Genomic DNA, 108,676 nt, shown 5'->3' on the forward strand with positions numbered 1-108,676 from the left:
GTCTGCCACGCCTATGTCGACGCAGGCGGTGATGCGCTTGATGATCTTCGCCGTGCCGGCCTCCAGCACCCTGCGCATGTCCTCGGACAGGTCGCAGACTTCCGGGCCCAGTTTGACCACCAGGCATTTGCCTTCCGGGTGATCGGTGCCCTGGGTTTCGATCCAGTAGTCGAAGTAGGCCAACAGCTTGTCGGCACCGCTGCCCGAGCGCGCCATGACGGTGTCGACACGGCCCAGGTACTCGGAGAAGTATTCATCAAGCAACGCGGCGCCAAACTCTTCCTTCGATTTGAAGTAATAGTAAAACGAGCCCTTGGGCACGCCCGCCGCGCTCACCACTTCAGCCAGGCCCACAGCGGTGTAGCCCTTGTGGGTCATCAGCGACTTGGCGACGTCGATGATGTGTTGGCGCATTTCCAGGTTGGGTTTCTTCATAATGCGAAGCACCTTAAAACAAAACTGACCGGTCGTCTACAAAGTGACAAGTGCCCGCGATGAACGGCACTCATGTCAGGCGCATGCCCATCTCAAAGGCCCGCGTCTCGAACCCGAGCTCTTCATACAGCCGCCGCGCATGGGTGTTGAAGCCCCACACCGACAGGCGAATGTCCCGCGCGTCGCGCTCCTGCGCCCACCCTTGCACTCGCTCAATCAGCCCACGACCCAAGCCTTTTCCCCAGAAAATCTGGGCCACGCACACCGAGCCGATCCGCGCGAATGCCATCGGCTGCAGCAATGGCCCGCCCGCTGAAAACATCCCTGCGCTGACAAACCCCGCCGGTCGATCCCCGACAAACGCCAGGAAAATCACCTGCTCCGGGCTGTTCAGAAAGCTCATCCAGTGAGGGGCATCCCGCAGGTAATCCAGGGTTTCGGCCGCATAGATATCGGGGCGCTCTGTGTGGTGAATGGCGTTGAGTAGCTGCCCCAGTTCGCAGATCGTCGCCACGTCCTCGGCCGTGGCTTGCCGGTAGCTGATCACTTCGTCCATCGCACCTTCATCCTTGTTCAATCGTGAGATCGGCTTTTGTACCCGTCGCCCATCAACTCCACAACCCAGTCGATGAACACCCGCAGCTTGATGCTGATGTGCCGGTTGGGCGGGAAGGCTACGTACATCGGCATCGACTCCAGCTGCCAGTCGTCGAACAGCGCAACCAACTCACCGCTGAGCACCGACGGCTGAGCCATGTACTGCGGCAGCCAGAGGGCGCCCATACCGGCCAGGCCTGCCGCGAGGTAAGCGTTGCCGTCGTCCACCGTGAGCAGGTAGCGGCTTTGCACCTGAACCGTTTCACCGTCCCGCTGCAGCACCATCGGGAACAGCTGCCCGGTGCGCGCCCAGCGGTAGCCGACGATGCGGTGCTGCGGGTTTTCGAGGTCACGGGGATGATCTGGTGTGCCCGCGCGTTGCAGATACGCCGGCGCCGCGTACACACCCAGCTTCAAGTCGGTGATGTGCCGGGCCATCAGCGATTGGTCGGTCAGCTCGCCGCCGCGGACCACGCAGTCGACGTTCTCGCCGATGAGGTCGATCATCCGGTCGCTTACGCCCAGGTCGATCTGGATGTCGGGGTAGCGGGCGTTGAAGTCCGGCAGCGCCGGGATCAGCACCATGCGCGCGAACGGACTGGGCACGTCGACACGCAAACGTCCCCGGGGCGCAGCGGAGGCGGCAGACAGACCGGTTTCGGCATCGTCCAGATCCGCCAGCACGCGCAGCGCCCGTTCGTAGAACACCGCGCCGTCCGCCGTGACGTTGACCTTGCGCGTGGTGCGGTTGAGCAGTTTGACCCGCAACCGCGCTTCGAGCTGCTGCACCAGTTGCGTCACCGTGGTCTTGCTCATGTGCAACGTGCCGGCGGCCTTGGTGAAGCTGCCAGTTTCCACGACTCGGACGAACGCCTGCATTGCGTCGAAACGGTCCATCGCGCCACCTGATTGTTTGGGGAATGCAAACAGTCTTGATCAAGGCTGCTGGTTTATCCAGCGAATCCGCCGCCCTACAGTCTGCCCATCGAAACGACGGAGCATCCCGCTCCGCTGAAGGAGAAAACCCATGACTGTTCGTGACGTTGTATTTCCGCCCGGCCGCCACGCGTTGTACGAGCGCAATCGCTACTCGCCGGCGATCAAATCCGCCGGCTTGCTGTTTGTCTCGGGGCAGGTCGGCAGCCGCGAAGATGGCTCGCCCGAGCCTGATCTGCGCGCCCAGGTGCGCCTGGCATTTACCAATCTCAATGCCATTCTCAACGCCGCCGGCTGCACCTTCGATGACGTGATTGACGTCACGGTGTTCATGGTCGATCCGCAGTCGACCTTCGAAAAAGCCTGGGAAGTGGTGCCGGAGTTCTGGGGCGAAGCGCCGCATCCGACCATCACGGCCGTCGGTGTGACCTGGCTGTATGGCTTCGATTTCGAGATCAAGGTCATCGCCAAGCTGCCTTAGTGCCCGACGCTCAATCCGCCGGCCACGCCTCAACGCAGTTGAAATCCGCATCACAGCCCGACAGACTCACGCCCCGTTTCGGCAGGTCGTGCCGGGGCGCAGCGAGAAGGGGCGGCAAGGTTGAACGAACACACATTGTCCAGGCGCCTGGAGCGCGTGGCGGCGCTGGTGCCTGCCGGCGCGCGACTGGCCGACATCGGCTCCGATCACGCCTACCTGCCGGTGGCGTTGATGCGCCGCGGAACCATTGCCATGGCAGTGGCAGGGGAGGTGGCGACGACGCCGTTCAGGGCGGCCGAACGCACGGTGCGCGAGAACGGCTTTGAGGAACGAATCCGTGTGCGTCTGGCCGATGGCCTGGCGGCGATTGAAGCGGAAGACGGCATCACCGCCATCAGCCTCTGCGGCATGGGGGGCGAGACCATTCGCGACATCGTTGAGGCCGGCAAAGGGCGGCTCAACGGAAGGGAACTGTTGATTCTGCAGCCCAATGGCGGCGAGCCTGAGCTGCGCCAGTGGTTGATGGAGAACGCGTATCGCATCGTCCACGAGGACGTGCTGCGGGAGAACCGCTTCGACTACGAAATCATCGTCGCCGAACGCAGCGGGCCGGTGGTGTACAGCTCTGAAGCGCTGTACTTCGGCCCGTTGTTGATGGCGGCGCGCAGCCCGGCATTCCTCGACAAATGGCGTCGACTGCTCCGTTGCAAACACCGAGACTTGGCCAACTTGCGACAGGCCCGGCAGGCGGTGTCGGAGCAGAAACTGCACGACACCGAGCAACAAGTGCGCTGGATTATCGAATTGCTCGGCTGATTGTGCGCGGTCTCAGCCCCTTGATCTCAGCCCATCCATTTCAAAGTCCCGGACGCAACGCCCGGGACTCGAAACCTCGTCTCAAAGCTCTTTCTTCATGTGTTTCTCGATCTGCTCCAGAGACTTGCCTTTGGTTTCCGGCAGGCACAGGAAGACGAAGATCAGCGAACCGATGTTGATCGCCGCAAACACGAAAAAGGTCGGGTTGCCGAGGGTGTCCACCGCGATCGGGAACAGGAACGCAACCGTGGCGTTGAACAGCCACTGCATCGACACCGCCGTGCCGGTCAGCAGCCCGCGCACCTGCATCGGGAACAGCTCGGACATCAGCAGCCAGTACACCGGCGATATGCACATCTGCATGAACAGCAGGAACACCAGAATGCACGCCAGCGCGGCATAGCTCTGGGTCAGGTTCTGCGGCATGAACATCAGCACGCAACCCAGCGCTGCCTGCATCATGATCACGATGACCAGGCCGGTCATCAGCAGGTGACGACGCCCGTAACGGCCGATGGCCCAGATCCCCAGCAAGGTCGCGATGACCGAGACGATGCCGTTGCCGATGGTTGCCGTCAGTGCAGCGTTGGTGCCCATGCCGGTGTGTTTGAGGATGATCGGCGTGTAGTACATGAACGCGTTGACGCCGGTGAACTGCGCGGTAAAGCCCAGCCCGACACCGATCAGCAACAGCTTCAACACCCAAGGCTGACGCAGCAACTTGCGTGCGGCGACGCGCTTGTGGGCCTCTTTCTCCTGGGTTTTCATTTCCTCGACTTCGCGCTTGGCGGCGTCTTTTGTGTCACGCAGTTGTTCGAGCACGTGCTGCGCTTCATCGAAGCGGCCTTTGGAGGCCAGCCAGCGCGGCGACGGCGGCACGAAGAACGTACCGATCAGCAGCAACACGCCCGGGACCATGGCGATGGCCAGCATGTAGCGCCAGATGCCGGGGGTGTGCAGCAACGCCGCGAGCACCGCGCTGAGCACGTAAGCCAGCAACTGGCCGCTGACGATCATCAGCTCGTTGCGGCTGACCAGCCGGGCGCGACGAGAAGGGCCTGCGATCTCGGCAATGAACACCGGCACCGTGGCCGAGCCACCGCCAACGGCGATGCCCAGCAGAAAACGTGCGGCGACCATGAACGGCACCGAGGGCGCCGTGGCCGTGCCGAGGGCGCCGACGATGAACAACAGCGACAGCATGCGCAGGGTCACGCGTCGGCCAAAACGATCGGAGAGGTAACCGCTGGCCAGTGAGCCAAAGGCGGCGCCGACGATCAGCGATGCCGTGATCAGCCCTTCGCTGACGGGGTTCAGGCCGAGGCCGCCCTGATCGAGCGGCAAGGTCATGAAGGGCAGAGCGCCCGCGATGATGCCCGTGTCGTAACCGAAAGCGAGTGCGCCCATGGTGGCGACAAGGACCGAGATGAATATCAGACGACGCGGCGAAGTGCGCTGCTCGTCTGGTTGGCCTATGGCGGCGGATGGGTTGCTGGAAGACATGGAAACCTAAACCTCTCGTGGAACGGGCGTTGTGCCGGTTCGCTGACGTCGTGCTTAGGGGCATGCCGGGCCTGTGAGTTCCGTGGGAGGGCGAAAAAACCTGACCGATCAGTCGTGAGCGGAGGCGCCAGCCTGGAGCATCTCGCCGACCTTCTGCGCGAAGCGGTCCATCCCGAACGGCTTGAGCAACACCGCCATGCCGGTCGGCAGTTGATCGCCACTCACCGCCGAGTTTTGCGCGTAACCGGTGACGAACAGCACGTCGAGGGAGGGCAGCAGGGCACGCGCGGCGTCGGCGACCTGCCGGCCATTCATGCCGCCGGGCAGGCCGACGTCGGTCACCAGCAGATCGATCGAGGCCATCGACTGCAGCATCTGCAAGCCTGACGGCCCATCCATGGCTTCGCTGACCTGATAACCGCGCTCGCGCAGGGCGTCGCACATCAGCATGCGCACGTGGGGCTCGTCGTCGATGACCAGCACGGTTTCGCCGCGAGTGCCGGGCTGCGAGGGACCGCGGGCCGGCGCCTGTTCGCGGTCACCCAGGTAGCGCGGCAAATACAACGAAATCGTCGTGCCCAGGCCGTGGGTGGACCGCGCCTGAATGGTGCCGCCGGACTGGTGCACGAAGCCGTGGATCATCGACAGCCCCAGGCCGGTGCCTTGGCCGATGGGTTTGGTGGTGAAGAACGGGTCGAAGATCCGGTCGAGAACCTCCGGCGCGATGCCCATGCCGGTGTCGCTCACACTGATTTCCACGAAGTCGCCGTCGGGCAGTGGCGAGGCCAGGTCTGCAGTGCTGTCAGCCGAAACGTTGCGGGTCTGCACGGTGAGTTCGCCGCCGCTCGGCATGGCGTCGCGGGCATTGAGCGTCAGATTGACCAGCGCGCTTTCCAGCTGCGGTGCGTCGATCTGGCTCAGCCACAGGTCGCCGCTGGCGATGGTCCTCATGTTGATGGACGGGCCGATGGTGGACGAGATGAGCTGACCCATGCCTGCCACCAGACGGTTGAGGTCGGTGGGTTTGGGATCGAGGGTCTGGCGACGGGAAAACGCCAGCAGCCGCTGGGTGAGGGTGGCGGCGCGATGCGCCGAATCGTGGGCGGCATTGAGGTAGCGGTCCAGACCCTCCATCCGGCCATTGGCGATGCGCCGCTCGATCATCTCCAGGCTGCCGATGATCCCGGCGAGCAAGTTGTTGAAGTCGTGGGCGATGCCCCCGGTGAGCTGCCCGACGGCTTCCATCTTGTGCGCCTGGCGCAGGGCCGAGTGGGCTTCCGACAATTCCCTCGAGCGGGCAAGCACGCGCTGTTCAAGGGTTTCATTGGCGCTTTGTACCTGCTGGAACAGCGTCGCGTTGTCGATGGCGATGGCGGCCTGAGCAGCCAGCGCCGACATCAGTTTTTCATGACGCAGGGTGAACTGCGCCGGCGCCGAGTGTCCGTAGAACAGGCCCCCGAGCACCTCCCCCGACCGCGACACGACCGACACCGCCAGGTAGCTGCGCACGGGGCGATGGCCGGCGGGCAAGCCGAAGTGCGGCGAAATCCGCCCATAGCGTGGGTCGAGCAGAATGTCATCGGAACGCATCACGCCTTCAGTGAGGAGCGCCGGAGCAAACACCGGGCTGGCTTGTGGGCCTGGCAGCCGGGCCAATGCCGGCGACTCGGCGCCAGACAGCGTAAAGAGATCGAAATGATCGCGGGCGGCGCTGTGAAAATACCCGCCGATCTGCGCGCCGGTCATCTCTCGGCCGGCATCGGTCACGGTCTGCACCAGCCGCTTGAGGTCCAGTTCCAGAGCCAGTTCCGCGCTCACTCGATTCAGCGTTTCCAGCGTGCGGGTCTGCTCGCGCAAGGCGGCTTCGCTGGCCTCCAGTGCGGCCCGGGAGATATGCGCTTCGGTAACGTCGTAGCCTTCACAGAAAATACCCGTCACCTGGCCCGATTCATCCAGCAGCGGCTCGTAGATGAAATCCAGGTAACGCACCTCGCTCGGGGCACCGGGGTGGTTGAGCTGGATCGGCGTGCGTTGCTGAACCAGCCGCTCGCCGGTGCGGTAGACCCCGTCCAGCCACTCGTAAAACCCTTGGCCGGCCAGCTCCGGGAACGCCTCGTGGATGGTTTTGCCGACGTAATCGCGCTCGCCGAACAGCCGGGTGTAGGACTGGTTGACGAATTCGAAGCGGTGCTCGGGGCCTTTGAGGACGGTGATGAAGCCGGGGGCCTGCTCGAACATCTTGCGCTGGCGGACCAGCTCCTCCGCCCGGCGACGTTCGGCGAGGATCCGGTCAGTGACCTCGTGGCCCTGATTGAGGATGCCCGCGATGCGCCCGTTTTCCCCGCGAATGGGCGTCAGGCTGTAATTCCACCAGCTTTCCTTCACCTTCCCGGCGCGTTCCATCATCAACAGTTGATCGAATGTCGAAAAGGCTTCGGCGTTTTTGTACGCCGCCTCGAACTGCGGCCCGACGACGTCCCAGATGGCTGACCAGACTTCTCGCGCCGGGCGGCCCAGCACCGCCGGATGGCGATCCGCAGGAATTGGCGCCCAGGCATCGTTGTACAGCAGACAAAAATCCCCGCCCCAGTAGATCGCCGTCGGGAAACTCGAATGCAGGCAAATGCTGATGGCCGAACGCAGCGACTGCGGCCAGCCCGCCGGATCGCCCAGCGACGTCGACGCCCAGTCGAAATCCCGGATCAGCTGCCCCATCTCGCCGCCGCCAAGGAGAAAATCCAGGGGGCCTATTTGTACGTTGTCCGACATCATGGGCGACTACTCGACGCTGTCATTTGAAAAAAATGGACTGGGGATGACGGGATAGATTTCCGCGACTGGATGAGCGACGCACATCAGTACGATGGCAGCAAGCCACCATGTTGGGCGCAGGTCGGCAGTGTGACAGTAATGCCACTCGCTGTGTAACAGATCGCTGATGCCGGCGCGGCAACGACGAGTATCGTGCATTGCCCGGCTGTGCTGCAGCGGGCATCATTCCCGCACATACGACACATGGAGGCGTCCCGTGCCCCTATCCGCGCTGCACACCCTCCCCGAAGACCGCCTGTTGGTGGGGCTCGGCGCATCGGCGGGCGGCCTTGAGGTGTTACAGCGCTTTTTGCGGCTGATGCCCGCCGATTCAGGCATGACCTTTCTGGTCATCCAGCACCTGGCGCCGGCGCCGCCCAGCCTGCTGACCGAGATCCTTGCGCGGTCGACCTCCATGCAGGTTGTCGAAGCCAGCCATGGCGCGGCCCTCGAAGGCAACACGGTTTATGTCATCCCGCCGCAGTACGCGCTGAGCGTCACCCTGCTTGCCTACCCGCGCCATCGTTTGTTGCAACGCCGCTTCGCTGGCCGTGTGGTCAGACGTGAGCGCGACCTCTGGCAGCAGGTGTTCGCCAGGGTGTGCCGCAGCGGCCATGCCGAAGAGTGCGATTTGAGCCTGGAGCGTACCGATGGTACGCACTGGCAGGCGCGCTTGAATTGCGTGCGCCACGACGGCGACTTGAACGGCATTCGCGTAACCCTGACCGACCTCACCGCGCGTCGGCAAATCGAGCAGCGCCTCAACCTCGCCGCCAGCGTCTTCACCCATGCGCGGGAAGGCATCATGATCACCGACCCCGACGGGGCGATCATTGAAGTCAACGACGCGTTTACGACCATCACCGGTTATGAGCGCAGCGAATCGATTGGCAGAAACCCTCGATTTCTGGCGTCCGGCATGACGCCGCGCGCCCAGTACGTCAGCCTTTGGCACTGCCTGTTGTCCGAGCATTACTGGCAGGGTGATGTCTGGAACCGCCGGCGCAACGGCGAGGCTTACGCCGCGCGCCAGACCATTACCGCGATTACCGACGGTCACGGTGTCATCCAGCATTACGTGTCGCTGTTCACCGACGTCACTGAGTTGCACAGCTATCAGCGCCAGCTGGAATACGTCGCCCACTACGACCCACTGACCCACCTGCCGAATCGCGTTCTGCTGGCCTCGCGCATGCAACAGGCGATGGCCAGCGCCCTGAGCTCGGGCAGAAAGCTGGCGCTGGCGTATCTGGACCTCGACGGGTTCAAGTCCATCAATGACCTGCACGGCCATGACGTGGGCGATCGCGTCCTGTCCAGCGTTTCCCGCCGTATGCAGCACGCGCTGAATGATGCCTGCACGCTGGCGCGTCTGGGTGGAGACGAGTTCGTTGCGTTAATCGTCGATCTCGATCACGTCTGCGACAGTGCGCCGATGCTTGAGCGACTGCTTTCCTGCGCCAGCGAGGTCGTGCAGATGACGCCGCTGAGTGTGGCCCTCTCGGCGAGCATCGGCGTCAGCTATTACCCGCAGGACGGCGAGATCAGCGCCGATCAGTTGCTGCGCCAGGCCGACCAGGCGATGTATCAGGCAAAACTGGAAGGCAAAAACCGATTCCATGTCTTCGACGCGCGGCATGATCAGGAACTGCGCGGGCACAACGCGCGACTGGACCGCATCGATCAAGCCATCCGTGATCAGGAACTGCGCCTGTATTTTCAGCCCAAGGTTAATCTGCGCACCGGCGCGGTGGTCGGCGCCGAAGCCTTGCTGCGCTGGCAGCACCCGGAGCGGGGGCTGCTGCTGCCAAGCAGCTTTCTGCCGTTGATCGAGAGCAACGCGCTGTCGGAAGTGGTGGGTGAGTGGGTGCTGGAAAGTGCCCTGCTGCAAATCGAACGATGGCAGCACGAGGGATTGCATTTGGCGGTGAGCATCAACGTCGGGGCGCGGCAGCTTCAGCATGCCGATTTCGTTGCGAACCTGACCGAGCGGCTCGCGGCGCATCCCGCCGTCAACCCCGAGATGCTGATGATTGAAATCCTTGAAACCAGCGCGCTGGAAGACGTTGAAGGGATCTCGCACACGCTGAGCAACTCCGGGCAGTTGGGTGTGCGCTTTGCCCTCGATGACTTCGGCACGGGGTATTCGTCCCTCAGCTACTTGAAGCGGCTGCCGGTGGCGCAGTTGAAGATCGATCAGACGTTCATTCACGGCATGCTCGATGCGCCCGGGGATATCTCGATCCTGCAGGCGATCCTCGGGCTGGCCAACGCGTTCGGTCGGGAGGTTATCGCTGAGGGCGTCAATAACCTGGAACAGGCGCAACGCCTGCTCCAGTTGGGCTGCGAAAAGGGTCAGGGTTTCGGCATCGCCGAACCGATGCCTGCCACGCAGATGCGTGCCTGGATCGACGAGTGGATGGCTAACCCGCTGATCCGACGGCAATAGATCAGTGACTCCGTTGGGCCTGAACCTCGCTCGCGTCTGTAACGCTGGGCGAGCGCCCGCTGACAGGCGAGGGTGCCAGTTGGCGCCAGCCATAAAAGGCGAGGGCGGTGAGCAATGCACCGATCCACACGATCACCCCGGCCCAGAAGGTGTGCGACATGAAATGCCAGCCCTGCAGCACGCGCGTGGTGCCGTAGATCGCGCCCAGAACCATCGATGCGTAAAGGATTGCCCGGGCATGGCGCCATTGATAGCGGCGCGCAACGAAGTACAGCGCGACCATGGTGAAGCCGCCGGAGGCATGGCCACCCGGCCAGCAGCGACCGGCGCCGGCTTCATGGAACAGGCTGAAATTCTCGAACCACTCCCTTTTCTCCATCGTCCCGCCGTACAGCGTGGTCTCCACCGGGCAGTAGATGCTGGTATGGCTTTTGAAGAAATGGATCATGCCGGTGATGATTGCAAACGACACGACGATGAACAGGAAGTCCCGACGGTGGCGAGCGGTAAAGCGCAATACCGGGGCGATGCGCAGGGATTCCAGCGAGCGCATTAGCCGATCGTCTCGCCCGGGTTTCAACAGCGGCCAGAGGAATGACAGGACCGAGCCGATGATCGCGGCTTCACCCGTGAGATCGGGGATGATCCGCGGCCAGCGGTGGGTCAGGTTTTCGAACAGGCGATTGTGGCCAAACGGGAATTCGTGGTTCGGGTAATACAGCCAGTTGCTGATGACCTCGTCCAGGGAAGTCAGGTCGAAGACCACGAATATCGCCAGCGCAATGGCGATCGGTAAACCCAGGTTCCAGGCATAAAATCGTGATCGTTCGCTTCGCACGTTGGAATGTCCCGATAAGCATGAATGATTAACGTCGTCCGACTATTGCCGGCCGCTGACGAAATATAGACAGACGCAGGTCAAACGGCAGTGAAGGCCATGTGAAAACTCTATTCAGTTCACGCAACCTCGGCTTTAAAAATTTAGTTAGCGGTGAGTGTCAGTCGCGCGTTACAGCCTTGATGCCGATCGACTTGTCGGGAATGAATAACAGCTCGCCGCCACTGTTTTTTTCACGTGCCGTTAACCAAACAGTCATGCATCGCTGTTTACGCTTGTTGTCATTCAATGACGCAGACTTACGTCTGCCGATGGACTGAACAGTCGGAGCTACACGATGCGCGAACACATTAATGCCCCGCCCGCACGCAGCGCGGGTAAGTTATTTAAAGGCGCCAATAGATTCCGTGTTCTGCTGAGCGCCGCCGCGATCGTCGTGTCGCTGCTGCTGTTGACGGGTTACACCTACTGGCCCCGTTCGCCCATTGAACTCGCCAGCGGGCAAAACATGAGCAGGGCGGGTCTTTACGAGAGCTGGAAGAAAGGCGAAGTCGTCGTGCTGGTACGCCACGGCGAGCGCTGCGACCGCTCCGATAATGAATGCCTGGGACCCGAGGACGGGATCACCCGCAATGGCAGCCAGATATCGGCCGAGGTCGGGAATTCATTGAGCCGACTGGGTTTGGGCCAGACCGATGTCATCGCCAGCCCCTCCACGCGCACGGCGCAAACCGCCGCAGCCTTGTTCGGCCATCCGGTTGCGTCCCAGGACTGGCTGTTTGACTGCGAGAAGATGAACCTAGGCCAGGTCATGGCCCACAAGGCAAGCGACCGTAATCTAGTGGTGGTCACCCACAGCGGTTGCATCGGCCAGATAGAAAGTCAGCAGGGTTATCCCCATGCCGATATGAGCGAATACGACAGTGCGGTATTTATCTCGCCGGATAAACACAGCCGGCCTGTTATCAGGGGTGTGCTTAATCCTGAAGACTGGAAGCAACTGGCGATTAAGGGAACTCAGTAATATAACGTGAGGATGGGCGGCTATTTACACAGTTGATAGCCGACGCCATACACCGTATGTACCAGCGGGAAGGCAAAACCATCGTCGACCACTTTCCGTATTTGATGCACTCGAGTTCCGAGGCCAGTGCTTTTATGGGTGCCTAGTTCGCCCCAGAGCATTTCGGCGATTTCTGCTTTGCTGACGATGGCGGGACTTCTCAACATCAGCAGCGCCAGAATGTCGATGTTGGTTGGATTGAGTTTCAGGTGTTTATCGGCGCGAGATGCCCGGTATTTCTCCGTATCCAGCACCAGATCTTCAACGACCAGCATATTAGTGATTCCACCCTCGCGACAGTGGCGGGATAGTAGGGCCGCGATTGTCAAAAATTGGTTTGAGGTGTGTGAAGAACTCGTGGGACTGACGCCGCAATCAATTCGGGACTGGCGCCGTACTCAATTGTGGGACAGGCACTGAACCCCTTGTGGGACCGGCTTCAGCCGGGAAGGCGTCAGGCGTCACACCGCAAATCTTGTGGCGCACACGCGGGCCTCTTCCCGGCTGAAGCCGGTCCCACTAAAAAGCATCGTGCGCATCCAGTGGGGCCGGCGCCGGGCCCTTGTTGTGGGACCGGCTTCAGCCGGGAAGGCGTCGGCGGCTACACCATCGAACCACCCGCGACGTTTTTGAATGGCAGCCACTGCTTCTGCGGGATCGGCAATTCGCAGGACTCCCCGCGCCCGATCGGAAAGTAGTGAAACCCGCTGCGCGCCAGCCGTTCGGTGTCGTACAGGTTGCGGCCGTCGAAGATCACCGGCGCGGCGAGGCGTTGCTGGATCAGCTCGAAATCCGGGGCCTTGAACTGTTGCCACTCGGTGCAGATGATCAGCGCGTCTGCATCGTTTAACGTCGACTCCGGCGTGCCCATCAGAATCAGGTCCTTGCGGTTGCCGTAGAGGCGCTGCGTCTCTTGCATGGCCTCGGGGTCAAACGCCCGCACCGTGGCGCCGGCATCCCACAAGGCTTCCATCAGCACCCGGCTCGGCGCGTCGCGCATGTCGTCGGTGTTCGGCTTGAACGCCAGGCCCCACAAGGCAAACGTCTTGCCGCGCAGATCCCCTTCGTAAAAGGCTTTGACCCGCTCAAACAGTTTGTTCTTCTGCCGCTCGTTGATGGCCTCGACCACCGCCAGCAGGTCGTTGGAGCAATGGGCTTCCCGGGCGCTGTGGATCAAGGCGCGAATGTCCTTGCCGAAGCACGAGCCGCCATAACCGCAGCCGGGGTAGATGAAGTCGTAGCCGATGCGTGAATCGGCGCCGATGCCCAGCCGGACCGACTCAACGTCCGCCCCCAGGTGCTCGGCCAGTTCGGCGATCTGGTTGATGAAGCTGATCTTGGTCGCCAGCATGCAATTGGCCGCGTACTTGGTCAGCTCAGCGCTGCGCAGGTCCATGAACATGATCCGGTCATGGTTGCGATTGAACGGCGCGTACAGCTCGCGCATCACTTTGCGCACGGCGTCGTTGTCGCAGCCGATGACGATACGGTCCGGACGCCGGCAGTCGTTGACCGCCGACCCCTCTTTGAGAAACTCCGGGTTGGAGACGATATCGAACTGCAGCAAGCGACCGGCCTGGCGCAGGGCTTTGTCGATGTGCCCGCGCAGGGCGTCGCCACTGCCGACGGGCACCGTGGACTTTTCAACAATGATCAGCGGCTCGGACCGGTACATCGCGATGGCCTCGCCGACCGCGAAAAAGCCCCTCAGGTCGGCCGAACCGTCATCGCGGGACGGGGTGCCGACGGCGATGAACAACACCTCGGCGTGCTCGACGGCCAATTGGGTGTCGGTGGTGAACTGCAGGCGCTTGTTCTCCAGATTCTCCCTCACCAGTCCGGCCAGCCCCGGTTCGAAAATGTGCACCTGGCCCTGGCGCAACTGCTCGACCTTGGCCTGATCGATGTCCATGCAGACCACGTCGTGGCCAACTTCAGCAAGCACGGTGGCTTGCACCAGCCCGACATACCCACTACCGAAAACGCTGATTTTCATGAAGAAAAGCCCTGTGGAGGAGTGCTGGAAATGCGCCGAAGGTTGATGGTCAGCACGCCCATCACGATCAGCATGACGCCCAAAGTTTTCGATACCGTGAACGTCTCATGGAAAAATGGCAGCGCCGCGGCCAGCGCATAGACCAGCACGTAGCTGACGCTGAGCAGGGAATAGGCGCGACTCAGCGGAAGATCACGCAGCGCCAGCAGCCAGGCGAGCATCGACAGGGCGTAAGCGAGGATCGCGGCACCGATCACCGCCACCGCACCGGGCTCGAATCGCACCAGCCCCCCCGGCTCGAGCCAGAGCGCAGGCGAAGGCAGACGACTCATGCCCCAGCGCATACCCAACTGCGCTGCGCTCACCAGCGCCACGCTGCCCATCGCCCACGCGGTCGCCCCGCGTCTGCTGCCCGACGGGTAAATGCTTGAGCGGCTCATGCCTGACGCCCCAACAAAAGAACGCCGGCCAGAATCAACGCGACGCCCAACCAGTGGACGGCGTCGATGGACTCCTTGAAAACAAAGCGGCTGGCCAGGGTGATCAGCACCACATTAAGGCCCAGCATCGGGTAGGCGATGCCGACCTCGAGGCGCTGCAACACCAGCAGCCAGCCGACGAGGCCCAATCCCAGACAGCCCACGGCCAGCCACAACCAGAACGAGCGAGCTGCCGCGAGCACGCCGGGAAACGTGCCGCGCCAGCGCTCCACCGCACACTTCTGCGCGACCTGGCCCAGGCACGTCAGCCCGCATGTGCCCAACAGCAGCAGCCAGGTCATGGCGCTGACTTCTCGTAAATGAGGATGATCAAATTGCCTTCGTCGTAGCGCTCGGCGTCCTTGGGCAGCAACTCGAGTTCGCGCAGTTCCTCGTCGGTTCTGCCGCGCATGACCACCCCGACCTGACCCTCGCTGCGGGCTTTGGTCATCCAGGTGTTGATCCTTTTCAGGGTCACTTCGCGGCCTGTCGCGTCGGGATACGCCAGGCCGTATTCCAGCTCGTTCCAAGTGTTGAAAAACGACACATCGGTCCTGTTCAGTCGCCAGACCAGTGCCGAGGCGGCCCCCAGGTCATTGCTCAACAGGTGCGTGCTGGCCGCCAGTTGCGCTTGATGGGCAAGCACAAACTGGTCGGGTGTCTTGTTATGCACGACGTCATAGGGAAGGGCCGCGGGCAACAGCGCGACCAGCAACCAGCTGCCCAGTGCCGGTGCGGCCCAATACTTCCAGGGGCGAATGCCTTGCAGCGCATTGCTCGCACACCAGCCGCCCAGCACGATGATCGCCAGCAGCAGGCTCACCGGCTCGTGGTCGTACACCGGCTGTTTGAGTTGCAGGTACACCAGCGCCAACAGCCCGATCAATCCGGCCGTCGCGTTCAGCCAGCCGTTGATGCGCAAGGCAGTGAGCCGACCCTGCTGGAGCCGCTCGATCAGCGCATCGGCCATCAACAGCGCCACCGGCAGCAGACACGGCAGAATGTAGGTCGGCAGCTTGCCATTGCTGAGGCTGAGAAACGCCAGCGGCACCAGCAGCCAGATCAGGAGAAAGCCGGTTTCAGCGCGACGTTTGCGCTGCCAGGCCTGGCGGAACGTGACCGGCAACAACGCCGCCCACGGCAGGCAGGACACCACCAGCAGCGGCAGGTAGAACCACCAGGGCTCGGCGTGTTGGGCATCGGCCCCGGCGAAGCGCCGCACATGCTCGTGCCAGAAGAAGAAACGCCAGAAGTCAGGTTCCTGCTCGTGCACCGCCAGCACCCACGGCAGGCTCACCAGGATGGCAATCAACACCGCCAGCGGCCCGTAGCGCAGCAGTTCGCCGAGGCGCCGCTGCCAGAGCATGTAGGGCAGGGTGACCATCACCGGCAGCGCCCAGGCCAGAAATCCCTTGGTCATGAAGCCGATGCCGCAGGCCAGGCCGATCAGCGCCCAGGCACCCAGTCGAGCACGCCCGCTGCTGTGGACAGCGCACCAGAACCCCACCAGCGTCAGGTTGGCCCACAGGGTGAACTGAGGATCGAGGTTGGTGTAACCGGCTTGCCCGGCAATGAACGCAAAGCTCATGAACAGCAGCGCGCTGGCGAAGCTTTTGCGCGGGTCGTTCCACATCCGCGCGGCGAGCCAGTAAGCGAGCACCACGCTCATGCCAGTGCTCAGCGCCGACACGATGCGCACGCCAAACAGGTTTTCACCAAAAATCGCCTGGCCCACGGCAATCAGCCAGTAGCCCGCAGCGGGTTTTTCGAAGTAACGCACGCCCATGAAGTGCGGCACCGCCCAGTGCCCGCTGTTCAGCATCTCCTGACTGATCTGGGCGTAGCGGGTCTCATCGGGAATCCACAACCCGTGGGACCCCAACGGCAGCAGATAGAACACGACGAAGGCCAGCACCAGCAGGGCGACGTTGCGGTGTTCGGCTTTGATCATCGCTGCACCCCCAGCCAGCCTTCGCGGCCGCGCAAAACGCCGCGAACCAACTGGCCTGAAGGCACGTGATCCAGTGAATCCGGCAGCAGTGCGCCAAGGGGTTGAAAGTGGATGCCACGGGTTTTCGCTTCACTCAACAGCGCGCGAAAAGCCGGGGCCATGACGATGCCTTCGACCTCGGCGTGAACGGTGTAGACGTTCAGCTTCGATGCCGCAAACCGCTCGAGGATGTCGTCGTTGAAAGACTGGGCGTCGAGCTGTGGCGACACCAGTTCGTCGTAAGTCGGCAGGTCCACCGGAATCTGCGGCGTGCCCAGGGTCCCGTCGGCCAGCACCGGCCTGAATATCGAGGTGCCCCGGCAGTCGCTGTTGTAGCGAAAACCGAATGCCTCTTTCGCCTGGACCACGCGTTCATCGGCGCGCCAGCCGGCGGCGGCGGAGCAGGTCACCGGGTGGCCGAGGATGTCGTTCAACACGTCAACGCCGCGCTGGATCTGACCGGTCAGTTGCGCCTCGCTCCAGCGCCCGGCATGGGCCTGCCAGGCATGGTGGTCCCAGGCGTGCAGGCCCACTTCATGACCGGCGTCCCGGGCCCGGCGCATCAGTGGCCCGAGGTCGCGACCGATGGGTTTGCCGGGCCACGCGGTGCCCGCCAGGAGAATGTCCCAGCCATACAGACTGGCCGCCCGCGAACGCAGCATTTTCCAGAGGAATTGCGGCCGCGCCAGGCGCCACAGATGGCGGCCCATGTTGTCCGGGCCGACGCTGAAGAAAAACGTCGCCTTGACCTGCGCTTCGTCGAGCAGGTCCAGCAGTCGCGGCACGCCGTCGCGGGTGCCGCGCCAGGTGTCGACGTCGATGCGCAACCCGGCCTTCATCAGCCGCGTGCGCCGGGGGTAACGGTCAGTTCTGCCTGTTCGGCCATGGCTTCGCGGAGGAAGAAGTCCAGAGTCTTGCCGATGGTTTCGCTCAGCTCGATGGTCGGTGTCCAGCCGATCAGGCGCTTGGCGTTGTCGATGCTCGGCTTGCGGTGGCTGACATCCTGATAGCCCTTGCCGTAGAACGATTGGCTTTCAACCTCACGGAACCCGGCGAATGGCGGGAAGTTGTGGCGCAGCGGATGGGCTTCGAACTGACGCAGCAACTCGGTACCCAACTGGCGAATGCTGGCTTCGTTGTCGGGGTTGCCGATGTTGATGATCTGGCCGTTGCAGAGCCCGCCCTTGTTTTCGATGATCCGCGCCAAGGCTTCGATGCCGTCCACGACGTCGGTGAAGCAGCGCTTCTGCGCGCCGCCGTCCACCAGCCGGATCGGCGTGCCCTCCACCAGATGCAGAATCAGTTGGGTGATGGCCCGGGAGCTGCCGATGCGCGCAGAGTCCAGACGGTCCAGCCGTGGCCCCATCCAGTTGAACGGGCGAAACAGGGTGAACTGCAAGCCTTTCTGGCCGTAGGCCCAGATCACCCGGTCCAGCAACTGCTTGGACACCGAGTAGATCCAGCGTTGTTTGTTGATCGGGCCAACCACTAGATTCGAGCTGTCCTCGTCGAAATTGGCGTCCTGGCACATGCCGTAGACCTCCGAGGTCGACGGGAAGATCACCCGTTTGTTGTACTTGACGCAGTAGCGGACGATTTTCAGGTTTTCTTCGAAGTCCAGCTCGAACACCCGCAGCGGGTTGCGCGTGTATTCGATGGGCGTGGCGATGGCCACCAGCGGCAGCACCACGTCGCACTTCTTGATGTGGTACTCGATCCACTCGGAGTGGATGCTGATGTCACCTTCGATGAAGTGGAAATTCGGCCTGGCGCGCAGGCGTTCGATGGCGTCCGAGCCGATGTCCATGCCGTAGATTTCGTAACGGTCGTCCTGCAGCAAACGCTCCGAGAGGTGATTGCCGATGAAACCGTTGACCCCGAGGATCAGCACGCGGGTGCGCCGGACCGGGCGGCGCGGGTCCTTGCCCTGCAAGCGCGAACCCTCCACCAGACCGAACTCGCGGGCCAGTTGCGCGCCGCTCAGGTACAGGCCGTCGTCGCCACGCTGACCGGCCTTGATCACCAGCGAGCCTTCGCCACAGGCAATGCGCAACGGCTCGCAACCGAGCACGGTGCCGGGCGCTTCGCCGCTGTTACCGACCTCCGCTCGCGCGGCCCAGACAATCAGTTTGTGCTCACCCACCGGGCAAAAGGCGCCGGGGTAGGGCTGGGTCACTGCCCGCACCAGATTGCCCAGACGGGTTGCCGGCAGCGACCAGTCGATCAAGCCGTCGGCAGCGGTGCGCCGGCCGTAACAGGTGGCGGCAGATTCATCCTGGGGTGTCCCCGACAACTGACCCCGGGCAAGCAATGGCAGGGTTTCCGAGAGCAGATCCGCAGCGGTTTCACGCAACTTGCCGTGCAGGGTCAGGGCCGTTTCAGTCGGGCTGATCGAGATCCGCTGTTGCGCCACGATCGGCCCTGCGTCGGCGCGCTTGACCATCTGGTGCAAGGTCACGCCGGTTTCGCTTTCACCGTTTACCAGCACCCAATTGGCCGGCGCCCGGCCGCGATACCTCGGCAGCAGCGAGCCGTGCAGGTTGAACGCGCCATCCTTCGCGCAGGCCAGCAATGGTTCGCTGAGCAGTTGGCGGTAGTAGAGCGAGAAGATGAAATCGGGCGCAAGCCGGGCGATGCGCTCAAGCCACAGCGGGTGGTTGGGGTCTTCCGGCGCGTGCACGGCGATCCCGTGCTGCGCGCACAGCTGGGCCACCGAGCCGAAGAAGGTTTTTTCCTTGGGATCATCGGCATGGGTGAACACCGCAGCGATCTCATATCCCGCGTCAAGCAGTGCCTGCAGGCCAACGCAGCCAATATCGTGGTAAGCAAAGACGACAGCTTTCTTGTTCATGGTGCAACCTTGTTGGCGTAAGCAGGGGCAGAAGAGGGGGCTGCAGAATGGGCAGCATCGAGCGCTGTTACGGGGGACCCGCGCACGACTTTTTCAATGAAGAAACGCGGCCGTGCGCGCACGTCGCTGTACATGCGGCCGAGGTATTCGCCGAGCAGGCCCATGCCGATGAACTGTCCGCCGGTGAACACGAACAGCACCGCAAACAGGACGAAGGTGCCGTGCCCGGCCCACGGCGCGCCGAAGATCAGGCGCAGGACCACCAGCGCCAGCGCGAACAGCACGCCGAGCAGTGCCATGCCGACACCGACGATGCTCAGCAGACGCAGGGGCGTGGTGGTCATGCAGGTGATCAGGTCGAACATCAGGTTGATCAGGCGCATGGGGCTGTACTTGGAGTCGCCGTGCTCGCGCTCGGCGTGCTCGACCAGGATTTCCGTGGTGTGCCGGGCGAAGCTGTTGGCCAGAATCGGGATGAAGGTGCTGCGTTCCCGGCAGGCGAGCATGGCGTCGACGATGGTGCGCCGGTACGCGCGCAGCATGCAGCCGTAGTCGTTCATCGCCACGCCGGTGGAACGCTGCACGGCCAGGTTGATGAGTTTCGACGGCCAGCGCCGCCAGGCGGAATCCTGCCGATGGTTGCGCACCGTGCCGACCACGTCGTAGCCCTGTTCGGCCAGCTTCACCAGACGGGGGATCTCTTCGGGCGGGTTCTGCAGGTCGGCGTCCAGGGTGATCACCACGTCGCCCTTGCACTGCTCAAAGCCGGCCATGATCGCCGCGTGCTGGCCGTAATTGCGGTTGAGAATGACCGCTACCACATGGCTGCCCTCACGCTCCGCCGCCTGCTGAAGCAGTTCGGCCGAGTCATCACGGCTGCCATCGTCCACCAGCACGATTTCAAAGGCATGGCCGAGCAGGGCGCAGGCGGCCTCGGTGCGGCGCAGCAGTTCGGGCAGGCTTTGTTCCTCGTTGTAGACCGGGATGACGATGGACACACAGCGGACGGGATAGGCTTTCAAGGGCGCGCTTCCACAATGGATTCAATGGCGCGGACCACCCGCTCGACGTCGTCGCGGGTCATGTCCGGGAACAGCGGGATCGAACACAGCCGCGACGAATTCCACTCGGTGTTCGGCAGGTGCACGTCCGGGAAGCGCTGGCGGTAATAGCGGTGCAGATGGGTGGCGATGAAGTGAATGCCGGTGCCGATGCGGTGTTCTTGCAGCGCCTTCATGAAACCGTCGCGGTCCAGACCGCAGCGCTCGGGGTCGATGCGCAAAATGAACAGATGCCAGGCGTGCTGTTGCGGGTAGGCGGGTTGCTCCAGCGGCATGACCGGGCTGTCTGCCAGTCGGTCCAGGTAGTGGCTGGCCAGCCGGCGGCGTTGCTCGTTGATGTGATCGAGCCGGTGCAATTGCACGAGGGCGATGCTGGCGTTGATGTCCGCCAGGTTGTATTTGAAGCCGGGCTCGATGACTTCGGCCTGGGGTTTGCGGCCCAGGGTCAGGCGGTCATAGGCATCGACGCCGAGGCCGTGAAATTTCAGCTGGCGCACCCGATCAGCCAGTTTCGCGTCATCGGTGACGAACATCGCGCCTTCTGCGCAGGTCATGTTCTTGATCGCATGGAAGGAAAAGATCGCCGTGCCATGGCTGCCCACTGGACGGCCCTTGTAGCCGGTGCCCGCTGCGTGGGCGGCGTCCTCGATGACGGCGATGCCGTGGCGCTCGGCCAGCGCGTAAATCGGGTCGAGGTCGCAGGCGGCGCCGGCGTAATGCACCGGAACAATGGCTTTGGTGCGCGGGGTGATGGCCTGTTCGATCAAATCGGCATCGGTCATCAGCGTGTCGCGGTCGACGTCGACAAACACCGGGGTGGCGCCCAGCAGGCAGATCATGTTGGCCGTCGAGACCCAGGTCTGCGAGGGCGTGATCACTTCATCGCCGGGGCCGACGCCCAACGCGAGCAAGGCGATGTGCATGGCGCCTGTCGCGGACGAAACAGCGATGGCATGCCGGGCACCGACCCGTTCGGCGAACTGCGCCTCGAGCTGCTGACACTCCGGGCCCGTGGTGATCCAGCCTGAGCGCAGCACGCGGGTGACGGCTGCCACTTCTTCATCGCCGAGGCTCGGTCGCGAAAAAGGAAGAAATGCCTCATTCATAAAAAGTAAGCCCCACTGAAGTTCATTGTTTGAATACACCTGTCCACTGGCGAACACTTGCGTCAACGGGAAAGTCTTTTAAATCACGTGCACGTATTCAGCGCGGCGCCGTTGCCGGCGTCGTGTCATCGATAGGGCTGAATCATCAGATAACGAGGTCTGATTAAGTTTTTCGGGTACTGCGTTATCCGGAGATTAATCTCGCGAATATGAAAATAACGTTCGTGGGGCGTCAGTTTTCCGTGTGTTCGTCAGGGCGCGATCGCCTGTAAATACGGGCCTATCAGCGGCATGTGACAGTTGTTAGGGCACTGCCGTCGTCAGGGGTGAAGTATTCAAAAAGTCCGCTGTTATCTCATGTGCAGACAGCGTGCGTTCAGCCTGTTGGTATTCGACGGGAGTGAGTTGTAATACGTCGAGTCAGCGCCGCTTGTTTAACCCCTCTATCAAAAAGTGTGCCGCGCGCGTTCACGGCCTGACGTGTTGGGCAGTCGCCGTCTTGTTTACAGCAAGTGTTCCGACCTCTCGGCACCTCATATAAAACGATTGCGGACACCGACGTCCGAATAGAGCGGAGTCAGGCCCCGTTTTTCACTGATGGCCGTTGCCTTAACGTAGCGCCCAGATACTTAATCGGAGCTGAACATGAAGCACCCAATGCTGTTTTCCCCTCTTCACATCGGTCCTCATTCACTGTCCCACCGCGTGGTCATGGCGCCGCTGACGCGCATGCGTTCCGAGCCCGGCGACCGGCCTGGCGCACTGATGGCCGAGTACTACTCGCAACGCGCCACCCAAGGTGGGCTGATCATTTCCGAAGCCACGGTGGTGTCGGAAACGGGCAACGGCTATCTCGGCTCGCCCGGCCTGTATGACGACGCGCAGATTCCCGGCTGGAAAACCGTCACCGACGCCGTGCATGCCAAAGGCGGAAGAATCTTCCTGCAGCTGTTCCATGCCGGGCGTCAGTCCCACAGCGACATGCAGCCCGGCGGCGCGCAACCGGTGGCGCCGTCGGCGGTTGATTACGACGGTGTCGCTTACACCGCCAACGGCTGGGTGCCGAGCACGTCCCACCGAGCCCTTGGCGAAACCGAAGTCCAGGCGCTGGTGGAAGACTTCCGCCGCGCCGCTGAACGGGGTCTGATGGCGGGATTCGACGGCGTGGAGATCCACGGCGCCAACGGTTACCTGATCGACCAGTTTCTCCAGGACGGCAGCAACCTGCGCACGGATGCGTATGGCGGCAGCATTCCCCGGCGCGCGCGGTTTCTGCTGGACATCACCCGCGCGGTGAGTTCGGTCTGGGGCAGCGAGCGGGTGGCGGTGCGGCTGGGTCCGAGTGGTTCGTTCGGCGACATGAAAGACAGCGACCCACAGGCGTTGTTTGTCTATGTGGCAGAGCAGTTGGCGACCTTGAAGCTGGCGTATCTGCACCTCATCGAACCACGGGTGCTGGGTAACGCCATCGACGTCAGCAAAGACCAGAATCCGGTGGCGGCGCAGTTGATCCGCAAGCATTACGACGGCCTGATCATGGCCGCCGGTGGCTTCGATGGGCAGTCCGCCGAGGCGATTCTTCAGGCAGGGGATGCGGACCTGGTCGCCTTCGGCCGCGACTTCATCGCCAACCCCGACCTGCCGGAACGCATCCGCCGCGGCCTGCCGCTGAATGCCTACGACCGCGACACGTTCTACGGCGGCACGGCGGCGGGGTTCACCGACTACCCGTTCTACTCGCAAAGCGCCTGACGCGAATCCGCACCGCGCCTCCCACTGAAAACGCCGCCATCGTGAGCACCACGTTGGCGGCGTTTCTGTTTTCAATCCAATTTCATTGGATGCATGCAGTGCTTTTAGTGGGACCGGCTTCAGCCGGGAAGAGGCCAGTACATTCACCCTCAATTGATCGTTCCCACGCTCCGCGTGGTAATGCATCCTGCGACGCTCGGCGTCGCGGCGATGGACGCAGAGCGTCCCGGGCGGCATCCCCACGCGGAGCGAGGGGACGATCGAAGGTGTAGCTGCCGACGCTTTCCCGGCTAAAGCCGGTCCCACAGTCGAGGTCACAATCGGAATCCATAGTTGTGATCATCGCCCGTCCCGCAATCCTGTCTGGAGTCACCCCTACAGTCAGTGCTACAACCCGTCCCAGTCAACGATGCATTCACCCCATCCACCCAAGAGCACACCCCCCATGATGGACAGTCTCAGCGGCATCACGGCGTTCATCACCGTGGCGGAAACCCGCAGCTTCACCGAAGCGGGACGTCTGCTGGAAATCTCGTCGTCCGCCGTGGGCAAGAGCGTGGCGCGCATGGAGGAGAGGCTCGGCGTGCGCTTGTTCCATCGCAGCACCCGCAGCGTGACCCTGACCACCGAAGGCGAGCTGTTTCTAGATCGCTGCAAGCGCATCGTCAGCGAAGTCGAAGCCGCTGAGCTGGAGCTGCATGAACTGTCCGCCACCCCGCGCGGCAAAGTGCGCATCAGCGTGCCGATTCAGAACGTGCTGATCATGCCGGTGCTGGCCGGGTTCATGCGTGCCTACCCGGACATCGAGCTGGAAGTGGACATGTCCGACCGCATGGTGGACGTGATCGAGGAGGGTTTCGACGCCGTGATCCGCACCGGCGCGCCGCAGGATTCGCGGCTGACCGCGCGCAAGCTCGGCGGCTTCCAGCTGCAACTGGTGGCATCGCCCGCGTACCTGGAGCGCTGTGGAGAGCCGGTGCACCCCGACGAGTTGGTCCGCCACACCTGCCTGCTGCACAAGTTTCCGGCCACGGGGATGATCGAACGCTGGCCGTTGCGCGTCGGGGACACGCACATTCAGCCGAACCTTTCGCGGGCGTTGACGTGCACGACCACGGACCCGCTGGCGCACCTGGCGATCGACGGGGTCGGGATTGCCTGCCTGCCGGATTTTTCCATCCGCACGCCCTTGGCCGACGGCAGGCTGAAGGTGGTGCTCGGCGACTACACCGATCACACCGGCAACCTGTGGATGCTCTGGCCTGCATCGAAGCAGATGGCACCCCGGTTGCGGGTGTTGATCGACTATTTCAAGGACAACATTCTCAAGGGCTGACTCAGCGCTGCAACGCCTGAGCGATGGGTGCCCGGGCGACACCGAAGCTGAGCATCACCGCCAGGCCGAGCAGCCCCAACCCCGCGCCCAGCCACAGCGCCGCCGACACGCCCTGGTGATCGACCATCAGCCCGCCGAACAGTGAGCCCGACGCGATCGCCACCTGAAACATGGTCACCAGCATCGCCGAACTGGCTTCCGGCAACTGCGGCGAGGTGAGTTGCATCCAGCTGCTGACACCCAGGGGAATCGCGCCATAGGCCACGCCCCATACCAGCACCGCCAGCATCACGCCGAGACCTTGCAGATGGGGCAACGCCAGTTGCGCCAGCACCATCAGCACAATTACGGCGCCCAGCGACGCGCGCAAATGGGTGGTGAGAGTCCCGGCCATGGCGAAGTTCGCCAGCATGCCCACCAGCCCGAAACCCAGCAGCACTCCGGTGATCGCGTTCGGCGAGAACCCGGCGTACTGGCCAAGAAACGGCGCGACGTAGGTGTAGGCGGTGAAGTGCGCGGCCACCACAGTACCGAGCAACAGCATGCTGCGCCGCGCCGTGCCCCGGGACAGAAATGCCCTTAGCGCGCGGGCGTTGAGCCCTTCACTGGAAGGCAGCGAGGGCAGGGTGTACGCCTGCGCCGCCAGAGCGATCAGGCCCAGGCCGGCGGTGACGACGAAAGACATGCGCCACGAAAAGGCCGTGCTGACGAACGTGCCGAACGGCACCCCGAACACCGTCGCCAGGGTGATGCCGGCGAAGATCAGCGCCGTGGCTTTCGCTGCCCTCGACTCGCTGACCAGACGCCCGGCCGCTGCAATCGCCACGGCCCAGAAGCCGCCCAGGGATATCCCCAATAGTCCGCGCCCCAGCAGCATGATCGCCAGCGACGGCGACACCGCGCAGATCAGGTTCGACAGCACCAGCAGCAGGCTCAACAGCAACAGCAGAAGCCGGCGGTTCATGCGCCCGGCACCGAGCATGATCGCCGGCGCCGAGATGGCCGCGACGATGCCCGGCACCGTAACCATCAGCCCGGCCACGCCATCGGTGACGTCGAGGCTGTCGGCGATCTGCGGCAGAACGCCGACGGGCAGGTACTCGGAGGTGACGAAGGCAAACGCGCCCAGGGCGACGGAATACACCGAGAGCCAGTCGCGCCAGGAAGAGGACGCCGCAGGTGCGGGCGCCGCGGGGGTCGAAACAACGTGCGAATCGTGCATGGGCAAAGCTCCACCGTAATGAGTGGAGCCATGCTAGGGAGCGGGCGCGCGGGGAAAAACAGGCTGAGGTTCCGATCACTGCGGATCGATGACTCCGCAATCAAGGAAATGGCCGGGGCGTCACCCGACTTGAGTCCAGTGGGTTTTCGGCGGCTCTGAACCGGGGACGTGTTCGGGCAGGCGCACGAAGATGCTGTAGCGGGTCTTGTTCTCGATTGCCTCGAAGGCCGCGAGTTTGTCGATCAGCGCGGCGTTGACCACTTTCCCCGCGTTGAGCAACAGCATGCCGTTGTCGGCGTTCAGGTTGCGCACCAGAATCATCCCCGGCACCAGCTCGCGGGTGTTGACGGCCTTGACGGTCGGGTCGTTGAGCACGGCATCGTCCAGGTACGCCGCGCAGGCCTCGGCAAAGTCCTCGATCAGCCCGGGGTCGTAGAGCTTGCCGGCGTAGCGGCGGATGAACAGCAAAGCCTCGCCGCTGCTCAGGTGCCGTTCCAGAATCAGCCCGCGCTGCAGTTCGATGAAATCCACCGCCAGCTTGAGCAAACGTGCGCCGTAGGGAATCGCTTCACCCTTGAGGTGCGCCGGAAAGCCGCTGCCGTCCCAGCGCTCCTGGTGATGCAGGATCAGGCTGGCGGCGTCCTGAATCGGTTCGAGGGTCATCAGCAACGACTCGCTCTGGCGCGGGTAGCTGCGCCAGGTGTCCCGGTCGGCGTGGCTGACCATGTCCGACGGGGTATTGATCAGCGCGTCGCTCCAGCCCAGTTTGCCGATGTTGTACAGCGCGGCGGCCATGCACAGGTCGCGGCGGGTGGGCTCGTCCAGATTGAGGTGGTTGCTGCAGGCATTGATCAGGTCGATGACGTCGCGGTTGGTCTGCTTGTCCACGGGCAGGCGCTGATTGACCAGCATTGAAAACACTTCCGTGCCGGTGGCGTAGCTGTGCTTGAGCTCTTCGTAGGCCAGGTCGAGCATGTCGGCGGTCTGCTGCAATTCGGCGGTGCGCGCCAGCACGCGTTTTTCCAGGGTGGCGTTGAGGCTTTTCAGCTCATCGTTCTGCCGCTGGGTGAGCTGTTCAAGGCGCTGTCTTTCGCGTTCGGAAAACTGGAATGCCAGCGACTGACGCAGGGTCAGCACCAGCTCTTCGTCGGTCCAGGGCTTGGCGATGTAGCGATGCACATGGCCCTGGTTGATGGCTTTGACGATGGTTTCGAGATCGGCGTATCCGGTCAGCAGGATGCGCGTGGTGTCCGGGTAAAGGCTGTAGACCCGCGCCAGCAGCGCCGCGCCGTCCATGCCCGGCATGCGCGCGTCGCTGACGATCAGGTCGACCGGCCGTTCGGCCATGATCGCCAGGGCGTGTTCACCACTGGTGGCCAGCAGCACGTCATAAGGCTGCTCGCGGAGCAGGCGGCGCAGGCTGTTCAGAATTGATTCTTCGTCGTCCACCAAGAGGAGGGTGGGGCGTGACTGCACTGAAACACTGGCTGAGGCTTCCATGATTGACCCTCACTCGTACCGACATCGTGTCCGTGTCCGGTCTTGTGGACCGACACGGACGGCTGGATGCCGCAAGATTAGTTGAGATATGGCAAGAACTCGCGGGGTTCGAGCAATATAAATCGCCCCCTCAACTTCATCTTCGGCGCGCCGACACAAAGGCATAAGTCCATGGAGTGAGGCACTCGGTCGATCATGTTGCTCCTGCAGATATTCTCGATCATTTCCGTCTGCCTGCTGGTGCTGCTGGGTCGCTGGCTGCTGCACAGCTATCAGGTGATCAACCGGGTCAACGAGGACCTGCAGGCGGCCAACGAAAGCCTGGAACAGCGCGTCGAAGAACGCACCCGGGCGTTCAAGCAGGCCAGTCATGCGTTGCAGGTCGAAATCGACGAGCGCAAGCAGCTGGAGAGCCAGTTGATCGGCGCTGAAAAGCTCGCGTCCCTGGGGCAGATGGCGGCGGGCATTGCCCACGAGATCAACAACCCCATCGGATTCATCTCGTCGAACCTTGGCACCCTGGCGGTCTATTTCGGCAAGCTTGAGGAGATACTGGAGGCCTACAAAGCCGCCGAGGAGCAGTTCGGATCGGCTGAGGTTCTCCAATCGCTCACGGCCTTGAAAACCCGTCTGGACCTGGCCTTCGTCGAGGCGGAAATCCCCTTGCTGATTCAGGAATCGCGCGACGGGGTGGCCCGCGCCGCGCAGATCATCAAGGACCTCAAGGAGTTTTCCCGGGCCGACACCAACCCGCAATGGCAGTGGGCGAGCTTGCAGCGGGGTATCGATTCGACGCTGAACATTGCCGCCTATGCGGTCAAATACAAGGCCGACATCGTCAAACACTATGTGCCGTTGCCGGACATCGAATGCCTCCCGGCGCAGCTCAATCAGGTGATCATGAATCTGGTGGTGAATGCCGCCCAGGCCATCGGCCCGGAGCGCGGCACCATTACTTTGCGCAACGGCGTGCAGGGGAACAGCGTGTGGCTTGAGATCAGCGACACCGGGAGCGGCATTGCCCCGGAGGTGCTGCCGAAGATTTTCGACCCGTTCTTCACCACCAAACCGGTGGGCCAAGGGACCGGGCTGGGGTTGTCATTGTCGTACGGGATTGTGCAAAAGCACCGCGGAACGATCAGCGTGCGCAGCGTGGAAGGGGTCGGCACGACGTTCCGCATCGAGCTGCCCATTCAGCAGCAGCGCCCTGAAGAGGGCGCATTGAACTGAAACTCAGACGTGGGCCATGCCGGGCACGTCCATGTTGATCCGTCGCCAGGCGGCTTCGGCAAAGCTGTACACCGAAAACGCGATCAGCCCCAGCGCCATGACCATCAACACCACGCCACCGGCCGGCAGGTTTTGCAGCGCGTTGAGCGCATCCTTCAGCCCGGGCGGGTGCATCGCCTGATAGCTCGACCCGCTGATGGCCAGCAGCACGCCTATTTCAACGAACGCCACGCCGCGGGCGATCAGGCCGAAGCGTGATACCGGGGTCACGTACTTCATGACCTCATCGTCAGCCTCGAAGTACTTCTCGAACGAGGCTTTCCAGCCCTTGAAGAAATGCGCGATGCCGACGCCCAGCGGCACCAGTGCGACTAGGTAGACCATCAGATTGGAGTGTTTCCACGACAGCAGGGTGGCGAGCAGGTCTTGGGTCTGACCGCCGCCGCCACCGCCGGAACTGCGCAGGCCGTCGATCAGCAGGCCCAGGGCAAAGAACGCCAGCGCACCGTTGACCAGTCCGCCGGCGAGCAGACCGCCGCGTATGACCAGGCCCTTGAATTCGCTCCCGTGATGGTCGACGTCGCGAGTGGCTTGCAACACCCGCCAGGCCGCGAATGCGAGCAGACCGGCGACCACCAGCCCGACCAGAATGTGGCCGAAGGGCTGGCTGAACAGCGCTTCGAGGCTGCTGTGGCTGTCTTTGGGGCGGGATGAATCGCGGGCGGCTAGCAGGGCAAAAATGCCGATGATCAGATACAGAACGCCGCGGGCGGCGTAACCCGATCGGGCGAGCAGGACAAGGGTGTGGTGCGGCGACATCGAGTGTTCTCCGGTTAAGCAATAGATCAGCAGACCCGGTAGCGCGCGAGGGGTTCGATCGGGTTGCTTTTTGCAGGACCGGCATCACCGGGAATCCCAATGGGTGCACGCGACGCTTTTTAGTGGGACCGGCTTTAGCCGGGAAGAGGCCGGTGCATGCACCATGATCGTTCCTACGCTCCGCGTGGCAATGCATCCGCCGACGCTCCGCGTCAAAGCGATGGACGCGGAGCGTCACGGGCGGCGTCCCCACGCGGAGCGTGGGGACGATCATCAATCCATTTTGCGGTGTGGCTGCCGACGTCTTCCCGGCTGAAGCCGGTCCCACAGGTCCGCTTTACGGCCGGATTCCACTGGATTCACGCGATGCTTTTTAGTGGGACCGGCTTTAGCCGGGAAGAGGCCGGTGCATACACCATGATCGTTCCCACGCTCTGCGTGGTAATGCATCCGCCGACGCTCTGCGTCAAAGCGATGGACGCGGAGCGTCCCGGGCGGCGTCCCCACGCGGAGCGTGGGGACGATCATTGCGGTGTGGCTGCCGGCGCGTTCCCGGCTGAAGCCGGTCCCACAGGTCCGCTTTACGGCCGGATTCCACTGGATTCACGCGATGCTTTTTAGTGGGACCGGCTTTGGCCGGGAAGAGGCTTTTGCATACACCATGATCGTTCCCACGCTCCGCGTGGTAATGCATCCGCCGACGCTCCGCGTCAAGGCGATGGACGCGGAGCGTCCCGGGCGGCATCCCCACGGGGAGCGTGGGGACGATCATCATGCGGTGTGGCTGCTGAAACCTGCTCGGCTGAAGCCGGTCCCACAGGTCCGCGTCACGGCCGGATTCCACTGGATTCACGCGATGCTTTCAGTGGGACCGGCTTTAGCCGGGAAGAGGCTGGTGCATATACCATGATCGTTCCCACGCTCCGCGTGGTAATGCATCCGCCGACGCTCTGCGTCGAAGCGGTGGACGCGGACCGTCCCGGGCGGCGTCCCCACCCGGGGCATGTGGACGATCATTATGCGGTGTGGCTGCCGGCGCCTTCCCGGCTGAAGCCGGTCCCACTAAGGGCATCCGGGTACAGTCAGTCGAATTCGGTCAATCCGCAGCGGACTGAATGCGCCGACGAATCCAGGCGCGGCTGTGCTCCAGCACGCGGTCGGCCATCATGGTCGGGAAGTGGATGAAGCCGTGGGGCGCTTCCGGCAGCAGGTGCACTTCGACCCCGGCGGTTTTGGCCCAGCGATCGGCCATTTGCAGGGTGTCGTCGCGCAGCGGGTCCAGATCGCCCACCCACATCAGGGCCGGCGGAAAGCCTGTGAAATCCCCATACAACGGCGACAGCGGCGGCGCCTGGCGCTGTGCATCGCTGATGCCGGGCGTCAGCAGGCGCAGGGCGGCAACCATGCCCGGGCCGTCCAGTACCAGCGTGTCCTTGCCTGCCGTGCGCACGCTCGGCGTGCCGGTCAGGTCGTAAACGCCGTAATAGAGCAGGGCGCCGCACACCCGTTTGAACAGCTCGGGCCAGGCCTTGAGCTGCAGCAGGGTCACCCCGGCCAGATGCCCGCCGGCGGATTCGCCGACGACTATCACCGGCAGCCCCGCGAATTCCGGGCAACCGTCACCCAGCAACCAGCGCGCAGCCACCAGACAATCCTCCATCAGCCCTTCCACCGGCGTTGACCCGGCGAGCCGGTAATCGACCGAGACCACCGCCACATCGCACGCCCGCACCATCGCCATGTTGAGGTCGTCGTTCATCTGCGCGTTGCCGATCACCCAGCCGCCGCCATGAATGTCCAGCACCACGCCTTTGGCCTTGCCCTTGGGCCGGATGATCCGCACCGGCACGCGATGACCGTCGACACTCGCCGTGGTGGTTTCAGCGTGCAGGCCATGGCGGGCCAGCCTGGCCGCGCCATTTATTTGGCCGACGCGCAGCAGCGACTGAATCAAAAGAGGCGTGATGCGGTTGCGGATACGAAACCGAGGCAGCCAGGCCAGCTTCTTGTTGAAGCGCCGCGCCTGCGCCAGTTCGTCGTCGGGAAAATGCAGACCGTCGTTGCTGTCCAATTGTGTGCTCTCTCTCGGGCTCACACCCGCCAGTGTTGGGTACTGTCTTGGTGTGCGCGGGCGGCTCAGAGTTTCACGTGCGCGAGTAAAGCAATTTGAGGCCGGCCGTGGCGTAAACAAGGGTGAGGGTGCCTTCGATCCAGCGCCGCGCCCTGCGGTAGGCACGGATCATCGGCGCGGTCGAAAAGACCATGGCGTAACCGCAGAAGATGGTGACGCTGAGCACAGCGCAACCGGCGAGGATAGTTGCGACGGTCTGTGGCGTCGCTTCTGCGCCCAACCCCAGCGTCATCGTCGCCACCCAGCCCAGCAGCGCCTTGGGGTTGGTGAGGTGCATGAGCAGGCCACGCTGATAGAGGCGCCAGCCTGAGAGGGAAGGTGCGTCAGCGATTTCTCGCTCGACCTTTTCGGTGGACGTCAGCGCGGAACGCGCCGCTTTGAAGGCGAGAAACAGCAGGTAGGCGCCGCCGAGGATTTTCAGCAGCGTCAGCGCCTCGGCGTATTGGGTCATCACAGCGGAAACACCGGTGGCGGCCATAGACCCCCAGAAAAATGACCCGCTGATGACGCCCGCCGCGAGTATCAACGCCGGGCGTCGGCCCCGGTGCATGGCCACGCCCATGATGCGCATGTTGCTCGGCCCCGGACTCGCCGCGCCGACGATGTAGGCGGTGTACACCAGCAGAAGGTGATGGAAATCGGAGGGCATGGGCCTTGGTCCTTTAAGGTCGCGGTGGGAGGGTCGTTTGAAAACCTGTTTTACCACGGCCTCGCGGTAAGAAAGAGGGCAATTCTCCGGCACGGCCCATCCCGTCAAACCCCGCACACGCCTCGCCGGCCTCCCACCCGTAGGCGCGCGCTTGCCCACGAAGGCGGTGTGTCAGCCAACCGATTCGTCACAGGCACACTGCTTTCGCGGGCAAGCGCGCTCCTACACTGATCTCGGCATTCCGCACAATCTCTGGCCTACGCAAAATCCGTAGGAGCCGGCTTGCTGGCGAATGCATTCTCGCCTCGCCGGCCGCCCACCTGTAGGCGCGCGCTTGCCCGCGAAGGCGGTGTGTCAGCCAATCGATTCGTCACAGGCACACTGCTTTCGCGGGCAAGCGCGCTCCTATACTGATCTCGGCGTGGCACACACTCTTTATCGTGCACAGACGATCAATCTACCGAGTACTCATCGGCGGCGTCGGTTTGATCAACTGCAACTGCTGACGATAGTCATCGGTCACTTGCCGCGCCTGGCTGTTGCTGGTGATGACCCGCGGGGTGATCAGCACGACCAGCTCGGTGCGTTTCTTGCTCTTGCTGGTGTTGCCGAACAGCCAGCGCAGGCCCGGGATGCGGCCCAGATACGGCACGGCGGATACGGTGTCGGCGTTGTCCTGTTTGATCAGGCCGCCGAGCAACACGGTCTGGCCACTCTGCACCGCCACTTGGGTCGACACCGAACGGGTCGAGATCCGCGGGTTGCCGTTGGCGTCAGTGGAGGTGTCGTTGGCGTCGCTGACCTGCTGCTGGATGTCCATGTACACCAGGCCGCCCGGATTGATGCGCGGCACGACGTCGAGGATGACGCCGGTCTGCACGTACTCAACGCTGCTCAGGGTGGCGGTAGTGGCCGAGGTGTTGACCGTGGTCTGGCTGATCGGGATGTTGTCACCGACCTGGATCTGCGCCTGCTGATTGTTCATCACCACCAGCGAGGGCGCCGACAGCACTTGGGTGCGGCCGCTCTGTTCCAGCGCGTGAAGGGCGATCTGAAGGTTATTGCTGACGAAGGAATAAAACAGCGAATCGGTCGCGCCGAGCCCAGCACCGCCGCCGCCCAAAGCGCCCTGACTGCCGGCGGTGTTCGCCACGGTGGTGCTGGTGGAATTGCCGGCCAGCCGGCCGAGGTACCACTGCACGCCAAGGTCCAGTTCGCCGGACAGGTTCACTTCAAGAATCCGCGTCTCGATCTGCACCTGCATCGGTGCGTTGTCCAGCCGCTTGATGGCGGATTCGATCTCGGCCCATTGCGCCGGGCGCGTGCGGATCAGCAATTGGTTGCTGCTCTGCTGGGCGGTGATGCGGGTGCTGTCGTCCAGACGCTTGCTGGCGCCGGAGCCGCTGGCTGCGGCGTCGGAACTGTCGCCCTGACTGCTGCTGTCGGCGCTGTCTTCGGAGGTTTCGCCGTCCTGCTCTTCATCACCTTGCTGAGCGCCGTTCTGCAAACCAGCATTGGCCCCACCCATGCCCGAGCCCATCCCGCCACCGATCCCGGAAGAGCTGCTGTTCAGGCCCTGACCGCTGCCGCTCAAGCCGCCGCTGCTGCCGGTGCCACTGCCGTTCAGCGACGACAGCGAACGCGTGCGCAGACCCGGTGCGACCTTGGCCGCGCTGTCGTCCTTGATCTGACCGTTGCCGTAGATCTGCCGCAGGTATTTGGCCAGGTCCGAGGCTTTCATGTTGCGCACGTCGTAAACGTACATCTGCGGCTCGTTGCCGCCGCCTTCGTCAATGGTGTGAATCCAGTCACCGACTTCGCTCAGGTAACGCGGCTGCGGAGAAATCGCCACCACCGAATTGGTCCGCTCGATGGGCAGAAACTTGACCATGCCGGCCAACGGCATGCCGCTGTCCGGGCCGAACATCTTCTGCAGCTCCGGCATCAGCTCGCCGACGCTGGCGCGTTGCAAACCATAGACGGCGATGGACATGCCCTTGAGCCAGTCGACGTCGAAGGTGTCGATGGTGTCCTGATAGTTGGCCAGTTCATCCGGCGTACCGGCCAGGCTCAACACGTTGCGCGCCGGATCGACCAGCAGGAACGCGTTGTCCCGGGCGAAAGGCTTGAGCAGCTTCTGCATCTCGGTGGCCGAGATAAAGCGCAGCGGGAACAACCGCGCCGAGAGCCCTGTAGACGGCCGCGCCACCGGCATCTCCGGCACCAGCTTGCCGGCCACGGCCTGGTTGGCCGGGAGGATCACGTAACGGTCGCCCTGGCGGATCATGGCGTTGTCGGTCCACGACAGCAGCGTTTCGAGAATCGACAGCGCCTGCTGTTTGTTCACCGGCTGCGAGGTGGAAAAGCTGACATCGCCTTTCACACCCTGATTGATGCTGTAGTTCTCGTGCAGCAAATCGCCCAGCACGGTGTTGATCACCGCCTCGATGGGCTGATTGGCGAAGTTGAAGGTGATGTCACCGGCGGCCGCCGACGCGCCTTTTCCACCCGCGCCGGTCTGGGCCGGGCCCGCACCGCGCACGAACGTCTGGTTGCCACGAATGATCTGCTGGCGCGCGGGCGCAGGCCTGGCGCCGGGATTGTTCGGGCTCGGCGCTTCGACCGGATCGCTGACCGGGCCTCGCTGCGAGCCGGTGCCATTGAGTGCTTCCTGCATCAGGGCCGGATCGTTTTCAAAACGTTCCGGAGTGGACGCGCATCCGGCCAGGGCCACGGCGGTGGCCAGGCACAACAACGGGCTGCGTAAACGGAAAAACTCAGGGGTGCGATTGTTCATGGTGTGGGTACGTTTGGAAGAGTAATAGGGGGGACTTTCGACGGCGGCGGAAGGCGCAGCATGGGCAGTCGCAGTTCGCGGGTCTGGCCCTGATGACTGAACGTGGCGTGTTGCGGCGTGACCGAATCCAGGGTCCAGCCGTTGTCCAGCGTGCTGCCGACGGCCAGCTTGATGCGGCGCTTCTGCGGCAGTTGCAGCAGCACCCACTGTGAGGCGCCATCAATGACCACGCCGCTGAGGCTGATGCCGTCCAGGGACGAGGCCTGGGATTTGCCAGTGACCAGATCAGGCTTGCGGTCCGGGCTGAACATCGACTGCTGCCACGTCAGTGTGAGGGCCTGGGCCGGCAGCGCAGGCAATGCCGCAGGCCCGGCCGTTGGCGCGGCTTCGCGCGCTTCGCCGGCCGGCAACCAGTCGATGTCCTGACCGGCGCCCATGCTCAGGCTGACGGCGACGGCAGCGAGGACAACCGTGGCAGCGCCGAGGGCGAGGGTAAGGGAGTCGAACTTCATGCGTCAGGCTCCTCGGTGGACTGCTCGGAGGGATCGGGCTGCTGCCTTTCAGGCATTGGCTCGGCGTCTGGGGCTTTGGACGGCAACGCCTTGTGCGGCGCCGCTTGCTGCAAATAACCGCGCAACAGCAGATGCACTTGCAAACGTCCGGCGCCACCACTGGCCGGTGCCGACGTGGCGCGGCGAATGCTCAGGTTGTCGATGAACAGAAACGGCTGGCCGTATTCCAGCTCGTGCAGCAAACCCACCAGCGGCTCCATGGCGCAGTCCAGGGTCAGGCTGACTTTGACCTGACGATACGGCTCGGCACTGTCGCGCTCGGGGGTGATCGGCATGCGCTGGGTGACCTGGCAACCGGGGCCCTGATCGGCGTGGGCCTTGACCAGATCCAGGCTGCGTTGCATCAGGTCGGCGGCCACGGCGCTGGGGTCTTCGCCCGGCAACAGGCTGCTGCGGCTCGACGGGTCGCGGCGGGCGGCCTGCAACTGCTGCTCAAGGCTCTCCCGTTGAGCGAGCGCGCCGGCATAGCGTTGTTCCTGTTGGCGTAATGTGTCCGCCTGTTCCTGCAGGTCGCTCAACGGGTCGAGAAACCAGCTTTGTACCAGCAACCACCAGGCCGCCCACAGCACCAGGGCCAGGGCGATCAGCGCGGCGCCGCGACGTTCACGGGGGGTCAGTTCACGGCGCATCGGCGGCCTCCTTGCGCAACTGGGCGCGCAGGGAAAAACGCTCTTTGCCGGTTTGCGCGTCGGGCTGAATAATCCCTTGGAACTGCGCGTCGGTCAGGGTGCGGCAGTCTTTCATGCGGCTGATGAGGGCACTGGCCTTGGCGCTCTGGCCGGTGATCGACACGCTGCCGCCGTCGGCAATCTCCAGCTGCTCGACCCAGGTGTCGACGCCCAGGCAACCGGTGAGGTCGGCGAGGACGCTGGAGGTAGTCGGTTGCGCGGCTTTCTGCTGGGCCAGGTAGCGCGCGGCGCCCTGGGTGTTGATCAGTTCGCGGCGCAGGTTCTGCACCGCTTGCACCTGGCTGCGTTGCTCGTCGACGTGCTGTTGCATCGCTTCGACCTGGGCCGTGCGCGCGTCCAGCCAGAGCACCATGCAGGTCAGCAGCAAGGCGCCACAGATCACGGCGAGGAAACGCGGCAAGCGTGCGGAACCTGCGGTCGCTGGTTTCAGCTCGGCCGGCAGCAGATCGACATTCAGCCGTTCGCCGTTTGTGTTGCGCGCATCCACGGCATACAGCGACAGGCCACGCGCCTTGCAGGTGTCGATGATCGGCTGCAAACGCTCGCGCAGCACCGCCACCAGCAGCACCTGCGCCAGGGTCTTGCCCTTGGCGGTGACGCGCGCGACGTACTGCATCTGCTCGCGGGGGTAGGGCGTGTACTTGTCCAGTTCAAAACCGACCACGCTGTGCAGATCCCGCAGCGCCGCCAGCGGCAGTTGCAACGGCTGCGCCAGAACCATGCCGGCGGGGAGCATCAGGATCAGCCGCTCGCCGGTCTCGTGGGCAATGTGCTCGGGCAAGGGCCAGTCGATCACCCGCTCGCGCACTTGGGGCATCAGCCGGGCGCGGACGTCGGCCGGCAGCAGCGCCTGCAACTCTTCGAGCCAGGCCTGCCACAGGTGCTGCGCCGGGCTGTCACGCCACTGACTGCGCACCCGGGCCTGCAAGGGCGCCAACTGCTGTAAAAGTGATTGCTTCATTCTTGCCAACGCAGAACGCGATACGGTCGCGCTCCCTCCTTCGATGGGTTCAATAACAACGTGACGTTGAGCGTCGTGGTGTAACCGCCGGGCAATGTCGCCTGGCTTCGAATACTGATGACCGGGCCTGCGTCTTCGGTCGCGGGGCCCGCTTGCGGCAGCCCCAGCGCTTGCCGCAGCCAGGGCGAAGTCATGCGCGGATCCGGCGCGCTCAGGCCGCTCCACAACGTGACGTTCGGGCTGGCGCACTGGTACAGCGGCTGGCCGATGCCCGGCAGTTCACGCACTTCCTCGACCATGCGCAGCGGTGCCCGACCGCCGCCGCGACGCTGCTCCAGGCCCTGGGCCACTTGCCGCGCCAGGTCCGGATTCGCCCCGCACGCCATTAAAAGGCGGGCGAAGGATTCGGCCGGCGCCGCGTTGAGGTCGAGCTTGCCGGTCTCGCTGCCGAGACTCACTGCCAGCGCGGCCTCATCGAAGCGCAACGCGTGGGGCTGGTTGTCGGCTTTCCAATGCCGCACCGGGTCGCGGTCCAGCTGCGCCAGCACCGCCATGCCGATCCCGGCTTCTGCGGCGAACACCGCCTGGGTGTGCTGGCGTTGCCACAGGGCCTGGCGATTCTGCAGGTGCACCCAGCCGAGCAAACCGGCCAGCAACGTGCTCAGCAGCGCCAGTACCCACAACACCAGCAGCAATGCCACGCCCTTTTGCCGACGTTCGTTCATAACGTGTGCGCCTCGCCGGACAGGTCCAGGCGCAGATTGATGCTTTGCAACGGCCATGGCACGGGACCGGCCAGTTGCGCGTCGATGCGCACGCTGATGGGCAGTCGTCCCGGCCACGGCCAGTGATCCAGCCACGCCGTGGACTCCCCGGTAGGCGACACGCCGCGGTAGCTCAGGTGCAGCGATCGCACCTCATGCAACAACACCTGGGGCTCTTCGGCCGGCAGCAAGGCCTGACCGCGCAGCCGCTCCAGGCTGATCTGCAAACGCTGATCCGCCGCCAGCGTCACGCTGTGCCGGTACAAACCGCCGCCCAATGTGGCGGGCAGCGGCGCATAGAAACGCATGGCCTGGGCGTCGCCCTCGAACACCGGTGCCTGGCCGGGCTCGGAGCCGCCGGCCGCCAGGGGCAGGGCCTGACCGATGGCGCTGCGCAGAAAATTCTGGGTCGAACGTATTTCGTCCAGCCGCGCGCTGTAGCGCTCGGCCTTGGCCATGGCGCGGTTGGCCCCGGTAATCGCCGCGCCGACCATGGTCAGTAGCACGCCGAGCAGGCTCAACACCACCAGCACTTCGAGCAGGGTAAAACCCTGAGCGCGGCGCTTCATTGCCCGGCTCCGGAGCCCGCGCTGCGCACTTGCAGGCTGCTGTAGTGGGCGCGGCGCGCTCCGTCGCTCACCTCAAGGTCCAGCCGCCAGGCCGTGGCCGGGCTGTTGCCCCGGGGCAGTGCGCTCACCTCCATCTGCCAGGTCACGCCGCTCCACTTGCCCTCGGTCCGACCCGGCTGCAAGCGGCCGGCGCTGGTTTCATCCATCAACGAACGCGCGGCCAGACTCAGCCGGTCACTGCGTTGCGCCTGCTGCAAGGCCCGCGCGCTCTGCCCAAACGCCACCACCAGCACGCTGCTGCACACCGCCAGCACGGCAAGGGCAGCGAGCATTTCCAGCAGTGTGAAACCGCGCTGACGCGTCAATTGAGCGTGCGCAACTGAACGTTGCCGGTCAGCCAGTTGATGTCGACGCGCCAGTGTTTGTCGCCCCGGGCCAGCAGCAGATGGCCTCCGCTGGAACCGCCGTCCGGGTAGAACTCGAACGCCGGGCCCAGGCCGTCGGCGGTCTGCAATTGCACGCGCATGTCGGTGGGCAGTTGCACCAGCTTCAGGTGCGGGCCTTGAAGGCGCCCGTTGCGCAGGTCAAAGCGCGTCTGCGCCGGTTGCCCGGTGACGATCGCCTGTACCCGCGCCGCCCGCAGCGATTGCACCACCTCGCTCAACGCCCGGCGCTCACTGGCCGCGTGCAAACCCCGACCCACGCCAAAGCTCACCAGGCCGACGCTGATGCCGATCAACACGATCACCACCAGCAATTCGAACAGGGTGAAGCCGCGGGCGCGGGGCAGGGCGCGCATGTTATTCCCAGTTACCGATGTCGGCCTTGTAGCCGTCACCGCCAGGCTGGCCGTCCTGACCAAAGAAGATCAGGTCGAAGCTGCCGTGCTCGCCCGGGTAGCGATAGCCAAACGCGTGGCCGAACGGGTCTTTCAGGTCCGAAGGCTTGGCGTACGGGCCGGCCCAGCCAGTGGCGTTCGCCGGCTTGGTCACCAGTTGCTGCAGATTGGCCGGCGGCGTGCCGACGTCCAGGCCGTAGCTTTCGACTTTCATGCCAAGGCTGGCGAGTTGCGCCTTGCCTGCGCCGTACTTGCCCTTGTCGACGTTGCCGCCGACCTGACGCACGACGATGGTGGCGACAATGCCCAGCAGCACGATCACGGCGAGCATTTCCAGCAGGGTGAAACCGCCCTGGCGACGGCCTCGGGCAGCGTTGAATCGGGACATGTGTATTTCCTCAAATGTTACTGGTAAGGCTCATCAGCGGCAGCATGATGGCGAGCATGATCACCGCCACCATCACCGCCATGACAACGGTCAGGCTCGGCACCAGCGCGGCGAGCAGACGGTCGATGCCGCGCTTGGCCTCGACGTCGAACACGTCGGCGACCTTGAGCAGCATGCCGTCGAGGTTGCCGGCCTGTTCGCCGACTTCGATCATCTGCAGGGCCAGTTCCGGCAGCAGCGGTTGTTCGCCGAACGCCTGGGCCAGCGTGCCGCCACCCTTGACCCACTCGGTGGCCTGCTCGACCTGCGCGCGGAGGGCGTAGTTGCCGCACACCTGACGGACGATGGTCATCGCCTGCAACAGCGCGACGCCGTTGCTCAGCAGGGTGCCGAGGGTGCGTGCCAGACGCGCGGCCTCGATCCGTTGCAGCAGCGGCCCGATGACTTTGATAAAGAGCAGGCGCCGGTCATGACGCTGGCGCCGTTGCGGATCGCGGCGCAGCACGGCGACGGTCCAGATCAGCCCGACGATGGCGCCGAGCAGCAGCAATCCGTAGGCGCTGAGAAATTCACCCAGCCACAGGATCGCCTGGGTGATGAAAGGGATCGGTACGCCCAGGTCGCGAAAGATCGGCACGAACTGCGGCACCACGTAGGCCAGCAGCAGGGCCAGCGAACCGAGCACGCCGACCACCAGAAAGATCGGGTAGATCAGCGCATTGATCACTTCGCCGCGCAGCATCTGGCTGCGCTCCAGGTATTCGCTGAGCTGACGCAGGGTGTTTTCCAGGGACCCGCCGGCTTCGCCTGCGCGGACCATGCTGATGTACAGGCTGGAAAACTGGCCGTGCTCTTCTTCCAGCGCCTGACTCAACGGCTTACCGGCCTTGACCTGTTCACGAATTCGTTCGAGCAGCGCCTGGCGCTTGGGCTCGTGGGTCTGCTTGAGGAGGATGGTCAGGGCGCGTTCCAGCGGCTGGCCGGCACCGAGCAGAGTCGCCAGTTGCTGGGTGAAACTCACCAGCGCCGCGCCGTTCATTGCGCCCCGGCGCATGGCCGCGCGCAGGCCGCTGTTGGTGCTGGCTTCAAGGCTGAGCAGCAACAGGCCGCGCTTGTGCAGCGTCGCTGTCGCGGCGTTTTGATCGGCCGCTTCAAGGGTGCCGTGTTGGGCGACGCCGTCGGCATCCAGTGCGCGGTATTTGAAATGGGCCATGGTCAGTCGCCACGCGTAACGCGCAGCACCTCTTCAAGGGAGGTCACGCCGGCCACGGCCTGGCGCAGGCCTTCTTCATATAAGGTGCGCAGGCCACCACGGCGGGCCGCCTGTTCCAGCGTGGCAGCGTCGGCCTGACGCATCAGCAGGCCGCGCAGTTCTTCATTCATCACCAGCAATTCGGTGATGGCGCTGCGACCGTGGTAACCGCCTCCGGGCAATTCGCTGGCGGGGCGATACAGGGTGATTGGGCGTTGATCGGTGAAGCGATCCAGGCCGTGCTCGGCGACCAGTTCCGGCGGTGCTTCGAAGGCGATGCGCGTGAGCGGATCAAGCCGGCGCACCAGCCGCTGGGCCAGAATGCCTTTAACAGTGGAAGCGATCAGGTAACTTTCGACGCCCATGTCCAGCAGCCGCGTGATACTCGCCGCCGCACTGTTGGTGTGCAGAGTCGAGAGCACGAGGTGACCGGTCAGGGACGATTGAATGGCGATGCGGCAGGTTTCCAGGTCGCGCATCTCGCCGATCATGATCACGTCCGGGTCTTGGCGGACGATGGAGCGCAGGGCGCCGGCGAAGTCCAGGCCAATGGCCGGCTTGACCTGAATCTGGTTGATGCCCTCAAGCTGATACTCGACTGGGTCTTCAACCGTGATGATCTTGCGCTCGGCCGTGTTGAGCCGTGACAGCGCGGTGTACAGCGTGGTGGTTTTGCCGGAACCGGTGGGGCCGGTGACCAGCAGAATGCCGTGGGGGTTTTCCAGCACGTCGAGAAAGTTCTGCAGGCGCTCGCCGTCCATGCCCAGGCTGGGGAAGTCGAAGCTGACGGTCTGCCGATCCAGCAGACGCATCACCACCGACTCGCCGAAGCTGGTGGGCACCGTGCTCACCCGCAGGTCGAGCTCCTTACCCTGAATGCGCAGCATGATGCGGCCATCCTGGGGTAGGCGACGCTCGGCGATGTCCAGCCGCGCCATGATCTTCAGTCGCGAAATGATTGCCGCCGAAGAACTGGAGGGCGGTGCTTCGGCTTCGTGGAGCACGCCGTCGATGCGGTAACGCACTTTTAGCTGGCTTTCAAACGGCTCTATATGAATGTCGGAGGCGCGTTGCTCGACGGCACGTTGCAGGATCAGATTGACCAGTCGAATGACCGGCGCCTCGGACGCGAGGTCCTTGAGGTGCTCGATGTCTTCTTCGGCGCCGCCGTGCTCGTCGAGGGTCTCGATCAGCGAGCCCATGGCCGAACGGCCCTGGCCGTAATAGCGCTCGATCAGCCCGTCGACCTCGCTGCCGGCACCGACCGACACGTACACCGGCGCCTGGCAGGCGTAGGCCACGGCGTCCAGCCCGTAGGCATTGCCCGGGTTGGCCGCCAACACATGCACGCCATCGGCATGGGCGCCGATGGGCAGCAGGCGATAGTGGCGCAGGAAACGTTCGCTCAGCTCCGGCAGCGGTTCACCCGACAGCGTCACGTTTTCCGCCAGCAGCAACGGCGCCTGCAGCGTGGAGGCCCACGCCTTGGCCAAGTCCAGTTCGGACACCAGCCCCAACCGGGTCAGCAATTCCGTCAGCGAGCTGCCTTCGGATTCCTGGGCCAGCCGCTGTGCCCGTTCCAGATCACCTGTCTTCAGCCCGGCATTGGCCAACAGCCACGCACACAGCGCTTCCGCCGAATGCGCGGTCAATTGTTGGCTATTGATAGGGGACAGTTTCATGGGCACAACGGGGATTCAAATAAGTGAGGCCTCTGACGAGACCTCGGGGTGATAAATAAACAGCCGTAATAAAACAGCAACTAACGGTGTGCGTTAGTTTGTCGCGGACGAAGTGTTGGCGGTCGGACGACCCCGCTTGTTTTCATCAGCCTGATTTTGTTTGGTGGCTTTCACGGTGGTGGCATCTTTTTGTGTTTGCGTCATGACAGTGGAATCTGCTGCGCCGGAAACGTTTTCCTGAGTGTCGGAATCAGCGGCCATTGTTGCAGTTGCAAACGACAGGGTCAGTGCGGCGATGGCGCTCAGTACTGGCAGTTTCATGTGATGTTTCTCCAATGTTTGTCATGTGTTTGAAATGATCGCAACGCTGGCTTCAGCGTGGGCTCACCGCTCGCCCCAGGGGTGAAACCCAGTGTTTAAGGGGTTTCGGGGGTTGAGCGGTGAAAATTGCTAAACCTACAGACCTGTAGGTTTAGCAAGAGTTCAGATGATGTATCAAAAAATGTCGAGTTTGTTCAAGATTGATTTTTTTGTTTGACATCCCTTTAAAACAATTGCCTTAATTTAAACGTCTCGGGCAACGCTCGTGCAGTTCGGTGGCTCATCGCCATTAACGTTAGTTACAGAAGATCAAATTGCCCACACTCATCGTCACGTTGTAACGCCACTTTCCCATCCACCGATGTTCTTTCGAGAACTTCGGTATAGGCCGAGTCATGCCTGAAACAAAGGCGTGTGGCGTGTCAACTGCGACAAATGAGCGCGGGTGATACTTGGAGAGCGTCCCCTATGCGAAACCGTAAAACTTTCGGTGCCCACTCGGCACTGGCTTTGTTGAGCCTGGCTATCTGCCATGCCAATGCAGCCGACACCACGACCCAAGAGCAACTGGCGGCCAAGGAACTGCGCGCTGACAAAGCGGCAGAAAAAACCCTGGCGAAGATGACTCAGGAAGAAAAGCTGGCCTATATCGGCGGCATCGGTGGTTGGGACGTCAAGCCGCTGACCCAATACGGCGTGCCACAGATCCACGGCGCCGACGGCGGCGCAGGCATCCGTTACACCAGCGAAGGCAACGATCCGGGCGTGGTCTATCCGTCCGGCCCGAACCTGGCGGCCACCTTCAACCCGCGTCGCGCCATCGACTTCGGTCGCGCGCTGGGCTACGACACCGCCAGCGGCGGCTATCAGTTCGTTACCGGCCCGGGCATGAACCTGTACCGCATGCCGTGGAGCGGCCGTGCTTTCGAATACCTCTCCGGTGAAGACCCGTTCCTCGGCGCCAGCCTGGGTCCTGCGGTGATCAACGGTATCCAGCAGCGTCGCGTCTGGGCGGAAGCCAAGCACTACGCCGGTAACGACCAGGAAACCAACCGTTTCATCCTCAATCAGGTCATGCCTGAGCGCGTCCTGCGCGAGATGACCTTGCCGCCGTTCGAATCCGCCACCAAGAACAGCACCGTGGCGATGATGATGTGCTCGTTCCAGAAAGTGAACGGCGAGTACGCGTGCGAGAACAAGCACCTGATCGCCGACATCCTGAAAAAGGAATGGGGCTTCAAGGGCCTGGTACAGAGTGACTACAACGCCGTCGTCCACGGTCTGCCAGCGGCACAAGCCGGCACCGACCTGGACATGATGGGCGGCCAGATGAACAGTTCGGTGCTCAAGCCGTACCTGGACAGCGGCGAGCTGGACATGGCGACCATCGACGACAAGGTCCGCCGCATCCTGAAGAACATCTACCTGTACCAGTTCGACAAGTTTGCACCGCTGACCACGCACAACATGAACAGCGCCACCAGCAACAAGGTCGCCCTGAACATCGCTCGCGAAGGCATCGTGCTGCTGAAAAACCAGGGCGACGTGCTGCCACTGGACAAGAACAAGGTCAAGCGCATCGCCGTCGTTGGCGACCTGGCCAAGTACGCGCCGCCGACCGGTTTCGGCAGTGCGCACGTTGATGCCACCCGTTACATCAGCGAGCTGAGCGGTCTGCGCCAGATCGCCCCGGGTGCTCAGGTCGAGTTCCTCGACACCCTGTCCCTCGACCCGACAGCGATGCACTGGACCACCACCGACAGCAAAGGCAACAGCGTTGCCGGCATGAAGACCGAGTACTTCACCAACGCCACCTGGTCCGGCGACCCGTCGTCCACCCAGATCGACACCTACGTCAATCTGGACTGGTCCAAAGACACCGTGCCGAGCAACGGCGACACCGCCAACACCTCGATCCGCTGGAGCGGTCAGGTCACCCCGACCATCAGCGGCGACCAGGTCTTCAAGGTCCGTGCCGACGGCGCGGTGCGTCTGTGGGTCAACGGCGAGAAGATCATCGACAACGGCGACGGTGAGAACATCACCAACAAGAGCATTCCGCCGACCATCCCTGTTTCCGGCAAGATCAAGCTGGAAGCCGGCAAGGCTTACGACGTGAAGCTTGAGTACTCGCGCCGTGACGGTTACCTGTCGACCATGGGCGGCCTGGTGGGCGTGCAGATGTCGACCGCTTCGCTGACCGCGCCTTCCGACCTGTCGCAATACGACGCGGTCGTGGTTGCCGTGGGTAACAGCGCTGAATACGAAGGTGAAGGTTTCGACCACAGCTTCGATCTGCCTGAGTACCAGAACGAGCTGATCCAGAACATCGCCAAGGCCAACCCGAACACCGTGGTGACCATGCACGGCGGTACCGCGCTGAAAATGAGCGACTGGATCGATCAGGTCCCGGCTGCGCTGCACGCGTTCTACCCGGGCCAGAACGGTGGTCAGGCCTTGGCCGAGATCCTGTTCGGCAAGGTCAACCCGTCGGGCAAGCTGCCGATCAGTATCGAGCGCAACATCGAAGACAATCCGCTGTATAAGGATTTCCCGGCCTTCGACAACACCCGCACCAAGGTCAAGGAAATTACCTACGCCAACGACCTGACCATGCTCGGCTACCGTGGCTACGACAAGACCAACACCAAACCGCTGTTCGCGTTCGGTCACGGCCTGTCGTACACCCAGTTCACTTACAACAACATCTCGGTCACCCCGGGCGTTGCAGTGGGCAACACGCCGATCAAGGTCTCGTTCGACCTGACCAACAGCGGCAAGCGTGCCGGTTCCGAAGTCGCCGAGCTGTACGTCGGCCAGCAGAACCCGAAAGTCGAGCGCGCCGTCAAAGAGCTGAAAGGCTACAAGAAGGTCTTCCTGCAGCCGGGCGAAACCCGTCACGTCACCATCGAACTCAACGACCGTTCGCTGGCGTACTTCGACGAGGCGAGCAAGCAGTGGGTGATCGATGCCGACACCTTCAACATCAGCCTGGGCGCGGCCTCCGACGACATCCGTCTGAACGCCAAGCTGGTCAACCCGTTCCGCCAGGAACTGTCGACCACCACCAGCAACCCGCTGCCACGTTCGGCGCTGAACTCGGTCAAGGTGACCCTGCCAGCGGTGAAGACCGGCGGTGTGCTTGATCAGACCGAAGACACCGACGCAGCCAATGGCAACACGGACTACGACGGCAACACCGAGTACTGATTGATCGCAACGGGAGAGGGCTGAAACGCAGGCCTGCGTCGGGATCTGATCCCGGCGCCGGCTGAGGCCTGAACCCGAGTGACAACCCGAGCTTGAGAAACAGAGAATGAGGCGATCCGGCCAGCCCGGATCGCCTCATTTTTTATGCGCGGATATCGCGTTCCACCTGGGCCATGTAACTGTCGAAACGCTGCACCAGATCCACTTTCTCGGGGAAACGCAGCCATTGCAGCTGCAACCCGTCCATCATCGCCAGAATCTGGTGAACGATCGCGTCCAGATCCACATCCCCACGCACTTCACCGGTGGCCACCAGATGGTCAAGCCGTGCGCGCATGCGCCCGTGAATCGTCACGTAGCGCGACTGAAACCATTCCCACCCCGGATGGCTGTCCACCAGGCTTTCAGCGTTCAGCATGCTGAACGCGCGAATCACGCCGGGCGCCGTCGCGTTGGAACGGTTGATCTGCCGCAGGCCGCTGACGAAGCCCTGCAGCGTCGGCTCGCTGTGCAAGCTGCTGACCACTTTGTGATTGACCTCGTCGCGACGGGCGAGCACGCCCATCAGCAACGCAACCTTGTTGGGGAAGTGATGCAGCACGCCCGCCACCGAAATGCCGACGATGTCGGCGATGCGGGCAATGGAGGCGCCGGTGTAGCCCTCCAGCGAAAACAATTGCAGCGCAGCGTCGAGCAGCTCTTCACGGCGCTTTTCACCCTTGGGGGCGCGACGGGTGCGGGGGAGTGTGTCTGACGTATTTCCTGTCATCGGGTTTACCTGGCGTCTCCATGATTTGCAGGTGTCTGGGCGCTTCGGCAGACCTGTCCCGATGCCGGGTTGCGAGGACGCAACGGGCAGAAAGGGCGCGGCAAGTCGTCGCGGGTGCTGAAACGGCACGCTCTGTTTAAGGGGGCAACCGGATTTTGGCAAGCGAAAACTGATATTCAGGACTGTCGGCAGGCGAGTGCCACCGTTCGGGTGAACCCCGTCCAGAAAATGGGAACTCCCGCCGCGTGTGCCTCTCCTTTGAAGTAACTGACAAACAAGGAGGATCCACTGTGAACGAACAAGCCAGTCCCGGAATTGCCTATCTGATCGAATGCGCAGAGGAGACGAATATTGATTCGCGGCTGTTTGCCATTTATGAAGCGCTGGCCGAGGCAGGCGGGCTTATACCTCAGGAATATTTGATCAAGGTGGCGCGCGAAACGACGGCAGGCCCCAAGCAGCAGTTATTAATCAGGCTGATCGGCAGAGCCAGTCGCGCCCAGGTTCATTAAGCAGGCCACTTGCCTGAGCCTTCAGCGCACGCCCCGCATGACTGCGCCCCTCAGGATTCGGAGCGCTTGCCCCGCCGGCAACGCTCCGAGCAGTAACGCACCTCGTCCCAGCAGCGCGCCCACTTTTTCCGCCAGGTGAACGGCAGCCCGCACACTGCGCAGGTCTTCACCGGCAGCTCGCTCTTCTTCAAATGGCCTCTCCGGCGTCGAGTTTGCCCAGCAAAGACTCGCCCCTTTGCCACAGCGCGTCCTGTTTCGCCTCGGTCATCCGATCAAGATTCTTGTAGACCATGCCCATTCGTTGATTGGCCCGCAGCAGGTTGCTGTGGCGCATCACGAAATGCCAGTACAGCGAATTGAACGGGCAGGCGTCTTCGGTCGTGCTCTCCTTGACCTTATAGGCGCAGCTGCCGCAATAGTCGGACATGCGCTTGATGTACTGGCCGCTGGCGCAATAGGGCTTGGAACCGAGGTAGCCGCCGTCGGCGTGCATGACCATGCCCAAGGTGTTGGGCAGCTCGACCCACTCGAAGGCGTCCATGTAGATCGCCAGGTACCACTCGCAGATTTGCTTCGGGGCGATGCCGGCCAGCAGGGCGAAGTTGCCGGTGACCATCAGCCGTTGAATGTGATGGGCGTAGGCGTGTTCAAGGCTCTGACCGATGGCCTGGCTCATGCAGTTCATTTTGGTCTGCCCGGTCCAGTAGAACGCCGGCAGCGCGCGGGTGTTGCCCAATGCGTTGCCTTCGGCGTATTCCGGCATCTTCAGCCAGTAAACACCGCGCACGTATTCCCGCCAGCCGATCAGCTGGCGGATGAAGCCCTCCGCCGCGTTCAGCGCGACGCTGCCCGACCAGTACGCCGATTCCACGTCGCTGCACAGCTGGCGCAGATCCAGCAGGCCAATGTTCAAGGCCGCACTGATGCGCGCATGGAAGAGGAAGGGCTCATCCATGGCCATGGCGTCCTGATAGTCACCGAAGGCGGCCAGTCCGTAATCGAGAAAATACTGCCAGAGGGCCTTGGCGTCGGCGTGGGTCACCGGGTAGTCAAAATTGTCCAGCGCACCGTAGTGCCCGGAGAACCGCTCACGCACCAGCGTCAGCACGTCGCGGGTGATGGCGTCCGGGGCAAAACGCGCGGGGTAGGGCGCCGAGACTTTCTTCGGCAGCGCCTTGCGGTTTTCCGCATCGAAGTTCCAGGCGCCGCCTACCGGCGTGCCGTCGCTGTTGAGCAGCAGGCGCTGCTTGCGGCGCATCTCGCGGTAGAAGAATTCCATGCGCAGCTGAACCTTGCCGCTGGCCCATTTGGCAAAGTCTTCGCGGGAGCAGAGAAAGCGCGTGTCGCTGTGCCAGACCAGCGGCAGGCCGCATTCCCTGACCGAGTGCTCCAGACGCCAGTCGCCGCACTCGGTGGCGTGGACTTCTTCGGCCTTCAACGACGCGTGCCAGCGCTGCAATTCAGTGGGCACCGAGCCGGTGTTCAGCGGGTCGTCCAGCGTCACGTACTGGACGATGATGCCGCGCTCCTGCAGCGCCTGGGCGAAATGGCGCATGGCGCTGAAGATCAGGGCGATCTTCTGCGGGTGATGGGGCACGTGGGTAGCTTCTTCCATGACCTCCACCATCAGCACGGCGTCACGTTCGGGGTCGAGTTCGGCAAGGCAGGCCAGGTCGAAGGACAACTGGTCGCCGAGGACCAGGCACAGGCGGCGCACGGGCATCATCGATCAGCACCCTGTGACGCGTCGGCAATGGGGACGGTTAGCGTGACTCGACGGAGGACAGATGAGAGAAGGTTGGGCACGGGATTCCTGATGGGCAGGGAATGATGGCGCCGAGCATAGCGGTTTGCCCGGCGCACGGTGATGGGGCTAGCTGGATACGTGGCGCCTGACGCACTGCATCAGGCCCTGCAACGGGCCGGATTCCACCGGCGCGGGGACGCACACCGTGCGCTCCCGGTCGCCTTCGCTGATGGTCAGCGTGTAATGCTGCATGCCGCGCAGCGCACGGGCCGGGTGCCGACCTTCCGGCAATGCGAAGAACTCGGAGGCGTCGACCAGTTGCCGCAGCTCCTTCTGGTCGGGTTCAGGCAGGGCGTCCACTTCAATGGTGTTGGGCTTGTTCAGCCCGGGAAAAAAGGCGACCCCGCCGCTTTCGCTGAATGAGATACGCATGTGGGTGGCTCCTTCTCTTGCCAGATGGCCATGGCGGATCATTGCGCGTTGATGCCCACGGCTGCCCAGCCTTCTTGTACCGCGATTTGGGCTTCTTCGCCTACACCGTACAGCCGACCGGCCACATCGTGAGTGATTCGCGCAAACCTTACGAAGCCGGCATTGGGGCGCAGACGCGAATCGCGCAGCGCGTCGTACCAGATGCGCCCGGCTTTCTCCCAGGCATGACCGCCAATGCGCGTCGCCACTTGATAAAACGCATGGTTGGGGATGCCCGAGTTGATGTGCACGCCGCCGTTGTCGTCGTAGGTGTGGACGAAGTCGTCCATATGACCGGGTTGCGGGTCCTTGCCGAGCACTTTGTCATCGAACGCGGTGCCGGGGGCCTTCATCGAGCGCAAGGCGCTGCCGGTGATCTTGTCGGTGAACAGCCCTTCACCGATCAGCCAGCTGGCCTGCTCGGCGGTTTGTTTCAGGGCGTACTGCTTGATCAGCGAGCCGAACACGTCGGACATGGATTCGTTCAGCGCGCCGGCCTGGTTGAAGTAGACCAGGCCGGCTTCGTCTTCGGTGACGCCGTGGGCCAGTTCGTGGCCGATCACGTCCAGCGCAATGGTGAAGCGGTTGAACAGCGACTGGTCGCCGTCGCCAAAGACCATCTGCGCGGAGTTCCAGAAGGCGTTGTTGTAGCCCTGGCCGAAGTGCACGGTGGCGTCGAGGGCCATGCCGGCATCGTCGATGGAGTTGCGGTCGAAGACGTCGAAGAAGAAATCGAAGGTGGCGCCCAGGCCGTCGTAGGCTTCGTCGACGGCCACGTCGCCACTGACGGGCTGGCCTTCGCCGCGGACCAGGGTGCCGGGCAGGGTTTCGCCGCCGTTGGCGGTGTAGATGGAACGGCGTTTGCCGGTGAGTGGCGCAGCGGCCAGGTGCACGAGGCGTCGATCGGGTTGGGCGCTGAGGCGCAGGGAGCGAAAGGTGTTGTCCTTGGCCCGGGTGCGCAGGGCGGCTTCGCGTTGGGCTTTGTTGCCGTTGCGGGCGATCTGGTCCAGCAGGTATGGCGGGATGAGGCATTGAATGGGGTTACGCGTGTGGTTCTTGCACATAGGCAATGCTCCTGGGTGGCATCGTTCGATTGAGCGACGCGTCGCGGTCTCGCTTTAATCGACAAGCCAGGGGGATCGTGCGTTCCCCAAGGTCAAAGGCGTCTGCCTGGGGGCAGACTGTTTCGCCTTCGGCGAGTTACTTTTGAAAAGCACCAAAAGTAAGCAAAAGTGCCTGCTCTCGGTTGGGCCCTTCGTTCCTCAGGGTTCCTTCACTCCGGTCTCGCTCCGTGGGCCCGCCGCCATCCGCCATCCATGGCGGGGGGCGGCTCTCGCGGCATCCATGCCGCTCTGCCCACTCCACGAGACCTCCGTTCAGCCTGCACCCAGGTCGCGTTTTGTGTCGTCTGGGAGTTTTGTGTTTAAAGATCAAAAGCAGATCAAAAGCAGATCAAGGGCTTCCCGGCTAAAGCCGGTCCCACTGACTGCACGCGATTGTCTGTAGGAGCCGGCTTGCTGGCGAACGCGGTTGAGCATTCACTGCTGTGGTGTCTGGCCGGATGCATTCGCCAGCAAGCCGGCTCCTACAGGGGAATTGCATCCGATCCATGAGAATGTAGGCACAGCTACCGAAGCATGATGGTGATCGTGCCCACGCTCCGCGTGGGGACGATCAGAAAAAGTGGCGGCGACTCCGACTGTAGGATCAGCTTCAGCCGGGAAGCTTTTGCTCTGCGTAGCGCTCTTGATCTTCATACGCAAAAAGCCCAGTCACCGCCAATCGCGACTTGGGTGCAGGCTGAACGCAGGTCTCGCGCAGTGGGCCGAGCCGCATGGATGCGGCGAAAGCGCCGTCAGGACAGGGATGTCCGTTCGGCGCGGGTCAACGGAGCGAGACCGGAGTGAAGGAACCCGACGAAGTCGGGCCCAACCAGGAGCAAGCACCCTTGGTTACTTGGGGTGCTTTTCCAAGTAACTCGCCGAAGGCGAAACAGTCTGCCCCCAGGCAGACGCCCTTGATCTTAAAGATCTTGATCTTGATCTTAATCTTAAAAATCGCGATCACGGCAAAGGCCGCGTCTCCTGAGACATAAACTCCGTAATCCGCGAGCGCAGCCACCGCTCCGCCGGATCGTTATCGTGAACCCCGGCCCAGACCATCGACAACTCCGCAGGCGCAATCGGAAATGGCGGATCTTCGGCCCGCAACGCGCAGCCTTCAATCAAAGCGCAGGCCGCGTAATCGGGGACGGTTGCGATCAGCTCGGTGCCCGCCAGCAACGCCCGCAACCCGCTGAATTGCGGCACCGCCACCACCACCCTCCTCGCCCGCCCGACCTTCGCCAGGTCAATGTCGATGTTGCCGGTCAAATCACCGGAGAACGACACCATGGTGTGCGGCCGCTCGCAGAACTCGTCCAGCGTCAACGGCTCGGGGCGTTTGTCGCCGCGTAATACCTTCACGCCGATGTCCCGCAGCTTCTTGCGCTTGGCGTTGGCCGGCAGTTCGGTGGTGTAGCTGATGCCCACGGAAATCTCCCCGGACGCCAGCAATGCCGGCATCAGCAGGAAGTTGGCACGGCGCACCACCACGATAATGCCCGGCGCTTCTTCACGCAGGCGGTTGAGCAAGGGCGGGAACAGACCGAACTCGGCGTCGTCCGACAAGCCGATGCGGAAGATGTCGCAACTGGTCGCCGGATCGAACTCCTTGGCCCGGCTCACCGCCCCGGAAATGGTGTCCAGCGCTGGCTGCAGTTCTTTCAGAATCGCCAGCGCCCGGGCGGTCGGCTCCATGGCGCGGCCGTTGCGCAGCAGCAAGGGATCATCGAACAGGTCGCGCAGCCGCGCCAGTGCCGCACTGATCGCCGGTTGGCCCATGAACAGCTTTTCCGCCACCCGCGTCAGGTTGCGCTCGAACATCAACGCTTCGAAGATCACCAACAGGTTCATGTCGACGCGGCGCAGGTCGTTGCGGTTCATTCAGCGATTCCGTTGGGCGATTTCAGTGGGGCGTTTTCGGGAGGCCTGACGATGCCAGACCGGCGCAGGTATACACAACCGCTGAAGGCGTGTCTTGAACATCGGTGCTGTCACCCGTCGAACGCAGTTGCAAGGATAGCCGTCCTCAACGGGCACGCACGTTCTGCGCCACACATCCTTTGGACGGCAACAAGGTCATGGTCCGACGCCAGCTGAACGGGGTCAGCCCCACGACTCGGGTGAACACCCGGGTGAAATGGGACTGATCGGCGAAGCCACAATCCAGGCTAATCTGCGAGATGGTCAGCATTGACTCGCCGAGCAGGGCTCGGGCTTTTTCCAGGCGCATCTGCAAGAACCAGTCGCGGGGCGACAGCCCGGTGTTCTTCTTGAAGGCGCGGGAGAAATGACTGCGCGACAACGAACACTCGGCGGCAATGCGGGCGATGGACAGGCCTTTGTCCATCTGGCTGGACATCAAGTCCTTGGCCCGGCGCTCCTGCCACGGCGACAGTGCGACGCGTTCGAGAACGGATTCATGGTTCAGCGAGGGGTTGAATGCAGTCATGCCAGGCGCTCCAGCTTCACAGTCAGCGGTGAGTGAAGTCTCTACAGCGCGGTTCTTAAAGTCCTTCTCGGGGTATTAAACGTTCTGAAAAGTGGTACGACGACGTGCCTCGCTGCGGTGCGCCGAGCCACTGTTCAGAACATTTCAGGCCACACCAAGGACGGCCATTGGCCAGCGTATTACCGTGTTCACTCCAAAGGTTCGGTTCGCGGCGAGGGACGGCATGTGAGCATCCGATACGTGGCTGGAATTGTGATTCCCGACGGCGCGATGGCCCGCGCGGCGACCGACCTGATGCGCGATCACCAGTCCGACCTGCTGCTGAACGCGGCCTGGCGCACGTTCGTTTTTGCCAGCCTGCTGGGGCACGGCCGCAGGCTGCGTTTCGATGCCGATCTGCTCTACACCGCCGCACTGTTTCTGCGCATCGGCATCACCCGGCTGTACGCCCGGTCGCAACTACGATTCGAAGTCGACAGTGCCAACGCCGCCGCTCAATTCCTGCGCGGGCACGGGCGCTCATGGGATGACATCGCCCAGGTCTGGGACGCCATCGCGCTGCACACCACGCCGGGCATTGCGCAGCACAAACCGCCGTTGACCGCCCTGCTCTGCGCCGCGGTCGAAACCGACCTGACCGGCGCGCACTGCCAGTACTTCAGCCCCGCCGCCCAGGCACGGGTGTTGGCCGCCTACCCGCGCGAACCCGGTTTCAAGTTCAAGTTTCTGCATGCCATGGCACTGGGCCAGGTGCATCGCCCGCAGACCACCCTGGGCACGACCAACGCCGACGTGCTGTCGTTTCACGCCCATCGCCTGAGCGCTGGCGGCTTTTGCGAACGACTGCTGGCTTCGACGTGGCCTTATTGAATGGCGCGCACCTCGATGAGCCGTGGGCGTTACTCGACAATGGGCAACATAAACACGAAGGTTGCGCCGCCGTAGCGCGCGGGCATCGCGTAAAGGTGGCCGCCGTGAGCGCTGATGATTGACTGACAGATCGCCAGCCCCATGCCCATTCCTTTGTCCTTGGTGGTAAAGAACGCATTGAACAGCTGATTCATGTCCCCCGGCTCAATGCCGCGCCCGCTGTCTTCAACGCTGACCACCGCGTAGTCGCGTCCCACCACTTCGCTGGTGATCGACAGCCGCCGCAGCACGTGGTCCCCCGCGCTCATGGCGTCCAGCGCGTTGAGGATCAGGTTCAGCACCACTTGCTGCAATTGCACGCTGGAGGCGCAGACCCGCAACGGTGAGCAGGTCAGGTGGGTCGTCATCAAGACCCGCTGTTGTTCAACCTCGACGCCGGTCAGCGCCACCACATGGCGAATCACGTCGTTGACCAGCAGCCGGTGCCGGTGATGCGGGCCTTGCCGCGCCAGGCTCTGCAGCGCGTTGACGATTTCCCCGGCGCGCCGGCCTTCGGCAACGATGTCGCGCAGCCCGGACAAGGCTTCCTCCACCTGCGGGTTTTCGCGATTGAGCCAGCGGATCCCGGCGGCAGCGTTGGACACCATCGACGCCAGGGGCTGATTGATTTCGTGGGCAATGGACGCCGCCAGTTCACCCATGACCGTGGCCTGGGCAACGCTGGCCAGCCGGGCCCGGGCGCCGCGCAGGGCGATCTCCACATCCCGACGCCGCGCGTTCTCCTGCTCCAACGCCTGGTGCAGGCGCGCGGTTTCCAGGGAAATCGCCGCCTGGCTGGCGAGCAGTTCCAGCACTTCGGTGCGGCAGATCGTGAACACGCCCGGGGCGAGGTTGTTTTCCAGGTACAGCACGCCGAGCACCCTGCCCTGTTTGACCAGCGGCACGCACAGCGCCGAACGCACCGGATGCTGGCGCAGGTATTCGTCGGCGCCAAAGTAGGCGTCCGTGCAGACATCGTCCAGCACCAGGCGCTGGCGAGTGCGCATCACCCGGTACAGGATCGACAGCGGCAGGTGGTGTTTGTCGGGGACCGTGTCCGTCAGTTCGATGCGCAAGCCATCGTCGCCGCTCTGGCCGACTGCGCAGATCACCGGGGCTTCGTCCTTAACAAGCAACAGCAAGGCCCGTTGCGCGCCGGCATGGACGATGGTGTTGCGCAGCAGGGTCTCGATCAGCCGGTCCTGCTCGCTTTCGTCGCGCAGGGCATGGGCGGATTTCATGACGGATGACAGATCGAGAGCCTCGCGTCCGGCCAGGGTGATCGATGTGTGCGCCGATAACACGTTTTCCAGCCCCGGCGCAGGGTTCGGACCGGGACCGAGCGGGATGGCGTACGCGTCGTGTCGGCCGTCGGGGAGATCGGACTGCACATCCGGAATGTCCCGGAGTTGCTGCCATTGCTGGAGCATCTCGCCCAGGTGCTTATGCAGATCGGCAGCGCTCTGATAACGGTCATCCGGGTTTTTGGCGATCAGCCGATGCACGAGACCGGCCAACGGCGCAGGGATATCACCGCGATGCTGGCTCAGCGGCGGCGGGATACGCGCCACGTGGCAATACACCCATTCCACTGCATCGGCGGCCTCGAACGGCAATCGGCCGACCAGCCATTCATAAAAAGTCATGCCCAGCGCATAGAGGTCGCTGCGTTGATCAGCCTGGCGCTGTACCCGCCGCGACTGCTCGGGCGCCATGTAGCCGAGCGACCCACACATGGCGTCGGACACCGGCAGTTGCGGTGCCGATAGCACCTCAACGCTCAGGCCGAAGCCGCTGAGCCGCACCACGCCGTTTGCGTCTTCGATCAGGTTGCAGGGCTTGATGTCGCGGTGCAGCAGGCCTGCCTGGTGAGCGCCTGTTACGGCAGCAGCGGCAGCCATGGCCCGCTGCAAAAAGCCCCCGATGGACAGCGGCGCGTCGGGCTGATCATGCAATGCCACGCCGCTGGCATCCTCCAGCACCAGCAGCGTGCCTTCCGGGCCCGACAGCAACGCAACCGGCGGCACGGCCCATTGCGGCATCAGCCGGGGGGCCAGTGAAAACTCGTGTTCCAGGCGGCGGACGGCAGCGATCGAGGCGTCGGGTGCAGGACGAACGATGCGCCAGCGGCGATCTTCCGGCGTCAGCGTGACCCGGTAATGAGCGAGTGCTCCATCGACAAACAGCAACTGCCAGACGAGCTGCTCCAGCCACTGGGGCCCGAATGCCCCGGCATTGGAGATAGCCGTGTAAGGCCCGTTGAAAATGCTGCTCATGAAGCCCCTTTACTGGAATCCTGCGGCTGGCGCCGTCCCGCTCATTCCCGGCTAAAGCCGGTCCTACTCACCACCGCGTACCTCTGTGGGACCGGCTTCAGCCGGGAAAGCGCCGGACATCACACCGCACATCTGAGGGCGCCCAGACCGGCCTATTCCCTGTTAAAACCAGTTCTACTAAAAACACCGCGTATCCCCCGAGGTCAGTTCACGAGACAACCCAGCCGGTCGCTCATCTTCAACAGCTCAATGACGTTACGCGCATTCATCTTGGTCAATACGTGCCTTTTATGCACTTTGGCGGTGACTTCGCTGGTGCCCAGTTGCGCAGCAATCTGTTTATTCATCTTGCCGGTGATCAGCAGCGCCATGACTTGCCGCTCCCTCGGCGTGAGGCTGTCGAAGCGCGTCTTGACGCAGGCGGTCAGGCAGCGCTCGTCCAGGCGGGTCGCGTCGCTGGTCAGTGCTTCACGCACCAGATCCAGCAATTGCTCCGGCTCGAAGGGTTTGGTCAGAAACTCGCGGGCGCCGGCTTTGATGGCGCGGACCGACATGGCGATGGTGCCGTAGCCGGTCATGAAAATGATCGGGAAAGTCTGGCCCCGATCCAGCAAGGTCTGCTGCAGATCGAAGCCGGTGCCCTGGGCCAGATTGACGTCCAGCAACAGGCAGACGGGCCCCTGGCTCAGCGGCCGGTCAAGAAACGCCTGGGCGCTGTCGAACACCTCACAGACGATGTCCGCCGAGTTCAGCAGGCGCTGCAAGGAGGTGCGGATGGCGGCGTCATCGTCCACCACATAGACCTTGGGATTCACGCTCATAACAGGCTCATGAAGGGTTTTTTCGCATCGACGGTTGCGGCAACTGCCGCAGCAACTGCCGCAGCAGGCGCGTCAACGGGCTGATCAACGGCTAACGGCCAGTGCTCTCTGATGCCGGGCATGATACCCGTCGGGCCCGGCCGGCACAGCCCTGATGCTTTGCAGCGTCGCGAGTGCAGACGGTGCGTCGCAATCCTGCGCACGGGGCGCGCTGACCTCCGTTGTCGCAAAGGTGTCGTGTGCGCTCGCCGTCAACAGGCAGGCGCGGGTGGTGCCGAGCATCTGGTAGAAACGGAAAGGGCCCTGAGCGCTGACCATGAGCAAGGACTTGGTCGCCAGCCGCACGATGCAGTCCATGATGCAGGCGCGCGGCAAACGGGTGCGCTGCAAGGCATCACACGCGCGCTCCAGGGTGAAGCGACCCTCCAGCTCGGCCAGCCGCCGCAGCACCGTGCGCTCTTCGCGACCGAGCAAGCGCAGGCTCCACGCCAGGGAAGCCTGCAGCGTTTGCTGACGCGGCGGCGCGGTGCGCAACGACGCCGAGAGCATGTGCAGGCTGCCGTCGAGGCTCGCCACCAATTGATACAGACCAAGGGCGCAGGCCCGGGCGGCGGCCATTTCCAATGCCAGCGGCATGCCTTCGAGCCGGCGGCAGATTTCCCCCACCAGCTCAACGCTGTAATCGTCCAGCTCGGCATTGCCGTCAGCCGCCAGATGGCTGTCCAGCGCACGCCACTGACGCAGGAACAATTGCGCCGACGCACTGCGCAGAACAATGTCTCGGGAGGCGTTTAGTTGAGGAATCTCAAGGGGCGGTACTTGCAGGCTGCGCTCGCCGGCAATGCGCAACGGCTCGCGACTGGTGGCCACCGCGCGCACAGCAGGCGCGCCACGCAGGATCACCTCCAGCAGACTGGCGACGCTTTCGACCAGATGCTCGCAGTTGTCCAGGATGATCAGGCCCGGCTGCTGCTGAAGGAAGCGAATCAGCCCTTGCAGGTCAGGGTCGCCGCCGCTGCAGTCCACACCGACCGCGCTGGAAAACGCTTCCAGCAGCAGCTCGGCGCATTGCAGTTGCGCCAGCGGCACGAAATACACCGGGGTGCCGCCGGCGTCCAGCAGCGTCTGCCCCAGTTCTGCGGCGAGCGCGGTTTTACCGACACCGCCCGGGCCGATCAGCGTGACCAGCCCGCAGCCCTCAGCCAGGGTGTTGCTCACCTCATCGAGCAGCGTCTGACGCCCGAGCAAGGCGACGCGGGCCGGCAGCCGGTGATGGCAACTGACGCCATGCAGCATGGCGGGCGGGCGGGTCTCGTGCCCGAGGCTTTCCCCGCCCAGCAGCACATAGCCACGGCCCGGCACGGTGCGGATCTGCTCGCGGTCGGTGCCCAACGCCTTGCGCAGCGCGGAGATGTGCACTTGCAGGTTGTTCTCTTCAACTACGGTGTCCGGCCAGACACTCTGAAGGATCAGCTCCTTGCTCACCAACTGACCTTGATGACGCAGCAATAGGTCGAGAATGTCGAAGGCGCGGGTGCCAATGCGCATGGCGACGCCGTCCTTGAACACGTCTCTGTGCTCGCGGGAAATCATCGTCTGACCGAGACTTATCATTTCATGCAGTCCTTGGAAGTGGAGTCGCAGACCCTGATTCGCTGACCGGCGTCCGGGTGGGGATTTATCCGGGAGACGTTCAGCGCAGCTATCCATTTTTAACGAGTGCTCATCTAATCAGCTAAAAACAATCGCCGATATTAGCTGTAGGGATAGTGACCTTGAGGTTATTGGGTGAGCGGCAAGCTGCAATCTGCAAGCGGTGATGATTGAAGATGAGGGATGAGCGCCACGGCCGATGCCTGGCTTCGACGAAAACGCACAATAAAAAACGCCCCGGCTTTTAGACCGGGGCGTTTTTATTGCGTCGGCGAGCTATTCCAGCAACGGCACATGGGCCGCGCGCTGATACGGGCCGTACTCGACCGGCACCCACTGGAAGTGCTTGTCGATGGCGACGATGTGACCGGTGCCGGGGAATGGCAGGTGCGCGGCGGCGACCCATATCTTCTTGCTGGCGGCTTGAGTGAAGACCTGATCACGGCTGGCGATGGCCTTCTGGCTGTTCTCGTCGAAAGCGATGCTCACTGCCGGGTGATCGAACTGCACGGCCAGGCTGTGGATCAGGTCGCCGATGAAGAGAATGGTCTGGCCCCTGGAGCTGAATTGGTACGTCGTGCTGCCCGGCGTGTGCCCCGCTTCCAGCGCCGTGCTGACTTCCGGCACCGGCGACTGGCCCGGGGCGAAGGTCTTGAACCGGCCAGCGGCGACGTAGGGTGCGGTGGAGTCCTGGGCGATCCTGAAGTAGGCCTTGGCCTGCTCCGGCACCCGGCCGATGGCGGTGGGGTCCAGCCAGTAATCGGCCTCCGGCTTGGCGGCATAGACCGTCGCGTTGGCAAACACCGGTTTCTTGTCGGCGTCGACCAGGCCGCAAACGTGATCCAGGTGCATGTGGGTCAGGAGAATGGTGTCGACCTGATCCGGCTGATACCCGGCGGCCTTGATGTTCTGCGAGAGCATGCCGGCGGTCTCGCCGATGCACTGGCCGGCGCCGGTGTCGACGAGAATCAAGTGCTCGCCAGTGTTGACCAGGAATGCGTTGAACGCCGTCTGCACACCCGGCGTTTCGATGGCACGGCGGGCCAGCAAGGCGCGGATGGCGTCGGGCTTCATGCCTTTGAGCAGCTTGGGCGACAGGTCGTTGTAGCCGTCGAACAGCGCCGTGACTTCGTAGTCGCCGACGGCCAGCCGGAAATACCCGGGCACCTGGGTTTTCTGCTGGGCCGGCGCCTGGGCCAGGGCGACGCCGGAGCACAAGGCGACTCCGAGAGCAAGGGAACAGGCGAGCGGGATGACGGATGTGCGCATGGGGATGCCTCGAATCCAAACAGTGAGGTGTCCGATACTGCGCTGCTCAGGGGCACTGGTCTTGAAGCAATGTGCTTGAAGCCATTTGTTTTTTTGAAGAATCACAAAGCCCCATCGGTTATAGACAGCGATAATGGCCCTGCCTACATTGTCCGCGCGCCTTCGCGCGGGCCACTTCAGCCCTGCACTTTTCCTGCGGATATCTTCCATGTCGACCGTCGTTCCCCATTACTCGCTGGCGTGGAGCCTGCTCCTGCTGCTCGCCGACGCGCTGGCCTGGCACTTGCTGGCCGACCGTAACCGGCTGGCGCGCATCGCCACGCGGCTGGGGGCATTCGTCGCCTACAGCCTGGTAATTATCAATGCCGGCGTGAGCCCGCTGGAAGCGCCGGCCTGGCCCGACAACAGCGCCCTGCAATTCGGTGCCACCGTGCTGGCGATCATCTGGTGGCTCTACGCCGCACGCACCCTCACCGTGGTGCTCGGGCTGGCGCTGACCAGTCGCGTCGGCCACAGCGGTCGGCTGTTGCAGGAAGTCATCGGCGCGGTGATTTTCCTGATCGCCATCGTCGCGGCGGCGGGCTATGTCCTGCAGCTGCCGGTCAAGGGCTTGCTGGCGACGTCCGGGGCGATGGCGATCATCGTCGGCCTGGCCCTGCAGAGCACGCTGAGCGACGTGTTCTCCGGGATCATCCTCAACACCACCAAGCCGTATCAGGTCGACGACTCGATCTCCATCGACGGCATGGAAGGCAAAGTGATGGACATCGACTGGCGCGCCACGCACCTGCTGACGGGGGTTGGCACCATGGTGGTGATCCCCAATTCCGTGGCGGCGAAGGCCAAGATCGTGAATTTGAGCCGACCGGTCCATATTCATGGGGTGTCGATCAATATCATGATGTCACCGCACATTCGCCCGCGCCGGGTGCTCGATGCCCTGGAGCGTGCGCTGCAGGGTTGCAGCGCCCTGTTGCAGACGCCCAAACCCCGGGCAGTGGTCAAGGAGACGAGCCCGACCACCATCGAATACGCGGTCACCGGGTTCATCAGCGACCTGAACAACAAGAGCGACGTGCGCAATCTGCTGTTCGATCTGGCGTATCGACACCTCGAAGCAGCTGGCATCGCGTGGCAGTCGGAAACCACCGCCGAAGCCATGTCCCGGCCCCGGGCGCTGCTCGATGAGGTCAAGGTGTTCCGCACCAGCACCGCCGACGAAAAGGACCACCTGGCCCAGAGCATGGTCGCGCGGGAATACACCGCCGGGCAGACGATTATCGAGGTTGATGAGATCACCGAAGGCTTGCTGGTGATTGCCACGGGCGTGGTGTCAGCGAGCGTCAAGGACGGCAACGAGATGGTGGAGGCCGGACGCATGGGCCCGGGCGAGGTCATGGGTGAGCAGAGTGTGCTGGCCGACACACCGTCCCAGGCGCGCTTCACCGCCCTCACCTCCTGCGTCGTTTACCGTATCGACAAAGCCGCCACCCGCCAGGCCATGGAGCAGCGCGTCGAGATCGTCACGGCGTTGAACAAACTGCAAGCGGTTCGCCAGCAGGGGACCCAGCACGTGCTGATGCGCAAGCCTGTGGTGATCAAGAAGAATAATTTTCTAGGGTGGTTGCAGAAGCGCTGAGTGAATGGCGAATTCAGTGGGACCGGCTCTAGCCGGGAAGAGGCCCGTGTGAACGCCCGAAATCTTGCGGTGTGACCGCCGACGCCTTCCCGGCTGAAGCCGGTCCCACAATTGACCGCGGTCCGACGATGGATCGCGGTGTCTTAGTGGGACCGGCTTTAGCCGGGAAGAGGCCCGATCAAACACCATGAATCTAGCGGTGTAAGCCCTGACGCCTCCCCGGCTAAAGCCGGTCCTACATTGATCGCTGTCCGACCATTGATCGCGGTGTTTCTATGGGACCGGCTTTAACGGGGAATTGGCCTTCAGTTGCGACGCAGTTTTTAACCCACGAACCCGTCACCTTCCAGCAGTGAGCGCAGCATCCAGGCGGCTTTTTCGTGGACTTGCATGCGCTGGGTCAGCAGGTCGGCAGTGGGCTCATCGCTGACTTTCTCCAGCAACGGGAACAGTTCGCGGGCGGTGCGTACCACTGCTTCCTGCCCTTCAACCAGTTGCTGGATCATGTCGGTAGCAGCGGGCACGCCCGGCTCTTCCTTGATCGACGACAAACGGGCGTAGGTCGAATAGGTGCCCGGTGCCGGGAAGCCCAGGGCCCGGATGCGCTCGGCAATGGAGTCCACCGCCGTCGCCAGCTCGGTGTATTGCTCTTCGAACAGCAGGTGCAGCGTGCGGAACATCGGGCCGGTGACGTTCCAGTGGAAGTTATGGGTTTTCAGGTACAGCACGTAGGTATCGGAAAGCAGTCGCGACAGTCCTTCAACGATCTCTGCGCGGTCCTGCTCGTTGATTCCGATTTCAATAGCCATGAGTTGCTCCCTAAGGTCTGTTGATTGCTGAGGGGTCGATTCTAGAGAGCACGGTCCACCAATTGAAATCAGGGCTGCCAATCGTGGCCATCGACGATGCCTATGAAACGTCCTCGGCCAAAAACATTCAGCGTTGACACAAAAGAGCTGTTCGGCGACGGTACGGGCACCCTTTTTTTGCTTCCTCCATTCCCGAAAAGGCACCGCCATGAACGAACTGCAGCAGCTGAATGAAAGCCATGGGCTGTTGCTGGTGTTCGTCAATGTGCTGCTGGAGCAGATCGGCTTGCCGGTGCCGGCGTACCCGACGCTGATCGTCACCGGCGCGCTGGCCATGCAAAGCAAACCGTTGCTGGGCGCCGGGGTGCTGGTGGCGATGGTCGCCTGCCTGATCGCCGATGCGCTGTGGTACTGGGCCGGCAAACGTTATGGCGGCGTGCTGCTGAAGACCCTCTGCAAGATTTCTCTCTCCCAGGACTCCTGCGTTCGTCAGGGGCTGACGGTTTACGAGCGCGTCGGTCCGCGGGCGATGCTGCTGTCCAAATTCCTGCCCGGCGCCGGGGCACTGGTTACCACCGTGGCCGGCATGAACGCCACGCCGATCTGGCTGTTCGTGCGCTATTCCCTGGCGGGATCGTTTATCTGGGCGGGCTCGGCGCTGCTGCTGGGCATGCTTTTCAGCGATGCGCTGATTCCCATGCTCGACTGGCTGAGCGGCTACCTACCGCTCGCCATCGTCAGCGTGCTGGCGGCACTGGGGCTGTTCATTGGCTGGAAGTACGCCAAGCGGCGTCGCCTCAAGGTGCGTACGGCAAAAGTGCCGCGCATCACCGTTCCCGAGCTGCTGGCCCTGCGAGACACCGACGATGCGCCGGTGGTCATCGATGTGCGGCCGAGCTTTCACACGGCCATCGTTGAGGGCATTCCGGGTGCCGTGTCGATCAGTCTTGAGGAGCCGATTGCGCCGTGGATCGAGCGCTTGGGGGATGTCGACATGGTGCTCTATTGCGCCTGCCCCAACGAGCTGTCGGCGGCATTGCTGGCGGAAAAGCTACACGCCCACGGCCTGACCCGGGGCAAGGCGCTGATCGGTGGGCTGGATGCCTGGCAGGCAGCGCATGTGCAACCTGAAGTGCTGGACAGAACGGCGGCGTGACCGCGGCGCCAGTAACACCCACCTGAATCTGGTTGGAGACAGATCCGTAGGAGCCGGCTTGCTGGCGAATCCTGGTCGATCAGCACCGAATTCGGCGACTGACACACTGGGTTCGCCAGTTCAAGCCGGCTCCTACAGACGACCGCGATTACTGAGCCACATCGCGGGTCAATGCCACAGCAGGCCGGTTCCTGCGGATTTCGCACCCTCAGAGGATCGGGCAATCCCCCCCTCGAGCTGAAGAAGCCGTCAATCAGATCCCGCTCAGCGCCAAGTCCATCGCAAAGTACGTGAAGATCAGATCCGCACCCGCGCGCTTGATCGCGCCCAGGGTTTCACGCACGACACGGTGTTCGTCGATGGCCCCGGCCTGGGCGCCGAACTTGATCATCGCGTACTCGCCGCTGACCTGATACGCCGCCAGTGGCAGGTTCGAGGCTTCGCGGATGTCGCGGATGATGTCCAGGTACGCGCCGGCCGGCTTGACCATCAGCGCATCGGCGCCTTCGGCCTCGTCCAGCAGCGATTCGCGCAGGGCTTCACGGCGGTTCATCGGGTTCATCTGATAGGTTTTGCGGTCGCCCTTGAGGGCCGAGCCGCCGGCTTCGCGGAACGGGCCATACAGCGCAGAGGCGAACTTGGTCGAGTACGCCATGATCGGCGTCTGGGTGAACCCGGCGGCGTCCAGCGCCGCACGAATCGCTTTCACCTGCCCGTCCATCGCCGCCGACGGGGCAATCACGTCAGCACCGGCACGCGCCGCCATGACGGCCTGTTTGCCGAGGTTCTCGATGGTCGCGTCGTTGTCGACATGGCCGCCATGCATCACGCCGCAGTGGCCGTGGTCGGTGTACTCGCAGAAGCAGGTGTCGGACATCACGATCATTTCCGGCACAGCGGACTTGATGGTCCGCGAGATCCGCGAGACCAGGCCGTTTTCCTGCCAGGTGTCGCTGCCGGTGGCGTCAAGATGATGGGAGACGCCGAAGGTCATCACCGACTTGATGCCGGCGCGGGCATAACGCTCCACCTCTTGCGCCAGCTTCGACTCGGGAATGCGCTGCACGCCGGGCATGCTGTTGATCGGCACGAAGTCGTCGATTTCTTCTTCGACGAAGATCGGCAGCACGAGATCATTCAGGGTGAATTCGCTTTCCTGAAACAGCGAGCGGAAGTGTTCGTTACTGCGCAGACGGCGCGGACGGGCAGCGGGAAACAGGCTGGACATGGCGGTTCCTGAGTCAAGAATATCCGGAAGATCGCCGGAGCCAACACCTCCGGCGATATCAATGGCGCGAAGCTTATGCCTGCGCCGGTTTCGATTCAAACGTCCTGACAAGAAAGTCCATTACGTTAGCCGCAACAGTGTGGAGAACCAAAACAATGGCGCCGGGTCATTTAGCAATGCCGCAGCCGTTTCGCTTGCGCATCGCCAGAGTGAGGCCAACCTTGAGCAACCCATCCGATCAGCGCAACAACCGTTCTCTGGACGGCCTTAACTTCTTTCTGGCGGATGTGCGCGACGGCCTTGGGCCCTATCTCGCGATCTATCTGCTGGCGGTGCACAAGTGGGATCCGGCGGGCATCGGGCTGGTCATGACCCTCGCCGGCATCGCCGCGCTGATCACACAAACCCCGGCGGGTGCGCTGATTGACCGCACCCGGAGCAAGCGGCTGGTGGTCATCGTGGCCGCTCTGCTGGTGACCGCCGGTTGCCTGGTGCTGCCGTTCATTCACTCGTTCACCTGGGTGGCGATCACCCAGAGCATCAGCGCCATCGCCGGCTCCGTGTTCGCCCCGGCCATTGCCGCCATCTCCCTGGGCATTACCGGGCCGAAAGCCTTTACTCGCCGGACCGGACGCAACGAAACCTGGAACCATGCCGGCAACGCCTGCGCAGCCCTGTTGGCCGGGATCTTTTCCTGGATGTTCGGGCCGATTGCGGTGTTCTACCTGATGGCGTTCATGGCGCTGGCAAGCATTGTCGCGGTGGCGTTTGTCGACCCCTCGGCGATCGACCACGATGTCGCGCGTGGCTTCGACCCCAACCATGACCAGGGTAAGGACCAGCCCAGTGGCTGGGCAGTCTTGCTGCACAACCGGCCGTTGCTGGTGTTCGCCATCTGCTGCGGGCTGTTTCACCTGGCCAATGCGGCGATGCTGCCGCTGGTGAGCCAGAAGCTCTCGCAGATCGACGTCAACCTCGCCACGCCCCTGACCTCCGCCTGCATCGTCGCAGCACAACTGGTGATGGTGCCGGTGGCGTGGCTGGTGGGCGCCAAGGCCGACGTGTGGGGACGCAAACCCTTGTTGCTGGCGGGCTTCATTTTTCTGCCGCTGCGGGGCGTGCTGTATGTCATGTCCGACAACCCCTACTGGCTGGTCGGTGTGCAATTGCTCGACGGCATCGGCGCCGGGGCTTTCGGCGCGCTGCTGCCGCTGGTGGTCAAGGACCTGACGCGCGGCACCGGGCGCTTCAACGTCAGCCTGGGCGCCATCTCGACGGTGTTTGGCCTGGGCGCGGCGCTGAGCAACGGTCTGGCCGGGCTGGTCGTACGCGAGGCGGGTTACAGCGCAGCGTTTTTGACGTTGGCGGCCATTGCCGCGGTGGCGTTCGTGCTGCTGTGGCTGGCGGTGCCAGAAACCGGCGAAAGCGTGGCCCATGATCAACCCGAGGGCGCGCCGGCCACCTGACCTGCCGGGGTAAAGGTCGCGTGCATCGACGTTCGACGGCTTCACGCCGTCGTGCGGCGGGAAATGGGTTTAGAATGCCGCCCCTTTCCCACTGCCGACCTGCCGCCCACCGATGAATGCCGACGCCCTCGACCTGCTCGACGCCCACCTTCAGACCGCCCTCGCCGACGCGCCCGCCGAAACCCGCCGGCTGTTTCATGGCCGTGGCCGACGCTGGCCGGGGCTGGAACAACTGACCGTCGACTGGATGCAGGGCGTGGTGCTGGTGTCGTTGTTCAAGGCGCCGGCCGCCGACGAGCTGGACGTGCTGAAGCAGCGGCTGTCCCGACTGGTCGAGTCACCGGCGTGGCAGCAATCCCGCGCCCATACACTGTTGTTGCAGCACCGCTATCTGCCGGACAGCCACACCGAAGCGTTGCTGGGCGAGGTGCTGGAGGAATGGACCCTGACCGAGGGCGGCCTGCGCTATCTCGTGGATTTCGGCAAAAAACAGAACACCGGGCTGTTCCTCGACATGCGCTACGGCCGTGACTGGGTGCGGGCCAACGCGGCGGGCAAGCGGGTTCTGAATCTGTTCGCCTACACCTGCGGCTTTTCGGTGGCGGCGATCGAGGGTGGCGCGGAGTGTGTGGTCAATCTGGACATGTCCCGGGCGGCGTTGAGTCGCGGCCGCGACAACCATCGCTTGAATGGCCACGACCTGAGCAAGGTCACTTTTCTTGGCCATGAGCTGTTCAAGTCCTGGGGCAAGGTGAAAAGCACCGGGCCGTATGATCTGGTGATCATCGACCCGCCGTCCTTTCAGAAAGGCAGTTTTTTGCTGACCAAGGATTATCAGCGGGTGCTGCGCAAGTTGCCGGAGCTGTTGACCCCGGATGGCACGGTGCTGGCGTGCATGAACGACCCGCTGCTGGGCGCAGACTTCCTCATCGAAGGCGTGACCCGCGAAGCGCCGGGGTTGAGGTTTGAACAGCGCCTGGAAAACCCGCCGGAATTTGCCGATGCCGAGGAAGGGGGTGGGTTGAAGGCGTTGGTGTTTCGCCAGGGCTGAAAGGTGACCGCACGACGCGATCTCAGTAGGAGCCGGCTTGCTGGCGAATGCGTTGGGTCAGGCAATGGTGGTGTGACAGACCCACCGCATTCGCGACCGTCGTAACCTCCGATTGCTCCTACAGTTGATCTGCGTCCGACCCGGATGGTGAGAACCCGCACGAACCTGTAAGAGCGCGCTTCAGCAGTGACAACGTGGTTGAGCGCTACGCACTCAACCGCGAAATCACATCATTCAACCCCGCCGACAACACACTCAGGTCCTGACTCGCGGTCTGGGTGCGCTTGACGTTGTCCTGGTTGGTGGTGGCGATGGCGGTGATTTCAGTCAGGTTGCGGGAGATGTCTTCGGCCACTGACGTCTGCTCTTCCGCCGCCGTAGCAATCTGGCGGTTCATGTCGCGGATGGCTTCCACGGCGCTGGTAATGCGTTCCAGCGAAGAGCCTGCCAGCGCCACCTGATCAACGCTTTCCTGGCTGCGTGCCTGCCCGCTTTCAATCGCCTGGGCCGCATCCACGGCACCGGTTTGCACCGAGTTGATGATCTGGTTGATTTCCGCCGTCGAGGCCGCCGTGCGCTGGGCCAGCGTGCGCACTTCGTCGGCGACCACCGCAAAACCGCGCCCGGCATCGCCGGCACGGGCCGCTTCGATGGCCGCGTTCAGCGCCAGCAGGTTGGTCTGCTCGGCGATGCCGCGAATCACTTCGAGCACCTTCCCGATCCGCCCGCTGTCGGTTTCCAGACGACGAATGACGTTGGCGGTGTTGCTGATCTCGGTGCGCATCTGGGTGATCGCTGTGATCGTTGCGCCCATCACCTTGCTGCCTTCCTGGGAACTGCGATCCGCTTCGTCAGCAGCCTGGGCGGCCTGAGCCGCATGGCGGGCGACCTCCTGGGCGGTGGCGGACATTTCGGTCATAGCCGTCGCCACCTGGTCGGTGCGCTCGAACTGCTCGTGGGTGCCCTGGGCCATCAGCGCGGCAATCGCTTTCAACTCGCCGCCGGCACTGTCCAGGTCGGTGGTGCTGCGCTTGAGGCGCGTAAAGGTGTCGGCGAGGAAATCCCGCAGCGTATTCGCCGCGACGGCCAGACGGCCCAGCTCGTCCTGGCGGGTGATGCTGACGCGGTCACTGAACTTGCCCTGACTCAATTGCGCGACGTATTCGATCAGCATACGGATCGGGGCGACGATGTTGCGGTTGACCACCCACAGGGTCAGCACGCCCACCAGCAACGCCGAGGCGAGCATGACCAGCGTGCCGATGAGAATGGTCCGGTCAGCCGTGCTGCTGAGGATTTTCGATTGCTCGTCACTCTGTTTGCGCAGGCCGGCGACCAGGCCGGTCATCTGCTCGCTGGCGGCACGGTCAACGCCTTTGACGGCCATGTCACCGGCGACCGGGTCACCGCCGGAGGCGATGTAAGCGTCACGACCTTTGCGGTAGGCCACGCCGAGGGTGCGGTGCTCATTGCGCAGCGCATCAACCTGGGTTTTGGTCGCCGAGTCCAGCCCGTCCATTGCACTCAGGCTGCCGAGGGTGTCCTGCACCTGACGTTCCTGGTCTTCGAACTGCGCCCAGAACTTGTCGCGATCGGCTGGCTGCTTGCCCCGCAACAGCACGTTCTTCCACTCCTGCACCTGAACCTTGAATTGCAGGTTGGCCTGATCGACCAGTTGCGAGGCGTGCAACGGCCCTTCAAGCAGCCCGCGATAGGCGTGAACGTTGCTGGACAGGAACTGGAAACACGCGAGGGCAATCAGCACGACCAGCACAAGGCTGCCGCTGAGCAGCGCGAGGATCTGCGATCTCAGGGATTTCGACATACGAGGATCTCAAAAGGGAGGACAACCTGCTCCGAGGATCACCCGGAGTTTTTTTGCGGCTTGCCACATCCCTGTGCCATCGCGTCGGAGCGGTCCGAAAACGAGGCGCCTGCACAGAGTGATTCGACCCCGCGCAGGGCTTCTTGAAGGGCGGCCCGGCGGATCCGACGGACGGCTGAACAGCACCAGCGGCGAGGCCTTCAGCCCAATCAAACGGCTGTCTAAACGTGTCGAGCAGCATTCGGATGAATAGGCATAACGCAGTGATCATTCCCGCTGACCGAACACCTGGGAGGGCCTGCGCAACACCGGATCGAATGGATTGATCTTCTGGCTGATCGCCGTGGCCTCGCGCTTGAGCATGTCCACCACGGTGGGCATGCGGTCTGCACTGAGGCGGTCACTGATGGTCGCCACGCTCAACGCCGCCACCGCCCGGCCATCACGGTCGAGAATCGGCACCGCCAGCCCTGCCATGCCTTCCAGCACGCCGGTGTTGCGCGCGGCGTAGCCGGTACGCCGGACGGTGTCGATTTCCGAACGCAGCATCACTTCGTCATAGAGGTGAAAATCCCGCAGGCGCGGCAGGTTGTAGCGGATCACCGTTTCACGCTCTTCTTCCGGCAGAAACGCCAGGATCGCCAGACTGCCCTGCCCGACGCCCAGCGCCACGCGGCCGCCAATGTCGCCGGTGAAGGTGCGGATCGGGTACGGCCCTTCGCTGCGGTCAAGGCACACCGCATCGAAACCGCTGCGGGCCAGCAGAAACAACGAGTCCCCCAACGAGGCCGACAGGCGCAACAGGCTCGGCCGCACCACGTCCCGCAAGTTGCCGGACTGCCCGGCGCGCGCTGCCAGGGCGAAGAACTCCAGGCTCAGTCGATAGCGTTTGCTGCGCACATCCTGCTCGACCATGCCCTCATCCATCAGGCTGCGCAGGAGGCGGTGGGTGGTCGGCTGCGACAGCCCGACCTGCTGCGCCAGTTGCGTCACCCGTTCGCTACCGTCCGGACAATCGCCCAGCGCCCGCAGCACTGCGAACAGGCGAGAGACTGCGCCAACGCCCGTTTCTTTCTTACCCGTCTTCCGCTCAGTGGAATCCATTTAGCACCAGCCCCTATTTCTTTTCGCTGAATGAATGAATCGGAAAAAACTACTCACTCAATGAAATTGCTCGTTGAGCGCATCCTAGTCTTGGGCCTAGGATCGGTCCACAGGGCGATTTGAATAACAGCGGCAGCCGACACCGATCGAGCGCCAGCGTCCACGGCCACACGCAGCACTTCTCTTCGCATCTGCCCATAAAAAACGCACGCCTTCGGTGTGCACGAAAAAAGGTGGAACGCAGCCATGGCTTTTCTTCAACTCCAGGCACTGTGCAAGCGCTACGGCCCCGTCGATGCGGTCGTGGCCACTGACCTTTCCGTGGAGCAAGGCGAATTCGTCTCCCTGCTCGGCCCCTCCGGCTGCGGCAAAACCACCACCCTGCAAATGATTGCCGGCTTCGTTGATGTCAGCGCCGGCCGCATCCTGCTGGACGGCCGCGACATCACCCACGCCAAACCGGCCAGTCGCGGCCTCGGCGTGGTCTTTCAGTCGTACGCGCTGTTCCCGCACATGACCGTGCGCGACAACGTCGCCTTTGGCCTGAAAATGCGCAAAGTCTCCGCCGCCGACATCGAGCGCCGCGTCTCCCGCGTGCTGGAGCTGGTGCGCCTCACGCCCCATGCCGAGCGTTACCCCCGCGAGCTGTCCGGCGGACAGCGTCAGCGGGTGGCCCTGGCCCGCGCGCTGGTGATCGAGCCGCCGGTGCTGCTGCTGGACGAGCCGCTGTCCAACCTCGACGCCAACCTGCGCGAAGAGATGCAATTCGAAATCCGCCGCATCCAGCGCGAAGTCGGCATCACCACGTTGATGGTCACCCACGACCAGGCCGAAGCGCTGTCCATCAGCGATCGCGTCGTGGTCATGCAGGCCGGGCGCATCACCCAGATCGACGAGCCGTACCACCTCTACGAACACCCGCGCACGCGCTTCATCTCAGGCTTCGTCGGCAAGGCCAATCTGCTGCGCGGCGACGTCGATGCCAGCGGCGCAGCTCAGGTGCGTCATGAGCCCGGCGACGGCGAGCTGGTGCTGAGCCTGCGCCCCGAGAAAATCGACCTGGTGCCTGCAGGGACCGGCCGCCTGCAGGGGCGCGTGGTCATGCGCTACTTCCTCGGCAGCCAGTGGCTGTACCGCATCGAAACGCCCATCGGCGAAATCACCGTGGTGCGCCGCAACGATGGTGACGCGCCGATGAACGAAGGCTTCGCGGTGGGGCTGGACTGGCCGTCGGAGCTGCTGCGCGTATTGAGCGTCGATGAGGTGCGGGCATGAGTGTGCTGCGCGACACCGGACGCGGCTACTTGCTGTCGGCCCCGGCACTGGCGCTGTTTTTCGGACTGCTGTTGCTGCCATTGGCGTTGACGCTGGTGCTGTCATTCAACGTGTTCGACTACGAAGTCGGAGTCAAAAGCGGTGAATGGACGCTGGCCCAGTACGCCAATCTGCTCACCGATTCGTACTTTTACGAAATATTCCTGCGGACCTTCTGGATCAGCGCCCTGGTGACCCTGCTCTGTGTGGTGATCGGCGTGCCCGAGGCCTACATCCTCAGCCGCATGGGCACCCCGTGGCGTTCGATTTTCCTGATCCTGATCCTCACGCCGCTGCTGATTTCGGTGGTGGTGCGGGCGTTCGGCTGGAGCCTGTTGCTGGGCGCCGACGGTCTGATCAATCAGGCGATCCAGGCCCTCGGCGGGCGTCCGATCAAGATGCTCTACACGCCGTTCGCGGTGATTCTGGCGCTGGTCCACGTGATGCTGCCGTTCATGATCATCCCGGTGTGGACCTCGCTGCAGAAGCTCGACGCCTCCGCCGAGCAGGCCGCGCTGTCCCTCGGTGCGACCCAGGCGCAAGTGATGAGGATGGTGGTGTTGCCCCAGGTGATGCCGGGCGTGCTGTCGGGCACGTTGATCGTTTTCGGCCTGTCCGCGAGCTCGTTTGCCATCCCCGGACTGCTCGGCGGGAGGCGGCTGAAGATGGTCGCCACCGTCGTCTACGACCAATACCTCTCGGAACTCAACTGGCCCATGGGCGCGGCGATTGCCGTGGCGCTGCTGCTGATCAACCTGTTGGTCATGCTGTCGTGGAACCGGCTGGTCGAAGGCCGCTACAAAAAATCCCTGGGGGAATGAGCCATGTCCAAGAACGGTCCTCTGGCCCTGTCGTTTCATGCCCTGGTGGTGATCTTCATGCTGGCGCCGCTGGTGGTGGTGTGCCTGGTGGCCTTCACCCCGGAAAACACCCTCAGCCTGCCGTGGCACGGGTTTTCCCTGCGCTGGTTCAGGGCGGTGTTCGAGCGCGCCGACTTCATTCAGTCCTTCTACAACAGCCTGATTCTGGCGGTGGTCGCGGCGACCCTGGCGACGTTGATCGCGGTGCCGGCGGCGCTGGCAATTACCCGCTACCGCTTTCCTGGCCGGGATTTTCTCAACGGCCTGTTCCTGTCGCCGATCATCATTCCCCATCTGGTGCTGGGGGTGGCGATGCTGCGCCTGTTCGCGCTCATGGGGGTGAACGGCAGTTTCGTCTGGCTGATGTTCGCCCACGTGGTAGTAATCACTCCCTACGTATTGCGCCTAGTGATCGCTGCTTCCATCGGCATGGACCGAAGCGCCGAGCAAGCGGCTGAATCCCTGGGTGCCAGCCGCTTCACGCTGTTTCGCCTGATCACCTTGCCAATGATCCTGCCCGGCGTGGCCGGTGGCTGGCTGCTGGCGTTCATCAACAGCTTCGACGAAGTCACGCTGTCGATCTTCGTCACCTCGCCCTCGACCCAGACCCTGCCGGTGCGCATGTACGTGTACGCCACCGAATCCATCGACCCGATGATGGCGGCGGTATCGGCGCTGGTCATCGCCCTGACGGCGGCGACCATGATCATTCTCGACCGGGTGTATGGCCTGGACCGTGTGCTGGTGGGGAGGCATTGATGACTGTTCAGTTCACCCACCTTTGCTTCATGGAGGGCGCGCCATGGCGTTGCTGAGACGACTCGCCGAACGCGACCGCGCCGTCATCCCCTTCACCCTCGACGGTCAGCCGACCAGCGGTTTGCAGGGCGATACCTTGCTGACGGCGGTGCTGACCGCTGAGGACTCCTTGCGCGGCAGCGACTTCAGCGGCGAACCCCGTGCGGGTTTCTGCCTGATGGGCGCGTGCCAGGACTGCTGGGTGAAACTGGGCGACGGTCGCCGGGTCCGCGCCTGCTCGACGCTGCTGGAAGCCGATGTTTGTGTGAGTCGCGAGCCGGGGCGCAGCCTATGACCGCGCCGCCTCTTCAAGCCATGAGTACCGTCATCGTTGGCGCTGGACCGGCCGGGATTCGTGCGGCGCAGACGCTGCTTGCCCATGGCCTGCGCCCTTGTCTGCTGGATGAAAGCCTGCGCGGCGGCGGTCAGGTCTATCGTCGCCAGCCGGAGAACTTCAAGCGCTCGGCCAAGGCCCTCTACGGTTTCGAAGCAGGCAAAGCCGAGTCGGTTCACGCCACCCTCGATCAGTTACAGAGCGAGATCGACTACCGCCCCGAGACGCTGGTGTGGAACGCCGAAGCACGCACCCTCGACACCCTGCGCAATGGCCGCGCCGCGCAGGTGCCTTTCAAGCACCTGATCGTGGCCACCGGCGCCACCGACCGCATCCTGCCGGTGCCGGGCTGGACGTTGCCCGGCGTCTACAGCCTCGGCGCGGCACAGATCGCGCTGAAGTTTCAGGGCTGCGCCATCGGTCAGCGGGTGGTCTTCGCCGGCAGCGGACCGCTGCTGTATCTGGTGGCGTATCAATACGCCAAGGCCGGCGCGACGGTGGCGGCGGTGCTCGACAGCTCGCCCTTCTCCGCCCAGACCCGCGCCCTGCCCGCGCTGCTCGGGCAGCCGTCGACGCTGGTCAAAGGACTTTATTACCGCGCCTGGCTGACGGCCCACGGTGTACCGGTGCACCAGGGCGTTCATCTGCATGACATTCAGGGCGAGCGGCGGGTCAGCGGGGTCAGTTGGCAACAGGGCCAACAACGGAAAAACCTCGCCTGTGACGCCGTCGCCTTCGCCCACGCCCTGCGCAGTGAAACCCAACTGGCCGATCTGCTCGGCTGCGAATTTGCCTGGAGCCCATTGAATCGCGCCTGGCTGCCCACCCGCGATACCGCCGGCCGCAGCAGCGTCGAGGGGGTTTATCTGGCCGGCGATGGCGCCGGGATCATGGGCGCCGATGCCGCCGAAATGGCTGGCGAACTGGCGGCGCTGACCTTGCTCGGCGACATCGGCTACCGCATCGACCGCGCCCGCAGCATCGAATTGCAACGACAACTGGAAGCCATCCAGCGGTTTCGCCAGGGACTGGAAACCGCGTTCCCTTTCCCCGAGGACTGGGCAGCCAAGGCGCCGGACAGCCTTACGGTGTGCCGCTGCGAGGAAGTAACCGCCGGCGACATCCGTCAAACCGTGGCCGACGGTCATTGGGAGATCAACCGGGTCAAGGCCATGTGCCGGGTCGGCATGGGCCGCTGTCAGGGGCGCATGTGCGGCCTGGCCGCCACGGAAATCGTCGCTCAGGCGTCGGGGCGGGACATCGCCAGCGTCGGTCGTTTGCGCGGGCAGGCGCCGATCAAGCCGCTGCCGTTTGGCGTGGAGGCAGAACAATGAGCCTGCCCGTAGAAGTGGACGCGGTGGTGATTGGCGGCGGGATTGTCGGTGCGTCGGCGGCGCTGTTTCTCGCCCTGAGCGGCAAACGGGTGGCGTTGCTGGAGCGGGACTTCTTCGGTTCGCATTCGAGTGGTGTGAACTACGGCGGCGTGCGGCGTCAGGGCCGTCCGCTGTCGCAGCTGCCGCTGTCCCGCCGCGCCCATGAAATCTGGGGGGACCTGCGCGCGTTCATCGGCACCGACGGTGAATACGTGCGCTCCGGGCATCTCAAGCTGGCCCGCAGCGACAAGGACATGGCAGCGCTGGCCGCGTATGAGGAGGCGTCGCGCGGGTTCGGCATGGAATTGCAACTGCTTGATCACGCTCAGTTGCGTGCCCGCTTCCCTTGGGCAGGTGATGTGGCGGTGGGCGCTTCGCTATGCGCCGACGACGGCCATGCCAATCCGCGCCTTGTCTCCCCCGCGTTTGCCGCTGCCGCACGCCGCGCCGGTGCGCAGACGTTCGAGCAGGCCCACGTCAGCGACGTCGCCCACGACGGGCAGTCTTTTCGGGTGAGAACCGCCAGCGGCCTGAGCTTCCGCGCGCCCTGGCTGCTCAATTGCGCCGGCGCCTGGGCCGCTCAACTGGCCCAGCAGTTCGGTGAGCCGGTGCCGATGCGCGCCGGTCACCCGGCGATGCTGGTGACCGAACCGCTGCCGATGTTCATGGACGTCAGCACCGGCGTGGAGGGCGGCGGCATTTATGCGCGGCAGGTGGCGCGGGGCAATTGCGTGCTGGGCGGCGGCCAGGGTTTCCCGCTGGACCCGGCCACCGCGCGTCCCGGTCAGGCGGCGATTCTGGAGATCCTGCGCAACGCCGTTGAACTGTACCCGCCGCTGGCCGGTGCCCAGGCCATTCGCACCTGGAGCGGCACCGAAGGTTATCTGCCCGACCGCGAGCCGGTGCTGGGGGCCAGTTCCACCCAACCCGGCTTGCTGCACGGCTTCGGCTTTGCCGGATCGGGCTTTCAGATCGGTCCGGCGGCGGGCGAGGCGTTGGCGCAGAGGGTCTGCGTCGGGGCGTCGAACATCGATCTGAGCCCGTTCTCGATCACCCGCTTTCACTCGCAACCGCACACTTCATCGCCCGCCATCGTCGTGCCGTCCGGCACCGATAACGTCATTCCATTGCTCAGAGGAAGGTCAAACCCATGACTCACATGAAACGTGTTGCCGTGACCGGCTTGTATTGCCTGCCGCTCGCTGCTGTTCTTGCGTCGATGCCCGCACAGGCCGAACCGACGCTGTACCTGGGCATGAACGGCGGCACCATGGAGCGCTTGTACGCCGACAACGTGTTGCCGGCATTCGAGAAGGCCAACAACGTCAAGGTGGTGATCGTGCCGGGTACGTCCTCGGACATCCTCGCCAAGGCCCAGGCCAGCAAGGACAATCCGCAGATGCACGTGATGTTCCTCGACGACGGGATCATGTACCGGGCCATTTCCATGGGCCTGTGCGGCAAGCTGAGTCCGAGCGCGAGCCTGGCGGACATTCCGGCCAAGGGCAAGATCAAGGAAGAAGCGGTGGCCGTGAGCCTCGGTGTCACGGGGCTTGCCTACAACACCAAGATGTTCAAAGACAATGGCTGGAGCGCGCCGACGTCCTGGGCCGACATGGCGGACCCCAAGTACAAGGAGAAGCTGGTGTTTCAGTCGCTGGCCTCCTCCACCTTCGGGCTGCACGGTTTTCTGATGTTCAACCGGTTGCAGGGCGGCAACGAAACCAACGTCGAGCCGGGTTTCAAGGCGTGGCCGAAGACCGTGGGGCCGAACGTGCTTGAGTACATCGCCAGCTCGGCGAAGATCTCGGAGATGGTGCAGACCGGCGAAGCAGCGCTGTTCCCGCTGACGCCGACCCAGGTGACCGCGCTCAAGCTCAAGGGCGTACCGGTGGAATACGCGCCGCCGAAGGAAGGCGGTGTGGTGTTGAACGTGGCCGAATGCACCATTGCCAACAACGACCAGCCGGAACTGGCCCAGAAGCTCGCGGCCTTCCTCCTGACCCCGGAAGCCCAGGCCCCGGCCCTGGAGATGGGCGACCAGATCCCGTCCAACCCGAAAACCCCGACCACCGACAAGACCCGCGGTCAGGTGGAAGCGATGAACAATTACCTGGAAACCGCCGTGACCATCGACTGGGATCAGGTCAACCAGGTCCGCCCGGAATGGAACGCCCGCTGGAGCCGCTCGATCGAGCGATAGGAGTGATTTAAGTTGGACCGCTTGGCCGGCAAAGCGTCGGAGCCTGTGGGACCGCGGTCCCACTAACCGACCGCGATCCAACAGTGGGACCGGCTTTAGCCGGTCTCTGACCCGGAGCGTCGCAAATCACACCACATGTGCACCTTCGACACGTACTGATCTCCCACCGCCACCGCGTACGGCTCGACACCAAAAGGGACAAACCCCATCCGCTCATACAAGTCCTGCGCGCCGCGATTGCCTTCGGTCACGGTCAACTGGACAAGCAGCAGCTGTGGCTGGCTGCGGGCATAGGCCAATACGCTGCTGACCAGTTCATGCCCGACACCTTTCCCCCGATGCGCGTGGGGAACGTACATCCCGAACAACGTGGATTTATGGCGAGCTTTCTTCCTGCTTTCAACGGAAAGGCCGGCAACCCCCAGCACGTTCCCGTCTTCAACGGCGCCGAACACCACCTCCGTCGCGTCAGGCCCAACCACGAGCCGCTTCTCCCACCAACTGATCGGCAAGGCCTCACGCTCGCCGACGTCGGAGGTAAACGCATCAGGATGAAGGGCGTACGCTTCGAGCATCAGGGCTCGGTAAGCGGAGGCATATTCCGGGGTCAGTCGCTGAATGGTGGTGGTCATCGAAGTCACGCTGCAGGGTTGAGGGCTGATTATGTGTGTCAGCCCGCGTGACGACTACCGCCCGCGCCCGGAATAAACAGACACCCTCTCCGTTGGCACACGTTCGGTCACGCATCGGCGCGCAGCACGCGGTGAAATACCGGGTTTTCACGCCGGCTATTGCAAAAACACTGCTCATCGCTGCAACCTCCACGGTTTGTGCGGCTCAGACTATTTCGCGACAGGTAAAATCGCGCACCGTGGGCGCGTCAGTTCGAGGGAGATTTCCATGCGTTTCAGATCATTCATCCAGTGTCTCGCTGTTGTGCCCCTGGCGCTGCTGATGGCAGGGACGGCCGCGGCCAGCGAAGAAACGCAGCTGATCCAGTCCATCAATACCTACCGCAGCCAGGCCCAGCCTTGCGCCAATGTGGCGTCGACCGAGCTGCCACCGCTCAACATGGACCCGCGCCTGAACCTGCCGGCCAGTGGCACGGTGGATCTGCAGCCGATGCTGGCCCGGGCGTCGTATCCGATGGTCAGCGTCCAGGCGATCACCCTCTCGGGCCCTCGCGACGCGCAATCGGCCATGACGGCGATTCAGGAAAGTTTTTGTCAGGTGGTGCTCAACCCGCAGTTCGTCGACATCGGCGTCAGCCGCAACGACCGCGACTGGCGCATCGTACTGGCGCGCCCGCTGCTGGCAGGCGGGTTGGGGAATGCCCAGGCCGAGGGCCAGAAACTACTGGGGCTGATCAATGAAGCGCGCAAGCAACCGCAGCAGTGTGGCGCTCAGTCGTTTTCCGCCGCCGCGCCGCTGGTGTGGAACGACACCCTGATGAGCGCAGCCGAAAGCCATTCGCGCTCCATGGCCAACAACAATTATTTTGACCACAAAGGTCGCAACGGCGGGACGCCGGGGGATCGCGCGGAGCTGGCCGGGTATATCGGCCAGCAGATCGGCGAGAACATTGCCGCCGGGCAGGACAATGCGCGCAAGGTGGTCGAAGGCTGGCTCGCCAGCCCCGGCCATTGCGCCAACCTCATGAACCCGCAGTTTCATGACCTGGGCGCGGCTTACGCCACCGACCCGAAAAGCGACGCCGGCATTTACTGGACGGCGATGTTCGGGGTGCAGTAAACCTGCCACCTCGCTAACGGACCTGGCACCGGCGTACGCTTGTTAGCCCGAAAGCGTCGCCGACCCCGGCACCTCCTGCGGTTCAGTGTCCGCCTGCGTGTAATGCCGTCGATGGGCCAGCGCCTGGCCCTGTTCATCGAACAGATGGCAACGATGGCCCTGCACACCGACGCGCAGCAATTGCCCCGCCTTGACCGCCGACATCCCCTCGCCCTTGACCATCAGATCATGGCCCTCGTCGGTTTGCGCGTGGGTAAACGTCTCGCCGCCCAAATGCTCGACCACCAGGGTTTTCACCGGAATCTGCGCATCGCCGTCGCCCCGATCCGACAGGTGCTCTGGACGCAGGCCCAGGGTCAATGACTCACCCGCCTTCACCTGCTCGCCCGTCACCGGAACCCATAACAACTCGCCGCCCGGCAGGCTGACCTGGACGCCTTCTGCACTGACGGCGACCGCCGTGACCGGCAGAAAACTCATCTGCGGCGAGCCGATGAAGCCCGCGACGAAACGGTTGCATGGATGGTGATACAGCTCCAGTGGCGACCCCACCTGCTCGATGCCGCCCTTGTTGAGCACCACAATCTTGTCAGCCAGGGTCATGGCTTCGACCTGGTCATGGGTCACGTAGACCATGGTCGCCTGCAGGTCGGCGTGCAGCTTGGCGATTTCGATGCGCATCTGCACGCGCAGGGAGGCATCGAGGTTGGAAAGCGGTTCGTCGAACAGAAACACTTCCGGCTCATGGACGATGGCGCGGCCGATGGCAACGCGCTGACGCTGCCCGCCGGACAGGGCCTTGGGCTTGCGGTCGAGCAGCGGTTCGAGCTGCAAGATGCGCGCGACATTGCGCACCTTGGCTTCGATCTGGTCTTTGGGGGTCTTTTGCATTTTCAGCCCGAAGGCGATGTTGTCGTAGACCGACATGTGCGGGTACAGCGCGTAGGACTGGAACACCATGGCCACGCCACGATCGGCGGGCTCCAGGTAGGTCACATCGCGAGCGCCAATGCGAATCTGGCCCTGGGTGATGCTCTCCAGGCCCGCGATGCAGCGCAGCAAGGTGGACTTGCCGCAGCCCGAAGGCCCGACGAAGACCACGAACTCGCGGCTCTCGATGCTCAGGTGGATGTCATGCAAGACCTTGATCTCGCCATAGGCTTTCTCGACGCCACTCAAACTGAGCTCAGTCAAAATCGTATCCCCTGAATTATTGTTGTTTGGGCATCTTTTACCGCAACGGTGCAGTGATTTGACAGCAATGTATTTTGTCCTACGATCATTTGTAATTCGGAAATTACAAATGTCAAGGAACCCGCCCGTGTCGGTTATCCACCCTGTGCACTGAACGCAGAACCGATCGCTTCACCCCATGACACTGCGACACATCTGCCCCGCGTAACCCTCACCCACAACAATAATGAGGTCACGTAAATGAAGAAGCTGGTTTGGAATGCCCTCGCCCTGTCGATCGCGCTGGGTTCCGGCGCCGCGCAGGCCTGGACGCTGGAAGAGGCCGCCGCACCGTACAAAGGCACCGAAATCAAGGCGATTTTCCTCGACCGTCCCGGTTACGCCGCCGCCATCAAACTGCTGCCGGAGTTCGAAAAGAAAACCGGTATCAAGGTCAGCTACGAAACCGTCCCTTACGAGAATAGCCGCGAACGCGAGGTGTTGAGTTTCACCTCCGGTGAGCAGCTCGACGTCGTGCTGACGGACGTGGTGTGGATCGGCGAATTCGCCGGCAACGGCTGGCTTGAACCGGTCACCACCTTTACCCAGGACGCGAAGCTCGCCGACCCGGACCTCAAGCTGGAAGGCTTCTTCCCGATTCTGCTGGAGTCGTTCGGCAGTTGGGACAAACAGACCTACGGCCTGCCGTTCGATAACTACTCCGGGCTGCTGTTCTACAACAAGTGCATGCTCAAGGATGCCGGTTTCGACAAGCCGCCGGCCACGTGGGACGAACTGCTCAAGGACTACGCGCCCAAGCTCACCGACAAGACCAAGGACCGCTACGCCTACGCCCTGCAATCGCGACGGGGTGAGACGCAATCGGCGGACAGCTTCGTGCGCTTCCTCTGGCCGTTCGGCGGCTCGCTGCTGGACGACAAGTTCAAATCCAATCTCAATTCCAAGGCGTCCCAGCAAGGCCTGCAATTCCGGCAGGACCTGATGAAGTACATGCCGCCGGGCATCGTCGACTACGACCACAACGAAGCAGTCAACGCCCTCGCCCAGGGCAAAGTGGCGATGATCACCGAATGGTCGGCTTTCTACGGCACTCTCGCCGACCCGACCAAATCAAAGATCACCGATTGCCTCGCGGTGGCCACCGAACCCAAAGGCCCGGCCGGTCTGAAGCCGGCACTGGGTGGTTTCTCTCTGGGCGTGAACGCCAAGTCCGACGACAAGCAAAAAGCGGCAGCGTGGCTGTTCATTCAATGGGTCACGTCCGAAGCCATGGCCCGGCCGTACCTGGATGCCGGTGGCGTGAGCGGGCGCATGTCGGTGTACAAGGACGCCGACGTGCAGAAAAAATACCCGTTCGTGCTGCCGATGGTGACCTCGTGGGAAGGCGGCGTGCCTGACTACCGCCCTCGTTTCCCGCAATGGCCGGAGATTTCCGAAGTGGTCGGCGAAAACGGCACGGCGATCATGCTCGGCAAAACCAGTGTGGAAGCCGGCGCCAAGGCAATTGGCAGCAGGATGGAGGAGATTCTGAAGAAGGCCGGGTATTACGACGGCAAAGCGAAGCTATTGAAGTAATACCCCACCTGTAGGAGCGCGCTTGCCCGCGATTGCAATGTGTCTGCGACATGTCCAGGTCTGACATACCGCAATCGCGGGCAAGCGCGCTCCTACAGGGGCTCGGCCGTCTGTCCCTGATCGACTCGAGACTCACCCCCATGACCCACAAGAAAAAACCACCCTTCCCGACCCTGTGGAACAACACCCGCGCGGCCTTTGCCTTTCTCGCGCCGGCCACCGTTGCCCTGGCGCTGATCGGCATCTTTCCGACGGTGTTCGCGCTGGTCAACTCGTTCCGCCAGTACAACCTGGCACGGCCAAAAGACGCGACGCCCTTCATCGGCTTCGACAACTACCTCAATGTGCTCAATGACGCCTCGTTCTGGGCCGCACTGGGGCGAACCGGCCTGTTTCTCATCACCGTGGTGCCGATCCAGCTGGCGCTGGGGCTGATCATCGCGCTGATGCTGCACAAGCCCGGCCTGTCCGGGTTCAAACTGCTGGCGCGCATGAGCCTGGTCATCCCGCTGGCCACCGCGCCCGCCGTGGCCGGGCTGATTGGCCGGCTGATCTTCAACCGCGATTTCGGGGTGGCCAACGCCCTGCTCTCATGGGTCAATGCCGGGCCGGTCGAATGGCTGGGCGACACCACCAACGCGTTCATTGCCGTGGCGCTGATGGACATCTGGCAGTGGACGCCCTTCTGCGCGCTGGTGCTGCTGGCGGGGCTGACCATGGTCCCCAATGAAATCGAAGAGGCCGCGCGCCTGGAAACCCGCAGCCGCTGGCAGATCGTGCGTTACGTGCAGCTGCCGTTTCTGTTGCCCAGCGCGACGGTGATTCTGATTCTGCGCACCGCCGACATCCTCAAGATGTTCGACACCGTGTTCACCATGACCCGCGGCGGGCCCGGCGCGGCGACCGAACTGGTCAGCGTGTACATCCAGCGTATCGGCTTTCGGGTGTTCGATCAGGGCGTCGCGTCGGCGCAGGCGATCCTCATGCTGATCCTGACCATCGTACTGGCCCGGCTGTACATCAAATTCGTTTATCGGGAGATCTGACATGGCCACCGTTGCGACTGCGAAAACCCCGGCCACCCCAGCCTTCGTTCGCCCACGGGCCAGCGTCAATGGCTGGCACCTGGTCGGCCTGCTGGCCATCTTCCTGTTCGCGGTGTTTCCGTTCTACTGGATGGTCGCCACCAGCCTCAAGACCCAGGCAGAGGCCCTTGCCTCGCCGCCGATCTGGGCGTTCACGCCGCACCTGGATAACTACGTGAAAGTGCTGTTCGAGCGCGACGTGTTGCACAGCCTGGGCAACTCGCTGATCGTCGCGGTCTGCACCACGGTGCTCGCTGTCGGCCTCGGTACACCGGCGGCTTACGCGCTGGCGCGGTTCGAATTCAAGGGCAAGGAAGACCTCTGGTTCTGGTTCATCACCAACCGCATGCTCAGCCCCATCGTCGTGGCACTGCCGATCTTTCTGATGGCGCGCAACATGGGCCTGATCGACACCCATCTGGTGCTGATCCTGATCTACCTGACCTTCAACCTGCCCATCGTCGTGTGGATCTGCACCGACCAGTTTCGCGGCGTGCCGAAGGACCTGGACGAAGCCGCGCGGCTGTCGGGAGCGTCCCGCTTCACCATCTTCTGGCGCATCGCCCTGCCCCTGGCGATGCCGGGGGTGGCGGTGTCGGCGATCTTTTCGTTCATCTTTTCCTGGAACGAGCTGCTCTATGCCCTGGTGCTGACGCGCAATACCGCCCGGACCGCGCCGGTGACCGCCACCAGCTTCATGAGCGGCTACGACTTGCCCTGGGGCGAGATCATGGCCACCGGCACACTGATCGTGTTCCCGGTGATTATTTTCGCGCTGATGGTATCCAAGCATCTGGTACAAGGGCTGACCATGGGCGCCGTGAAATAGACGCCCCGCTTTACCGGCCACAGTAAGGACACCGCCGTGCAAAACCATCACCCGGACACCACCGCCATCACCGAACCGGTGAACGCCGAGGATCAGTTCAACATCCGCATCGCCTGGTCCTATTACGTCAACAACATGACCCAGCAGCAGATCGCCGACCGGCTGGGCATCACCCGCGTGCGGGTCAACAAGGCCCTGGCGACGTGCCGCGAAACCGGTGTGGTGCAGATCCGCATCACCTCGCCGCTGGCCGCGTGCATCGAACTGGAAGAGCGTCTGCAGGACCGCTTCGGCCTGCGTCGCGTGACCGTCGTGCCCTCGCCGGATGACCCGTCGAGCATCTTCCGTGTGCTCGGCGTCGGCATCGCGCCAAGCATCGAGCAATACCTCGTCGACGGCAGCATCGTCGCCGTGGGCTGGGGCCGCACACTGCGCCAGGCGGTGCGGGAACTCTCGGCACGGGCGCTGCCGAACCTGACCGTGCTGTCGCTGCTCGGCGGCCTGCATTACGGCTCGGCCAACAACACCGTGGAGATCGCCTCGAGTTTTGCCGGGCTGTTCGGCGGCTCCTGGTACTACCTCGCCGCGCCGGTGTTCGCACCTTCGGAGCAATACCGCGACATGTACCTCGAAGAAGCCTCGGTGCAAGCCGTGCTCGGCAAGGCGCGGCAGGCCGACCTGGCGTTGCTCACCGTCGGTGACTTGAGCGAGCGCTCACTCATGCTGGAACTGGGCCTGGTCAACGATGAGGACGCGCGCTCGCTGCGTGCCGCCGGTGCCGTGGGCGATCTGCTCGGCCGCTGGCTGGACCGCGACGGCATCGAAGTCAATCACCCGCTGAATCGGCGTGCGGTCTCGCTGGACCTCGAAGACCTGCGGCGGATCAAGAAGGTCGTGCTGGTTTCCGGCGGGCCGTACAAGGCCGACATCATTCGCGCGGTGCTGCTGCGCAATTTCGTCCATGAACTGGTCATCGATGAAAGCGCGGCGCGGCAACTGCTCGATGACAACCCATTATGACGACTGCCGGATTCCCGGCTAAAGCCGGTCCTACCTTCCCTTCTGGAGCGATCGCGATGGCCCATCATGACTTTAACGGCAAACGGATTCTGGTCACCGGCGCGGGGAAAGGGATTGGCCGGGAAACCGTGCAGTGGCTGGAGCGCTGCGGCGCCCAAGTCATCGCCATGGGGCGCAATGCTGAAGATCTGGCCTACTGCGCGCACTCAGCGCTAGCGGACCTGGCCGACGTCAACGCGACCCGCGCGGCCGTGACCTCGGTGTTGCCCATCGATCTGCTGGTCAACTGCGCTGGAGTGGTTGAACTCGAGTCTTTTCTCGACACCTCGGTCGAGACCTTCGATCACTTGATGGCGGTGAACACCCGGGCGCCCATGGTCGTGGCGCAAATCGTGGCCCGCGACCTGATTGATCGCGGCGTACCGGGCGCCATCGTCAACGTCTCAAGCCTGGCCGCAGCGGTCGGCACCCCGGACCATCTGGCCTACTGCGCGTCGAAAGCCGCGCTGGATGCCATGACCCGGGTAATGGCCGTCGAACTTGGCCCCCACGGCATTCGGGTCAACAGCGTGAATCCGGTGGTGACGCTGACGCCGATGGCGGACAAGGCCTGGAGCGACCCGGTCAAGGCCGGCGCGATGCTGTCGCGCATTCCCCTGGGCCGTTTCGTACAGCCCGGGGAAATCGCCGCGACCATCGCCTTTCTGCTCAGCGACGACGCCGGCATGATCAACGGCGTGACCCTGACCGTGGACGGCGGTTTCAGCGCAGGCTGATGCCCGCGCCTAAGGCCTGGCTCAGCCCCACAAGGTGCGGCCAAAGAAGGTCAGCGTGCGGTCCATGGCCAACTGCGCCCAGACCGGATCGTATTGCGTGCCCGGAATCCGGCCAGGTCCTACGGCTTCTTCGTTGGCGAAGGCGTGGTGGGCCAGGTAGCGGTGGAATTCCAGGTCGACGCCGCCTTCGCTGAGTTTGGCTTCCAGCTGATCGACGCCCTCCGCCGGGAAGAATTCATCCTGGGTGCCCCAGTGCGCCTGCACCGGCACCTTGATCGCCGCAGGGTCGAGGAACTCCAGCGGCGGCATGCCGTAGAACACCACGCCGGCGGACAGCTCGGGGATGAAGTTGAGTGCCAGCAGGGTCAGCGCGCCGCCCATGCAAAACCCGGTGACACCGACTTTCTGGCTGTGGCCCTTGAGGTATTGCACGGCACCACGAATGTCCTGGGTGGCGGCGTCGGCGAAGTCGAGTTTATCCATCAGGTGGTGGGCTTCTTCTTCCTCGACCGTCATTTCACCACGGTACAGATCAGGCACGAGCGCCAGATAACCGCACGCCGCAAGACGATCGGCCACGCCACGGATCTGATCATTGAGGCCCCACCATTCCTGAATCACTACCACGGCGGGTGCGCCTTCGGTCTTGGCCGGGCTGGCCAGGTAACCACTCAACTCTTTGCCGTCCGGGCGTTTGAACGTGATGGTCTTGCCCGTTGCCTGTGTCGATGCGTGAGTCATGGGGTTCTCCGGAGAAGAAATTCGGTTGGATTGACAGCGTGAGACGACTGACCGTCAGTTCTACGACAGCAACGCGACGCTGAACAGCGCGACGCGCATGAAATTAATGACAGGTTCGGCGTGGACCCCGTTCAACCGTTCTGCAGATCCGTGCCCAGGGCAGCGCCGGGGATGTCTCGGCAACGCTCGTCACGGGGGGCCGAGCGATGTTCGCGCAGCTGCTTTTTCAGCGTGGCGGCCGAGGGCGCATAAAGGAAGCCAAACGACACGCTGTTGCGTCGGCCTTTGACCGCGTGGTGCATCAAATGCGCGTGGTAGAGGCGTTTGAGGTAGCGACTGCGCGGCCGGGGTCGCGCAGGCCAGTGGCGATGGACCATGCCGTCGTGAACCAGCACGTAAATCAAGCCGAACGCCGAAACGCCGGCGCCCACCCATTGCAACGGGTCATGGCCGCTGTTGCCGGCGACGATCAGCGCAATCGCCACCATGGCCAGGGCCAGCAGATAAACATCGTTGGTTTCGAACGCGCCGAGCTGTTCTTCATGGTGGGACTTGTGCAGGCACCAGCCCCAGCCGTGCATCACGTACTTGTGGGCGAGAAAGCCGACCCCTTCCATGGCGACAAGGGTGAGGAGAAAAATCGTGAAGTTGAAGATCATAGCGTCGGGAGGGCCGATGGGTCTGGACGTCGCCGTGCAGCATACCGGGGTCACGGGAAATTTCCAGATTCGCGCTCACAACGTTTGCTTTCCTGACCAACCGATGTAAAAAATGGCCCCATGGGTGAGCGTCTCGAACGCTTACTGTATTCGTGCCCTGCCCCCTCGCGGCGCCCGGCACCGCTTTCAAGGAATCAAGAATGGCTCCAAGACACGTCATCAACGCTTCGGTCAGCCCCAAGGGCAGCCTGGAAACACTGTCGCAACGTGAAGTCCAGCAGCTCAGCGCCGCAGGCTCCGGCAGCATTTACACCCTGTTCCGCCAGTGCGCCCTGGCCATCCTTAACACCGGCGCCCATGTCGATAACGCGAAAACCATTTTAGAGGCCTACCAGGACTTCGAAGTGCGCATTCACCAGCAGGACCGTGGCGTGCGCCTCGAACTGCTGAACGCCCCGGCCGACGCCTTCGTTGACGGCGAGATGATCGCCAGCACCCGGGAAATGCTCTTCAGCGCCCTGCGCGACATCGTCTACACCGAGAGCGAGCTCGACAGCCAGCGCATCGACCTGAGCAGCTCCCAGGGCATCACCGATTACGTGTTCCACCTGCTGCGCAACGCCCGCACCCTGCGCCCCGGCGTGGAACCGAAGATGGTGGTGTGCTGGGGCGGCCACTCCATCAACACCGAAGAATACAAATACACCAAGAAAGTCGGCCATGAACTGGGCCTGCGCAAGCTGGACATCTGCACCGGTTGCGGCCCGGGCGTGATGAAAGGCCCGATGAAGGGCGCGACCATTGCCCACGCCAAGCAGCGCATCACCGGCGGCCGTTACCTGGGCCTGACCGAGCCGGGCATCATCGCCGCCGAAGCGCCGAACCCGATCGTCAACGAACTGGTGATCCTGCCGGACATCGAAAAGCGCCTGGAAGCCTTCGTGCGCGTCGGCCACGGCATCATCATTTTCCCGGGTGGCGCAGGCACCGCGGAGGAGTTTCTCTACCTGCTCGGCATCCTCATGCACCCGGACAACCAGGAGTTGCCGTTCCCGGTCATCCTGACCGGCCCGAAAAGCACCGCGCCGTACCTGGAGCAATTGCACGCGTTCGTCAGCGCGACCTTGGGCGAAGAAGCCCACAAGCATTACCAGATCATCATCGACAACCCGTCGGAAGTGGCGCGGCAGATGACCCTTGGCCTGGCGTCGGTGCGCCAGTTCCGCCGTGACCGCGCCGACGCGTTCCACTTCAACTGGCTGCTGAAGATCGAAGAGAGCTTCCAGCGTCCGTTCGACCCGACCCACGCCAACATGGCCAGCCTGCAACTGCGCCGCGACCTGCCGCCCCACGAACTGGCGGCGAACCTGCGCCGGGCGTTTTCCGGGATTGTGGCGGGCAACGTCAAGGACAAGGGCATTCGCCTGATCGAGGAACACGGCCCGTATGAAATCCACGGTGACGCCGAGGTGATGCAGCCGCTGGACAAGCTGTTGCAGGCCTTCGTCGAGCAGCACCGGATGAAGCTGCCGGGCGGCGCGGCCTATGTGCCGTGTTATCGGGTGGTTTCATAACGCTGTATCCGCCTGTGGTCATACTTCAGGCGCCACACCGCACCACCCTGTGGGAGTGAGCTTGCTCGCGAAGAGGCCTGATCGGCCAACGCATATCTGGCGGTAGTGAAACCGCCTTCGTGAGCAAGGTGGAGCGCCACCCGGTCACTCCCACATGAACCACATTGTTCTTAAGACCTGCATCTCCCCCCGAATTCCGGAATCGCCCCATGATCCACATCCGCCCCATGACCGCCGACGACTTCGCGGTCTTCTGGCCCACCTTCCAGGCCGTGGTGCTGGCGCAGGAAACCTACGCCTACGCCCCCGACCTGACCTTCGAACAAGCCCGGCACCTGTGGCTGGAATACCCGCTGCACACGTTGATCGCCGAAGAAGACGGCGTGCTGCTGGGCAGCTATTACCTCAAGGCCAACGCCGCAGGCCCCGGCAGCCATGTCAGCAACTGCGGCTACATGGTCACCCCGGCCGCGCGGGGTCGTGGCGTCGCGCGCCTGATGTGCGAGCACTCCCAGCAGTTGGCGCTGGACAGCGGCTTCTCGGCCATGCAGTTCAACTCCGTAGTGGCCACCAACGACGTCGCCGTCGCGCTCTGGCAGAAGCTCGGTTTCGAGATCGTCGGCCGTCTGCCCCGCGCTTACCGCCATGCCCGGCTCGGGCTGGTGGATTGTCTGGTGATGTACAAATGGCTGGCCGACATGCCGGCCTCGCGCAAAGCCAAAAGCCCGTTGCTGATCGGACGCAAGAATATCGAGTCGGTCATCTCCCGGCCCCGGCGCAAGCCCACTGACGGGCCTGCCTGATCTTTTCGGAAATCGGGAACCACCTGCCCCCTGATGCCACTCACCCTGCAAAGCACTCACTTGCACGGACGGCGTCAGCATGGCTTTACCTCCAGTCTTACGTGGCCAGACCACCAATGTCGGCACCACCCACCTGAACCCTGCCGCAGCCACAGGAAACGCAGCGGGCCCCACGCAGCGCAAAAACGTGCTGGCGCGGATGGCCACTGCCAGCCGGTCAACGCTGCAGAAAAGCCGCCACTTCGCAGGCGGTCTGTTCAAGGCCCGGCCGGGCGATGCCTCATCAATTCCCCGCAGCGCGGCGGCTGCAAACACCCCGCAGACCGCGCTTGCCTCCACTGCGGCGACGGCATCAACATCGGCAGCTGCAACAGCCACGCCACAGGCGAACGCGCCTGTGCCGCCAAACGGCCCGGCGCCAACAGGTCCCGGGCTAGCCCAGCCGCAAGCCATGGCCTTGACACCCCGGCTGAGCATGGCGCTGCACAATCAAAAACTGGTCTTTGGCGCGCCCGGCCAGACCAATCGTACCGAGCGCCTGCTCGAAGGCATTCTGAGCAAACACGACCAGCGTTATCAGGGTCTTGCGGAGCTCAATCAAAACGCGGAAAAAACCGAGTACCTGCTGGTCGATTCGCAGCACCGGCTGCTGCACGCCCATGCCAGTGATACGGCCATTTCTCTGTTCAAGAGCAGTGACAACCGACCGTACAGTGCCTCCCATGTGGCGCTGCCCACCGATGCCCATCGCGCGCAGATCACCGGCGTGCATAAAGACGCCAGCAACACGGCCTGGCGGATCCACGAAAATAAGCTGTACGCGTTGCAAGGGGGTCAATGGCAGGAGAACACCCAGGGCGCAACGCTGAAAACCCTGCACAACATCGGGGACGGCCAGCTGTTCGGCCTCAACGACGAAGGCAACGTGTTCTCGCTGAATGATCTGAACACGCCGCTGCCTTTCGAGCACAAGGTCACGGCGCTGGGACGCTCGCCGGACGGCGAGTTGATGGCGCTCAGCGAAGACACTCAAGGGCAGCACTTGCTGGTACAGCGCAATGCCCTGGGCCCGGGCGTGCACGATGCGCATCACTTGATCGCGCCCACCGGCACTGACAACGACGAGGCCATGAAACCCAAATCGGTGGCCATCGCGGGGCAGCGTCTGCTGACGACGACGGCGTCGGGCAAACTGCTGCAGGCGACGATGCCGACTGTGAACGAGCGGCAGGAAACGAGGTTCGTCACGGGCGAGCTCACGCTGCAGGAAGCGCCACCCTCGCGCACCCTGCAGGCGGCCTTCGGCAACCACACCGTCAGCGACTTCTTTCACGACGATAAAAACGTCCTGCACGCCCGGGTCAAGGATCAGCAAGGCCTGGAGCACAGCGCCGCATGGGATGACAAAAGACAGGACTTCGTCCCCGGCTGGTCCATGGCGCCGCTGGTCATGGACCGCCAGCACGGCTTGCCGGTCCTGGCCCCTGACGCCGCCGCACAGATCCAGCTGCCGCGGGGCAAAATCGCCCACCACGACAACACCCTGCTGGTGCAAGACCCGCGCACCGAGGAATGGAAGAAGACCACCGAAAAGGACATCAAAGCGCTGCAGGCAGGCCAGGACGGCTTCGCTTACCTCATCGACAAGGACGGCAAGCTCAAACAGTTGAAAGTGGCGCCCCAGGCCGCTGCCCACGACATGGGTCGCGGCGCGGACCTGGCCCTGCAAGGTCGCGGCACCGAAGCCAAGGGCACCGCCATGCGCGGTGCCGAGCATCTGGTGGCCGACAAACTGGCCGTGCAGAACGATCAGAACTTCATGACCCTGAGCGAGGGTGAACTGCGCCTGCACGACCAGAACGGCGAGCGCGCGCTGCTGCCAAAGCCGCCCGGCACTGGCGATATCCAGGCGATCAGCACCGGTGGCAAGCACTGGTTTGCCCTGCGCGATGGCACACTGTTTCAACTGACCGGCGATGACGCGAATGCTCGAAAACTGAATCCTCAGCGCACCTGGCACCCGGTTCTGGGCCCCGACACCCCACTGGACGCCACCCTGGAGGACCTGCGCCCGAACCATGACGGACGCTTGCTGGCCACCACCAGCGCGGGGGAATTCGTCAAAACCGCGGTCGGATGGGAAGCCGCAACACCGGCACCGCCACCCCCGCGCAATGACCATGCGGCCTTCAATCGGCTGGCGGCAGCCGAGCCCGAGACCCTGCGTAGAGGCACGACCAAGGTCACCGTCAACGTCATGGGCAGTAACAACGTCGAGAGCATGAAGGCGAAGCAATTTGCCCCCGCGTCCCTCACCCAGAACTACCTGACCTCCCATCTCTCGCTGACCGGAGCGGCGAAGGTGCCGGCCGACAGCATCCAGCATGCCTGGAAAGGCCGCGAAGGCCTGAAGCCGATCTACACCGAAGAAACCGCGCTGCTGCGCGAACTGCACACCCGCGCGGCCACGGCGACTGGCGCGGCGACTGGCACGGCCGCTCGCACACCAGCGCGGCCCATGGCTGCGCGCATCGAAGACCTGGCGCCCCGCCTGATGTCCCCGGAAGCGAGCGAGCTGGCCGAGCTGTTCAACTGGTTCCAGACCAGCGTGACCGAGGACCTGCAGAAGACCCTCCGCGAGCTGGCCCAGGACGAGGGCGCGTTGCTGAAAAACGGCGCGATCAACCCGGCTTTCCGGGGCAAGCCGCGCAACAATGACATGCTGCCGGACGTGGCCAGCGTCCTGCGCCACAGCGGTATCGACAACGCCCACGAGGTGGGGCAGTTGCTCACCACGCTGCAGAATGCCCAGTTCACGCTGGCGCGTCGCAACACCCAATCGCCGCTGGATGGATCGCGCACCCAGGGCGATCACCAGGCGCTGCTGCGCGCCCGCCTGGCGCTGGACGTCAAGGTGCTCAACGACATTAGCTCGGCGCTCGACGGCTTTGCCGATGAAGTGAAGAAGCCGGGCGCCAAGGACTTCGGCACGATCGCCACAGCGCTGGCCACCTTGCACAACGAGGCTTACGAAGGCAGCCCGGTCAAGCGCTACACCGATGCGGGCTTCCGTGACCACGCCTCCCTCGAAGCCAGCTACGACGCCACCAAGAACCTGCTCAAGCACTTGCGCAAGGACAATCACCCGCTCAAGCGCAACGTGCTCCAGGGGCTGCAAACCCCTGCCGGCCCCAATAACGCCGATGTCACCCTCGCCCTGACCGAGGCTCTGATGAATCTTGAACCCCGCGAAAGCCTTAAGCTGAACCGCAATTACGGCGGCGGCATCACCGGTGGCGTCGCGGGGCCAGCCGAGCCCGCGTTCCTCGGCTTTCGCGGCAATATCGACCCGGAACGTACCTACGGCCTGACCTTCACCCGCTTTGACCGCGGCCTGAAAGTGTCGATGAGCCGCGAAGGCGCGATCAGCGGCACGGGAAGCTTCGGATTTGGTGGCGGCAAAAGTGACACCAAAACCACGCCGGGCGACAGCCACGCCAATATCCAGAGCAACGGCGGCTGGTTCGGCGGCAGCCTGGATGCCAAGTACAAATATGCCAACAGCACGGCGCTGAGCTTTTTCATTCGCGACGACGAAATCGATGAATTCATGACTGACCTGATGCAGACGCAACTGGCCAGCAGCAAGCGCCCGGCACAGGGAGGCCTCAAACCCATGGAGCTGATGGATCGCGGCGTCGAGAAGGAAGTGCGCACCACCGGCAAGCACGCGTTCGACCTGGATGCGGGGGTCAATCTGGAATCCCGTACCAACAAGGGCCAGACCGATGCGGAACCTGTGGCCGGCTTCATGCGCTTCGGCGCGGGTCTGCTGGGAACCGTGTCACTGCTGAGCGCCGAACGGGAACGCACCGAGGGACACGGCAGTGACGGTCTGCACACCGACATCTACAGCAGCAACCGCGCGCGTTTCCTGGAAAAAGGCTCGGTGACCGGCTACGCACGGATGTTCAGCACCGTCTTTACCTCGCGCCCGAACAACCTGTTCGTGGCCGGCGGCGCACCCTTGGGGGTCAGCGCGACACTGGCGTTCGATAACAAGACCGGCAAGACCTACGACGTACGCTTCAAGAACGCCCTGCCGCTGCAGCACGCCGACGTCAAAACCCTGAGCGAAAGCCTGGAGAAAGCCTTCCCCGGCATGAGCAAAAACCCGTCGCCCGAGGGCAAGAACCCCGAACAGGTGCTGCAGGACCTCAAGCGTAAATACCAGACAGCTCAGCCTGACCAGAACGACGCCCAGTATGCCGCGCGTCAGAGCCTGCGCCAGCTCGACCGGCAGAACACCGCTGCCAGCCAGGGCTCCAGCCTGATGTCGTTGATGGACATGGTGGTCAAGCACAACAACGTCAACCGCCTGGATCAGGCCGCGCCGTCCAAGCGGCAGATCGACCGCGTGAAACAGATGCTTGGCCGCGATTGCAACGAAGGCAACGCCCGGCGCATTCACGACATGATGAGTGCCGACCCGCAGTTCAAGGGCCTGCTCGATGCGATGAAGGACACCAAAGGCACTACCCGCGCGGAAATCAAGCTTGAGGTCCGCGACGACATCAAGCAGCTCATCGAAGACGGCGCGTTGAACGGCACCCTGAGCGACGAGATGCTCAAGAACATACTCGGCGACAAGAACAATCTGCGCATCAAGAGCATCGCGGTGTTCAAGACCGCCGCGAAAGAAGATTCCTTTGGCACCCCGTTCCCGTTCGTCAGCTACAAGAGCGGCAGCGCCCTGAGCATCGAACGCCTCATGGGGGAAGTCACTTTCGACTACGGCATGGACCAGACGAACCCGAAAAAAGCCACTGCCGACGGCGACATTGCCGACCGTGGCGATCCACAGTCCGCCCACGAGCTGAGCCAGGCCAGCAACGGCGCTTTCCGGCCCCGCTAGGCCGCTGCCCTTGAACCGCCATTGATCGCATTAAAACCCCGGACAGGACACCGCAGATGATGAACACGACGACACATACAGACGCCTGCATTCAGGCACTGGGCAAACGACTGGGCACCGCCTTGCAACTCGAAAACGGCGTGTGCGCGCTGTTCGACGAGGGCCGCGAAGTGGTCATCATCGAGATGCCCACGGCGGGCGACGTCGCGATCCTGCATTGCAAGCTGTCCCTGCGCCCCGACCCGAGCCTGTATGAGCGGCTGATGAGGCTCAACTTCGACAGCGGCGCCATGAGTGGCTGCTGGCTGGCCCTGGATGAACAGCACTCGGTGCGCCTGTGCACGCAACTGCCGCTCAAGGCCCTCGATGAACTGACGTTCGTGGAGTGGGTGCAAGGGTTCGTCCTGCAGACCCGTGACGTTGCCGGCCTGCTGCAACAGCGTCCCGCAGCGCCGGCAAAAGCCTCTGTTCATGGCCAGGCACAGACCGGTCTGTCGCGGCGAATCGGCTGACTTCATGCCGGCGCACCGTTGCGGCAACGGGAAATCGGCTCGCTGACGCTTTCAGGGGTCTGCATGGCGCTTTCAAACTTGCCGGAATGCCATCTCTCGACGATTCTCTATGCACGGCCGGATGGGCCGTGCTCACAAGAAACGCGCCGGAGAGGCCAGCATGACGACCGTAGCCGAACTACTGAAGTTGAAAGACCCGCATCACGCTGACGTTCATACCGTCGGGCCCGGGGAGATGGTCATCGAGGCGATCAAGTTAATGGCCGAGAAAAACATCGGTGCCGTGCCGGTGGTGCGCGACGGCAAGGTGGTCGGCATCGTCAGCGAGCGGGATTACGCCCGCAAGATGGAGCTCAAAGGCCGCGCCTCGGCCGGCACACCGATCAGCGACATCATGACCCACGACGTACAGACTGTGGGTTCGCAGCACACGGTCGAGCACTGCATGAACATCATGACCGACCGCCGCCTGCGCCATTTGCCGGTGGTGGACGAAGGCCAGTTGATCGGTCTGCTGTCCATCGGCGACCTGGTCAAGGCGGCGATTGCGGAACAGGCCAGGCTGATCGAAAAAATGCAGGAATACATTCGCGGCGAAAGCTACTGAACCAACAACCCTGCTGCGCCCAATAAAAAAGCCGGAGCTTCAAGGGCTCCGGCTTTGCTTTGCGCGTGTGAATGGATGGCTGTTTAGCGAACCTTGAAACGATCGATCATCGCCACCAGCCGCTCGTTGGACGCCATCAGCGCGTCTACGCTTGTGTCGGTCTGCTGACCACAGCCCACCAGTTCGCCGACCATGTGCCGAATGGCGATCATGTTCTGGTTGATCTCCTCGGTCACCGCGCTCTGCTCCTCTGCCGCCGTTGCAATGTGCGCGCTCAGGTCATGAATGCGCAGCACGGAACCTGCCATGCCATCCAGACCTTCGTTGACCCGCGATGTACGGTCGGCCGTCGACTGGCAACTGACCTTGGTTTTTTCCATGGCGCCCACGGCGGTGCTCACGCCCTGCTCAAGCCGCGCCAGCATCTCGTTGATCTCCGACGTGCTCTGCTGGGTGCGACCGGCCAGCGCCCGCACCTCGTCGGCCACCACGGCAAAGCCACGGCCCTGCTCACCCGCCCGCGCCGCTTCGATGGCCGCGTTGAGGGCCAGCAGGTTGGTTTGCTGGGCAATGCCGCCAATGACCCCGAGCACATCGGTGATGCGCTTGGCGTCGACCTGCATTTCCTGCACGTATTTGGTCGCGTCTTCAACTTCCGCCACCAAGGCCCGCACGCTGACTGACGCTTCGTCGACGACGTCACGGGAACGCTGGGCGGCATCGTTTGCCGATTGGGTAAAGCTCGCCGTCTGCGTAGCGCTCTCGGCGACGCTGTCGGCGGTGGCGCTCATCTCGTTGATCGCGGTCACGGCCTGATCGGTTTCCGAGGCGTGACGGTTGAGGATCTGGTTGATGTTGCGCGACTGATCCTGCAACTGCACCAGCCCGGCCGAGATCTGCTCGGTGCCGCTGCGCACCTCGACAATCATGGCTTGCTGGAAGGCGATGAACTTGTTGACCGAATGGCCGACAGCGTCCAGCTCGTCTTCACCCTTGATCGGAATACGGCGGGTCAGGTCAGCTTCGCCCGAAGACAGCGCGTCGATGTTGGTGCGCAGAACGGTCAGGCGTGCCAGCAGACGGTGGAAGGCAAAGCCCAGCACCACCAGCAACAGAATGACCAGCGGGATCTGCAGCCAGCCCAGGGTTTTCAGCACTTCGGTGCTGCTGGCGGTGAGCATGGCGGTCGGCAGCGACGTGGCAATCATCCACGGTGTGCCCACGACTGGACGCAGGAAGAAGGTCAGGTCACCCAGTTGCGGGTCGATGTATTCCTGGGAATACACGCCGTCGCCGGAGACTTTGCCGAGGCCGTCCTGAATGGCTTTGGCGAACATCGACTGGCCGCTGAAGCCGGAAATGTTCTTGAGGATGATTTCGCCGGGAATGCGGCTCTGATTGGTGAGGATCTTGCCGTCGCGCTCGACGATCATCACCTGACCCTGAATGTCTTTTTCCTTTTCCTGAATCAGGCCATTGAAAAAGCCCAGGGTGACGTCGATGGTCGAAACGCCGTACAGCGCACCCTCCTTGTAGATGCCCATCGCGCAGTTGGTACGTGGCTGCGGGCTGGCTTCGTCCTGATAGGCCGCGGCCCAGGCGCATTTGCCCTTGGGTGCGTTCTGCCCGGCACGGTGCCACGGCTGTTCCCAATAGTTGGGCGCAGGGTCGGAGTTCCAGAACGTGCTCACCACCAACTGGCCACTGCCGTCACGGTGGAAAAACGAACTGTGTTTGTTGCGCCCCGGGGTGCGTTTGTCCGGCATCGGCCAGACGCCCCCGCCGAAGACTTTCTGATCGCCGTACTGATCGACCAGGCCTGGCAGCACTTTGTCGATGCCATCGCTGTCCAGCAGCGGCACCGCCTGGGTGATCGCCCGGGACTGGGCCTCTACGCGGGCCAGGTCCGACAGAATACGCGTGCCGATCTGATCAACCTGGCTCAGTACCACCTGCTCCTGGGTCGCGCGGACCTTGGGCGTGACCAAGTGAACGATGCCCTGTTCGGTGATCACCGCGATCACCACAATCAAGGCCACAAATATGACCGTATAGCGCGCCTGCACTGTTTTAAACATCGTCGACCCCATGCCATGAATTTTGTAGTTGTTTTGCGCAACGCCAAATTAGCTATCGACCGAAAGCCGACAAGGATGAGGGGCCGGAGAATTGTTTTTTCCCGGCGCAGCAGGGGCGTCACTGCACCGGGAGGAAGTTCAGGAACAGCAGGCTCTGGGCGTAATTCAAACCGATGCGTCTATATCGCTCGTCGAGCATCTGGGTGAGCAGATCCAGGCGCGCCACGATCTTGCCGAATTCGGTGGCGAAACTGAGGTTGCTGCCCTCCTCTGAAATCTCGTTGGAGAACAACAGCAGCTCGCCATTGGCGTTCTGCCGCTGGCTCAGCAGCCAGGTGGCCTTCTCGATATTGCGCGCGGCGTTATTGACGAAGGTCGGGTTGATCTGGTCGGTCATGAAGAATTCGAGACGCCCGCCGTGGGCCGTGACCAGCATGCTGCCGATGGCATAAATGAATGCGCCGACGCGATCACCGAGAAACTCCGGGCTCAGGGCGTAACTGAGCGCGGCGAGGTCGCGTCGAGTGCCCAACTGCGGCAACGGCTTCTGTTGCTCGATGGCCTGTCGCACGTTGCGCTCCGCCCCCGCGGCGTCGACGAAGCCGGACTTGCGCCACTCGCCGGGATTGCGCAGGTAGAGTTTGTTCATCAGCAGATAGAGGCTGTCGAGGTTGTCGGCCATCGCCAGCGTCGCCATGCGGTCCACGCTGGTCTGGAAGAACTCCTGAGGACGCGTCTCGCTGAACTGCGTGGCGACATCCCGGCCATCCTGGCGGGTACAACCTGCAGTGATGAGACCGAACAGGCACAGGGCAAACAGCGGGCGCAGGCGACGGCAAACGGATAAAACAGTGAACACGGCGAGCATCAATCCCAGGCTTGAACGAACGGGACGCCGCGTCAATCGCCGCGTCCCGGCCAAGGTCAGAACGACAGACGGAGGAAAAGTGCAATGTTGGCGGCAAATCCGCGGCACGTTTACGGCGATTCGACTGCCATGTGAGCTTTCATGCAAATGATTCCCTCATCCATTTGACGCAGCCCTCCGCTTTCACCAAGCTAGCCGCCTTCGCATGATTTTCAGGAAACACCCCGCGTGATGACCACAAGCCTGCACTGGCGCCGTTTCGTATTCTGCCTCGCTCCACTGATCGCCCTGCTCGCTGCCTGCGACGGCGGCGCGCCGAAGACCAAGCCCTCCGAAGCGACGACCTACGTCAGCGTCGAGTGGGACAAACTGCCGGCGGTGAACGACACCGACCTGATGGCGGGCTACAACAGCTGGTTCTCGGCGTGCAAGCGCCTGGCCAGGGATCCGGTCTGGGGCGGCACCTGCGCCCTCGCCGCCCAGGTGCCGCAAAACCCGGCCGCCGTGCGCGACTTCCTCAAGAATCAGCTGCAGGTCTACAGCCTGCGTTCCTCCGAGCACGGCGCCAACGGGCTGATCACCGGCTATTACGAGCCGATCTATAAAGGCAGCGAGCAGCGCAACGATGAGCACCCGGTGGCGGTGTACGGCGTGCCCGACGACCTGATCATCGTAAACCTCGACAGCATCTATCCCGAGCTCAAGGGCAAGCGCCTGCGCGGGCGCCTTGACGGCCGTGTGCTGCGTCCCTACGACGACGCCGCCACCATCGGCAACAAAGGCGCCAATGCCCCCGTGCTGGCCTGGCTGGAAAACCCCATCGACCTGCAGTTCCTGCAAATCCAGGGATCGGGTCGGGTTCAGCTGGAAAACGGCCGTCAGCTGCGCATCGCCTACGCCGACCAGAACGGCTACCCCTACAAGCCGATCGGCCGCTGGCTGGTGGAGCAAGGCCAATTGACCAAGGACGAAGTGTCCATGGGGCGCATCCGTGATTGGGCGATTGCGCACCCCGAGCGCGTGAATGAACTGCTGGGCAGCAACCCGAGCTACGTGTTCTTCACCCTGCGCCCGGACAGCACCGAAGGCCCGCGGGGTTCGCTGAATGTGCCGCTGACCGCCGGCTACAGCGTGGCGATTGATCGCAAGGTAATTCCCCTCGGCAGCCTGTTATGGCTGTCGTCGACCCGTCCCGACGGCACGCCGCTGGTACGTCCGGTCGCGGCGCAGGACACCGGCGGCGCCATCGCCGGCGAAGTCCGCGCTGACATGTTCTGGGGCACCGGCGACGCGGCCGGCGAACTGGCCGGGAACATGAAGCAACAAGGGCAGATCTGGATGCTGTGGCCCAAGGGCGCGGCCCTGCCCGACGCCAAGCCCAAGGACTGATCCAGTTGATCCACCGGCTGATGCGCCACCCGCGTCAGCCGGTGTGAATCGCGGGTTGAACTGAAATCGGTTTCAAGTATCACAGCATGCTTCTTCCCGGAAACCCTTCTCGATCTCCCATGAATACCTCCCACCCCCCGCAACATTTCAATATGGGCTGGCTGCTGTTCGCCCTCGCCATGGGCGCGTTTGCCATCGGCACCACCGAATTCGCTTCGATGACCTTGCTGCCTTTCATAGCCGGTGACTTCCAGGTCACCCAGCCGCTGGCCGGGCATGCCATCAGTGCCTATGCGTTGGGCGTGGTGGTGGGTTCGCCCGTCATCATGGTGCTCGGGGTGCGCCTGCCGCGACGGGCCTTGCTGGTGGCACTGGCCGCTTTCATCGGGATCGCCAATGCGTTGAGCGCCGTAGCGCCTTCGCTGCCATGGCTGGTGTTCTTCCGCTTTCTCAGCGGTTTCCCCCACGGCGCGTACTTCGGCGTGGCGATGCTGCTGGCCGCTTCGCTGGTGCCAAAGAATCGCCGCGCCCAGGCGGTCTCCCGGGTGTTCATGGGGCTGACCATCGCCACCATCATCGGCGTGCCGTTCGCCACCTGGATCGGCCAGACCATCGGCTGGCGCTGGGGCATGGCCATTGTTGCCGGGCTGGCTGCCATCACGGCGGTGCTGATCCGCTGCCTGGCACCCGCATCCCCTGCCGAAGCCGACGCCAGCCCGTTGCGCGAACTCAACGCCCTGCGCTCGCGACAAGTCTGGCTGACCCTGGGCATCGCCGGCATCGGCTTCGGTGGGATCTTCTGCGTATACACCTATCTGGCCGCCACGCTGATCGAGGTCACACACGCTTCCGATTTCATGATTCCGGTGGTGATGGCCGTGTTTGGCCTGGGTACCACGGTGGGCAACCTGATCTGCGGCTGGGCCGCCGACCGCGCCACCATGCTTGCCGCCGGGGTCTCGCTGGGCTTCACCGCGCTGGTGCTCGCGTTGTACCCCTCGGCCACCGACAACCTCTGGCTACTCATTCCGCTGGTGTTCTTCATCGGTTGCGGCGTGGGCCTGGCCGCGATTCTGCAAACCCGCCTGATGGACGTAGCACCGAACGCGCAATCACTCGCGGGTGCACTGGTGCAGAGCGCGTTCAACATGGCGAATGCCATTGGCCCGCTGGCAGGCGGCGCGGTGATCGCGGCAGGCTACGGTCTGCCGGCCACGGGCTATGCAGCAGCGGCATTGACGCTGGGCGGTCTGGGCATGTGGTATTGGGCGCTGATGGATGCGCGGCAGGCTGATCGCCGCTTTGCCCGGGAGGCTTCCGGGTCAGTCTGAAGGCTGGCGCTGTGTGATGGCGAGGTTGATCCGAGCTTCGCCCCGGCACTGCGCCTGGGCGAGCTCCAGACCTGTCACGCGTTGGGGTCTGCCTCATCGGGCGACGGGAACAACGTATCGACCTTGTGCTTGCTTGAAGTACGGACCGGTGCCATGGCAGCGGACTCCGCCAGGCGTGTGGCCATCTCCCAGTGACGGGATTCCTGCCCCTCAGGCTTGCCTTCGGTCTCCCAGATCAACTGGGCCAACTGACGAACAGTGTCTTCGTCGACATTCATGCGTATCCCCCATTTATGCTTGCGCAAAACATTGGCCGGCGCCAGAGCGGTGCCGAATCCATCGTCCGCTACGGTACCCGCCATGAACAGTACCAGCCGATAACGAGGGTAAATGACGGGCGTGCAAAGGCCGGCGAACGCTAGCCGGCCGCTGGTCGGACGTAACGGATCCACCGGAAATCGACGGCGAACCACGATGGCCTCCTCAATCCCTGTTGCGTTTGAGCAACAGGCTGGCGACCAGGCCCAGGCCTGCAGCCACGCCGACGGCGGCCCATGGATGGGTCGTCACGTAGGATTTGGCGTTACCCACCGCGCGGGTCAGCGCAGGTTGGGCGTCCATTTCGATCTCGGTCACCGCACTGGTACCACGGGCCAGAAAATCCTTCAGCCGCTCACGGGCCTGAGTGGTGCGATCCTCGTTCAAGGCATCCCCTGCCGCCAGCAAGGCATTGGTCTCATCGAGAAAAGTGTTCAGCTCGGAACGGGTTTTCTGATAAAGATCGTCACGCAGTTTTTCGGTGATATCGCTTGCCATGATAATTCTGCCTCCCGGGATGTGAGAAAGGTTGACTGAGGCGCCAATCGATTCGTTCCAGAAACTTTGAAAAAACCCCTGTATGCGGCGCTGCAAGTCATCAAGCACGCTCGCCGCGCCGACTGAATCGGAACTTGATACCCGTATGACGAATTCAAAAGGGATGCCATGAAAGTCGTGCCGATCCTCGACCTGCCCGCCGACCAGCAAGCCCGCGTCCGGCAACTGCGCAATCAGCCAGATGTGCGCAAATTCATGTACACGGACCATGAGATCGGCGAAGCCGAGCACCTGGCCTGGCTTGAGGGGCTGCGCTCCGACTCCCGGCAGCAGGTGTTCGTCATCGTGATGGAAGCCGCGCCTGTGGGTGTGGTGTCCCTGAGCGCCATCAACACCACCCACGGCAGGGCGGACTGGGCGTTCTACCTGGACACCACGCTGCAGGGCAAAGGCCTCGGCAGCCAGGTGGAGTTGTGGATGCTCGACCATGCGTTCGGCGCCGCAGGACTGGAGAAACTCAACTGCGAAGTGCTCGAGATCAACCCGGCGGTGATCAAGATGCATCAGAAGTTCGGCTTCGTGATCGAAGGCGTACGGCGGGAACATATCGCGCGCGATGGCAAACGTATCGGCGCAGTGCTTCTGGGTATCACCAGAAGTGAGTGGCAGGCGCAGCGGCCCAGGGTGCTGGCTGCGGTGGAGCGGATCGCCGGGCGCGTTTAGCGCTTTCTACCGACGTGGGTACTCTTTTTTGAGTCAGATGCTGGCAGAAACAGTTACAGATCAGGCGATGTTCAAGAGTCGAACCGCTGGGCGTTCATCGGCTTTGCAGTACAAATAATCGCGCCACTTTCTGAAAGCGCTCTGCTGCCGGACGAAAGCTTCCTCCCACTGTGCGCCGCCAATGTGCGCGACGGGAATCGACATCATTTGCTCGGTAGCCTGATCCAGTTCGCTGATCAGGTCGAGTGCGTTGGGAATATCGTGGATCTGAGGTCTCATCCGGGGCACCTTTATTTTTTTGGCTAGTGAATGGAGTGCCTAACCCCTTGATAGTGCGCACGTCCCGACGAGTGGCTCATTTGTGTAACACATGAGTCGCCTTGCAAGAAAAACCCCACGCAAGGTGGGGTTCGGGGTGAAGCGCCGTGTTTAGCGGTTGCCCGGAGAGGGCTCCTCGTCTTCGTCCACGGGGGGATTGTCAGGGATCTCCATTTCATCCAGACCCTTGTTGCGGGCTGCGATGGATGCGTCCTCATCATTGTCGATGCCCTGTGCCGAGTCTGCACTCGCGTCGGGATAGACCTCTTCTTCGCTGCCCGGCTCGGCAGGGCCTGGATACGCGTTCTCTGGCCCATTGTCTTCGATACCCATGATCATCTCCAGTACGAGACGCAGGAAATCTGCGCTTATAGGACAGAGGTGGGTTGAAGGGGATTAGTGCCAGAGGATGGATGAGCGGTTGATGGCCAACGCGTTGCCGGCGGGTTGTTCATGACGGGACTGCCCTACGGTCCAGGACGTTCAACGCCCCAAGCGGAGGGCGAGCTGACCGACAACCCGCCCGGTCAGCGAATGAAGCCGCCCACCGCCGGTAAACGCTGCACGACATGCTCGGCCTCAAGCGGCGCGGTTTTCGACCGGTTCTGAATGCGTGACGCGATCCGCCAGATGCTCACCTGCAACACCGTGGCGTTCCTGCCCGGCTGGCGGCAGTCCCGCGGCGCCAACGTAGAAATCGAACTCGCCATCCATCTCGGCATGGCTGTCATTCCAGCAAGCGGCATTGTCTCGCCGCAGGAGGGGTTATGAGCAATCAAGCAAAGCGGTTGAGCGAATGTCCTGCGGAGCGCCTGGCGCAGTGTCGCGGCGGGGATCTCCCGCCCGCCGGTGATGGCGTCGATTTCGGCATCGATGGCCGATCGGTCCGCGTGTCACAGGAGGCGTACTCGATCTTTCTCGCCCGGGAGCAGATGGGCAAGGATCGAGTCGCCGCCCTACAGCAGCGCCTGTATAAGAAAGCCGGGAAAGATGGGCAGAAGATCGCCGGGCACGCTAGCGAGGAGATGACCAAAAACTACCAGAAGGAGCACGCCGAGGTGATCTGGTCGGAGGCCATTCCGGACCTCGATATCAGCGAAATCGCCGGATAGTTTTGCGCCAGTTTTGCGCGGGTTTTGCGCAAACCAGAAATGAAAAAGGGAATCGAGCCGGTAAGTGGCTGATTCCCTTTACAAAATATGGTCGGGACGGAGTGATTCGAACACTCGACCCCTAGCACCCCATGCTAGTGCGCTACCGGACTGCGCTACGCCCCGACTAGGCGTTACTCACTGCTACTTCTGTGTTGCGGGTTCTTGCGAAAGCGTCGAGGAATATACCCTAAGCTTTTGAATGATGGAAGTATTTCGGCTAACTGCGCCTTGTCACTTGCGCAGCACGACCAGGACATCTTCCAGCTCGACAATCATCTGCTTGATCAGCTGCTTGTACTGCAGCGAATCATCCTTGACCTCATCGCTGGACATGCGCAAACGCGCGCCGCCAATGGTGAAGCCCTGATCGTAAAGCAGCGCGCGGATCTGGCGGATCATCAGCACGTCCTGTCGCTGATAATACCGGCGGTTTCCGCGGCGCTTGACCGGGTTGAGTTGAGGAAACTCCTGCTCCCAATAACGCAGAACGTGCGGTTTGACCGCGCAGAGCTCGCTGACTTCACCGATGGTGAAGTAGCGTTTGCCGGGGATAGGCGGTAGCTCATCGTTATGACTTGGTTCCAGCATAAGCCTCAACTCGGGCCTTCAGTTTCTGCCCTGGGCGAAAGGTGACCACACGGCGAGCGGTAATCGGGATTTCTTCCCCTGTCTTGGGATTTCGGCCCGGTCGCTGGCGTTTATCGCGCAGATCAAAGTTGCCGAATCCGGACAATTTGACCTGCTCGTTATCTTCCAGAGCGTGCCTGATTTCCTCAAAGAACAGCTCGACCAGTTCCTTGGCTTCTCGTTTGTTCAGGCCTAGCTCTTCGTACAGACGTTCGGCCATCTCAGCTTTCGTCAGAGCCCCCATACGCTACTTCCTTAACGTGGCGTTTAACCTTTCCTCTAGCGAGGTGAGAATTTGCTGCGTCGAAGCGTTTACCTCATCGTCAGTAAGAGTGCGCGATGGATGTTGCCAGGTCAAGCCGACTGCAAGGCTTTTTCTAAGCGGATCAACGCCTTTACCCTGATAAACATCAAATAGCTTGAGGTCTGTGAGCCATTCCCCTGCATTCTCACGAATAACGTCCAGCACGGCGGTCGCCGAAACATCACGATCAGCCACCAGCGCCAGGTCGCGACGCACTTCAGGGAAGCGTGAAAGCTCGTGGAATTTCGGCAGACGGCCAACGGCAACTTCAGCCAGAACCAGTTCGAAAACGAATACCGGGCGATCAAGCCCCAGCGTCTTCGACAGCTCCGGGTGCAGCGCGCCGATGTAGCCGACTTCACGCCCGTCACGCTCGATACGCGCGGTTTGGCCCGGGTGCAGCGCGGGGTGGCTTCCGGGTACGAAACGGAAATCATCCTGCGCACCGGCGAAGCCCAGCACTGCCTCGACGTCAGCCTTGACGTCGAAGAAGTCGACGACATCGCGGCCCTGCGCCCAGCCTTCCGGCAGACGGCTACCGCATATCACACCGGCCAGCATCGGCTCTTGCTTCAAGCCTTCCAGTTGACCGACAAAACGCAGCCCGCTCTCGAACAGGCGCACGCGATCCTGCTGGCGATTGAGGTTGTGCTGCAGCGACTTCACCAGACCCGGCCACAGGGACGAGCGCATTGCCGACATGTCAGCCGAGATCGGATTGGCCAGCAGCAGCGGCTCAACACCCGGGCTGAACAGCTCGAACCATTTCTGATCGATGAAGCTGTAAGTGATTGCTTCCTGATAACCGCGAGCCACCAGCAGACGACGCAGGGCCGGCAGATCACTCTGCGCCTCGGCACGCGGTTGCGGGGCCAGACGCGCCTGCGGATAACGAACCGGCAGACGGTTGTAACCGTGGAGGCGTGCCAGCTCCTCGATCAGATCGACTTCGAGGGTGATATCAAAGCGATGACTTGGTACGTCGACACGCCATTGCTCGCTGGCGTGAGGCGCGACGGTCAGACCAAGCGCGGTCAGAAGGCGCTCGATTTCCGCGGCGTCCATCTTCATGCCGAGCATTTGCTCGATACGCTCGGCACGCAGAATGATCGGCTCAACCGAAGGCAGGTGCTGATCGCTGACCGTTTCGATGACCGGACCGGCTTCACCGCCCGTGATCTCCAGGAGCAGGCCAGTGGCACGCTCCATGGCTTCGCGGGCCAGCTGCCAATCAACGCCGCGCTCATAGCGATGGGACGCGTCGGTGTGCAGACCATAGGAACGCGCCTTGCCGGCAACGGCAATCTGATCGAAAAAGGCGCTTTCAAGGAAGATATCGCGGGTCGTCGCGGACACGCCGCTGTGCTCGCCACCCATGACACCGGCGATGGCCAGGGCACGCTGGTGGTCGGCAATGACCAGAGTATCGGCGCGCAGGCTGACTTCCTGTCCATCCAGAAGCACGAGCTTCTCGCCCTCTTCCGCCATACGAACGCGGATACCGCCATTGATTTCGGCAAGGTCGAACGCGTGCAGCGGCTGACCCAGCTCAAGCATCACGTAGTTAGTGATGTCGACCGCGGCGTCGATGCTGCGGACGTCCGAGCGACGCAGGCGCTCAACCATCCACAACGGCGTAGGGCGTGACAAGTCCACGTTGCGGATGACGCGCCCCAGGTAACGTGGGCATGCCGCAGACGCGATCACGTCGACCGGACGCACTTCATCGTGCACGGCCGGAACCACTGCAACCTGTGGGCGCGTGACGACTGCGTCATAGAGCGCACCCACTTCACGGGCCAGCCCCGCGACCGACAGGCAGTCGCCACGGTTTGGCGTCAGGTCGACCTCGATGCTCGCGTCGTCCAGTTCCAGATAGACGCGCACATCCTGGCCCACCGGCGCGTCGGCCGGCAGCTCCATCAGGCCGTCATTGCCCTCACCCACCTGCAGCTCGGCCTGCGAGCACAGCATGCCGTTGGACTCGACGCCCCGCAGCTTGGCTTTCTTGATCTTGAAATCGCCCGGCAATTGGGCGCCGATCATGGCAAACGGAATTTTCAGACCGGGGCTCACGTTTGGCGCGCCACACACGACCTGAAAGGTCTCGGCGCCATTGCTGACCTGGCACACGCGCAGCTTGTCGGCGTCCGGGTGTTGCTCGGTGCTCAGCACCTCACCCACCACAACACCGCTGAAAACGCCGGCTGCCGGGGTGACGCTGTCTACTTCAAGGCCTGCCATCGACAGACGAGCAACCAGCTCGTCGCGGGACACTTGCGGGCTAACCCAGCCACGCAGCCATTGTTCACTGAATTTCATCCTGCTCTCCTAAAGAATTCGTTACGGGCGACCTAGCGAAATTGCGCGAGGAACCGCAAGTCGTTGTCGAAGAACAGGCGCAAGTCGTTGACGCCATAGCGCAGCATCGCCAGACGCTCTACGCCCATGCCGAAGGCGAAGCCCTGGAATTCTTCCGGATCGATACCCGACATTCGCAGCACGTTCGGGTGGACCATGCCGCAGCCCATGACTTCAAGCCAGCCGGTCTGTTTGCAGACACGACAACCTTTGCCGCTGCACATGACGCATTCCATATCGACTTCAGCCGACGGCTCGGTGAACGGGAAATACGAAGGACGGAAACGCACTGCCAGCTCTTTTTCAAAGAACACGCGCAGGAATTCCTCGATGGTGCCTTTCAGGTCGGCGAAGTTGATATCGCGGTCGACCAGCAGGCCTTCGACCTGATGGAACATCGGGGAATGGGTGATATCGGAGTCACTGCGATACACACGGCCGGGGCAGACGATGCGGATCGGAGGCTTCTGCGATTCCATGGTGCGGACCTGAACCGGCGAGGTATGGGTGCGCAGCAGCATGTTCGCATTGAAATAGAAAGTGTCGTGCATCGACCGGGCCGGGTGATGGCCTGGGATGTTGAGCGCTTCGAAATTGTGGTAATCGTCTTCGACCTCAGGGCCTTCGGCGATGCCGTAGCCGATGTGGGTGAAGAACTGCTCGATTCGTTCCAGAGTGCGGGTAACCGGATGCAGACCGCCAGTGGTCTGGCCACGGCCCGGCAGGGTCACGTCAATGGATTCGGCCGCGAGCTTGGCCGCGAGATCAGCCTCCTCGAACGACGCCTTGCGCGCATTGAGAACCTCTGTGACACGCTCCTTGGCTTCGTTGATCAGCGCGCCGACTCTCGGACGCTCATCGGCAGGCAGATTCCCCAGGGTCTTCATCACCTGGGTCAATTCGCCCTTCTTGCCAAGGTACAGAACCCGGATTTGCTCCAGGGCATTGATATCTTCGGCGCTTTGCACGGCCTCAAGTGCTTGAGAGACCAGCGCGTCCAGGTTTTCCATGTACAGACTCCAGATACAAAATAGGGGAAGAGCTTACAAGGCTCTTCCCCTATTTATGACGTTTAACACCGAACCCCGAGCGGGGTCCGATGATTGCCGGGGACTTAGGCCAAAGTGGCTTTAGCTTTCTCGACAATCGCAGCAAACGCCGCTTTTTCGTTCACTGCCAGATCAGCCAGAACCTTGCGGTCGATCTCGATCGACGCTTTTTTCAGGCCAGCGATGAAACGGCTGTAGGACAGACCGTTGATACGCGCACCAGCGTTGATACGAGCGATCCACAGAGCGCGGAACTGACGTTTTTTCTGACGACGGTCACGGTAGGCGACCTCACATTTGAGGGTGCGGGCAGCTTCGAAGCGGGCCATTACGGCGGTCGAAACCTGCACTTCGGCGTGCGCGAACACGCCATGGGCTCGATT

At 63.0% G+C, this 108,676-nt stretch carries 95 protein-coding genes, 1 tRNA gene and 5 pseudogenes (1 of these 101 running past the window's edge); 37 read left to right on the plus strand and 64 right to left on the minus strand.

Features of this window, described 5'->3' with window-relative positions; all coding sequences use genetic code 11:
* The 3 genes from ACQKEN_RS11860 to ACQKEN_RS11870 form a co-directional block, all read right to left on the minus strand.
* On the minus strand, positions 1-435 hold the 5' portion of the coding sequence (locus ACQKEN_RS11860; protein WP_427685619.1) for a TetR/AcrR family transcriptional regulator. The gene continues 147 nt to the left of window position 1, outside the view; only the first 435 of its 582 coding nucleotides appear in the window; its start codon is at positions 433-435; its stop codon lies off the left edge, out of view.
* A 70-nt stretch (positions 436-505) separates the two neighbouring features.
* Positions 506-991, minus strand: a complete 486-nt coding sequence (locus tag ACQKEN_RS11865; RefSeq protein ID WP_427685621.1) for an N-acetyltransferase family protein — start codon at positions 989-991, stop codon at positions 506-508.
* 17 nt (positions 992-1,008) lie between these two features.
* On the minus strand, positions 1,009-1,929 hold the full coding sequence (locus tag ACQKEN_RS11870; RefSeq protein ID WP_427685623.1) for a LysR substrate-binding domain-containing protein: 921 nt from the start codon (positions 1,927-1,929) through the stop codon (positions 1,009-1,011).
* Between the two features lie 130 nt (positions 1,930-2,059).
* On the opposite strand from ACQKEN_RS11870, the gene ACQKEN_RS11875 reads away from it, so the two are divergent.
* Together ACQKEN_RS11875 and ACQKEN_RS11880 are read left to right on the plus strand one after the other, a co-directional pair.
* Positions 2,060-2,449 carry a RidA family protein gene (locus tag ACQKEN_RS11875; RefSeq protein ID WP_108119461.1) on the plus strand — a complete coding sequence of 130 codons (390 nt, stop codon included), beginning with the start codon at positions 2,060-2,062 and terminating at the stop codon, positions 2,447-2,449.
* A gap of 120 nt (positions 2,450-2,569) precedes the next feature.
* Entirely contained in the window at positions 2,570-3,265 is a 696-nt protein-coding gene (locus ACQKEN_RS11880) for a tRNA (adenine(22)-N(1))-methyltransferase (RefSeq protein ID WP_427685625.1), read from the plus strand.
* A gap of 81 nt (positions 3,266-3,346) precedes the next feature.
* Here ACQKEN_RS11880 and ACQKEN_RS11885 read toward each other — a convergent pair whose 3' ends face one another.
* Together ACQKEN_RS11885 and ACQKEN_RS11890 are read right to left on the minus strand one after the other, a co-directional pair.
* Positions 3,347-4,768, minus strand: coding sequence for a sugar porter family MFS transporter (locus ACQKEN_RS11885; RefSeq protein ID WP_427685627.1), 1,422 nt, complete (start codon positions 4,766-4,768; stop codon positions 3,347-3,349).
* A gap of 108 nt (positions 4,769-4,876) precedes the next feature.
* Positions 4,877-7,540 carry an ATP-binding protein gene (locus ACQKEN_RS11890; protein WP_427685629.1) on the minus strand — a complete coding sequence of 888 codons (2,664 nt, stop codon included), beginning with the start codon at positions 7,538-7,540 and terminating at the stop codon, positions 4,877-4,879.
* Between the two features lie 256 nt (positions 7,541-7,796).
* Between ACQKEN_RS11890 and ACQKEN_RS11895 the strand changes: the two genes are divergently transcribed.
* Complete coding sequence (locus tag ACQKEN_RS11895; protein ID WP_427685631.1) at positions 7,797-10,028, plus strand: EAL domain-containing protein; 2,232 nt, start codon at positions 7,797-7,799, stop codon at positions 10,026-10,028.
* 1 nt (position 10,029) lies between these two features.
* Here ACQKEN_RS11895 and ACQKEN_RS11900 read toward each other — a convergent pair whose 3' ends face one another.
* Entirely contained in the window at positions 10,030-10,866 is an 837-nt protein-coding gene (locus ACQKEN_RS11900; protein ID WP_427685633.1) for a phosphatase PAP2 family protein, read from the minus strand.
* Positions 10,867-11,203: 337 nt separating this feature from the next.
* Between ACQKEN_RS11900 and ACQKEN_RS11905 the strand changes: the two genes are divergently transcribed.
* Positions 11,204-11,890 carry a histidine phosphatase family protein gene (locus ACQKEN_RS11905; RefSeq protein ID WP_427685635.1) on the plus strand — a complete coding sequence of 229 codons (687 nt, stop codon included), beginning with the start codon at positions 11,204-11,206 and terminating at the stop codon, positions 11,888-11,890.
* A 20-nt stretch (positions 11,891-11,910) separates the two neighbouring features.
* Here the strand turns inward: ACQKEN_RS11905 and ACQKEN_RS11910 are convergent, their stop codons facing one another.
* The 9 genes from ACQKEN_RS11910 to arnB form a co-directional block, all read right to left on the minus strand.
* Positions 11,911-12,204, minus strand: a complete 294-nt coding sequence (locus tag ACQKEN_RS11910; protein ID WP_427685637.1) for a winged helix-turn-helix domain-containing protein — start codon at positions 12,202-12,204, stop codon at positions 11,911-11,913.
* Positions 12,205-12,530: 326 nt separating this feature from the next.
* Positions 12,531-13,925, minus strand: coding sequence for a UDP-glucose dehydrogenase family protein (locus ACQKEN_RS11915; protein ID WP_427685639.1), 1,395 nt, complete (start codon positions 13,923-13,925; stop codon positions 12,531-12,533).
* On the minus strand, positions 13,922-14,365 hold the full coding sequence (gene arnF / locus ACQKEN_RS11920) for a 4-amino-4-deoxy-L-arabinose-phosphoundecaprenol flippase subunit ArnF (RefSeq protein ID WP_427685640.1): 444 nt from the start codon (positions 14,363-14,365) through the stop codon (positions 13,922-13,924). Before arnF ends, ACQKEN_RS11915 begins: the two co-directional genes overlap by 4 nt.
* Positions 14,362-14,706, minus strand: a complete 345-nt coding sequence (locus tag ACQKEN_RS11925) for an EamA family transporter (protein WP_427685642.1) — start codon at positions 14,704-14,706, stop codon at positions 14,362-14,364. The genes arnF and ACQKEN_RS11925 overlap by 4 nt, the downstream gene beginning before the upstream one ends.
* Positions 14,703-16,355 (minus strand): lipid IV(A) 4-amino-4-deoxy-L-arabinosyltransferase, encoded by a 1,653-nt coding sequence (gene arnT / locus ACQKEN_RS11930; RefSeq protein ID WP_427685644.1) that lies wholly within the window; start codon positions 16,353-16,355, stop codon positions 14,703-14,705. The genes ACQKEN_RS11925 and arnT overlap by 4 nt, the downstream gene beginning before the upstream one ends.
* The gene (gene arnD / locus ACQKEN_RS11935) at positions 16,352-17,233 is read right to left on the minus strand and encodes a 4-deoxy-4-formamido-L-arabinose-phosphoundecaprenol deformylase (protein WP_427685646.1); all 882 of its coding nucleotides are present in this window, start codon (positions 17,231-17,233) and stop codon (positions 16,352-16,354) included. The genes arnT and arnD overlap by 4 nt, the downstream gene beginning before the upstream one ends.
* Positions 17,233-19,245 (minus strand): bifunctional UDP-4-amino-4-deoxy-L-arabinose formyltransferase/UDP-glucuronic acid oxidase ArnA, encoded by a 2,013-nt coding sequence (gene arnA / locus ACQKEN_RS11940; RefSeq protein ID WP_427685648.1) that lies wholly within the window; start codon positions 19,243-19,245, stop codon positions 17,233-17,235. Before arnA ends, arnD begins: the two co-directional genes overlap by 1 nt.
* Positions 19,242-20,267: an undecaprenyl-phosphate 4-deoxy-4-formamido-L-arabinose transferase gene (arnC, locus tag ACQKEN_RS11945; RefSeq protein ID WP_427685650.1), complete on the minus strand. Its 1,026-nt coding sequence runs from the start codon at positions 20,265-20,267 to the stop codon at positions 19,242-19,244. Before arnC ends, arnA begins: the two co-directional genes overlap by 4 nt.
* Entirely contained in the window at positions 20,264-21,412 is a 1,149-nt protein-coding gene (gene arnB, locus ACQKEN_RS11950; protein ID WP_427685652.1) for a UDP-4-amino-4-deoxy-L-arabinose aminotransferase, read from the minus strand. Before arnB ends, arnC begins: the two co-directional genes overlap by 4 nt.
* A 645-nt stretch (positions 21,413-22,057) precedes the next feature.
* Between arnB and ACQKEN_RS11955 the strand changes: the two genes are divergently transcribed.
* Both ACQKEN_RS11955 and ACQKEN_RS11960 read left to right on the plus strand, forming a co-directional pair.
* A complete protein-coding gene (locus ACQKEN_RS11955; RefSeq protein WP_427685654.1) occupies positions 22,058-23,164 on the plus strand; it encodes an alkene reductase in 1,107 nt (368 codons plus the stop codon).
* Positions 23,165-23,612: 448 nt separating this feature from the next.
* Positions 23,613-24,500, plus strand: a complete 888-nt coding sequence (locus ACQKEN_RS11960) for a LysR family transcriptional regulator (protein ID WP_427685775.1) — start codon at positions 23,613-23,615, stop codon at positions 24,498-24,500.
* 1 nt (position 24,501) lies between these two features.
* Here the strand turns inward: ACQKEN_RS11960 and ACQKEN_RS11965 are convergent, their stop codons facing one another.
* Entirely contained in the window at positions 24,502-25,722 is a 1,221-nt protein-coding gene (locus ACQKEN_RS11965) for an MFS transporter (protein WP_427685656.1), read from the minus strand.
* Positions 25,723-25,842: 120 nt separating this feature from the next.
* The gene (locus ACQKEN_RS11970) at positions 25,843-27,222 is read right to left on the minus strand and encodes an HD domain-containing phosphohydrolase (protein ID WP_427685658.1); all 1,380 of its coding nucleotides are present in this window, start codon (positions 27,220-27,222) and stop codon (positions 25,843-25,845) included.
* A 321-nt stretch (positions 27,223-27,543) separates the two neighbouring features.
* Between ACQKEN_RS11970 and ACQKEN_RS11975 the strand changes: the two are divergent.
* Positions 27,544-28,452 (plus strand): annotated as a pseudogene (locus ACQKEN_RS11975) (ATP-binding protein); the annotation flags it as partial.
* A 3-nt stretch (positions 28,453-28,455) separates the two neighbouring features.
* Here ACQKEN_RS11975 and ACQKEN_RS11980 read toward each other — a convergent pair.
* From ACQKEN_RS11980 to ACQKEN_RS12050, 15 genes and pseudogenes are all read right to left on the minus strand, one after another.
* Positions 28,456-29,271: a DUF1206 domain-containing protein gene (locus ACQKEN_RS11980; protein WP_427685660.1), complete on the minus strand. Its 816-nt coding sequence runs from the start codon at positions 29,269-29,271 to the stop codon at positions 28,456-28,458.
* A gap of 1,096 nt (positions 29,272-30,367) precedes the next feature.
* The gene (locus ACQKEN_RS11985; protein WP_427685662.1) at positions 30,368-31,342 is read right to left on the minus strand and encodes an alpha/beta hydrolase; all 975 of its coding nucleotides are present in this window, start codon (positions 31,340-31,342) and stop codon (positions 30,368-30,370) included.
* Between the two features lie 73 nt (positions 31,343-31,415).
* Positions 31,416-32,051, minus strand: a complete 636-nt coding sequence (locus tag ACQKEN_RS11990) for a LysE family translocator (RefSeq protein WP_427685664.1) — start codon at positions 32,049-32,051, stop codon at positions 31,416-31,418.
* Positions 32,052-32,508: 457 nt separating this feature from the next.
* Positions 32,509-34,848, minus strand: coding sequence for a type II secretion system secretin GspD (gene gspD, locus ACQKEN_RS11995; RefSeq protein ID WP_427685666.1), 2,340 nt, complete (start codon positions 34,846-34,848; stop codon positions 32,509-32,511).
* The gene (locus ACQKEN_RS12000) at positions 34,845-35,360 is read right to left on the minus strand and encodes a hypothetical protein (protein WP_427685667.1); all 516 of its coding nucleotides are present in this window, start codon (positions 35,358-35,360) and stop codon (positions 34,845-34,847) included. Before ACQKEN_RS12000 ends, gspD begins: the two co-directional genes overlap by 4 nt.
* 98 nt (positions 35,361-35,458) lie before the next feature.
* Positions 35,459-36,049, minus strand: a pseudogene (gspM, locus tag ACQKEN_RS12005) (type II secretion system protein GspM); the annotation flags it as partial.
* Complete coding sequence (locus ACQKEN_RS12010; protein WP_427685669.1) at positions 36,039-37,070, minus strand: type II secretion system protein GspL; 1,032 nt, start codon at positions 37,068-37,070, stop codon at positions 36,039-36,041. The gene ACQKEN_RS12010 and the pseudogene gspM, both read right to left, overlap by 11 nt.
* Positions 37,067-37,795 carry a type II secretion system minor pseudopilin GspK gene (locus tag ACQKEN_RS12015; RefSeq protein ID WP_427685671.1) on the minus strand — a complete coding sequence of 243 codons (729 nt, stop codon included), beginning with the start codon at positions 37,793-37,795 and terminating at the stop codon, positions 37,067-37,069. Before ACQKEN_RS12015 ends, ACQKEN_RS12010 begins: the two co-directional genes overlap by 4 nt.
* Positions 37,792-38,403 (minus strand): prepilin-type N-terminal cleavage/methylation domain-containing protein, encoded by a 612-nt coding sequence (locus ACQKEN_RS12020; RefSeq protein ID WP_427685673.1) that lies wholly within the window; start codon positions 38,401-38,403, stop codon positions 37,792-37,794. The genes ACQKEN_RS12015 and ACQKEN_RS12020 overlap by 4 nt, the downstream gene beginning before the upstream one ends.
* The gene (locus ACQKEN_RS12025) at positions 38,400-38,768 is read right to left on the minus strand and encodes a type II secretion system protein (RefSeq protein ID WP_427685675.1); all 369 of its coding nucleotides are present in this window, start codon (positions 38,766-38,768) and stop codon (positions 38,400-38,402) included. The genes ACQKEN_RS12020 and ACQKEN_RS12025 overlap by 4 nt, the downstream gene beginning before the upstream one ends.
* Positions 38,765-39,202: a pilus assembly FimT family protein gene (locus ACQKEN_RS12030; RefSeq protein WP_427685677.1), complete on the minus strand. Its 438-nt coding sequence runs from the start codon at positions 39,200-39,202 to the stop codon at positions 38,765-38,767. The genes ACQKEN_RS12025 and ACQKEN_RS12030 overlap by 4 nt, the downstream gene beginning before the upstream one ends.
* 1 nt (position 39,203) lies before the next feature.
* Positions 39,204-39,629: a type II secretion system major pseudopilin GspG gene (gene gspG / locus ACQKEN_RS12035; protein WP_427685679.1), complete on the minus strand. Its 426-nt coding sequence runs from the start codon at positions 39,627-39,629 to the stop codon at positions 39,204-39,206.
* Positions 39,630-39,639: 10 nt separating this feature from the next.
* Positions 39,640-40,842: a type II secretion system inner membrane protein GspF gene (gene gspF, locus ACQKEN_RS12040; protein WP_427685681.1), complete on the minus strand. Its 1,203-nt coding sequence runs from the start codon at positions 40,840-40,842 to the stop codon at positions 39,640-39,642.
* Positions 40,843-40,844: 2 nt separating this feature from the next.
* The gene (gene gspE / locus ACQKEN_RS12045; protein ID WP_427685682.1) at positions 40,845-42,563 is read right to left on the minus strand and encodes a type II secretion system ATPase GspE; all 1,719 of its coding nucleotides are present in this window, start codon (positions 42,561-42,563) and stop codon (positions 40,845-40,847) included.
* 93 nt (positions 42,564-42,656) lie between these two features.
* Positions 42,657-42,884 (minus strand): hypothetical protein, encoded by a 228-nt coding sequence (locus ACQKEN_RS12050; protein WP_427685683.1) that lies wholly within the window; start codon positions 42,882-42,884, stop codon positions 42,657-42,659.
* Between the two features lie 468 nt (positions 42,885-43,352).
* On the opposite strand from ACQKEN_RS12050, the gene ACQKEN_RS12055 reads away from it, so the two are divergent.
* A complete protein-coding gene (locus ACQKEN_RS12055; protein ID WP_427685684.1) occupies positions 43,353-46,094 on the plus strand; it encodes a glycoside hydrolase family 3 C-terminal domain-containing protein in 2,742 nt (913 codons plus the stop codon).
* A gap of 142 nt (positions 46,095-46,236) precedes the next feature.
* Here ACQKEN_RS12055 and ACQKEN_RS12060 read toward each other — a convergent pair whose 3' ends face one another.
* Positions 46,237-46,863 (minus strand): TetR/AcrR family transcriptional regulator, encoded by a 627-nt coding sequence (locus ACQKEN_RS12060; RefSeq protein WP_427685685.1) that lies wholly within the window; start codon positions 46,861-46,863, stop codon positions 46,237-46,239.
* A 290-nt stretch (positions 46,864-47,153) separates the two neighbouring features.
* Between ACQKEN_RS12060 and ACQKEN_RS12065 the strand changes: the two genes are divergently transcribed.
* Positions 47,154-47,375, plus strand: a complete 222-nt coding sequence (locus ACQKEN_RS12065; RefSeq protein WP_427685686.1) for a hypothetical protein — start codon at positions 47,154-47,156, stop codon at positions 47,373-47,375.
* A 50-nt stretch (positions 47,376-47,425) separates the two neighbouring features.
* On the opposite strand, the gene ACQKEN_RS12070 is transcribed toward ACQKEN_RS12065, so the two are convergent.
* From ACQKEN_RS12070 to ACQKEN_RS12095, 6 genes are all read right to left on the minus strand, one after another.
* The gene (locus ACQKEN_RS12070) at positions 47,426-47,566 is read right to left on the minus strand and encodes a DUF2256 domain-containing protein (protein WP_369305220.1); all 141 of its coding nucleotides are present in this window, start codon (positions 47,564-47,566) and stop codon (positions 47,426-47,428) included.
* The gene (locus ACQKEN_RS12075; protein ID WP_427685688.1) at positions 47,563-49,101 is read right to left on the minus strand and encodes a cryptochrome/photolyase family protein; all 1,539 of its coding nucleotides are present in this window, start codon (positions 49,099-49,101) and stop codon (positions 47,563-47,565) included. The genes ACQKEN_RS12070 and ACQKEN_RS12075 overlap by 4 nt, the downstream gene beginning before the upstream one ends.
* A 147-nt stretch (positions 49,102-49,248) precedes the next feature.
* Entirely contained in the window at positions 49,249-49,554 is a 306-nt protein-coding gene (locus ACQKEN_RS12080; RefSeq protein WP_427685690.1) for a protealysin inhibitor emfourin, read from the minus strand.
* 38 nt (positions 49,555-49,592) lie between these two features.
* The gene (locus tag ACQKEN_RS12085) at positions 49,593-50,657 is read right to left on the minus strand and encodes a M4 family metallopeptidase (RefSeq protein WP_427685692.1); all 1,065 of its coding nucleotides are present in this window, start codon (positions 50,655-50,657) and stop codon (positions 49,593-49,595) included.
* Positions 50,658-51,656: 999 nt separating this feature from the next.
* The gene (locus ACQKEN_RS12090; RefSeq protein ID WP_427685694.1) at positions 51,657-52,577 is read right to left on the minus strand and encodes a LysR substrate-binding domain-containing protein; all 921 of its coding nucleotides are present in this window, start codon (positions 52,575-52,577) and stop codon (positions 51,657-51,659) included.
* 145 nt (positions 52,578-52,722) lie between these two features.
* The gene (locus tag ACQKEN_RS12095) at positions 52,723-53,145 is read right to left on the minus strand and encodes a helix-turn-helix domain-containing protein (protein WP_427685696.1); all 423 of its coding nucleotides are present in this window, start codon (positions 53,143-53,145) and stop codon (positions 52,723-52,725) included.
* Positions 53,146-53,370: 225 nt separating this feature from the next.
* Here ACQKEN_RS12095 and ACQKEN_RS12100 point away from each other — a divergent pair, with 225 nt between their 5' ends.
* A complete protein-coding gene (locus ACQKEN_RS12100; RefSeq protein WP_427685697.1) occupies positions 53,371-54,015 on the plus strand; it encodes a phosphohydrolase in 645 nt (214 codons plus the stop codon).
* A 29-nt stretch (positions 54,016-54,044) separates the two neighbouring features.
* On the opposite strand, the gene ACQKEN_RS12105 is transcribed toward ACQKEN_RS12100, so the two are convergent.
* The 4 genes from ACQKEN_RS12105 to ACQKEN_RS12120 all read right to left on the minus strand — a co-directional run bounded on the left by ACQKEN_RS12105 (position 54,045) and on the right by ACQKEN_RS12120 (position 60,073).
* Complete coding sequence (locus ACQKEN_RS12105; protein WP_427685699.1) at positions 54,045-56,330, minus strand: ATP-binding protein; 2,286 nt, start codon at positions 56,328-56,330, stop codon at positions 54,045-54,047.
* Between the two features lie 203 nt (positions 56,331-56,533).
* Entirely contained in the window at positions 56,534-57,151 is a 618-nt protein-coding gene (locus ACQKEN_RS12110) for a response regulator transcription factor (RefSeq protein ID WP_427685701.1), read from the minus strand.
* Positions 57,152-57,235: 84 nt separating this feature from the next.
* On the minus strand, positions 57,236-58,765 hold the full coding sequence (locus ACQKEN_RS12115; RefSeq protein ID WP_427685703.1) for an ATP-binding protein: 1,530 nt from the start codon (positions 58,763-58,765) through the stop codon (positions 57,236-57,238).
* A gap of 315 nt (positions 58,766-59,080) precedes the next feature.
* On the minus strand, positions 59,081-60,073 hold the full coding sequence (locus ACQKEN_RS12120; RefSeq protein ID WP_427685705.1) for an MBL fold metallo-hydrolase: 993 nt from the start codon (positions 60,071-60,073) through the stop codon (positions 59,081-59,083).
* Positions 60,074-60,281: 208 nt separating this feature from the next.
* Here ACQKEN_RS12120 and ACQKEN_RS12125 point away from each other — a divergent pair, with 208 nt between their 5' ends.
* On the plus strand, positions 60,282-61,712 hold the full coding sequence (locus ACQKEN_RS12125; RefSeq protein WP_427685707.1) for a mechanosensitive ion channel domain-containing protein: 1,431 nt from the start codon (positions 60,282-60,284) through the stop codon (positions 61,710-61,712).
* Positions 61,713-62,035: 323 nt separating this feature from the next.
* Here ACQKEN_RS12125 and ACQKEN_RS12130 read toward each other — a convergent pair whose 3' ends face one another.
* The gene (locus tag ACQKEN_RS12130) at positions 62,036-62,521 is read right to left on the minus strand and encodes a Dps family protein (protein ID WP_074887695.1); all 486 of its coding nucleotides are present in this window, start codon (positions 62,519-62,521) and stop codon (positions 62,036-62,038) included.
* A 208-nt stretch (positions 62,522-62,729) separates the two neighbouring features.
* Here ACQKEN_RS12130 and ACQKEN_RS12135 point away from each other — a divergent pair, with 208 nt between their 5' ends.
* Positions 62,730-63,677 (plus strand): VTT domain-containing protein, encoded by a 948-nt coding sequence (locus tag ACQKEN_RS12135; protein ID WP_427685710.1) that lies wholly within the window; start codon positions 62,730-62,732, stop codon positions 63,675-63,677.
* A 253-nt stretch (positions 63,678-63,930) separates the two neighbouring features.
* Here ACQKEN_RS12135 and hemB read toward each other — a convergent pair whose 3' ends face one another.
* On the minus strand, positions 63,931-64,905 hold the full coding sequence (gene hemB / locus ACQKEN_RS12140) for a porphobilinogen synthase (RefSeq protein WP_074887680.1): 975 nt from the start codon (positions 64,903-64,905) through the stop codon (positions 63,931-63,933).
* A 221-nt stretch (positions 64,906-65,126) separates the two neighbouring features.
* Here hemB and ACQKEN_RS12145 point away from each other — a divergent pair, with 221 nt between their 5' ends.
* Entirely contained in the window at positions 65,127-66,371 is a 1,245-nt protein-coding gene (locus tag ACQKEN_RS12145) for an MFS transporter (protein ID WP_427685712.1), read from the plus strand.
* 112 nt (positions 66,372-66,483) lie between these two features.
* Positions 66,484-67,422 carry a class I SAM-dependent methyltransferase gene (locus ACQKEN_RS12150; RefSeq protein WP_427685714.1) on the plus strand — a complete coding sequence of 313 codons (939 nt, stop codon included), beginning with the start codon at positions 66,484-66,486 and terminating at the stop codon, positions 67,420-67,422.
* Between the two features lie 205 nt (positions 67,423-67,627).
* Here the strand turns inward: ACQKEN_RS12150 and ACQKEN_RS12155 are convergent, their stop codons facing one another.
* A complete protein-coding gene (locus ACQKEN_RS12155) occupies positions 67,628-69,247 on the minus strand; it encodes a methyl-accepting chemotaxis protein (protein WP_427685716.1) in 1,620 nt (539 codons plus the stop codon).
* Between the two features lie 267 nt (positions 69,248-69,514).
* Positions 69,515-70,351, minus strand: coding sequence for an IclR family transcriptional regulator (locus ACQKEN_RS12160; protein ID WP_427685717.1), 837 nt, complete (start codon positions 70,349-70,351; stop codon positions 69,515-69,517).
* 246 nt (positions 70,352-70,597) lie between these two features.
* Between ACQKEN_RS12160 and ACQKEN_RS12165 the strand changes: the two genes are divergently transcribed.
* The 7 genes from ACQKEN_RS12165 to ACQKEN_RS12195 are packed head-to-tail and all read left to right on the plus strand — an operon-like array spanning position 70,598 to position 77,233.
* Positions 70,598-71,626 (plus strand): ABC transporter ATP-binding protein, encoded by a 1,029-nt coding sequence (locus tag ACQKEN_RS12165; RefSeq protein ID WP_427685719.1) that lies wholly within the window; start codon positions 70,598-70,600, stop codon positions 71,624-71,626.
* Positions 71,623-72,486, plus strand: a complete 864-nt coding sequence (locus ACQKEN_RS12170; protein WP_427685721.1) for an ABC transporter permease — start codon at positions 71,623-71,625, stop codon at positions 72,484-72,486. The genes ACQKEN_RS12165 and ACQKEN_RS12170 overlap by 4 nt, the downstream gene beginning before the upstream one ends.
* 3 nt (positions 72,487-72,489) lie before the next feature.
* Positions 72,490-73,284, plus strand: a complete 795-nt coding sequence (locus ACQKEN_RS12175) for an ABC transporter permease (protein ID WP_122535809.1) — start codon at positions 72,490-72,492, stop codon at positions 73,282-73,284.
* 43 nt (positions 73,285-73,327) lie between these two features.
* Positions 73,328-73,618: a (2Fe-2S)-binding protein gene (locus ACQKEN_RS12180; protein WP_427685724.1), complete on the plus strand. Its 291-nt coding sequence runs from the start codon at positions 73,328-73,330 to the stop codon at positions 73,616-73,618.
* A complete protein-coding gene (locus ACQKEN_RS12185; RefSeq protein WP_427685726.1) occupies positions 73,615-74,991 on the plus strand; it encodes an FAD-dependent oxidoreductase in 1,377 nt (458 codons plus the stop codon). The genes ACQKEN_RS12180 and ACQKEN_RS12185 overlap by 4 nt, the downstream gene beginning before the upstream one ends.
* On the plus strand, positions 74,988-76,184 hold the full coding sequence (locus ACQKEN_RS12190) for an NAD(P)/FAD-dependent oxidoreductase (protein WP_427685728.1): 1,197 nt from the start codon (positions 74,988-74,990) through the stop codon (positions 76,182-76,184). The genes ACQKEN_RS12185 and ACQKEN_RS12190 overlap by 4 nt, the downstream gene beginning before the upstream one ends.
* Positions 76,181-77,233 (plus strand): ABC transporter substrate-binding protein, encoded by a 1,053-nt coding sequence (locus ACQKEN_RS12195; protein WP_427685730.1) that lies wholly within the window; start codon positions 76,181-76,183, stop codon positions 77,231-77,233. Before ACQKEN_RS12190 ends, ACQKEN_RS12195 begins: the two co-directional genes overlap by 4 nt.
* A 95-nt stretch (positions 77,234-77,328) precedes the next feature.
* On the opposite strand, the gene ACQKEN_RS12200 is transcribed toward ACQKEN_RS12195, so the two are convergent.
* On the minus strand, positions 77,329-77,865 hold the full coding sequence (locus ACQKEN_RS12200) for an N-acetyltransferase family protein (protein ID WP_427685732.1): 537 nt from the start codon (positions 77,863-77,865) through the stop codon (positions 77,329-77,331).
* Positions 77,866-78,187: 322 nt separating this feature from the next.
* Between ACQKEN_RS12200 and ACQKEN_RS12205 the strand changes: the two genes are divergently transcribed.
* A complete protein-coding gene (locus ACQKEN_RS12205; RefSeq protein WP_427685777.1) occupies positions 78,188-78,985 on the plus strand; it encodes a CAP domain-containing protein in 798 nt (265 codons plus the stop codon).
* A gap of 42 nt (positions 78,986-79,027) precedes the next feature.
* Here the strand turns inward: ACQKEN_RS12205 and ACQKEN_RS12210 are convergent, their stop codons facing one another.
* The gene (locus tag ACQKEN_RS12210; protein WP_427685734.1) at positions 79,028-80,179 is read right to left on the minus strand and encodes an ABC transporter ATP-binding protein; all 1,152 of its coding nucleotides are present in this window, start codon (positions 80,177-80,179) and stop codon (positions 79,028-79,030) included.
* 240 nt (positions 80,180-80,419) lie between these two features.
* On the opposite strand from ACQKEN_RS12210, the gene ACQKEN_RS12215 reads away from it, so the two are divergent.
* From ACQKEN_RS12215 to ACQKEN_RS12235, 5 genes are all read left to right on the plus strand, one after another.
* The gene (locus tag ACQKEN_RS12215) at positions 80,420-81,754 is read left to right on the plus strand and encodes an ABC transporter substrate-binding protein (protein WP_427685736.1); all 1,335 of its coding nucleotides are present in this window, start codon (positions 80,420-80,422) and stop codon (positions 81,752-81,754) included.
* Between the two features lie 140 nt (positions 81,755-81,894).
* Positions 81,895-82,800 (plus strand): carbohydrate ABC transporter permease, encoded by a 906-nt coding sequence (locus tag ACQKEN_RS12220; RefSeq protein ID WP_427685738.1) that lies wholly within the window; start codon positions 81,895-81,897, stop codon positions 82,798-82,800.
* Position 82,801: 1 nt separating this feature from the next.
* Positions 82,802-83,668 carry a carbohydrate ABC transporter permease gene (locus ACQKEN_RS12225; RefSeq protein WP_427685740.1) on the plus strand — a complete coding sequence of 289 codons (867 nt, stop codon included), beginning with the start codon at positions 82,802-82,804 and terminating at the stop codon, positions 83,666-83,668.
* A gap of 36 nt (positions 83,669-83,704) precedes the next feature.
* Positions 83,705-84,688, plus strand: a complete 984-nt coding sequence (locus tag ACQKEN_RS12230; protein ID WP_427685742.1) for a sugar-binding transcriptional regulator — start codon at positions 83,705-83,707, stop codon at positions 84,686-84,688.
* Positions 84,689-84,744: 56 nt separating this feature from the next.
* On the plus strand, positions 84,745-85,464 hold the full coding sequence (locus tag ACQKEN_RS12235; RefSeq protein ID WP_427685744.1) for an SDR family oxidoreductase: 720 nt from the start codon (positions 84,745-84,747) through the stop codon (positions 85,462-85,464).
* Positions 85,465-85,485: 21 nt separating this feature from the next.
* Here the strand turns inward: ACQKEN_RS12235 and ACQKEN_RS12240 are convergent, their stop codons facing one another.
* Positions 85,486-86,205 carry a dienelactone hydrolase family protein gene (locus tag ACQKEN_RS12240; protein ID WP_427685746.1) on the minus strand — a complete coding sequence of 240 codons (720 nt, stop codon included), beginning with the start codon at positions 86,203-86,205 and terminating at the stop codon, positions 85,486-85,488.
* Between the two features lie 131 nt (positions 86,206-86,336).
* Positions 86,337-86,864: a sterol desaturase family protein gene (locus ACQKEN_RS12245; protein ID WP_427685779.1), complete on the minus strand. Its 528-nt coding sequence runs from the start codon at positions 86,862-86,864 to the stop codon at positions 86,337-86,339.
* A gap of 200 nt (positions 86,865-87,064) precedes the next feature.
* Between ACQKEN_RS12245 and ppnN the strand changes: the two genes are divergently transcribed.
* From ppnN to ACQKEN_RS12270, 5 genes are all read left to right on the plus strand, one after another.
* The gene (gene ppnN / locus ACQKEN_RS12250; protein ID WP_427685747.1) at positions 87,065-88,438 is read left to right on the plus strand and encodes a nucleotide 5'-monophosphate nucleosidase PpnN; all 1,374 of its coding nucleotides are present in this window, start codon (positions 87,065-87,067) and stop codon (positions 88,436-88,438) included.
* Between the two features lie 209 nt (positions 88,439-88,647).
* A complete protein-coding gene (locus ACQKEN_RS12255) occupies positions 88,648-89,241 on the plus strand; it encodes an N-acetyltransferase family protein (protein ID WP_427685748.1) in 594 nt (197 codons plus the stop codon).
* Between the two features lie 79 nt (positions 89,242-89,320).
* Positions 89,321-94,156, plus strand: coding sequence for an AvrE-family type 3 secretion system effector (locus tag ACQKEN_RS12260; RefSeq protein ID WP_427685750.1), 4,836 nt, complete (start codon positions 89,321-89,323; stop codon positions 94,154-94,156).
* A 59-nt stretch (positions 94,157-94,215) separates the two neighbouring features.
* The gene (locus ACQKEN_RS12265) at positions 94,216-94,668 is read left to right on the plus strand and encodes a type III secretion system chaperone (protein WP_427685752.1); all 453 of its coding nucleotides are present in this window, start codon (positions 94,216-94,218) and stop codon (positions 94,666-94,668) included.
* Positions 94,669-94,828: 160 nt separating this feature from the next.
* The gene (locus ACQKEN_RS12270; RefSeq protein WP_427685754.1) at positions 94,829-95,275 is read left to right on the plus strand and encodes a CBS domain-containing protein; all 447 of its coding nucleotides are present in this window, start codon (positions 94,829-94,831) and stop codon (positions 95,273-95,275) included.
* An 83-nt stretch (positions 95,276-95,358) separates the two neighbouring features.
* Here the strand turns inward: ACQKEN_RS12270 and ACQKEN_RS12275 are convergent, their stop codons facing one another.
* The 3 genes and pseudogenes from ACQKEN_RS12275 to ACQKEN_RS12285 all read right to left on the minus strand — a co-directional run bounded on the left by ACQKEN_RS12275 (position 95,359) and on the right by ACQKEN_RS12285 (position 98,182).
* Positions 95,359-96,204 carry a methyl-accepting chemotaxis protein gene (locus tag ACQKEN_RS12275; protein ID WP_420793089.1) on the minus strand — a complete coding sequence of 282 codons (846 nt, stop codon included), beginning with the start codon at positions 96,202-96,204 and terminating at the stop codon, positions 95,359-95,361.
* A 27-nt stretch (positions 96,205-96,231) separates the two neighbouring features.
* Positions 96,232-97,365: pseudogene (locus tag ACQKEN_RS12280) on the minus strand (HAMP domain-containing protein); the annotation flags it as partial.
* Between the two features lie 106 nt (positions 97,366-97,471).
* The gene (locus ACQKEN_RS12285; RefSeq protein WP_427685781.1) at positions 97,472-98,182 is read right to left on the minus strand and encodes a hypothetical protein; all 711 of its coding nucleotides are present in this window, start codon (positions 98,180-98,182) and stop codon (positions 97,472-97,474) included.
* 270 nt (positions 98,183-98,452) lie between these two features.
* On the opposite strand from ACQKEN_RS12285, the gene mltA reads away from it, so the two are divergent.
* Both mltA and ACQKEN_RS12295 read left to right on the plus strand, forming a co-directional pair.
* A complete protein-coding gene (gene mltA, locus ACQKEN_RS12290) occupies positions 98,453-99,610 on the plus strand; it encodes a murein transglycosylase A (protein WP_427685783.1) in 1,158 nt (385 codons plus the stop codon).
* Positions 99,611-99,729: 119 nt separating this feature from the next.
* Positions 99,730-100,941 carry an MFS transporter gene (locus tag ACQKEN_RS12295; protein ID WP_427685756.1) on the plus strand — a complete coding sequence of 404 codons (1,212 nt, stop codon included), beginning with the start codon at positions 99,730-99,732 and terminating at the stop codon, positions 100,939-100,941.
* A gap of 74 nt (positions 100,942-101,015) precedes the next feature.
* Here the strand turns inward: ACQKEN_RS12295 and ACQKEN_RS12300 are convergent, their stop codons facing one another.
* Both ACQKEN_RS12300 and ACQKEN_RS12305 read right to left on the minus strand, forming a co-directional pair.
* On the minus strand, positions 101,016-101,414 hold the full coding sequence (locus ACQKEN_RS12300) for a DUF2934 domain-containing protein (protein ID WP_427685758.1): 399 nt from the start codon (positions 101,412-101,414) through the stop codon (positions 101,016-101,018).
* Between the two features lie 10 nt (positions 101,415-101,424).
* On the minus strand, positions 101,425-101,757 hold the full coding sequence (locus ACQKEN_RS12305; protein WP_192131310.1) for a DUF883 family protein: 333 nt from the start codon (positions 101,755-101,757) through the stop codon (positions 101,425-101,427).
* 168 nt (positions 101,758-101,925) lie between these two features.
* On the opposite strand from ACQKEN_RS12305, the gene pseH reads away from it, so the two are divergent.
* Complete coding sequence (gene pseH, locus ACQKEN_RS12310) at positions 101,926-102,480, plus strand: UDP-4-amino-4,6-dideoxy-N-acetyl-beta-L-altrosamine N-acetyltransferase (protein ID WP_427685760.1); 555 nt, start codon at positions 101,926-101,928, stop codon at positions 102,478-102,480.
* A gap of 60 nt (positions 102,481-102,540) precedes the next feature.
* Here the strand turns inward: pseH and ACQKEN_RS12315 are convergent, their stop codons facing one another.
* Positions 102,541-102,759, minus strand: a complete 219-nt coding sequence (locus tag ACQKEN_RS12315; RefSeq protein WP_427685762.1) for a hypothetical protein — start codon at positions 102,757-102,759, stop codon at positions 102,541-102,543.
* 150 nt (positions 102,760-102,909) lie between these two features.
* Positions 102,910-103,131 (minus strand): hypothetical protein, encoded by a 222-nt coding sequence (locus ACQKEN_RS12320; protein WP_427685764.1) that lies wholly within the window; start codon positions 103,129-103,131, stop codon positions 102,910-102,912.
* A 276-nt stretch (positions 103,132-103,407) separates the two neighbouring features.
* Here ACQKEN_RS12320 and ACQKEN_RS12325 point away from each other — a divergent pair, with 276 nt between their 5' ends.
* Together ACQKEN_RS12325 and ACQKEN_RS12330 are read left to right on the plus strand one after the other, a co-directional pair.
* Complete coding sequence (locus ACQKEN_RS12325; protein ID WP_427685765.1) at positions 103,408-103,569, plus strand: DUF4406 domain-containing protein; 162 nt, start codon at positions 103,408-103,410, stop codon at positions 103,567-103,569.
* 173 nt (positions 103,570-103,742) lie between these two features.
* A pseudogene (locus tag ACQKEN_RS12330) lies at positions 103,743-103,910 on the plus strand (integrase); the annotation flags it as partial.
* A gap of 88 nt (positions 103,911-103,998) precedes the next feature.
* Here the strand turns inward: ACQKEN_RS12330 and ACQKEN_RS12335 are convergent.
* The 6 genes and pseudogenes from ACQKEN_RS12335 to rplT form a co-directional block, all read right to left on the minus strand.
* A tRNA-Pro gene (locus ACQKEN_RS12335) sits at positions 103,999-104,075 on the minus strand.
* Between the two features lie 108 nt (positions 104,076-104,183).
* Complete coding sequence (locus tag ACQKEN_RS12340; RefSeq protein ID WP_074887387.1) at positions 104,184-104,540, minus strand: MerR family transcriptional regulator; 357 nt, start codon at positions 104,538-104,540, stop codon at positions 104,184-104,186.
* Positions 104,521-104,823 carry an integration host factor subunit alpha gene (ihfA, locus tag ACQKEN_RS12345; RefSeq protein ID WP_002553164.1) on the minus strand — a complete coding sequence of 101 codons (303 nt, stop codon included), beginning with the start codon at positions 104,821-104,823 and terminating at the stop codon, positions 104,521-104,523. Before ihfA ends, ACQKEN_RS12340 begins: the two co-directional genes overlap by 20 nt.
* Positions 104,824-104,826: 3 nt before the next feature.
* Positions 104,827-107,205, minus strand: a complete 2,379-nt coding sequence (pheT, locus tag ACQKEN_RS12350) for a phenylalanine--tRNA ligase subunit beta (protein ID WP_427685767.1) — start codon at positions 107,203-107,205, stop codon at positions 104,827-104,829.
* A gap of 32 nt (positions 107,206-107,237) precedes the next feature.
* Positions 107,238-108,254 carry a phenylalanine--tRNA ligase subunit alpha gene (gene pheS, locus ACQKEN_RS12355; RefSeq protein WP_427685769.1) on the minus strand — a complete coding sequence of 339 codons (1,017 nt, stop codon included), beginning with the start codon at positions 108,252-108,254 and terminating at the stop codon, positions 107,238-107,240.
* A 104-nt stretch (positions 108,255-108,358) separates the two neighbouring features.
* Positions 108,359-108,586: pseudogene (gene rplT / locus ACQKEN_RS12360) on the minus strand (50S ribosomal protein L20); the annotation flags it as partial.
* Positions 108,587-108,676: the final 90 nt, after the last annotated feature.

Source organism: Pseudomonas sp. NPDC078416 (assembly GCF_050268485.1).
Classification (GTDB): domain Bacteria; phylum Pseudomonadota; class Gammaproteobacteria; order Pseudomonadales; family Pseudomonadaceae; genus Aquipseudomonas.

Coding starts and splice junctions, on each gene's coding strand:
- ACQKEN_RS11865 (WP_427685621.1), bottom strand. CDS start 991: ATGGACGAAGTGATCAGCTACCGGCAAGCCACGGCCGAGGACGTGGCG.
- ACQKEN_RS11870 (WP_427685623.1), bottom strand. CDS start 1,929: ATGGACCGTTTCGACGCAATGCAGGCGTTCGTCCGAGTCGTGGAAACT.
- ACQKEN_RS11875 (WP_108119461.1), top strand. CDS start 2,060: ATGACTGTTCGTGACGTTGTATTTCCGCCCGGCCGCCACGCGTTGTAC.
- ACQKEN_RS11885 (WP_427685627.1), bottom strand. CDS start 4,768: ATGTCTTCCAGCAACCCATCCGCCGCCATAGGCCAACCAGACGAGCAG.
- ACQKEN_RS11890 (WP_427685629.1), bottom strand. CDS start 7,540: ATGATGTCGGACAACGTACAAATAGGCCCCCTGGATTTTCTCCTTGGC.
- ACQKEN_RS11905 (WP_427685635.1), top strand. CDS start 11,204: ATGCGCGAACACATTAATGCCCCGCCCGCACGCAGCGCGGGTAAGTTA.
- ACQKEN_RS11910 (WP_427685637.1), bottom strand. CDS start 12,204: ATGCTGGTCGTTGAAGATCTGGTGCTGGATACGGAGAAATACCGGGCA.
- ACQKEN_RS11915 (WP_427685639.1), bottom strand. CDS start 13,925: ATGAAAATCAGCGTTTTCGGTAGTGGGTATGTCGGGCTGGTGCAAGCC.
- arnF (WP_427685640.1), bottom strand. CDS start 14,365: ATGAGCCGCTCAAGCATTTACCCGTCGGGCAGCAGACGCGGGGCGACC.
- ACQKEN_RS11925 (WP_427685642.1), bottom strand. CDS start 14,706: ATGACCTGGCTGCTGCTGTTGGGCACATGCGGGCTGACGTGCCTGGGC.
- arnT (WP_427685644.1), bottom strand. CDS start 16,355: ATGATCAAAGCCGAACACCGCAACGTCGCCCTGCTGGTGCTGGCCTTC.
- arnD (WP_427685646.1), bottom strand. CDS start 17,233: ATGAAGGCCGGGTTGCGCATCGACGTCGACACCTGGCGCGGCACCCGC.
- arnA (WP_427685648.1), bottom strand. CDS start 19,245: ATGAACAAGAAAGCTGTCGTCTTTGCTTACCACGATATTGGCTGCGTT.
- arnB (WP_427685652.1), bottom strand. CDS start 21,412: ATGAATGAGGCATTTCTTCCTTTTTCGCGACCGAGCCTCGGCGATGAA.
- ACQKEN_RS11955 (WP_427685654.1), top strand. CDS start 22,058: ATGAAGCACCCAATGCTGTTTTCCCCTCTTCACATCGGTCCTCATTCA.
- ACQKEN_RS11960 (WP_427685775.1), top strand. CDS start 23,613: ATGGACAGTCTCAGCGGCATCACGGCGTTCATCACCGTGGCGGAAACC.
- ACQKEN_RS11965 (WP_427685656.1), bottom strand. CDS start 25,722: ATGCACGATTCGCACGTTGTTTCGACCCCCGCGGCGCCCGCACCTGCG.
- ACQKEN_RS11970 (WP_427685658.1), bottom strand. CDS start 27,222: ATGGAAGCCTCAGCCAGTGTTTCAGTGCAGTCACGCCCCACCCTCCTC.
- ACQKEN_RS11980 (WP_427685660.1), bottom strand. CDS start 29,271: ATGTCGCCGCACCACACCCTTGTCCTGCTCGCCCGATCGGGTTACGCC.
- ACQKEN_RS11990 (WP_427685664.1), bottom strand. CDS start 32,051: ATGCCCTCCGATTTCCATCACCTTCTGCTGGTGTACACCGCCTACATC.
- gspD (WP_427685666.1), bottom strand. CDS start 34,848: ATGAACAATCGCACCCCTGAGTTTTTCCGTTTACGCAGCCCGTTGTTG.
- ACQKEN_RS12000 (WP_427685667.1), bottom strand. CDS start 35,360: ATGAAGTTCGACTCCCTTACCCTCGCCCTCGGCGCTGCCACGGTTGTC.
- ACQKEN_RS12010 (WP_427685669.1), bottom strand. CDS start 37,070: ATGAAGCAATCACTTTTACAGCAGTTGGCGCCCTTGCAGGCCCGGGTG.
- ACQKEN_RS12015 (WP_427685671.1), bottom strand. CDS start 37,795: ATGAACGAACGTCGGCAAAAGGGCGTGGCATTGCTGCTGGTGTTGTGG.
- ACQKEN_RS12020 (WP_427685673.1), bottom strand. CDS start 38,403: ATGAAGCGCCGCGCTCAGGGTTTTACCCTGCTCGAAGTGCTGGTGGTG.
- ACQKEN_RS12030 (WP_427685677.1), bottom strand. CDS start 39,202: ATGCGCGCCCTGCCCCGCGCCCGCGGCTTCACCCTGTTCGAATTGCTG.
- gspG (WP_427685679.1), bottom strand. CDS start 39,629: ATGTCCCGATTCAACGCTGCCCGAGGCCGTCGCCAGGGCGGTTTCACC.
- gspF (WP_427685681.1), bottom strand. CDS start 40,842: ATGGCCCATTTCAAATACCGCGCACTGGATGCCGACGGCGTCGCCCAA.
- gspE (WP_427685682.1), bottom strand. CDS start 42,563: ATGAAACTGTCCCCTATCAATAGCCAACAATTGACCGCGCATTCGGCG.
- ACQKEN_RS12050 (WP_427685683.1), bottom strand. CDS start 42,884: ATGAAACTGCCAGTACTGAGCGCCATCGCCGCACTGACCCTGTCGTTT.
- ACQKEN_RS12055 (WP_427685684.1), top strand. CDS start 43,353: ATGCGAAACCGTAAAACTTTCGGTGCCCACTCGGCACTGGCTTTGTTG.
- ACQKEN_RS12060 (WP_427685685.1), bottom strand. CDS start 46,863: ATGACAGGAAATACGTCAGACACACTCCCCCGCACCCGTCGCGCCCCC.
- ACQKEN_RS12075 (WP_427685688.1), bottom strand. CDS start 49,101: ATGATGCCCGTGCGCCGCCTGTGCCTGGTCCTCGGCGACCAGTTGTCC.
- ACQKEN_RS12080 (WP_427685690.1), bottom strand. CDS start 49,554: ATGCGTATCTCATTCAGCGAAAGCGGCGGGGTCGCCTTTTTTCCCGGG.
- ACQKEN_RS12085 (WP_427685692.1), bottom strand. CDS start 50,657: ATGTGCAAGAACCACACGCGTAACCCCATTCAATGCCTCATCCCGCCA.
- ACQKEN_RS12090 (WP_427685694.1), bottom strand. CDS start 52,577: ATGAACCGCAACGACCTGCGCCGCGTCGACATGAACCTGTTGGTGATC.
- ACQKEN_RS12095 (WP_427685696.1), bottom strand. CDS start 53,145: ATGACTGCATTCAACCCCTCGCTGAACCATGAATCCGTTCTCGAACGC.
- ACQKEN_RS12105 (WP_427685699.1), bottom strand. CDS start 56,330: ATGAGCAGCATTTTCAACGGGCCTTACACGGCTATCTCCAATGCCGGG.
- ACQKEN_RS12110 (WP_427685701.1), bottom strand. CDS start 57,151: ATGAGCGTGAATCCCAAGGTCTATGTGGTGGACGATGACGCCGCCATC.
- ACQKEN_RS12115 (WP_427685703.1), bottom strand. CDS start 58,765: ATGATAAGTCTCGGTCAGACGATGATTTCCCGCGAGCACAGAGACGTG.
- ACQKEN_RS12120 (WP_427685705.1), bottom strand. CDS start 60,073: ATGCGCACATCCGTCATCCCGCTCGCCTGTTCCCTTGCTCTCGGAGTC.
- ACQKEN_RS12125 (WP_427685707.1), top strand. CDS start 60,282: ATGTCGACCGTCGTTCCCCATTACTCGCTGGCGTGGAGCCTGCTCCTG.
- ACQKEN_RS12130 (WP_074887695.1), bottom strand. CDS start 62,521: ATGGCTATTGAAATCGGAATCAACGAGCAGGACCGCGCAGAGATCGTT.
- ACQKEN_RS12135 (WP_427685710.1), top strand. CDS start 62,730: ATGAACGAACTGCAGCAGCTGAATGAAAGCCATGGGCTGTTGCTGGTG.
- hemB (WP_074887680.1), bottom strand. CDS start 64,905: ATGTCCAGCCTGTTTCCCGCTGCCCGTCCGCGCCGTCTGCGCAGTAAC.
- ACQKEN_RS12150 (WP_427685714.1), top strand. CDS start 66,484: ATGAATGCCGACGCCCTCGACCTGCTCGACGCCCACCTTCAGACCGCC.
- ACQKEN_RS12155 (WP_427685716.1), bottom strand. CDS start 69,247: ATGTCGAAATCCCTGAGATCGCAGATCCTCGCGCTGCTCAGCGGCAGC.
- ACQKEN_RS12160 (WP_427685717.1), bottom strand. CDS start 70,351: ATGGATTCCACTGAGCGGAAGACGGGTAAGAAAGAAACGGGCGTTGGC.
- ACQKEN_RS12165 (WP_427685719.1), top strand. CDS start 70,598: ATGGCTTTTCTTCAACTCCAGGCACTGTGCAAGCGCTACGGCCCCGTC.
- ACQKEN_RS12170 (WP_427685721.1), top strand. CDS start 71,623: ATGAGTGTGCTGCGCGACACCGGACGCGGCTACTTGCTGTCGGCCCCG.
- ACQKEN_RS12175 (WP_122535809.1), top strand. CDS start 72,490: ATGTCCAAGAACGGTCCTCTGGCCCTGTCGTTTCATGCCCTGGTGGTG.
- ACQKEN_RS12180 (WP_427685724.1), top strand. CDS start 73,328: ATGGCGTTGCTGAGACGACTCGCCGAACGCGACCGCGCCGTCATCCCC.
- ACQKEN_RS12185 (WP_427685726.1), top strand. CDS start 73,615: ATGACCGCGCCGCCTCTTCAAGCCATGAGTACCGTCATCGTTGGCGCT.
- ACQKEN_RS12190 (WP_427685728.1), top strand. CDS start 74,988: ATGAGCCTGCCCGTAGAAGTGGACGCGGTGGTGATTGGCGGCGGGATT.
- ACQKEN_RS12195 (WP_427685730.1), top strand. CDS start 76,181: ATGACTCACATGAAACGTGTTGCCGTGACCGGCTTGTATTGCCTGCCG.
- ACQKEN_RS12200 (WP_427685732.1), bottom strand. CDS start 77,865: ATGACCACCACCATTCAGCGACTGACCCCGGAATATGCCTCCGCTTAC.
- ACQKEN_RS12205 (WP_427685777.1), top strand. CDS start 78,188: ATGGCAGGGACGGCCGCGGCCAGCGAAGAAACGCAGCTGATCCAGTCC.
- ACQKEN_RS12215 (WP_427685736.1), top strand. CDS start 80,420: ATGAAGAAGCTGGTTTGGAATGCCCTCGCCCTGTCGATCGCGCTGGGT.
- ACQKEN_RS12220 (WP_427685738.1), top strand. CDS start 81,895: ATGACCCACAAGAAAAAACCACCCTTCCCGACCCTGTGGAACAACACC.
- ACQKEN_RS12225 (WP_427685740.1), top strand. CDS start 82,802: ATGGCCACCGTTGCGACTGCGAAAACCCCGGCCACCCCAGCCTTCGTT.
- ACQKEN_RS12235 (WP_427685744.1), top strand. CDS start 84,745: ATGGCCCATCATGACTTTAACGGCAAACGGATTCTGGTCACCGGCGCG.
- ACQKEN_RS12240 (WP_427685746.1), bottom strand. CDS start 86,205: ATGACTCACGCATCGACACAGGCAACGGGCAAGACCATCACGTTCAAA.
- ACQKEN_RS12245 (WP_427685779.1), bottom strand. CDS start 86,864: ATGATCTTCAACTTCACGATTTTTCTCCTCACCCTTGTCGCCATGGAA.
- ppnN (WP_427685747.1), top strand. CDS start 87,065: ATGGCTCCAAGACACGTCATCAACGCTTCGGTCAGCCCCAAGGGCAGC.
- ACQKEN_RS12255 (WP_427685748.1), top strand. CDS start 88,648: ATGATCCACATCCGCCCCATGACCGCCGACGACTTCGCGGTCTTCTGG.
- ACQKEN_RS12260 (WP_427685750.1), top strand. CDS start 89,321: ATGGCTTTACCTCCAGTCTTACGTGGCCAGACCACCAATGTCGGCACC.
- ACQKEN_RS12265 (WP_427685752.1), top strand. CDS start 94,216: ATGAACACGACGACACATACAGACGCCTGCATTCAGGCACTGGGCAAA.
- ACQKEN_RS12270 (WP_427685754.1), top strand. CDS start 94,829: ATGACGACCGTAGCCGAACTACTGAAGTTGAAAGACCCGCATCACGCT.
- ACQKEN_RS12275 (WP_420793089.1), bottom strand. CDS start 96,204: ATGATTGTCGAGGTGCGCAGCGGCACCGAGCAGATCTCGGCCGGGCTG.
- mltA (WP_427685783.1), top strand. CDS start 98,453: ATGACCACAAGCCTGCACTGGCGCCGTTTCGTATTCTGCCTCGCTCCA.
- ACQKEN_RS12295 (WP_427685756.1), top strand. CDS start 99,730: ATGAATACCTCCCACCCCCCGCAACATTTCAATATGGGCTGGCTGCTG.
- ACQKEN_RS12305 (WP_192131310.1), bottom strand. CDS start 101,757: ATGGCAAGCGATATCACCGAAAAACTGCGTGACGATCTTTATCAGAAA.
- pseH (WP_427685760.1), top strand. CDS start 101,926: ATGAAAGTCGTGCCGATCCTCGACCTGCCCGCCGACCAGCAAGCCCGC.
- ACQKEN_RS12315 (WP_427685762.1), bottom strand. CDS start 102,759: ATGAGACCTCAGATCCACGATATTCCCAACGCACTCGACCTGATCAGC.
- ACQKEN_RS12320 (WP_427685764.1), bottom strand. CDS start 103,131: ATGGGTATCGAAGACAATGGGCCAGAGAACGCGTATCCAGGCCCTGCC.
- ACQKEN_RS12325 (WP_427685765.1), top strand. CDS start 103,408: ATGCGTGACGCGATCCGCCAGATGCTCACCTGCAACACCGTGGCGTTC.
- ACQKEN_RS12340 (WP_074887387.1), bottom strand. CDS start 104,540: ATGCTGGAACCAAGTCATAACGATGAGCTACCGCCTATCCCCGGCAAA.
- ihfA (WP_002553164.1), bottom strand. CDS start 104,823: ATGGGGGCTCTGACGAAAGCTGAGATGGCCGAACGTCTGTACGAAGAG.
- pheT (WP_427685767.1), bottom strand. CDS start 107,205: ATGAAATTCAGTGAACAATGGCTGCGTGGCTGGGTTAGCCCGCAAGTG.
- pheS (WP_427685769.1), bottom strand. CDS start 108,254: ATGGAAAACCTGGACGCGCTGGTCTCTCAAGCACTTGAGGCCGTGCAA.